Consider the following 115,343-nt stretch of genomic DNA (forward strand, 5'->3'; position numbering starts at 1 on the left):
AACTGCAAATTAACGGTGAAGGCCAGATCGTTAACGCGGACGGTTTTTTATTAGAGCCGGCGATTATTGTTCCTGAGGGTGTCAATAAAATTACTATCGGCACTGACGGTACCGTAAACGCATTTGCACCGGGCAATGCACAGCCGCAACAACTGGGTAACATCACCCTGGTTGATTTTGTTAACCACTCTGGCTTGCAAGCCATTGGCGGAAATTTATATGTAGAAACTGTCGCCAGCGGTAACCCTGTGGAAGGTACTCCCGGTGAAAATGGTTTGGGTGTAATCAAACAATATATGTTGGAAAACTCCAACGTGGATATCGTTGAAGAAATGGTAAACATGATTACCACCCAGCGCGCGTACGAGATGAACTCCAAAGTTGTTTCGACCGCCGATCAAATGTTGCAATACATTACCCAAAATCTTTAATTGAGTGATTTGATTATGCGCACTCTTACTTGCAGTAAAACATCGTTGAAATTAGTGCTGATGATATTGGCAGCCATCGGCCTCAGTGGTTGTTTTACTAACAAAAAACCCATGCCGGATGATCCTGCTTACGCGCCGACAATTGCGGCAAGCATGCCAGTGCCACAACGCACGGAAGGTTCTTTGTATCAGGATGCTTACGGTCTGAATTTATTTGATGATCGCAAAGCGCACTTTGTGGGCGATGTGATTACCGTAGCCCTGAGTGAACGGACAGTATCGCGAAAATCGTCCGGGGTTGCGACCGGTAAGAAAAGCGGTGTGAATTTTAATGCGGGCCCATTGCTCGGTGTAAATCCGACTATTAAAGGCAATGAACTGACAACTGCTCTTGAGCAGGGGCGTACCTTTGATGGCAGTGCTGATGCAGATCAAAGCAACAGCTTGCAAGGCAATATTACCGTTACCGTTGCAGAGATTTTACCGAACGGTAATTTAATTGTGCGCGGTGAAAAATGGATCACATTGAATCGTGGCGATGAATTTATCCGCATCAGTGGAATGATTCGTCCTGACGATATCGCACCGGATAACACTATCGTTTCAACGCGTTTAGCAAATGCAAAAATTTCCTACTCGGGCACAGGTGCATTGGCAGATTCATCTTCTATGGGTTGGCTGTCGCGCTTTTTTAACAGTGATTTGTGGCCCCTGTAATTAGCTTTATACAGGAATCAGCTTTGCACCCGTATTCAGGTTTAATGAGGTACTTTATGCGTAGTTTTCATTTTTTCGTTATCGCAGTGGCGTTGCTGTTCAGTACGGCGGCGCAGGCCGAGCGCATTAAAGATATCGCGAGTGTCGCCGGTGTGCGCGCAAACCAATTAGTGGGTTACGGTTTGGTAGTAGGCTTGGATGGCACGGGCGACCAAACAACACAATCACCGTTTACCACACAATCATTCAACAGCATGCTTAAACAATTCGGTATCACTGTGCCTGAAGGTGTGCGTATGCAAATGAAGAACGTCGCAGCGGTAATGATTCAAGCTGAATTACCGGCGTTTTCAAAACCAGGCCAAACCATTGATGTCACTGTGTCGTCAATCAGTAATGCAAAAAGTTTGCGCGGCGGCAGCCTGTTAATGACTCCGTTAAAAGGTTTGGATGGAAAAGTCTATGCTGTTGCCCAAGGTAATTTGGTTGTCGGCGGTCTGAGTGCATCTGGCAATGACGGTTCAAAAATTACGGTGAATATTCCCAGTGCCGGTCGTATTCCCAGCGGTGCAATCGTAGAGCGCATGGTGGAAACCAATTTCGCCGGTGGTCAGCCGATTGTATTTAATTTGCATCGCGCCGATTTCACTACCGCTAATTCTTTGGCAAAAAGTATTAATGCGATGTTGGGGCCTGATGTTGCGCGCCCATTAGATGCTGTATCTATTATGGTGAACTCTCCCGTTAATCCGGCACAGCGTGTCGATTTTATTGCAATGCTGGAAAATATTAACGTGACCATGGGTGAAGAAGTTGCCAAGGTCATTATTAATTCGCGTACCGGTACTATTGTGGTAGGTAAAAATGTGCGTGTATCACCGGTTGCAGTTACTCACGGCAGTCTCACTGTTTCTGTGGCAGAAAGTTTGACGGTTAGCCAACCCAATGCACTTGCTGGCGGCCAAACAGTGGTGGTGCCGAGCAGCAATGTACAAGCGGATGAAGAAACCAATCCTATGTTCAAGTTTGCTCCCGGCGCGAACCTGGATGACATTGTTAAGTCTGTGAATAACGTGGGCGCATCGCCGAGTGATTTGATGGCGATTCTTGAAGCGCTTAAAGAGTCAGGTGCACTCAAAGCTGAATTGGTGGTGATCTAAATGATATCTGTCGATACCGGCCTCAAGTCCGCACAAGTACAGGATACTTATCTCGATCCTAACGCCCTTGATTCAATCAAGGCAATGGGACGCGATAAAGATCCGCAGGCATTAAAAGAAGTTGCCAAAAAATTTGAAGCGATGTTTGTACAGCAAATGCTGAAAACCATGCGCGAAGCCAATGAAGCATTTGGTGAAGGTAATTACTTTGATAGCCAGTCCACACGTTTTCACCGCGATATGCTCGACCAGCAAATGGTACTGAATTTAACCAGCGGTGCCGGTATCGGGATTGCAGATCATTTCTACAAACAAATGGTGCAGAATTATGGCGGTGGTATGAAAGCAGAATCTGCAAAAGATACTGTTGTTCACGATGGTGCGCTTACCGAAGCCGTACAATATAAAAAATCCTATACTCAAGACACCGATATGCTTGACGCCTGGATAAATGATTTTGTGCGCATGAGTGATAATTCACGCATGCAGTCCATTTTTTCTGAAAGCGATGCAGATTCTGGTAATCCAGAGCAAGCTCCAGTTGTGCCTAATTATGCAATGATTCCCGCGCTGCTAAATAAACCTCAACCACTCGTTACTCGCGGTGGACAAAAAGCCAGCATCAGCAGCACCCAGGAAAATTTTGTGATGTTGCTGAAACCTCATGCAGAGAAAGCGGCGGCTGAATTACAAATTAGTCCGGATGTATTGATTGCACAGGTAGCACTGGAAACCGGCTGGGGTAAGCACGTTATCCACGATAGGCAAGGTGATAACAGTTTCAATCTCTTTAATATCAAAGCGGGCGGCCAATGGCAGGGCGCTAAAGTCAATGTGAATACTCTTGAGTATCGCGATGGCATTGCAGCAAATGAAAAAGCCGATTTCCGTAAATACACCGATTATTCAGAAAGCTTTTCTGACTATGTGCGCTTAATGAAAAATAATCCACGCTACCAACAAGCGCTGGATGCAGGTAATAACTCGTCGGCTTATGCCGATGCGCTGCAATCGGCAGGTTATGCGACTGATCCTCATTACGCCAAAAAAATCAAACAGCTTTTAAATAGTGATGCACTTAAAAACCTTGGTTCAATTGGGGCGGTTAGTAACTCTGACGCAATCAAGGAATTGAAAACAACAGTGCAATCAGTTTTATCCCTGGCGGCGACCGGCCGTCAAATAGCGGAGTAAGCATATGTCAGGCCTTCTCTCTAATGCTATTTCCGGCTTGCAAGCCAGCCAAAACGCGCTACGAACTGCCGGGCATAATATCTCCAATGCTAATACGGCGGGCTATTCGCGCCAGGAAGTTAACTATGCCACACGCCCGGAGCAAAATATTGGTGCTGCGGGATTTATCGGTTCAGGTGTCACCACGACGTCGATTGAGCGTGTTGTCAATGAGTTCGTGACAGCACAATTGCGTTTGGATACAACGACGTATAACCAGCTCAATGCATTCAATACCAGTATTGGTAAGGTTGATAAATTATTTGCCGATGTCAGCACGGGGTTGTCCGGTGCCCTGCAAACATTTTTTGCCGCTATGCAAAATGGTGGTAATGATCCTGCTTCAACACCTGCACGGCAGTTGATTGTTACTGAAGCGGAAAGCCTTAGTGTTCGCTTTAATAATTTACACCAGCGTTTAAGTGATATTGAAAAAAGTGTTAACACTGAAATACGCGCGATAACCTCACAGGTTAATTCGCTCGCCAGCTCAATCGCCTCGCTCAACCAATCCATTGGTGAGCTGCGTGCATCGGGTAATGGTAATCAGCCAAATGATCTGATGGATAAGCGCGATGAAGCATTACGCAAATTGTCAGAATTGGTTTCATTGCAAGTAGTTAAACAAGGTGATGGTGATGTCAATGTGTTTATTGGTAATGGGCAGCCGCTAATTGTTGGAGCAAAAACCAGCACCTTCGCCGTAACGAATGATGGAAACATCCAGTTAACCGGCAACAACAAACCCGTTAATGTTACTGATCAAATCTCTGGTGGCCAACTGGGCGGGCTTTTGAGCTTTCGCCAGGACGTTCTGTTTCCCTCAATGAATGAGTTAGGGCGTATTGCACTGGCGATGGCTGATCAATTCAATACTTTACAACAGCAAGGTATTGACCTTGATGGTGATTACGGCCAAAAAATATTTGGCGATATTAACGACCCTGTCCTCGCGGCTAACCGTGTTGCACACGGGCAAAATGCGCTGCCATATGATCGGGTGATTTCCGTCACTATCAACGATACCAGCAAGTTAACCACAAGCGATTATAGTTTTGAGATTGTTCCCGGTTCGAGTAATTATGTAGTGACCCGGTTGTCGGATAAATCCATTGTCGAACAGGGCACTTTATCCGGTGCTTACCCTGCCACGATTTCATTTGATGGTGTCACTATTAATTTAACCAGCGGATCTTTTCAGGGCGGCGATAAGTTTACTATCCAACCCACTAAAAACGGTTCGCGCGATATCCATTCTGAATTAAAGCGCCCGGAAGATTTGGCTTTCGCTTCGCCAATCCGCACTTCCGGTAGCACCAGTAATTCCGGCAGTGGACTTATTAGTGCCGGCGAAGTATTAAGCCTGGTGGATGCAAAAGGCAATCGCTTGCCGGCATTTTCCGAAGCGGGAAAATTATCGCCACCTATTATTATTCGTTTCACTTCAGCTACTACTTACGACGTGCTGGATAACAGTGATCCCGCGAATCCGAAAGATCTTGTGCCCGCCATGCGTGATCAAACCTATGTGCCGGGTACCAGTAACAATGTATTCAGTACCGATATCGGTGAAACACGTGTTATCGGCACTGGTGCTCGCACAGGTTTGCCCGACGGACGCGCTCCACAAACACTCGATCCTTATTCAGTTCCACCGAATATGCCGATGATAGCGAGCAGTGCTCCGCAGGCAAATGGATATTTGGCAGAGCAATTGAATTTTACCTTCAAGGATCCTGTTACCGGTGCTGTGACAAACAAAACGGTAACCACTGTATCGGGCGCTTCAGCTATGCAGACAGCAGCGCAGATCAGTGCATTGCCTGGTGTTTCTGCCAATGCTTATACAACGGCAACCATTACCGATATTAATTTTGATCCATCTACTTATGCACCGCCGTTGCAGTTGTCGATCAACGGCGAGAATTTGTTGGCATACAATCCTGACAATACCGCTTTTGCTTTTGATCTTCCCGACCCCAATGTCAGCGAGTTGGAATTTAATAATTATTTGGCAAAGCGTATCAATGAAAATCCAAATCTTAAAGCCCTGGGTTTCTATGCCGAGAGTGCGAGCAACCCGATTACTGGTGCGCCTGAACTTCGCATAGTGGCATCGTCCGGCGTTAACATTGATGTTCGTATAAAAGCATCAGGTACCGGCATTAATACGATTGATGTCAATGACAGTAATGGTAATCCCAATGTGCGTTTGAGCGGAGTGGATACCGGGGCGGGTGAGCAAAGTGCGGTTACGGTTGGTGGCCGTATTGATATCACCATGGCCAATGGTATCAAACTCTCAACATCACCAACGAATAGTCCGTTGATGGGCGACAGCAGTTTATCCACTTTTGCGCAGTCTTCATTTATGGGGTATCAGGTTGCACTTAGCGGTCAACCGAAAGCGGGTGATATATTTACTGTAGGATTTAATACCGATGGTAAAAATGATAACCGCAACGCATTGGCAATGGCCGCGTTGGAATCGGCATCCACTATGCAAGATGGCACCATGAGTTTTGCGAGTGGTTATGGAAAACTGGTTGAAGAGGTGGGAACCAAAAGCAGCCTTGCAAAAATTAATACCGAGGCCAGTAAAAGTTTATTGGAACAAAGCCAATCCATGCGTGACAGTGTGTCCGGTGTGAACCTTGATGAGGAGGCAGCCGATCTGATTAAGTTCCAACAACTCTACCAGGCGAATGCCCAGGTTATATCAATTGCGCGTGAGCTATTTGATACCTTATTAAATTCCCTTTAATATTTTATTTTTTCTCGCGCATTTACGCGCTTCTCAATTTTTCCTGCAAACACTTTACTTCGTGTGGCGTTAATACCACTTGGCGTAAGGTTTTTTCTCGTCATTGAATAGTTGGAGCATTTTGTGCATTAATCGGTATATGACGCAAGTGTGGGCAAATTCTTGCCGCCTTGCAAAAATTGCCGCTGCGGTAGGAGATCACTATGCGCGTATCCACTTCACAGATTTATAACATTGCAACGTTAGGGATGAACCAGGCACAGGCTGCTGTTCTAAAGACCCAGGAGCAAATTTCGACAGGAAAGCGTGTACTCTCTCCAGCGGATGATCCCGTTGCAGCTACATCAATCTTGCAACTGAATCAGGAATTGGCGCGTACTGAGCAATACAAAAAAAATATTAATATTGCTGAAAATAGTTTGAATCTCGAAGAGACCAATTTAAAGACGATTGTCGATCTCGTTCAACGCATGCGCGAAATTGCGGTATCAGCCGGTAATACTGCGGTCATGACTAAAGAAAACTATCAATCCTTTGCCTCTGAAGTTGATACGCAAATCGCTGCCCTGGTGAATTTGCAGAATACGCGCAATGCATCCGGACAATATATTTTTGCCGGCTATCAAAGTAGTACTGCTCCATTTGTAGGCGACGGTGGTGGAAATTACCGCTACCTTGGCGATGATGGCCAATTGCGCTTACAGGCATCCGCTTCTGTTAGTGTTGCAGTGAGTGACTCAGGGAAAAAATTATTTGTTGATATACCCAGCGGCCACAACACATTTACCACCTCGGCGAGTGCTACGAATAAATCCGTTCCGCCTGCAATTATTTCGGTGGGACAAGTATTTGACCAGCAAGAGTTCGATAAGCTTTATCCAAATGATTTGGTGGTTACCTTTACCAAATCAGGTAGCGGTATAAATTTTACGGTGAGCGAACGCACCTCGGGAAAACAATGGTTAGTTAACCAACCCTATATTGCCGGGAATGATATTGAAGTCGCCGGTGCGCGTTTTAAAATCCTGGGTCATCCGTATGCAGGCGAGGCCGCAATTCCTGCCAGTTTACCGGTTGCGGGCGCACCTGTAGCTGCCATTAATCCCGGTGATACATTACGTGTGACTGTGGGCGGAAAAACGGAAGTGCTTACTTTTCCTGCGGGTGTAGCGGCGGGTGATACTGCCGGATTTATTGCAGCGCTTAATACCGGTGCTGCCGTGCCACCCGCATTGCCCACCGGTAACGCAGCCAGGCTCGCCAATCTCGGGATCAGTGTTGATGCAACAGGTTTCCAGAGCCCGACAGGTTTGAATATCACCTTGAGTAATGGCACTGGTACCACCGCAGCTGCAATTATGGGCGGAACAGGTATTCGCTCGGTTAACCTGCCTTTTGGTTTTTCAGTGGCGAATGATTTTTCTGTTACACCGCAAAGTTTCCAAATAGAAGTAAATGGTAAAACTGAAACGTTGACGTTCAACCAAAATATTACGAGTGCGGCAGATTTGGCAGCTGCATTTAATAGCCCTGCTAATGCAGCGCAATTGGCTCGCCTTGGTTTGACGGTAACTGATCAGGGCATTACCTCCAATAGCAATGCCAAAGTAACTATTAAAGGTGGGTCAGGCGCATTGGATGGTGTGACCGGGTTCAGCACTCAAGGTGCCGGTACTTCATCAACCCGTGGTGTTCTGGTGCAGCCTGGCGATAGTTTCTTTATTGAGTCAAGTGACAAACAATCATTGTTAACAACACTCTCCCGTTTTAGCGATGCAATGAAGAATGTTGAAAACAGTCCGGAGAGCAAAGCCGAACTGGGTAAACTGGTGGCGAAGACCCTTACTAATTTGACCAATGTAATTACTAACCTTGTCTCTGCTCAAAGTGAGATAGGTTCACGGTTGAATACATTGGAGAGTTCGACTGAGTTAAATCTGGATATTACATTAACCACGAAAACAACACTGTCCAGCCTGCAAGATATCAACGTAGCTGATGCGACAATTCAATTATCCATGCAATCATTTGTATTAAGCGCCGCGCAGCAAAGTTTTGCGAAAGTCAGCCAGCTTACATTATTCAATTATCTGTAATACATCTCGCTTGATAGGCCCCTTTAATCCCGACTCATAATGAGCCGGGATTAAAGGGATAATTGTGTTGGCGGTTAATTCTTTATTCCTCATCTTCACTATCTTTTGCTAATCTCTATTGATAACGTTAGTCTGCTATTGGCCCACCAAGAAGAGCTGTTCTATGGATATTGATGTGTTACTAGATCCACTCGTGCGCGCACTCAGCCAGTCAAAGGCATTGCAATCCCTGGCTCAGGCGGGTGATTGGGAATCGTTTGAAACGTTGGTTCAGCAACGTCAGCAGGGGTTGCTGTCTCTTGGTGATCAGGAGTACCTTGAATCTCTTACCCAAGCCAACCTGGAAGCAGAGGCGGCAAAACTTATCAAAGAAATGCAAGACATTAATAAGATGCTGGCCGAGCTTGCAGAGGCAAATCGTGAAAAAAGTGCGTCGGAATTACGTCAGTCAAGTTTGGCAAGTAAAGCAATGGATGCTTACGGTCGATAGTTTGACGAAAAAGGATTTTATATAACTTTTTGTAATGTTTTTTGCCATTTCTCAGTGTAAATAGTTGGTTCCTGCCATAAAAAAATTCTAAAGCTACTCCCGGATGTGTCGATAACCTGATTAGAAGTGCTGATTAAGCTGTTGGCGTCAGACTTCATCAACCGACACTAGCAGCACGGTCTGTTTCTCAGCCACTGCATCGATATTTAAATCCAGGAGATTCATCATGGCTTTAGTAATTAACACAAACGTCGCCTCTCTGAATGCTCAACGTCAGTTGATGAGTTCGGGCGCGTCTCTTGACCGTTCAACCGAGCGTTTGTCTTCAGGTCAACGTATTAACTCAGCAAAAGACGACGCTGCCGGCTTGGCAATTGCCAACCGCATGACTTCACAAGTTCGCGGCCTTGACCAGGCGATCCGTAACGCGAACGACGGTGTGTCTTTGATTCAAACTGCTGAAGGTGCACTGTCTGAATCCACCAACATCCTGCAACGTATGCGTGAACTGGCCGTACAGTCAGCGAACGGGATCTACTCTGCAAGCGACCGTAAAACCCTGGATGCCGAAGTTAAACAACTGGTCTCTGAATTGGATCGTATCGCAAAAACCACTTCATTCAACGGTCAGAACCTGTTGGATGGCAAGTTGGGTAAAGTAGACCTGCAAGTAGGTTCAAACGCTAACCAAACCATCTCCCTGAAAGTGCCTGCGATGGATGCCAAAACCCTGGGTATGGGCTCTACCAGTGTGGATTTGATGGGTGGTGCTTCTAACATCGATTTATTGACTGGTAGTTTGGTTCTGCGCGAAGGCAGCATCCTGATTAATGGCCAATCAGTTATTAAAGGTACTGATGAATTTGATGGTGCCGGTACCGGTGCAACCAATAGCGATCAATCATTAATTGACCACATTAATAAAAATGTTAATGGTGTAACTGCATCTACTTATGCAGTTGCGTCTGCAACTGCAGCTGGTACTGGCATCCTGACCTCGGCCCAGTCAGTTACCGTAACGCTGACTAACCTGGATGGCACTACCACTGCAATTAACGTAGGTGGTGGTACAAATGGAACCAGCAATCTGACCGAGTTAGTTGAAAAGATGAACAGCTCGTCAGGTGGTAAGTTTTCAGCATCTATTGGTGATGATGGAAAAGTATCTATCTCTGCCGAAAATGTATCCATTATTGCCGTGACTGACGCCAGTAGTGCGTTGGGGACAGGTATTACCACTGCAGCAAATGCCCGTATTGTGCTGAAAGCCGATAATGGTGACGCTGTGACCGTTACCCGTGGGTCAAATGGTACTTTGGAGCAGTTGAATGCCTTTGGTTTCCGCGAAAATGATAAAGCGGGAACTGTGGAAGGCTTTGCAGTCGGCACTGGTAACCTGGCCGCCGGTGATTTGAAAATTAATGGTGTGGGTATCCCGGCAACTACAGCAAGCCAAACTCCTGCTAATGGCGCGCTGGCGGCAAAAGTGGCTGCAATAAATTCGGTGTCAGAGCAAACAGGAGTTTCTGCTACGGCGTTTACCTCTGTGTCTCTGGATTTTGGTTCAGTTGCAGTTACGAGCTTGGCTGGCGGTACTTTTGCGCTTAACGGGGTTGATATTGCTATCACCGCAAGCCCTACCAGCTTAGCCGCTGTTGCAAAAGAATTTAATGACAAGACAAATGACACCGGCATCACCGCGACTGTTTCCGGAACTCGCATTGTTCTTGAGGGTAATGTAGGCAAAATCTCATTCGGCACAAGCACAACGGCGACTGACGCGGTTGAAGCTGTGTTGACAGACACTACTAACGTTGCCAAGTTAGCGAAGGCTGGTAATGAAAGTGCTGCAGCTGATGTCGCCGATGGGGATTCTGCAGATGGCGGCATTCGCTTAACCAGCAACAACGGTAACCCAATTAGTGTTGAGCATAAGAATGCAGCTGCTAGGACCTTAACCGGCTTGCTGGATTCCAACATCGGCTCTGGTGGCGCTTTCGGTACTGCGATTTCTTCAATCAGTATCGATACCCAGGCCAATGCCCAGAAAGCCATTAAAGTGATCGACAATGCATTGACCACCATCAGTGATGTGCGTTCAGAGCTCGGTGCGGTAAACAACCGCTTGGACTTTACCGTATCTAACCTGGCAAACATTTCCGAGAAGACTTCATCAGCACGTTCACGTATCACTGATGCTGACTTCGCGGCGGAAACTGCAAACCTCAGCCGTTCACAAGTGTTGCAACAGGCCGCGTCAGCGATGTTGGCCCAGTCAAATGCTCGTCCACAACAAGTACTGTCTCTGTTGAGATAAGTTGATTAACCCTGCCGGATTACCGAAAGGTTAATCCGGCAGAGTTCTGGTGAGGACTAAATTATGAATGACATCACTAAAGTCGCAGCGAGTTCGGTACTGATCAAATCAGTGCCGGTTTCGCCATTACCGGACGACATAAAAGGTCAAAAAACCGGCAATGATTTGCCGCCTGCCGCTGAAGCGGCAATATCTCAACCACAAGATTTTGGCGGTCAAGAGGTATTGCAGGAGAAAGTCCAGGCTGCAGTTGCGCAAATGAATGAGTATATTCAGTCCACTCAGCGCGATTTAAATTTCAGTTATGACCCCGGTTCGGGCGAAACTGTTGTGAAAGTTTTGGATCGTGCAACGCAAGAAGTAATTCGTCAGATTCCAAACGAAATATTCTTGCGTTTGGCTCAGCAGTTGGATCCTGAAGCTCCTGGGCAGCTGTTTAGTGCTCAGGCATAAAAACCTTTAAAATCAATATATTGTAAGTTTTTTTGATGGCTATTTTAAAGGTGTTTTTATCAAAAAGAGAGCAGTGAAAGCTGCTCTCTTTTTTTATTTTTCTGCACCAGTTTTTTTCAAAAAATTTGAATTTTTATTTGCAAAAATAAACATGCGATTTACAGAAAATAAGGCGAAGATTTGCGTTTGTTAAAATCCCTTTTCTGTCTTTTATCCTGTCTTGAAAAATCTCCTGAAATTGTATTGGCACGGTCTGTGCAAAAACCGGTTTAGGCGACCCGTATAGAAATCCTGTTGGTAATAAATTTCTTACAAGTCTTGCCACGAAGTTCTCACAGACCGCGCAATTTCGATTGTCGATGTCGCTGGGCTTCATCAGTCGACTTGTCACAGCAAACGCAACTGTGAACAGGAACAATCATTAGGAGATTTATTATGCCTTTAGTCATTAACACGAATGTCGCTTCCTTGAATTCACAGCGTCAATTATTGAATTCAGGCAGCGCATTAGATCGGGCGACCGAGCGTTTATCCTCGGGTCAACGTATTAACTCTGCCAAAGACGATGCTGCCGGTCTGGCGATTTCCAATCGCATGACCTCTCAAATTCGTGGCTTGGACCAAGCCATCCGCAATGCCAACGACGGCGTGTCCCTTATTCAGACAGCGGAAGGTGCGTTGCAGGAAACTACTAACATCCTGCAGCGTATGCGCGAATTGTCTATCCAGTCCGCGAACGGTATTTATTCCAATGCAGACCGCAAAACGCTGGATGCAGAAGTTCAGCAGCTGATTCTGGAGTTGGATCGTATTGCGTCATCTACATCATTCAACGGCCAAAAATTGCTTGATGGTTCGCTCGGTAAAGTTGATTTACAGGTAGGCGCTGATGCCGGCCAAACCATCACGATGAAAATTCCCGCGATGGATGCAAAAACACTCGGTATGGGCTTTGTTGGTGTTGATATGTTGGGTGGTCAGATTGACCTGTCCACACTGTTGATCAATGAAAATGACATCCTGATTAATGGCCAATCCATTGCTAAATCATTGGAGAGTTACAATGGTTATGCATTGGCTGGCCCACCGATTGTTCCCGCCCAAACGCTGGATAAGTTGGTCGACCTGATTAACAAAAACGTACTGGGCATAAATGCCTCAACCTATGCCCAAGCCACAGCGACAGGCGCAGGTACCGGTGTACTGGAAAATGGTCAAAACCTTCAGATTGCAATTACTAAACTGGATGGCACCACAACAACTATTCAGGTAACCAATACCCAAAACCTTAAGGAGTTGGTGGACAAGATAAATACCGAAAGTGGTGGTTTGTTGAATGCTGCCGTTGGTGAAAATAGCAAGCTGAGTATCGCAGGCATCAACGTGGCTGGCTTCACCATCACCGATGGTAGTATTCCAGCCGGTTCTGCTGGTGGTGGCATTGCGGGAACTTATGCGGGGCGTCTGGTTCTGGAATCAGAACACGGTGATCCTATTACAATTACCCGTGGTTCAACGGGAACTCTTGCCCAGTTGGATGCGTTGGGCTTCCGTGAAAATACTGTTCCCGGCCAAATTGAAGGTGTAGGTATTGAAACGCCGAATGTGGCGTGGAATGTTGGTGATCTCACTATCAATGGAACCATTATTTCCAACAAGAACACTGATTCATTAGCGGGTAAAGTAGCTGCAATTAATGCGGCACAAGAAAATACCGGAGTAACAGCGCAAGCATTCGTATCGGCAACGCTGGATTTCGCTACCGCCGATTTGGCGACTATAGCCGGTCCTTTTGAGCTGAATGGTGTTTTGATTGATTTGGGCGCTGCATCGCCGACCAGAACGATTTCTTCCGTGGTTGCGTTATTTAACGCTAATACCAACGCGACGGGTATTTCGGCTAGCTTGTTGGGTACGCGTGTTGTCCTTGAAGGCAGTGCATCATCAATGACATTCAGAGATGGTGCTACCGGCTCGGTGGCTACCGCTTTGGGCGGCGCGCTCCTGGCTCATTCGGATTTCGATAACCATGGTACGCCAGCGGCAGTTGCAGATGGTGATAGCGTCAACGGCGGTATCAAACTGAGCAGTACTAATGGTTCGCCGATTAGTGTGAAGCTAGGTGCAAATGCCGACCCTGATACGCTTGGTTTGTTGGAGTCCAATGTCACCGCAGAAGGTGCATTCGGTACTGCAATTGCATCAATCAGTATTGCTTCGGTTGCCGGTGCCCAAAAAGCGCTGGGTGTGATCGATAATGCATTGGCGACTATTAACGACGCTCGTTCACAGCTGGGTGCTATCAACAACCGTCTGGACTTCACCATGTCTAACCTGGCGAACGTATCAGAAAAAACCTCGGCCTCACGTTCACGTATTGTGGATGCTGACTTCGCTGCTGAAACAGCGGCACTGAGCCGCGCGCAAGTATTGCAGCAGGCAGCCCAGGCGATGTTGGCGCAGTCGAATGCGAGACCTGAGCAGGTGTTGCAGTTGCTCAGATAAGCAGTGTTACTTAACCGTTTGGAAAAACCGCAGCAAGCTGCGGTTTTTTTTGGATTTTTTTAAGTGATCCGGTGCTGCGTCGACTAGGCTTAGATAAATCAAAATCAGGTTTTGCTGCATGTTTACTATCCCGCGTCCAACACCGGCTCTGCTTGTGCTGCGCATTATTATATTGACTCTGGGCTATGTTATCGCTGGACGCTTATCGCTTTTATTGGCAATCCCGCCCGGGTTTGTCTCTGGCATATTTCTTCCTATGGGAATTGCTTTGGGAGCCGTCCTGATTTGGGGGGCGCCCATGTCCATCGGGGTTTTCTTCGGCTCCACACTGCTGAATATATCGATCAGTCCTGCGCCGTCAATTTCCCTTCCTGATGTTTTAGTGGCCGCTGAAATTGCATGCGGTAGTACTCTTGCGAGCCTGACAGGTGCTTTGCTTATCCGTCGCTTTGTGGGTTTCCCTAATAGCCTGACTGACGAACGGAAAATTTTTGCCTTCTTTGCCCTTGGTGGCCCAATTGCTACGAGCATAAGTGCCAGCATTGGTGTGCTGGCACTTTATTTCAATCACATTATTCCTATTGAGCAAATGTTGTATAGCTGGTGGACCTGGTGGATTGGCGATGCCATTGGGGTATTAATCGCAACGCCATTGGTGTGTGTTTTGTTTGCCGAGCCGCGTCATTTTTGGCGCGTGCGACGTCTCACCGTAGGGGTACCATTGGTGGTGAGCAGTTTGATTGTTATTGCTGTATTTATTATGTCGAGCAATAACGAGCAGAAAAAACTTGATGACCAGTTTCAGCAACAAGCACAGCTAGTCAGTGGTGCGGTAGATTCCGGTCTCTCATCGGTTACCTATACATTGGCGACACTGCGTGGTTTGTTCGCTGCTTCTGAATATGTCACGCGCGAAGAATTTTCTTCTTACGTCAAATATGTCATGGTCGAAAAGCAGGGTGTTTCCGGATTTTCATGGAACCAGAGGGTTGCGCATAACGAGCGTATCAACTATGAAAACAGGATGCAGTCAGAAGGTATTGAAAACTTTCATATAAAAGAAAAAAATCCGGATAATTCTTTTATTGTTGCTCCGGAGCGTGCTGAATACATCGTCATTACTTATGTCGAACCCTGGCAAGAGAATGCCATGATTTTGGGCTTTAATGTTGCCTCTGATCCTGTGCGTGAAGAAGCCTTGATCAAGGCGCGTGATACTGGCGCGTTCGCCATGACCAAACCATTACGGCTATTAAATGATGATCAACACTCACCAGGTGTCATTGTATTTTATCCGGTGTATGACAACATGGATACCGCGCAGACTCCTGCTGTCCGACAGCAATCTTTGCTGGGTTATGCAACTGCAATTGTGCGTACCCGCGACTTAATTGACTCGATACTGAAACCTTTTTCGTCGGGGGATTATCACCTCAATATTGTTGATGTTACCGAATCGGCCAGTCCGCAAATATTTTATCGAGCAAGTACGTTTCAAGTGTCGACCTATGCGCAGGAATTGATGTTCCATCGAGAAATATCCGTTGGCGGACGGAAACTGTTAGTGACCGTAAGCCCAACGAAAAAATTTTTAACCGAGCATGTGAGTTTGCAGTCCTGGTTTGTATTGGCTGGTGGATTATTATTTTGCAGTTTGCTGGGCGGGTTTTTGTTGTTAATCAGTGGGCGCACGCAACATATCACCAATTTGGTTGAACAGCGCACCAAGGAGCTGGCTGCTATTTTGGAAAACGCAGTCGAATCCATTCTGGTGGTAGATGAACATGGCATTATCCAAAAAGCCAATCCGGCTGCAGCGCAATTATTTCGCTATCCGCTTATACAATTTACCAATTTGCATATCGCTGATTTGGTTCCAGTGTTACACCATAAATTTATGGGGCAAGGTGATGAATTTAATGCGACTGATGTACGTGAATGTGTGGGGCGTTGTAATGATGGTAGCGATGTGGAAATTGAATTGAGCGTTAGCCCGGTTGCAATCCACGAGCGAAAATTTTTTACCTTCATCATTCATGATGCAACTGCCAAACGTAAAGTAGATCGACTGAAAAGTGAATTTATCTCAACCGTCAGCCACGAGCTGCGCACACCTTTAACATCGATTAAAGGCGCATTGAGTATTGTGACCAGTGGCAGCTTGGGAGAGCTGCCACATAAGATAAAAGATTTGCTGGGTATCGCCAGTAATAATGCCGACCGGCTGACACGACTGGTGAACGATATCCTGGACGTCGATAAGCTTGAGTTTGGCAATGTCCTGTTAACGATAAAACCTGCCGCTATTTATCCACTTCTACAAGAATCCATTGAGCAGAATCTTGGTTATGCCACTCGCTACGGTGTGCAATTGCAAATTGAAATCCCGTCAGATGAAGCTGCCGTAGCAATGGTTAATGTAGATACTGACCGCTTTTTGCAAGTCATGGCCAATTTGCTTTCTAACGCAATCAAATTTTCTTATCTGGATGGTGTTGTGCGTGTACAACTGGTACGCGAAGATCGGCAAGTAAAGGTTTCGGTGAGTGATGAAGGGGAGGGCATGGCAGATGATTTTCGGCAGCGTATTTTCCAAAAGTTCGCCCAGGTTGATTCATCTGATACCCGTCGTCGGGATGGTACCGGACTTGGATTAAGTATCACCAAAGTAATTATTGAGCGTATGGGGGGAAAAATTGATTATCACTCGGTATTGGGAAAGGGTACGACGTTCTATTTTACCTTGCCGTTGGCGGATTAAATCCGCAGGTGTTTATTTGATTTATTAATAATAAAATCAATACATTGGCTTGGTTTGTGCAATTTTCTACATAACGTAAGTTATTTTCTTGAAAAGCGGCAAAACCGGCTAAAGTTTACCCACTGGTTGCCGCTAACCTTTGGCAAGCGGTAATTCATTGGCGTGGAGGTATCCATGGTGAGCAGTACATCGAGTACTACTAACAACAACGCATCGACAGGTTCCAGCATTATCAGTGCTTTGGGGACCGGGTCTGGTATTGATACCAATAAGCTGGCTGATCAGTTGACCGAAGCCAATAAAATGGTACAGGCGCAACGGCTTACCACCAAAAAGACACTGTTGGAAACCCAAATTTCTGATTATGGCTTATTGCGCAGTTCGCTAGCCAAATTGGAAACGGCTGCCGCTGCCTTGGGTAGCGCTGATACATTTAACGCCAAATCCTTGTCGATTCCTGACACTAGCCTGATTGATATTACCAAGCTGGATGCTAAAGCCGTTGCAGGTAGCTACCAATTGAAAGTGGAGCAAGTGGCTCAGTCGCAATCATTAAGTTCCGGAACTTTTGCCTCCACAAGTGCGCCGATTGGTAAAGGCACGCTGGTTATTCGTTTGGGCGATTGGAATTCGGCATTAGACGATTTTACGGTTGACTCCTCAAAAAAAGGGGCGACGATCACTATCGACGATAGCAATAATTCCCTGACCGGTTTGCGCGACGCAATTAACAAAGCCAATATTGGCGCCACCGCTAGTATTGTGAGTGATGGCGGTTCCTATAAATTGCTAATTACATCAAAATCCGGCGCGCAAAATGAAATCGAAATTACGGCGACAGAAGACCCGGATGCACCTGGTCTCGCACGTATGGATTTCAATGAAGCCAGCCGCAATCTCGTCCAGCAGCAAGAGGGAATGGATGCGAAAATACGCATTAACGGTTTGCTGGTTAATCGCGAATCCAACCATATTACCGATATTATTGACGGCCTTGAATTTGATATTTTTAGCAGTTCGCTTACCGAGACCATCAACATCACTATCAGTGAAGATAAGGCAACTGCTGAAACAGTTATCCGCGACTTCGTAATGGCCTATAACACTTTTAAAACAGAAGTTGAGAAATTAGTTGGCTTTAATAATGAAGCGAAAGACTATGGTAGTTTGCATAACGACTCGCTTGCCAAAAGTTTAACTCAAGGTGTGCGTAATATTTTGTCTGCCGCGGTGCCGGGATTGCAAAGTGATTTTAATAGCCTGTCAAATATTGGTATTCGTACCAAGTTAGATGGGTCATTAGAAATCATTACCAATCAGGAGAACGTCGACTTCCGCGCAGCAATTGATAAAAATTTCGATTTGGTTCGCGATATTTTTGTCCCCAAAATATCATCAACTGCGCCTAACATCGAGGTTACCAAATACACTGCCAAGAGCCAGCCAGGCACTTACGATGTGGTCATTACACAGCAACCCAGCAAAGGCAAATTGACTGGGGCAGATGTTGCCCTGACATTTCCTCTTGATACTACAGGCAAAGATTATAGTTTTACCTTTTTGCTTGACGGTGTTACTTCTTCATCCATTACACTGCCTGCAGGAAAAACGTATTCAACTGGCCAGGAGTTAGCTACCGAATTTCAAAGCCTGATTAACCTGGACAGCAATTTCAAAGAAATTAGAACCAGCGTTACCGTATCGTTTGATTCCGGCAAGTTGGCGTTTCAGTCAGATGCCTATGGCAGTGCAAGTAAAGTGGCATTTACTGCAGTTGGTGACGATATGGCTGATTTGGGCCTTGCAGTTGCCGCAGGCACGAACGGCACTGATGTTGGTGGGACTATAGGAGGTGTGGCTGCATTCGGATACGGCAATGTATTGCTGCCTGCAATCGGCAGTAAAGCGGAAGGGTTGAGCATGACTGTGCAGCCTGGTGCAACCTCCGGTTCAATCACCTTCTCGCGCGGGTTTGCAGGAAGCTTGACTGTCCTGATTGATGATTACTTGAAAAGCTCGGGTGTCATTAAAGAACGTGAAACCAATATCAATAAAGATATTAAAAATATAGCTAAGGATGAAGAGGCATTGACGCGCCGTAGCGATGCTTATCGTGCACGCCTTATGGCGCAATTCCAGGCGATGGAAACTATCGTTCGTTCATTAAAATCAACCGGCGACTTCCTGGATGGTATTGTTGATCGCTTGCCATTTACCTCTCAACGTTAATTGAAACCTGTCAGCAGCAACTTGTTGTTGGCGGGTTCATATTCTACATATTGCCTCTTTGATATTAACTGTCGGTCATTTAATGACCTTTTTTTGGTGTTTTGCTATACCCTATACAACATTGACGTTTGTTAAATGTTGGAGGGATTATGCCAAATGTATTTGCGCTCGTACCTGCCCGCGGTGGATCCAAAGGGATCCTGCAGAAAAATATTGCGCCGCTCAATGACCAGCCGCTGATTGCGTATACGCTGAAAGCAGCTGCCGCATCGGGAGTTATCGATGCAACTTATGTATCGTCAGACGACGATCAAATCCTCGCAGTTGCCCATTATTATGGAGCGGAGCGCTTAAAACGCGATCCACATTTGGCGCGTGATGAATCCCCCATTGATCCAGTCGTTGCAGAATTTATCCACCGCCAAAAACTCATGGGAAAAGATATTATTGTCTTGCTGCTTCCGACCTCACCCTTGCGCACGGCAACACATATTACTGAAGCCCTGGCTGAGTTTCGTGATTTTCCAACCTGTCACAGTCTTATCAGCGTATATGAAATTAATAATCAGTTGATGAAAGCCTATGTGGGCGGAGGAGAATTTTTGCAGCCGCTTGGCGGTGCGCATTCGTCGTATATGCGGCGTCAGGATTTACCGTCACTTTACATGCCAAATAATGCAATTACGATATTTAAAGTGGATGACTTTTTGCGTGAAGAAAAAATTCCACGCACCCATGAAATTCCCTATTTAATGTCATTTCACGACAGTCTGGACATTGATACGCAAGACGATCTGGAGTTGGCGGAAAAACGCCTAAATAAAAACAGGGCAGAGTAATCAGTTTCTGCCCTGTTATTGTTGATCAGTTGCCCTTCAATTCTGTTGTCTCTTTCTTTAGGGCTTCATCCAACTCCGACTGCTCCTGATCGATCAGGTTATTCAATTCCGGTGTTGTTTTTTTCGCTTTGGTTTTGGCTTTTTCGACAGAGTTTTTAGTCGCATCATCGACTTTTTTATTTAGATTTTCTGATACCGCTTCAATCGGGTTGTCGACAATTTTTTTCACATCTGATAATGCTTTTTGTTGCTCATCCAGCACTTTTTTAGCGGCCTGAGCTTGATCATAAGCAGCCTGCAGTTGTTTTGGTAGCACGGGCGTAATTGCCTCTTTTGCTCCTTCAATTTGCTCCGAAAAAATTTCCGGGGTGCCGTCTTTAATTAGCATTACCGCCATTTGGTTGGTGTCAGCATTCCAGACCATCGCTGCTTTGTCGGTAATTGCCTGAACTTGCGGCGGGGCATAACGCGATGCAACATAAAACAATGCGCCTTCTTGTTGAATCTCCTGCGCGGTGCGTAGCAATTTCATAGTGGGCTCGTATTTATCGCCCAGAATCGCCGTCATACGGTCTTTCACCATGGGGGTTTCGAATAGATTGACTTCATTCGGGTCAAACCCAACCAACGGCTTAAGAAATGACCACATCAATTTGCTTTGCAATTGGTTGCCGATTAGCAGCGATGAAACACAGGCAGTCAGGAAAATACAAATAACGACAACAGCAGCAGGTTTGGTAATTCGCATAAACAATCCGTTCAACAGTGGGGCTAATGTTACAGGTCGGCAGTTTACGCAATGCTACCGGTGACGTACACCTTGTTGTGGGTGTAGGGGATGTTATTTAGCGCGCCAATTTTGCGTTTCTTGATGAGAATAGCGCTTATGTTGTCTGGAGAGTGAGGGCGGATATGTGTTTGAATGGCATCTCTATCGGCCATCAAGTTAGTCGTTAGCGCTGAAAATCTGAAGTTCGAATAATAACGGGAAGGTTTTTCATCTTTTCATCACAAGGAAAGCGTCTTGAAAATAGTTGTAGCAATCAAACGTGTTGTGGACCATAGCGTCCGTGTACACCCCCTGCCCGATGGCAGTGGTATGGATATCACCAATGCCAAAATGGCAATGAATCCCTTCTGTGAGATCGCTGTTGAAGCGGCAGTGCACCTGAAAGAACAAGGATTTGCCAGTGAGATCGTGGTCGTCAGCATTGGCTCCAGCACAGTACAGGAACAGTTGCGTAGCGCTTTGGCACTTGGTGCTGATCGCGCCATCCATGTCCAAACTGAAGAATCCCTCGAGCCTCTCGCTCTGGCGAAAGTACTGCGTGCGCTTGTCCAGCAAGAGCAACCGCAACTGGTGCTGCTGGGCAAACAATCAATTGATGGTGACCACAATCAGACCGGGCAGATGCTGGCAGCGCTTTGTGGCTATTCGCAAGGCACTTTTGCCTCGAAAATTAACTGCAAAGGTGATGAGTTATGGGTAACCCGTGAATTGGACAGCGGTTTACAGACTGTGGCACTTACACTTCCTGCGGTAATTACTACCGATTTACGGCTTAACCAACCGCGTTTTCCCACCATGCCCAATATTATAAAGGCGCGCCAAAAGCCATTAGTGATAATACCCTTGTCTGATTTTGGGTTGGCGCTACAGCCACGCTTGCAAACCCTTTCAATCGAGTCGCCCAAAACGCGCAAGCAAGGTGTAATCGTTCATAGCGCGGCTGAGCTTATTGAGAAATTACGGCAGGAGGCCAAGATATTATGAGTCAGCTAAAAAACTCGTCTGTATTGATGTTGGTGGAGCAGGATAATAATGGTTTCAGTGACGTTAACTTAAAAGTCATGGGAGCTATTGCTTGCCTGCAAGAGTTCGTGGCGTTGGATGTGGATTTGTTGGTTATCGGTAAGGATTGTGCCGGTTCGGTGGCAATGGCAGCTCGAGTACCGGGAATCCGGCAGGTATTGGTTGCCGATGCGGATAGCTGCGCGCATCAGCTGGCGGAGGATCTCATCCCATGGCTTGTGGAATTCGCGCAGAATTATGCCTATATCGTGGTGGGAGCTACCACCTACGGTAAAAATTTGCTGCCGGGGGTAGGAGCTTTAATGGATATCCAGCCCATTACTGATGTGGTTTCTATCGAATCAGCCTCAATATTCAAGCGCCCTATATACGCGGGCAGCGCCCTTGCATGCATGGCGACAGATCAGCCTGTAAAACTGTTAAGTGTCAGGGGGAGTGCCTTCGCGGCAGTTGAATTAGGCGAAGCATCTGCACCTATTGTCAGTGTTGCTCCACCTCAAGCCCGCGCCATCAGTCGATTTATCTGCCAGGATGCAGTTGCACGTGATCGTCCTGAATTAACGGCCGCGCGTATAGTAGTTTCCGGTGGGCGCGGCGTGCAAAACAGCGAAAACTTCCAGTTGCTATATCAGCTTGCCGATAAGCTGGGTGCTGCCGTTGGCGCTTCACGCGCCGCAGTTGATGCCGGTTTTGTCGGTAATGATTTGCAGGTCGGCCAGACGGGTAAGATAGTTGCACCGGAGTTGTATATCGCGGTAGGCCTATCAGGAGCGGTGCAGCACCTTGCGGGAATGCGCGAGTCGCGCATAGTGGTTGCGATCAACAACGATCCAGAGGCTGCCATCTTTCAAGTTGCCGACTATGGATTGGTTGCGGATTTGTTTGAGGCGGTGCCCGAACTGCTGGCCCAGCTATAGTTGACCTAACCCCATCATCCCAAGCCGCGCTATCCAGCGGCTTTTTCTTCTGTACAGCAAGCGATTAACGCCACCTTTCAATCCGGCTTTTCGCCGGGATTTTCGCTACAATGCCGCCCCAATTATTCTTTTCTTTCACTTGTAGGCTTAATTGAAAATGACTCTCGAACAATTTGAAAGCTGGGCTATGTATCTCTGTGGCGGTGGTTTGATTATTTTTATGTTTTTTATCGTGTGGGATCTGGCTAAAAAATCCAAAGCAGGCAAATTCGGTACTTTTATTCTTTTTGGGGTTTTGGGTTTTGCAATCATGGTTTTTGTGATTAAAGAGGTCTTTGTGCATTTGCTCGGCTAGGCTATGTAGAGATCACTATTTCACCAGAACCACTTTGGAACCACTATGTTTCATTTTTTTGTCCCCACAACCAAGGTTCAAAAAGATCGCGCGATTATGCGTGAAACCGATGCGCGAGTTGCCAAGTACAGTCGCCGTGGTTTAATTCTGAATTTTATTGTTTTCATCCTATGTCTTGCTTTCGGTAAATTTCAGGAAAAAGAGCATGATCTCGCCATAGTCCTGGTAACCGGTTTGCTACTGGTGACACTGGTTCGCAGTTATTATCTTTTTCGTTTCGATAGCCTCTATGCACGTGCGCCTGCGCGTTGGCGCAACCAATACTTTTTCGCGTCTTGTCTCGGTGCCGCCTGGTGGAGTGTCATTCTCGTCACCTTGACCTGGGTGCAAGGCATGCGAGGCGAAACCCTGGTGATGTGGCTTTACTCGGTCGTATTTTATTCGAGCGTCTCCAACGTTTTTGCTCCCTATCGCCACTTTCTCAGTTTATATCTCGCCATCGGCCAAATACCTGCCGCTCTTACTGCCATTCTTCTTGGAACTCCCGAGGGCATTTTATACGGCAGTATAATGCTGGTGTTTTACATCATGTTGAGCCATCAGGGCAAGGTGACATCGCTTGCCTACTGGGAGCGATTGGAAGCGCATTATTCATTGCGTGAGCGCGCCCAGGGTTTGGAAAATGAAAAACGGAGTTCGCAAGCGCAAATTGAATTAAAAAATGAATTCCTGGTGAATTTAGGGCAAGAGATCCGCTCATCAATCAGCGATGTAATGAGTACCTTATCGTTGATTGATGACAGCCAATTATCAGAGCATCACCGCGAATTACTGGCGACTGCAAATAAAGCGACGGGGCGGCAGATTGATTTGGTGAATAACGTTGTCGACTTTTCCAAGATCACCACCAAGACTTTGGTGTTGGATGAAGTTGAATTTGATTTGCGTCGCGCTTTGGAAAAGTTTGTCCAGGATTTTACTCTGGATGCACACCAGCAAGGTATTGAACTCTATTACATGTTCGATCCGAATATGCCGTCGCGTGTCAAAGGCGATGTGGCACGCTTGAATCAGATTCTTGCAACCTTGCTTAACCACACATTAAAAGCCAGCCGTATTGAGCATGTTTATATCGAAGCGCGTTTTCACCAGGAGCAAGATGATTTTGGTGAGTTGCAGGTCATCATTAGTGACAACGAAAAAAACGTTGCCGGTGAAAATGATCCGGAGGCACGTGAAAGTAATTTGAAAGGCATCGGCTTGTCCATATGCAAAGGTTTGGCTGAATGCATGGGTGGTAGCATTCACCTCCGCGAAAATAGAAATCGCGGTAATCGCATTTTTATTAACGTTGCCTTGCAAGTCGTTTCGCATGAAGAGCGCCGCTTCGGATCTGAGCAAAAATTACGTGGTAAGCGCGCATTATTGGTGGATTTGCCGGATAGCAATGCCAATGCGCTCGCCGATGAAATTTCAGCTTGGGGTATGAGTACGGTAATTGTTACAGGCCAGTCGCAAGTGGTGGGCAAGTTGCAAGAACAGGTTAGCGCGGGTGAACCATTTGATTTAGTGTTGATATTTACCAAACTCAATAATATGAATGGCTTGGCACTTTCACGTGAAATTGTTGCGCATCCGGATATTGGCAATGTAAAACAAATTATTGCGATGAGTATTTTGCAGAGCGATAGCCCGGAGATGAAATTACATCTGCGCAGCAATCCGCAAGTGTGCGTCATCGAGAAGCCAATCATGCGCAAACGCTTGCATGATGTTGCCATGCAAAAACTGTTAAGCCTCAATATTGATGAAGAGCGCAAGCTTCACGATAAAGAACATCAGGGTGCTGCGGCAATCCCACGGGTGTTGTTGGTTGAAGATCATCGGGTAGATCAAATGGTGATTAGCGCGATGTTGAAGAAACTGGGATGCTACGTGCAAATAGCACAAGATGGGCTGGAAGCGGTCGAAATCGTGGAGAAAGAGCGCTTTGATCTGGTGCTCATGGACTACGATATGAAAGAGGAAGAGAGCATAGTCGCAGCGCAAAAAATCCGTGTTTATGAGCGCGCAACTCACAGTCTCCGGCACTTACCGATAGTTGCAGTAACCGCAACGCAAAATGAGGCTGACCATAGTGCCTATCTGGCAGCAGGAATGGATGATCATATTAGCAAACCGATTCGCTACGATGACTTGGAAAGCCGACTGCAACGTTGGTTGGAAAAATCCCGCGGCTAGTGCAGTTTCGATCAGGCGCGAAAAGAAGCGTTTATAAGCGTAAACCTACAGGCGCAAGCAAAATGCCGCTGATATTATCAGCGGCATTTTCATTTTCAGGGATGTGCTTTTTCCTTCGACCGGTTCTATAGTTTTAATACGTGTTGGTCGGGTATCACTTCTACTAAAAAAAACCTACAAAAACGTCTAGAAAACCACTCATAAATACAGCAAAAGGTTCGGTAATGGGCAACTTTCCTCAGCAATTAATCAAACAAGTGCAATGGCTTCCGCTGTTGGCAGCACTTTTTATGCTCGCCGGGTGTGGGCAGGGTACATCAGAATCAGCAACAGCTCCGGCTTCTGCGGAAACAGTTATGTCCGCAGGGCAGAATCAGGGGATTGCCGATGCTAAAATTTTGGTATTTAGCAAAACTGCTGGTTGGCGCCACGACTCGATCCCGGCAGGTATTGCTGCCTTTGAAAAACTGGCAAAAGAAAATCAGTTTACAGTCACTACAACCGAAGATGCGGCGTTGTTTACTGACGCCGAATTAAGTCAATTTAATGCAATCGTTTTTTTAAATACCACGCTTAATGTGCTTGATGAAAATCAGGAATTGGCGATGGAGCGATACATACAAGCGGGCGGTGGATTTGTTGGGATTCACGCGGCGGCCGATACCGAGTGGGAAGGCGATTGGTTTTGGTATCGCAATTTGGTCGGAGCTGTTTTTAAAAACCATCCCGATAACCCCAGTAATGTGCAGCAAGCGACGGTTAATATCATTGATAAAAATCACCTCTCTACCGCAAAACTGCCGGATAGCATCAGTTTGGCCGATGAATGGTACAACTATCGCGATGTATATGAATTTATCAACGTCGTTGCCAAAGTAGATGAGTCAACTTATCAAGGCGGCGAGCACAATCACGATCACCCCATTTCGTGGTACCACGATTACGATGGTGGCCGCGCGTTTTACACTGGCTTGGGACACACCAGTGAAGTGTTTTCCAATCCTGAGTTTCTCCGGCACCTGCTTGGCGGAATGACGTATGCCGTTGGTTTAAATCATCGCACCGGCTTCAAGCCGTATCTGGATTACACCAAGTCTCGTCCCGAAAATAATCGCTTTATTAAAAAAACCTTGGTTGACAATTTAAACGAGCCGGTGAAGCTGGCGTTCTTTCCTAACGGCGATGCGCTGATTGCGTTGCGCCCTGGTGCGTTTAATCGCGTCGATTACAAGACGGGGCAAACCAGTGATGCAGGCAAGTTACTAAATGTTGCTTACGATAAGTTTCTTGAGTGGGGTTTGGTGGGTGTAGCAGTTGATCCCGGGTTTGAAAAAAATCAGCAAATTTTCGCTGCATTCACGATTAAAGATGACGAAGGTAATTTTCATCAGCGGCTATCAAGTTTTCAATGGCGTAATAATCAGGTAGATCCCGCTTCCGAACAAAAAATCCTGCAATATGCTATCGATAAAAATTGCTGCCATACCGGAGGCGATTTGCAGTTTGGTAATAATGGCGAATTGTTTTTCTCTACTGGCGACAATACCAATCCACACGATCAGGATGGTTATGCTCCGGTCGATTTCCGTAAGGATATGAAAAAGAATGATGGATTGCGTGGCGCGGGTAACACCAATGACTTGCGCGGAAAAGTGTTGCGGATAATTCCTAAAGCCAATGGGGGCTATGATATTCCGGCAGGTAATTTATTTGCTGATGCAGCACAAGGGCGTCCCGAGATTTACGTAATGGGTGCACGCAACCCTTACAGTATTACTTTTGATCAACGTACCAACACCCTGTTTTTTGGCGATGTCGGCCCGGATGCAAGCAATGATTCTGATGAGAAAGGGCCGCGTGGTTACGATGAAGTTAATCGTGTAACTGCACCGGGCAATTTTGGCTGGCCATTAGTGATTGGACAAAATCACGCCTACAACCAATATGATTACGTCGAGAAAAAATCAGGTGCTTTTGTCGATGTGAATAATCCCGTTAACAATTCACCAAATAACACTGGCGCAAAACAATTGCCACCGGCACAGCCGGCATTTATTGCTTATCCTTACGGTATTTCTGATGTATTTCCTGAAATGGGGACTGGTGGTCGCACGGCGCTAGTGGCTGATGTATATCGTTCAGCGGATTACCCGGCATCAGTAAATCGTTATCCTGATTATTATGATAATAAATTATTTATTCTCGATTTTATGCGTGCCTGGGTGAAAGCCGTGACGTTTGATGAGCAGGGGCGCATTAAAAAAATTGAACCTTTTGCCCCGCAAATTAATTACGCACTACCAATTGATGCGCGTTTTGCACCCGATGGTACTTTGTATGTTCTCGAATATGGAATGTCATGGTTCACCGGTAACCCGGACGCACGGCTAGCGCGGATTGAATACGTTGGTGCAGGCAATCGTCCTCCGGTTGCTGAAATTACGCTGGAGAAAACCCAATTTGGTGTTCCGGCAAAAATTCACGCATCAGCAAAAAAATCAGTTGATCCGGATGGTGATAAAATTACCTACGCATGGAAGTTGCATTGTGCGGATGCATCCTGTCCCGAGCGTCCGTTGGGTGACGATATTGAATTGAATCTGGAGTTGGATAAGGCGGGCAAATACAATCTGGAGTTGGCAGTAACAGATGTTCAGGGTGCTAAGTCACTTTTCACTGCGCCACTTGAAATTGGCAACGAACCGCCAGTAATTACTTTCTCTACCACGCAAAACCAATCGTTTTTCTGGGCTGATACCAAGCAGTTTAGTTATTCCTTTGCCGTTAGCGATCAGGAGGATGGAGTAATTTCCAGGATAGAAAATGGTAATCCGCTGGTTACTTTCGCCTATGTAGAGCCCGAGAAAAAATCAGCTCCAGGACATCAAACTGCAAATTTAATTGATCAAGGTAAAGCGCTGGTTGATGCTAATAATTGCCTGGCTTGCCATAAGCTGGATGAAAAAATGGTTGGCCCGGCATTCCGTGATGTTGCTAAAAAATATCAAAAAGATTCCGCAGCGCTTGCATATCTGGTGAATAAAATCGGTAATGGTGGTGCGGGAGTTTGGGGGGAAATGAATATGCCTGCGTTCTCTGGTTTAAGCGAAACTGAACGTACAGCACTGGCGACTTATGTGTTATCGCTTACTGTGGATCATTCGCCTAAAGGTTTGGCATTGTCCGGTATTGTTGACCTTGAATCTCATCAAAAAAATTCGGCGGCAGTGGGTTCGAATAAACCTTACTCGGTAAATGGTGAGGCTTATATTTTTACCGCTAAATATACGGATAAGGGCGCAAATAAGTTAGCTCCCATAGCAGTGACTGAGCAAATCAAACTAATTCCGCCGCGTTTGGATTTCGATAGTGTATTTAATGCTGCATCGGCAACGAAAGAAACCAGGCAAGATACTTACAATGGAGTTAAAACGATTAAAATACTTGGCAGTGAAGAAGTCTCAGGATTTGGAATTGGTCGCTATGATTTAACCTCAATAAAATCGGTAAAAATCGGAGCGCTTTTTTTTAAAGAGACAACCAAGTGGTTGGTAGAGATTCGTCGCGACAATGCTGAGGGCGAGGTGATTGGCTCAGGTACAATTTCACCTTCCGGCTTAAAAACCTATGATCGCAGCAGTATTACCCTTAAGAGCACCCGCGGTTTCACCGAGTTATACATCAAAGTAAAACCCGAGCAAAAAACAACTGCGGAGGTACGCTTACAGGATATTAGTTTCGAAAAATAAAACCGGTTTGCGTAAAGGATTACGCAAATTGCAGGTATAAAAAACCCGCTTTCAAGCGGGTTTTTTATTGGAGCCTGGGCTAGTTAAACAGCAACAGTTTGGATCTCTACCGCTGCAATACGCTTGCCTTCGTTGGCAGCATTTTGGTAGCTCTCAATTTCGTTGAAATTGAGGTAGCGATAAATCTCGGAAGACATACTGTTGATCTTGCTGGCGTAACTTTGGTACTCCTCTGGCGTTGGCAGTTTGCCGATAACTGCAGCGATAGCAGCCAACTCGGCAGAAGCCAAATACACGTTAGCACCTTCCCCCAAACGGTTCGGGAAGTTACGGGTTGAGGTGGAAACCACAGTCGATCTTGGCGCTACGCGTGCCTGGTTACCCATGCAGAGTGAGCAGCCTGGCATTTCGGTGCGGGCACCTTTAACGCCGTAGATGCTGTAGTAGCCTTCTTCCATCAATTGGTGTTCATCCATTTTGGTAGGCGGTGCAATCCACAGGCGAGTTGTTAACTCATCTTTGGTCGAGGCCAGCAGCTTACCGGCAGCGCGGAAGTGACCGATGTTGGTCATACAAGAACCGATAAACACTTCATCAATTTTGGCGCCGGCAACGTCAGACAATATTTTCACATCATCCGGATCGTTAGGGCAGGCGAGGATTGGCTCTTTGATATCGGCCAGGTCGATGTCGATAACCGCCGCGTATTCGGCATCGGCATCCGCTTCCATCAACTCAGGGTTGGCAATCCAGGCTTCCATCTTCTGCGCGCGGCGCTCAAGGGTGCGGATGTCGCCGTAACCTTGTTCGATCATCCAGCGCAGCATGGTGATGTTGGATGTCATGTATTCGATGATTGGCGCTTTGTCCAACTTGATAGTACAACCGGCAGCTGAACGCTCAGCTGATGCGTCAGAAATTTCAAAGGCTTGCTCTACTTTCAGATCAGGCAAGCCTTCCACTTCAAGGATGCGGCCAGAGAAAATGTTTTTCTTGCCCTTTTTCTCAACAGTCAATAAACCGGCTTTGATCGCGTACAGAGGAATGGCATTTACCAGATCACGCAAGGTGATGCCCGGTTGCAATTCGCCTTTAAAGCGAACCAGAACTGATTCAGGCATATCCAGTGGCATAACGCCGGTCGCTGCAGCAAAGGCTACCAGACCGGAACCGGCCGGGAAGGAAATACCGATCGGGAAACGGGTATGCGAATCACCACCGGTACCTACGGTGTCAGGCAGCAGCATACGGTTCAACCAGCTGTGGATGATACCGTCGCCTGGACGCAGGGAAACACCGCCGCGGGTCATAATGAAGTCGGGCAGGGTATGTTGGGTTTCGATATCAACCGGCTTCGGATAAGCAGCGGTGTGGCAGAAAGACTGCATGGTCAGGTCGGCAGAGAAGCCAAGGCACGCCAGGTCTTTCAATTCGTCGCGGGTCATTGGACCGGTGGTGTCCTGTGAACCTACGGTAGTCATGTAGGGTTCGCAGTAGGTGCCAGGGCGAATACCGGTTACACCGCACGCCTTACCTACCATTTTTTGTGCGAGGGTATAGCCTTTGCCGCTATCTGCCGGTGCTTCTGGCAAGCGGAACAAGGTGCTTGCAGGCAAGCCCAATGATGCACGAGCTTTGGTGGTCAGGCCGCGACCGATGATTAGCGGGATACGACCGCCAGCTTGGACTTCGTCCAGTAATACGTCTGATTTGAGGCTGAATTCAGAGATCACAGCACCCGTGGTGCCGTTAAGGATTTTGCCCTCGTAAGGACGGATCTCAATCACATCACCCATGTTCAGGTCATCAACCGGTGCTTCAAATACCAGGGCGCCAGCATCTTCCATGGTGTTGTAGAAAATCGGCGCGACTTTGCTGCCGATACACACACCGCCAGTACGCTTGTTAGGTACACCGGGGATATCTTCACCGATGAACCAAAGCACGGAGTTGGTTGCTGATTTACGTGAAGAACCGGTACCGACGACATCGCCCACAAATACCAGTGGATAACCTTTGGTTTTCAGTTCTTCAAGTTGCTTGATCGGACCGATTTTGCCTGGCTCGTCAGGAGTGATACCGTCACGCGTCATTTTGAACATGGCGAGTGCGTGTAGAGGGATATCAGGGCGTGACCATGCATCTGGTGCTGGTGACAGGTCATCGGTATTGGTTTCGCCGGTGACTTTGAATACGGTGAGCTTGGTGCTCTCGGGAACTTTAGGCTTGCTGGTGAACCACTCGGCATCGGCCCAGGACTGCATCAGCTCTTGCGCGTGCGGGTTGCCTGCTTTCACTTTCTCTTCCACATCGTGGAATGCATCAAACATCAACAGGGTGTGCTTGAGTTCTTTGGCAGCCAAGGGCGCCAATGTCGCGTCATCAAGCAAATTAACCAGGGTTTCTATGTTGTAACCGCCGAGCATCATGCCGAGCAGTTTAATCGCGAGAGGCTTATCGATCAGGGGAGAAGAGGCTTCGTCTTTCAAAATCGCGCTTAGGAAAGCGGCTTTAACATAGGCGGCTTCATCGACGCCGGGAGGAACGCGGTTGGTGATCAAATCGAGTAATACTTCAGCTTCACCAGCGGGGGGATTCTTTAATAGCTCGACCAATCCTGCAACTTGTTCGGCGTTAAGCGGTTTTGGTGGAATACCTTCAGCGGCGCGTTCTGCGACCTGTTTACGATAGGCTTCAAGCACGGTTTTATCCTCATTAGTGTGGAGTTTACTCCCTCGGCAGGATCTCTGCTTCCGGAGACTATCCATGGCCTTCATGGATGACTAAGAGCGTTCAAAAATTAAGCGCTCTTAAAGATGCTCGCAAGAGAGCGGTAAATCGGGTGCAGAGTATACCTCAAGCGGCGCGGGCTGTTAATGCGCGCGGCGTAAACGCAGCGGTTTTTAAGGCCGATATTGATGTCGATTGTGATAAGGTGGCGACCTTATTTGGAGACTCGATATAACCCTTACGGCAACGATAAAGCGGCATAGGCAATAAGAATGAGGCATTTATGAAAGCAATACCAAAAAAACTGTTCCTGTCCGGCGTGATGGTCGGATTACTGGCAACTCTGGCTGGCTGCGATAAAAAAGCCGCAGAAACCCCAGTCAATAACGATGCGTCAGTAGCATCGGCAGACGCTCCAGCTACAACCGCTGTTGCAGCTTGTGAGGGCACAGCGCCAGCGGGCGATCTTATTCCCGTGCGTATCGAAGCGGCGAATACCACCCGCACCGAGCCAGGATTATTTGAAGGTCCAGTGTGGATCAATAATTCGCTGTATTTTTCCGATTTCGTCTTCACTAACGGTTTTTCATCGCGTATTCAAAAACTGGATACCAACGGCGCTGTGACAACAGCGATTGATGATTCAGGCAGCAACGGTCTCGCGGTAGACAACAACGGTTTGTTAGTGGCAGGTACGCACAAATACAAAGGCCTTTCCCGTTTTAATCCAGCAACGGGCGAGCGCAGTTCGATAGTCGAGCAATATAATGGCAATGTGTTCAATTCACCTAATGATATTGCTATCGCCAAAGACGGTACTATTTACTTTACCGATCCTGATTTCCAACGCGATGCAGCGCCCGGTGGACAGGAAAAAACCGGTGTGTATCGTGTCGCTATCGACGGCACTGTAACATTGGTTGATGACACCATCAGCAATCCAAACGGTATTGCGTTATCGCCAGCGGAAGACGTGCTTTATGTTAACGGTGGTGGTGAGCAAGGTTTGTTGCGCGCATATCCCGTCGTAAATGGCGTGCCTCAAGCTGGAAAAGATTTGGTAACCAGTCTCGTTATTCCAGATGGTATGGCAGTAGATTGTCTCGGCAATATTTATGTGACCGAACATCTTGCGCGCACCTTGCGTGTGTATACCCCGGCAGGCGAACAAATTGCACAAGCCACTACCGATGCGAATCTCACCAACGCCGCTTTTGGTGGTGTGGAAGGTAAAACACTGTTCCTGACCGGCGCTGGCTCGCTGTGGAAAATTGATTTGGCAATCACTGGTTCTGCGTACTGACCCGTTTTATTTAAACCAGCGAGTCATCTCCATCCTGATGATGACTCGTGTTAAAAAATCATTTTATGCTTGTATTAAAACCCGTAAAAACTCCATGCGTGGGCATTTGTTCCACCGGTATTGGCGATAGTGTTTGCCGTGGTTGCAAACGCTTCGGCCATGAAGTTATTGATTGGAACAGTTATACCCATGAGCAGCGCTTGTTGATTGCCCGGCGGTTGGAAAACTTTCTCACGCAAATCGTGCAGAATATGATTCAAGTCAACGATGAAAAATTACTGCTCACGCAAATTAAGCATCAGCAAATCCAATTCAAGCCCGAGCAGAACCCTTATTGCTGGGTATTTGATTTGCTGCGTGCTGGCGCAAGTCAGATTCAGGATCTCTCATTATATGGGCTCTCCCTGCAAGTCAAATGGACAGGCACGCCTTTAACAGTGATACGCGATAACATCGACAAAGATTTTTATGCACTTTCTTGCGCGCATTACGAACGCTATATATCGCCGTGCTTTGTTACCACTGAAACCCTCGAACAACACAAATAGCTTTTACCTTATGAATGCTCTCGCCAAAATCCAGCAATTCCTCCATTGTGAAACCCCGGATGCCTGGGTGAAAAATGCCTTGGACAACCAGGCACTGTTATTACTGGATCACGCCAACTGCGAAAAAAAGGCTGCATCCACTGCAGTTAATTTGATGTTCCGCTATGTAGGGGATTTCGACATGATGAACAAAATGTCTCGCCTCGCACGTGAAGAACTGCGTCACTATGAACAAGTGATGGCAATTATGAAGGCAAGGGGAGTTGCTTACGATCAAATAACCCCGGGGCGCTATGCCGGTGAACTACGCAAATTGGTTCGCACCTCGGAGCCTGGTCGCTATATAGATACACTTATCGTCGGCGCAATTATTGAAGCACGTTCTTGTGAGCGCTTCGCCAAAGTTGCCCCTTATCTCGATGAAGAATTGCAAAAATTTTATTTATCCCTCCTCAAATCTGAATCCCGCCACTACGAAGATTATCTAACCCTCGCCAAACGCGCTGCCGGAGGCGCTGATATTTCTGCAAGAGTGCAGGAGTTTTTAGCTGTGGAGAAAACGTTGATTGAAGGGGCTGACGAGGAATTTCGTTTCCACTCGGGGGTAGTTGCTTAATTGTAGGTTGGTGCGGGCCGCGTAGGTTGAGCTTGCGAACCCCAACACACGTAATATCAATTCCTGTTTTCTTTGATTTACAAAAAAATCCCGCACGAGTTATTGCTCGATCACGCCGAATGGCTAATTTTTGACATTCCATTACTGAATTCATCGTTTTGTAACAATTATTGTCGATTCTTTGGCATCTATTTTCTCATGTGGAATATGCCGGGGATTCAAATGAAAACTATCGCGACGAAAAACATCAACAAACCTGCTTCTTTGCCTAAATCCTTATCAAAGAATCTGCTTTCACTAATGTTGGTCGGCTGTGCTTCGGCCAGTTGGGCGGTGCCCTTTGAGATTGCAGCCAATACTAATGCTACAGGTGTAAAAACAATTACCGGTAATGAATCCGGTGTGGTTAATCAGGGGGCTAACCTGAATGCGACAGATAAAACCATTACATGGTCTGGCGCAACGGCGGGAACGGTCACTATTGATAACCATGGTACGGTTCAGGCAACTACCAGCGGTGGTCGTGCGATTGACACCAGCAGTAGTGGCGGCGCAGGTCGCTCATTGGTTTTACATAATTCTGAAACGGGCCAGATTCTTGGCGGCAATGATGCAGTGCGAATCAATTTTTCATCTGGCACCGTTGGCTCTGTAAGCGTCGATAACGCCGGTTATATTTATTCTGCTTCCGGTCAGGCACTGGATTTCAACGCGATTGAAAATGGCACTGTTGAAATTGTTAACAAGGCAACCGGTGTGATTAGTAGCAAAGATGCCGATGCAATTCGTCCTGGCAGTAACGGTACTGTAATCAATTACGGCAAAATTATTGGTGGTGGTGCAGGGCTTGTTCCCGGCGCAGTGAATTTATCAAGCGAAGCAATCGATTTCCAAAGTTTTGGTGGCAGGGTGCAAAACCAAACCGGTGGCATTATTGAAGGCGGTCGCCATGGTATTACTGGCGATGGCGTAGTGGATGTTATTAACGCAGTAGGTGGATTAATTAGCGGCCATAACGGTTCGGGAATTAATTTGGATAACACCGGCAGTGTAATTAATTACGGCACTATTTCCGGCAATTTCGATGCTTCACTTATTAATGGTGATGGAGACGGTGTGGATATTGATCGCATCGGTAGTATTGATAACTACGGGCGTATCGAAGCCAATGGCGCTGGCGGTGTTAAAGATGGTCCTACCGATTTTAATCGCGCCGATGGTGTAGCGATGGGCGGCGGTATTATCAATAACTACGCCGGTGCGACGATTTACAGTTCAGATCGCGGCATTTTGATTGACGATAGTGAGGGTGGTGCAGCTTTTGGTAAAACCACGTTAATTAATCATGGCACTATCGACGCGAAATCTACCGGTGTTGTGTTCCAGGGCGAGTGGGATGATTACCTGCAAAATACCGGCACTATTCGCAGTCGTACTGGTGATACTGCGATAGATCTGGGTGGTGGTAACGATACCTTGGTGGTTGCAACCGGATCTGTTATAGAAGGCGCTGTAAAAGGAGGAAGTGGAAAAGACAAATTAATTTTGGCGGGTTCCGGTACTGGCCAACTTGGCGTGACAAAGGAATTTGAATCAATACAAATTGAAGGCGGTGACTGGACAATTGGTGGTGTGCAATCGCTGGAAAATTTAAATGGCATTGGTCGTTTGCATGCTGATGCGATTCATTTATTGAATGGTTCCAGCATGTCAATTGGCACTTCAATCGATAGCGCAGGGAATCTTGACCTTTTTTCAGATGTAAGTTTGGCAGGTACAACTTATCTCGATTTCTTTGATAGCGGTGAGCAAGATTTATTAAATATACATGGAGTGTTGACCTTGCTTGACTCCAGTATTTTTCAATTGAATTTTAACGGTAACAATTTTGTTGATGGGCAAGTTTTCAGTGTGTTGAATGCGACTACGATTATCGGTCTTGATTACTCGACGTTTTTATTTAATGGCTTGGATAGTGATTGGAACTGGGAATTTAATCAGGTGAATAATGCATTAAGTGTGACTTTGCATCGTTCCTCCGCGAGCGTTTCTGAACCTGGCTCACTAGGCTTGGCACTGATGTCGCTTATGTTTTTGGTCGGCTTACGTAAGCGCAGTCGCACCAAATAATTCACATTTTTCAACGGCTGTATTTATAACGCGCACCAAAAAGTGCGCGTTATTTTTTGCAATGGGTAAAAGTTCGGTTGGAGTAGATTTAGTCGGAAATGATAAGTGGAGATTTAGTTGAAAAGTGCTCCACTGTGCTCCGTTATTAAGTGTAAATCTTGTATACCGGTATGTTATGTGCAATTAGACTATAAGTCTGTGCTAATAATAATCAGGAGCTACACATGGCTTATCAACCCGGTCAATGGCGAGGTTTTCTCGCTATTTTGTTTGTTTCCCTTACCCTGCCGGTTCAGGCAAAAAATGGTCTTGCCCTTAATGACAAAGACTACTTTGAAAAGCCCGGCCTTAACGTGCTGGTATTTAGTAATTGGTACGATGGACTGTTTAGCGATTCAAAAACCAGTGGTGTCGAACTGATTCACCACGGTGAACGCACCGTGACCAATGGTGATGTGCGCCTGAATGCGACGCCAGAACAGTGGGATATGACGCCTATGTTCAAAGAGCGCAAAGTGAATCACGCGGAACAATCCATCGAAGCATTTTTGCATTACCCCGAGCAACAATTCGATTTTTCCATTAAGGTAATAAAAAACGCGGCTGGTGTTCGGCTGACGGTTAATTTGCCAAAACCGCTGCCCAAATCCCTTGAGGGTAAAGCTGGTTTTAATCTGGAATTTTTGCCTGCAGCTTATTTTCATAAATCTTTTCTAATGGATGATCAGGCTGGCGGTTTTCCTGTTTATCCCACCGGGTTAAAAGAAATTAATAATAAAGCGAACCCTGTAGCACTCGCACAAGGGCAGAGATTAGTGCTCGCGCCAGAAGATTCCAAACGTCGTGTCAGCATTCAAACCAATGGTTCACCTCTGGAGCTTTACGATGGGCGTGGCAAGGCACAGAACGGCTGGTTTGTTGTGCGCAGTAAAATCCCGGCCAATAAAACCGGAGCGGTAATCGAGTGGCAAATTGATGCGGCTACCGAAAAAAATTGGCTGCGTGAACCCATGATTGCCCACTCGCAAGTCGGTTACCATCCTGCGCAGAAAAAAGTAGCTGTTATTGAATTGGATGCACGCGATAGAAAAATCCAAAAAGCAAGTCTGGTAAGAATTAATTCCGATGGCACACGCAAAACGGTATTCAGTGAAAAACCCAAAAGCTGGGGAAAATATTTGCGTTACGAATATTGCCAATTTGATTTCAGCAAAATACAAGAACCGGGTTTGTATTTAATTCGCTATGGCGATCAGGATACCCACAGTTTCCGTATCGACAAATCGGTTTACCAAAGCGCATGGCATCCAACATTGGATATGTATTTACCGGTGCAGATGGACCATATGACGGTGAATGAAGCTTATCGTATATGGCATGGTGCTTCGCATTTGGATGATGCTTTGCAAGCGCCGGTTAGTCACGAACATTTTGATCTCTATGCGCAGGGGCCAACGACCGATACGCCTTACAAACCCGGCGAGCATATTCCCGGTTTAAATATTGGCGGTTGGTACGATGCCGGTGATTACGATATTCGCACCCAAACCCAATATGATGTCGTTAATACGCTGGTAACTGCGTGGGAAACCTTTGAGTTGAAGCGCGATACCACAAGCGTGGACTACGCACGCAAGTTTGTTGATCTGCACACGGAAGATGGCAAGCCTGATGTGTTGCAACAAATCGAACATGGCACGCTCGCATTAATTGCACAGCATCGTGCGGTGGGCCATGCAATTCCGGGAATTGTCGAAGCACATATTGATCAATACCACCATTTAGGGGATGGCATCACCAAAACCGATAATTTAATTTACGATCCAAAAAAATCCGAGCTGGAAACAGATGGTTTCAAAAGCGGAAAATTTGATGATCGTTGGGCATTTACCAGTAAGTCATCGTCGTTAAATTATGGTTCTGCTGCTGCGCTCGCCGCCGCAAGCCGTGCACTTACAGGCTACAACAATGCGCTTGCCCAAGAGTGTTTGGCTACAGCGAAAAAAGTATGGCAGGACGAACAAGCTAAACCAAAGCCTGGCATGTTTTCTTATGGCAATACCACCGGTGGAAAGTTGGAGCACGAGCAATTAAAAGCGGCGACAGAGTTGCTGATGACTACCGGCGAAGCGCAATACGCGAGTGCAGTGGAAAAACTACTTGCCACAGTAGAGTTTGGCTATACCGCTTCCTGGTTTATTCGTGCAATGCCACATATGTCGGATGGATTTAAACAACGGGTAAAAGCGGCGGCGCAAACCTATCAAAAAGAATTGATTGAGGCAGAATCCAAAAATCCATTTGGGGTGCCAATTACTGAAGGCGGTTGGGCGGGTAGTGGTTGGGTAATCCGCAATTCAATTAATAATTACTATATCCATAAAGCATTTCCGGAGTTGGTTGGTCGCGAGTCGGTGTTGCAAGGTTTGAACTTTCTGTATGGTACTCATCCTGCGCACAACTTGTCGTTAGTATCAAATGTAGGAACTCGCTCCAAAGAAGTGGCATATGGGATGAATCGCGCTGATTTTTCGTTTATTTCCGGCGGGATTGTTCCGGGTATCCTGATTTTGAAACCTGACTATCCCGAGAATCACGAAGACTGGCCTTTCTTCTGGGGTGAGAATGAATACGTGGTTAATCTGGCGGCAAGTTATATCTTCCTGGTAAACGCAGCAGAAGATGTTTTAAAACATTGATATGTACGTGAATCTATTCCTCGGTTTATGATGTCCAACAAGGTGCATCAATAATCCAAGGAGTTAGTTATGCCCAACCCTGATGAAAACGATTTATTACCATCTACTACCAAAAGGAATAGATTCACCTCAAGCGGCTGGCCTTTGGGGCTGGCTGTTGTTGTGATCGGTGGGCTATTGTTAGCGCGCAACCTTGGTTTCGAGTTGTTTTTTTTGGATTTTCATAATTGGTGGGCATTTTTTATTTTGTTGGCAGCCATAGGCCCATTGCAGCAGGCATTCAGTTTTTATCGTAAAGAGGGATTCAATGCGTCCGTTGCCAACTCGTTAGTGTCGGCAGGGGCAATTATTTTTGTTTCGCTGTTGTTTCTACTCGATTTGTCTTTTTGGACCTGGTGGCCGGTTTTTGTCATTGTCGGTGGTTTGTACATGATGACGAGCCGTAATCGAAATTGATAGCAATTACATAGATGCTCAACAATAGTCGGTCAAAATTAGCCCCGCAGGTTCAACTTGCGGGGCTAATTTTTTTGCAGCCAAAGTTGATACATGCCAACAAACGTATCCGGATATTGAATCTCAAATTCGTGCCATTTCTCTAAATCGAGTGCGGCTTCTGCTTGCGAATGCTGCTGATTGAATTGTTGGCGAGCCCACGTGGAGGCATCAAAACCAACTACTGCCAAGCCCAACTGCGCGATCATCGTTTTTAGCTGTAGCAATGTGAAGCGATGCTCCTGCACATGAAAAAGTAAATCCCGACAACCACTCAGGCTATAAAAATCGTCGCTGTGGGCAAGCTCGGCTAATGGTGATCCTGCAGGTTGTGAGAAGACATGATCGCGAAATATTTTAATGTCTTTGTTGGAGTTGCCGAGTTGTAATTCATTAATGCGTTGGTGAGCGAGAACAATGCGGCGGCGTGCAATTTCGCTGTACAAACTGATACGCATAACGCCGCCAGGTTTCAGAATTCCGCATAATGCCTGCCATCCGGTTTGCGGATTTTCCATGTGATGCAGTACGCCGGTACTATTAATAAGATCGAATTTTTTATTTAGTTGAGCCGCGTCCAGAATATTGCCTTGAATAAAGTCCACATTTGAAATTCGTAATTCATTGGTCATACGTTTGGCGTAAGCGAGACTTTTACTGCTTAAATCCAATGCTGTAATCTGTGCACTTTTGTCCATGCGCGCGAGTTCAATAGGTTCAAAACCTGTGCCGCAACCCGCAACCAATACCGAGATCTTATCGTTAGATAAATTTTGATGCTTAATGCCGGGAAGCTGTCGCAATATTTGCGTTAGCGGTATTTGTACCGGTGCTGGTGGAACTTGCCAGCGCGGGTATGGGTTTTCTTCATATTGGTTGCGCACCTTATCCGAAATGCTGCTTGTGCTTTTACTACTGGCGATTGTACCGATGCACGGAAAGCTATTTTGATATTGCTGCTCTTGCTGAAGATCTGACAAGGTGCGTTTTATTAATAGCTCAAGATAAATATTCGGTTGTTGCTCAAATGATATCTGTTGGTCTGCAAAATCAAACAGCGGACGATACATGCATGCTAGCAGCAATGTGAATATTGTCTGGGTAGCCGATGTGCGAATTTCCCTTTCGATACTAGCCAATAGTTGCTCTTCGTCATCACTGACTGCAAATACATATTCGTTAGCAAAACATTGCAGCGCGAGTGCACATACGAGCTCGCTATAATTGTGGGCGTGATTATCTGCGGGCAATAATCTGGTCAGTAGAAGTGTCTTGCGAATCTGTATCAACCAGCGTTCGATACCTGCGTGAGTATTAATACAGCGGGTTAAATACGATAAAAATAATGGATCAGTTGCAAGTGATTGCAATAGCTGCGGAGTAATATTGGTGATATTGAATAGTGTTGAATCAGGATATTTATTACTCAAATGAGCACTTGTTACTCGTGCAAGTAACTGGTGATCTATATTCGGCTCATTGATGCACTGTATTAAATCCCGCTCCAATTCCACGCTAAAGCTGGCGGGCGTTAATTCGGCTAGTAACGGTGTCATTTGCCGGCGAACCAGCGAGTTATCCGGTTCAATTTTCAATGCATGGCTAAGTACTTGCAGAGCGTGATTGTAGTTTCCATGGAGTTTGAACAATTCAGCCATACCGAGAAAGGCGCTAATACAAGCAGGTGAAATCTTTACAGCCTGCTGGAATGACGCCATTGCCATTGAATATTCACGCTGAACTATTTGCTGCCTGGCGATTTGACAGAGACTGTCGGCTTCGGGGTGAATATTTTGCCGTTGAGCGCTATGTTGATTGGTGATGGGTTGGTCGTTAGTGCCTTCAATTGTCATAAGACTTAATCCTGCGGCGACTTTTTATAATTTGGTTTAATTGTTTTGTATTTTTAAATTTTCCAGTCAAACAATTCGATAGTGTTTTCATCTGCTCGAATGCACCAGCCAGAGTCATGCCAGTCACCGAGAACAATACGTTCTGCAGGTTTGCCGTTAGTAATGAGCAGATGGCGTGCAGGTCGATGAGTGTGGCCGTGGATCAGGCGGGTTACGCCAGCAGCTTCCATTTGTCTTTGGGCCTCGGCAGGAGTGACATCCAGAATATCATCCGCTTTCATGCTGTTCATGCTTTCACTTTTTTCCCGCAACTGCGCAGCGATAGCGCGTCGTGCAGTAATTGATTGCGCAAGAAATTGGTCTTGCCATGGCGCGCTGCGTACCATGTTGCGAAATTGTTGGTATGCAACATCACTGGTACAGAGACTGTCGCCGTGCATCAGCAGTGTGGGTGTGCCGTATAAATCGATAACAGTGCCATCGGGAATTAACGTCATTCCTGCTTTGCTTGCATAGTCATTTCCCAGCAAAAAGTCGCGATTGCCGTGCATGTAATAAATCGCCACCCCTTTTTCTTTCAGCGCAAATAATTCATTGGCGACGTCTTGCAGAAGTTGCGTGTCGTCATCATCACCAATCCAGACATCGAAAAAATCGCCGAGAATGTAAAGCGCTTCAGCATGGATTGCCCGGGTATGCAAAAAATGAAAAAACGCCCGCGTGATCTGCGGGCGTGATTCGTGGAGATGTAAATCCGAAATAAAGAGTGTTTGCATATTAAGCGATAACTGTTAAGCAATCGTAGCGCTTTGAATAATGACAGCTTCTTTTGGTACGTCTTGATGGAAACCTTTGCTGCCAGTTTTTACTGCTTTAATTTTATTCACTACATCCATGCCGTCGGTCACTTTGCCGAATACGCAGTAACCCCAACCAGACGAATTTTTGCCGGAGTGATTCAAAAAGCTGTTGTCTTTAACATTGATAAAGAACTGGGCAGTTGCACTGTGAGGATCGTTGGTGCGCGCCATTGCCAAAGTACCGGTCAAATTTTGTAAACCGTTATCAGCTTCATTTTCAATTTGGTCGCGGGTTTCTTTCTGTTCAAAGTCTTCGGTAAAACCGCCACCTTGAATCATAAAACCGTCGATAACGCGATGAAAAATAGTGCCGTTGTAAAAACCTTCTTCAACATATTGTTTAAAGTTAGCGGCAGTTTTCGGCGCTTTTTCAAAATCCAGTTCGATAACAATATCGCCGTAGTTAGTATGTAGAGTGATCATTGCAAGTCTCCCTTGTGGAAAAAGCAGGTATGATACGCGCTCCCTGTTAGGGAAGGAATGCGTAACCCGATTAAATTTTTTGATGAAGTGAAGACTATGCAGCGCGGCAAATTTCTCACAATTGAAGGCACTGAAGGTGTAGGAAAAAGCACCAATTTGGCGTTTGTCCGCGATTGGCTGATTGCCCGTGGCATTGAAGTAGTGGTGACCCGCGAACCCGGTGGTACGCCTATGGCGGAAGAGGTGCGCGGTCTTTTACTGAGCAAGCGTGGTGAAGCCGTAGATGAAACCGCGGAGCTGTTATTGGTGTTTGCCGCACGCGCGCAACATCTGGCGCGCGTTATCAAACCAGCCCTGGCGCGCGGTGCCTGGGTATTGAGTGACCGGTTTACCGATGCGACTTATGCCTATCAGGGGGGGGGGCGGGGTCTGAATAAGTCTATTATCGAGCAGCTTGAACAGTTGGTGCAGGGCGAATTGCGACCGGATTTAACCTTGATTCTTGATATTGATGTGGAACTTGGCCTGAATCGCGCCCGCCAGCGCGGCGAGTTGGATCGGTTCGAAAGTGAAGCGATCGTATTCTTTGAGCGCGTACGTGCGGCTTATCGTCAGCGAGCTGAAACTGCGCCCGAGCGCTATGCGTTGGTCGATGCGGGTAAGACGCTGGCGGAAGTGCAGACGGAAATCGATACCGTATTGAGTCAATTGATCGGTTAAAAGTCCGGTGTCGCCTGTACGCGAACTTCGACGCCGGTAATTGGGTGATCCAACCACAACTCCTGGGCATGCAAGAGCAAGCGCGGTGCTTTGGCCAGTGTATCTTCAGGGGCATAGAGGCCGTCGCCCAGCATGGGGTGGCCAAGGCTTAACATGTGGACACGCAGTTGATGGGTGCGGCCACTGACAGGCTCCAACAGTACGCGGGTTGTCTTCTTTTCCACATTCCTTTCCAGCACCTGATAGCGCGTATGGGCCGCTTTGCCGCTCTCGAAACAGACTTTCTGCAGCGGGCGATTCGGCCAGTCGCAAATCAGCGGCAACTTGATTTCACCTCCATTTTCCACAACCAGTCCATCCACAACGGCGATATAGCGCTTATGGATTTCCCTCGCTTCGAATTTGCGGGTCAGGTTTTTCAGTGTCAGATAATTGAGTGGAAACATCACAATGCCTGATGTGCCTTGATCGAGGCGATGTGCTACGCGGGCATTAGGGTTAAATTTCAGCGCACGATTATAGAGGCAGTCCTGTTTATCCGGGCCTTTGCCAGGCACACAGAGTAATCCCGCAGGCTTGTTGGCAATGAGCAAATGCTCGTCGAGGTATAAAATGTCGAGCTGGGAGTCGGTCATCTACAGAGCCTGAAGCTGAATTAAGCGGGCGCGGATTATCGCAAATTTGCTAAGCTTGCCCAATCTTTTATTCAGTTCGAGCTAAATGAGTGATGCCATGAGTGACTTTCCCGCCCATCCATACCCTTGGCAATTAAGTGAATGGCAGCAGTTGGTGCAGCAGATTGCAGCGCAAAAACTGCCACACGCGATGATGATTGCCGGCCCCAAGGGGATCGGCAAGCGTCATCTGGCGGATGCGCTGGCGCAGTTGCTGTTGTGCCAATCGCCTGTTGAAGGCACTCCTTGCAGTAAATGTCGCGGGTGCGAACTAAACAAAGCACACACCCATCCTGACCTGGTATGGCTGGAGCCTGAAGAAGAGGGTAAGGCGATAAAGGTTGATCAGGTGCGTGAGCTGACTGAATCGCTCGGCAAAACCGCACAGCAGGGCGGTTATAAAGTGGTAATTATTGAGCCGGCAGAGGCGATGAATGGTAATTCTGCCAATGCTTTGCTGAAATCGCTCGAAGAGCCTGCGGCTAATACCTTGCTCATCCTTGTTACCCACAGTCCAAGCTCGGTATTACCTACTATTCGCAGCCGTTGCCAATTGCGTAAATTCCCTATGCCACGCACCGAGCAGGTGTTGCATTGGTTGTCGCCATTATTAGTCGGTAGTAATGCCAGGGCGGAGACGCTCCTTGTCGCTGCACGCGGCGCGCCATTAAGCGCCTTAGGCCTGTTGCAGGGCGATGCCCTGGAGCAGCGTGAGCAGGTATTGCACCAGTTTGTGCGATTAAGCCTGGGCCAACTATCGGCCATTGAACTGGCGGCCCAGTGGCATACTGGTGATGTGCATGGCTTTATGGAGTGGTTTCTCGGTTTGCTGCACAGCATCGCCCGCTGGCGGGTTGGTACCGATGATGTGCAAATGGAGCAGGCACCGGTGGAATGGCGCGAGCGTTTGAGTCAACTCAATTTGCCGCTTTTGCATCGCTATATCGAAAAAATCCTGCTCTCGAAAAGGCAATTATTAAGTGGAGCAAACCCCAATAAGCAATTGTTATTAGAGGAATTATTGCTCGATTGGGGCGCTTTGTTGCGCGCCAGCACGAATCGTGCGATGGCGTCTGGACACTAGTCAGCTAATCTATTAGTGTTCGACCTCATTCATGATTGTGACCTGATAAAACAACAACCAGGATTTGTTATGCAACCGATTGGCGGTGGTGCCCGTAACGGCATACTTTCTCTGACGATTAAAGATAAAGCTGTTCTCTACGCAGCCTATATGCCCTTTGTTAAAAATGGCGGCATGTTTATTCCCACCAACAAAAGCTACAAGTTGGGTGATGAAGTGTTTATGTTGTTGAGCCTGATGGATGAGCCGGAAAAAATCCCGGTAGCCGGTAAAGTCGTATGGGTGACCCCGAAAGGCGCGCAGGGTAACCGCGCGGCCGGAATTGGCGTACAGTTCAGTGATCAGGACAATACTGCGATTAACAAGATAGAGACTTATTTGGCAGGCATGCTGAGTTCAGACAAACCTACCCATACCATGTAACTGGTTCAACATGTAAAATCCGCTCCACTGAGTTTCTGCGAAGCCAGGTTATGCCTGGCTTTGTTATTTCTGTACCCGGTTTTTGCCTCTTGTTATTGGATGTGCCCATGCTAATCGACTCCCACTGCCATCTTGATCGAATCAAACTCGATCCCTACAACGGCGACTTGAGTGCTGCTATCTCCGCTGCCCATGAGCGTGGCATACAGCAAATGCTGTGTATCGGGATTAGTTTGGAAAATATCCAAACCGTGATCGATATTGCCCAGGCACATCCGCGTGTTGTTGCCTCTGTTGGCGTTCACCCATGCGATGTGAAAGAGGGCGCTGCAACCGCAGAGCAATTAATCAATTGGGCAGCGCAGCCCAAAGTTGTTGCGCTGGGTGAAACGGGCCTGGATTATCACTACGAGACCGAAAGTAAAGATATCCAACATGAAAGTTTTGCGCTGCATTTAAGTGTGGGCAAACAAATCGGTTTGCCTGTTGTTGTACATACCCGCGAAGCCAAAGCCGATACGCTAGCCTTGATCAAAGAGCACGGCAGCCTCGAATACAGCGGCGTGTTGCATTGCTTTACTGAGGATTGGGATATGGCAAAAGCCGCGCTGGATTTGAATTACTACATTTCCATTTCCGGTATCGTTACCTTTAAAACCGCCGAGCAAATCCGCGATGTGGTGCGCAATATGCCGCTGGATCGTTTGTTGGTCGAAACTGATTCGCCGTATCTCGCACCGATTCCTTATCGCGGTAAACCTAATGAACCAAAGTACGTACGCGAAGTTGCGCAATTCGTGGCGGACGTGCGTGGCATTCCGCTGGAGGAACTTGCCGAAAGAACGACCGAAAATTTTTATCGTTTGTTTAACAAAGCAAAACAATATTTACCAGGCTGAATGTAGGGGCGCTGCTTGCCGCGCCCAAATAAAATTCAAACCATAGGGGCGCTACTCGCCGTGCCCAAAACACATTTAATCCGTAGGGGCGCCGCTTGCTGCGCCCATAAAATTAAACAAAGCAGGGTGCAGCAAACAACTGCCCCAACAGGTAAGGCCTCACCATGAATGCTCAACAAATAAAAATCATGCTCGAATTGCAAAATGCAATGAACAACAAAGTGAATGCTAACTGGCAACAACAAGGCTACGAATGGTATCGCGCCATCTGGGTTGAGTGTGCCGAGTTGATGGATCATTACGGTTGGAAGTGGTGGAAAAAACAATCGCCGGATACAGAACAAGTTGCGCTTGAGCTAATCGATATCTGGCATTTCGGTTTAAGTATCCAACTGCAATCCGGCGCTTCGCTGGATGACATTATTACCAAGATAGAAAAAGAGCTGGTTATCTCCACCGACGAAAAAGATTTCCGCCTCGATCTGGAAAAGTTTGTCGCCGCCACGCTTGGCGACCGCCAATTCCACATTGGATTATTTGCGCGTCTGATGGCTAGTGTAAATATGAGTTTCGAGCAACTCTATCGCGGTTACGTGGGGAAAAACGTATTGAATTTTTTCCGCCAGGATCACGGCTATAAAGACGGTAGCTACCGCAAGCATTGGCACGATGGTCGCGAAGATAACGAGCATTTGGTTGAAGCCGTGCAACGCCTCGATACAACCAAGCCGGAATTTAAAGATGAACTATATCAGGCATTAGTAAAGCGTTATGAGCAATAAAGTAATCTGACCGATAAGTGAGTTTTGTTTTCAAAGGCCGCTAAGCGGCTTTTGTCGTATATGGGGATTTAGTTTTGACTTGCTTGATCGCCTTGGTAGGTGTGGTATGTGTGTTGTCGCACCGAATGAAATGGAGTGAATTTATATGGTAAGTGACGTTTTTCTGTTACGAGGATTAAATGAAAACACGTCACGTCGATATAGCCATTATTGGAGCGGGCACTGCTGGTTTGAGCGCTTACCGCGAAGCGCGAAAGTACACTGATAACCTGGTCCTGATTGAAGGGAATGCCTACGGAACAACCTGCGCACGTGTTGGTTGTATGCCCAGTAAATTATTGATTGCGGCTGCTGACCATGCACATCACGCCAGTCAAAATGGCGTTTTCGGTGTCGATTATCAAGCACCTGTTATAGATGGTCCAGCGGTACTGAACCGCATCAGAAGCGAACGCGATAGATTTGTTGGTTTTGTTGTTGATTCCATTAATGATTTTCCTGCGGAACACAAAGTAAAAGCCCAGGCTAAATTTATTTCTACCCGAGAACTTGAATTAACCGGCGCAGATGGTTCCGTATCGCATATGAGCGCCGAGCGTATTGTTATCGCTACGGGTTCTGCACCAGTTATTCCCGACTTCCTTCAAGATGTCGGTAAGCGTGTGTTGATTAGTGATGACTTGTTTGAGTTGGATGATCTGCCTGAATCCATTGCAATTTTCGGCCCCGGCGTTATTGGATTGGAGCTGGGGCAGGCGCTGAGCCGATTAGGCGTGCGCGTCGCAGTATTTGGTAAAAGTGGTGAACTTGCGTTTATTAAAGATCCTGCGATCAGTAGCTATGCGGATTTAGAATTCAATCATGAATTTTGTCTGGACTTGAATGCAGATATTAATAAGGTGCGCGCTGAAAAAGATTCGGTGATTGTTGAATATCGGCACCGCGAAAAAGGAATGATTGAGGAACGCTTTGATTTTGTGCTTGCTGCAACCGGGCGTCGCCCGAATATTGATGCGCTGGCTTTGGAAAATGCAGATCTGGAATTGGATCAAAAAGGTATTCCATTTCATAGCCGGCATACAGGACAGTGCGGCTCCTCTTCGATTTATATCGCTGGCGATGTTTCCAATGATATTCCATTGTTACATGAGGCTGCAGATGAAGGGCGTATTGCGGGCAGTAATGCCGGACGCTCATTGAAAAATCCCGATGATGTGCGCGCGGGTTTGCGCAGAACACCATTGAGTATTGTGTTTACCGATCCGCAGATCGCGAGTGTTGGACAGAATCTGGAAGAAATCAGGCGCAACTGCAGCAACTGCTATGCAATTGGTGAAGTCAGCTTTGAAGACCAGGGGCGCGCTCGCGTCATGAATAAAAATCACGGCTTGCTGCGTGTTTATGGAGAGCAGGGCACTGGTCTGTTATTGGGGGCAGAGATGTTCGGCCCTGCCGCAGAACATCTCGCTCACCAACTAGCCTGGGTGATACAGATGCGCATGACAGTGAGCGAGATCCTTGAATTGCCTTTTTATCATCCCGTTCTCGAAGAGGGGGTACGTACCGCATTGCGCGACCTCAATTACAAGCTGCATAAAGGCGCCCCTTCGCCAGAGGCTTGTCTGGATTGCGGCCCCGGCGCCTGACAACCACTTCCAATCATTGGTTTAATAATCACCAACCTGCTTTAAGTGGGAAAGACTCATAAGGTAAATTTGCGAGTCTTTCTCATCCTTACGCATTAAGAGGGTGAATTTTCCCTGTAAATGCCTATAATGCCCTCCCGTCTAAATTACAAAATCCGGCACACAATGCCCAACCTCTGTTCCTTTCCAATATCACCCGTATAAATGGAGTCTCATCGTGAAAGCACCTGTAAGAGTTACCGTCACCGGCGCCGCTGGCCAAATCAGTTATTCCCTGTTGTTCCGTATCGCCGCTGGCGACATGTTGGGTAAAGATCAACCAGTAATCCTGCAATTATTGGAAATCACCCCCGCGCTGAAAGCCCTGCAAGGCGTAGCGATGGAATTGGATGACTGTGCGTTCCCGCTGTTGGCTGGTATTGTTACTACTGACGATCCTGCAGTTGCTTTCAAAGACACCGATTACGCATTGCTGGTAGGCGCACGTCCACGTGGCCCAGGCATGGAGCGTAAAGACTTATTGGCTGCTAACGCCGCGATCTTCTCTGTGCAAGGTAAGGCGATTGATGATCACGCATCACGCAACATCAAAGTATTGGTTGTGGGCAACCCGGCTAACACCAATTCTCTGATTGCACAGCGCAACGCGCCAAACATCAATCCACGTCAATTCACTGCGATGACCCGTTTGGATCACAACCGTGCATTGTCTCAGCTGGCTACCAAAACCGGCACCAGTATCAACAACATCACCAAGGCACTGATCTGGGGTAACCACTCATCTACCCAGTATCCTGACTTGCACAACACTTTGGTTGATGGCAAACCAGCATTGAGCCTGGTTGACCAAACCTGGTACGAAGAAGATTACATCCCAACCGTACAACAACGTGGTGCTGCGATCATTGCGGCGCGCGGCGCTTCTTCTGCTGCATCTGCTGCCAACGCTGCAATCAATCACATCCGCGACTGGGCGCTGGGTACTCCAGAGGGTGATTGGACCAGCATGGGTGTATACAGCGATGGTTCTTACGGTATCGAAAAAGGCCTGATTTATTCATTCCCTGTTGTTTGTAAAAACGGCGATTGGGAAATCGTACAAGGTTTGGAAATCAACGAATTCTCTCGTGCGCGCATGCAAGCGACTGAAAAAGAATTGCAAGAAGAGCGCGATGCAGTAAAAGAATTGCTACCGGCTTAATATTTAAAGTTTACTTTTGTTAAAAAAACCAGGGGGTCGAAAGACCCCCTGGTTTTTGTTTGTGTTTTGGAAGTTGTAAATCATAAAAATCATGGGTTGTTGTACCACACCAATGGAGTTGTCATGTTTGCTTTTTTAACAAGAATTATTGGCGTTATTTTGGGATTGTTTTTGTTGGCTACCCCTGTTCTTGCAGCGGAGATCAAAGCCGATAACCATGACATCTATTTAGGCGACCTGGATGGTGATGGCGATAATGATTTTTATTTTTTACAAAAACCCTTTTTCCTTATTTTACATGGCGAGATAGCTACCCCTATACCGGTCCAGCTAAACGGGTTTGCTGTAATGGGTATATCCGGCGGATATTCTTCGCCGCAAACATTTATCTTATCCAAAGAGCAAATAGCACAGAGAGTTGCAGTTGGAACGTTACGCTTGTTGCAGTATGGTTCGGATTATTTGGTCTGGAGTCATGCAGGAAGCGGGGAAACTTCTGTTTTATTGCGCCCGACGAACTCCAATGACATTGCATTACTTTTACGTAGCTCAAGTAGTGCATCGCTTCCCGTGATGGCTGCCGTTTATCCAACCAACTCCTTCCAGGATATTAATAACCGTTCTTTGGCACTGCGTGTTGCTGATATTAATGGCGATGGCCTAATCGATTTGATTGTGGGTAATGGTGGTGATCAAGGGGAGGGCGCCTACTTAGCTAATAATAATTACATTCCAGCTACTTACATTGAAACTATTCCGTCCACAGCAAGGCCAATAATTACTGGAACGCAGGTTGGTAGTCTTGCTGGAGAGTTCAGGGTTAATGAAACCGGTGCAGCGACTTATTCAGTTCCTATCGCAATTCCCGATGGAGTGGCTGGAGTCAAGCCTGCTATTGCTATTACCTACAACAGCCAATATGGAAATGGATTGTTAGGAAAAGGTGGCGGTCTTTTTGGTATCAGCAGCATAAGTCGCTGTCGTCAAACAGTTTCGCAAGATGGCATTGCTGTCCCTATCAACTGGACTGCAACTGATAGATTTTGCATGGATGGTCAGCGGTTGATGCTGATTGAAGGAACTTATGGTGGTGCAGGCAGTAAATATCGCACCGAAATCGATAATCTTAGCATCATTACTGCTTTCGGTGGCTCAGCCGGGAATCCGGACTATTTTACGGTGGAAGCAAAAGATGGATCTACCAGCTATTTTGGTGGTAGTGGTGCTGATGGTTCGGAAGTTCTGGCCGGCACGTCAATTTTGTTATGGGGCCTTAAGCAATTTAATGACAGTGTTGGTAATCCGATTAATTATGTTTATGCGGGCAACTTAATAGATCATCGCATCGCGGAAATTCATTATGCTTATGGATCAAGCGCAACTCCTGAAGCCAAAATAGAATTTATTTACGAATCTCGCAATGACGTAACGAGATTTTTTATAGGTGGTTATGAACAAGTTCAATCGCAACGATTAAAAACAATAAAAACCTATAACACCGAAACGACACCGGTGCGTATTTATGACGTTGGATATAATTATGCTGCAGCAAGAATTGGTGCCCAATCCCGATTGAGTTCCATTACAGAATGTATGGGGACCCTCTCCAATTGCTACCCCGCTACAACATTTGGCTGGTTTGATCCGACTTCCCCTGCAGTGTTTGGAAAAGATCTTGGAAGTATTCCGCTGGATAGTGGCAAGGTTGTTGTCAGTAACCAGATTTTTTTAGATATCAATGGCAATGGTATTCAGGATTATGTTTGGTCAGATACCAAAGGCTACATTCGTTACCGTCTTGATATCGGAGTGTCGAATGATAGTCCGGATGGAGTTCTTGAGTCAGGTCTTCCTCAAAATAAAGTTCCAAAATTCGAAACTCTGGATTACAACGGCGATGGTCATCACGATCTTCTGGTTCGTCTTTCCACTGGGTGGACTTTGTATCTATCCACACCTACTGCCCAATCATGGAAACTGGTGAAGTCAAGCATTCAATTACCATTCCGTAATGAGGCAGATTTAAAATTAGGGGATGTAAATTCCGATGGATTGATAGATGTCATAGTTGCTTATGAAGATAATACCAATGGAATTCCCCAATCTATTCCAACCGATAACCCACAAGCGGGAATAATGATCTACAAGTTGGAAAAAAATCCTGGTGCCTTAGCCACAAGTTCGACTTATTACCGTTTTTCAAGTGGTACTTACCAGCGATTGAACGTACCTACAACCGAACCTGATACCAAAGTTTACCTCAGTGCTGCTGATTTTCAATTAGCAGATTTTAATGGCGATGGGAAGGTGGATATTCTTGCAGGGGTCACCTTTGGTCGCTGTTGGGATCATCACTATAGCCCTTATGAGTCACCAACTCGTCTTTGTTCCACGAGTTCAGCGCTTAAGGTGTTTGTAAATGGCTCTCAGGATACATTCACACACAGTGATTATTTTAATCATTCTGTCGCCTATTCGAGGCTAAAAACTTCAGATTTTAATGGTGATGGCAAACCTGATATTGCTTTCTATGATTTCAATACAAAAAAATGGTATTACAGTACAAATAGTGGAACCAGTTTTTCTGTGCCGCAACAACTGTTTGTTCAGGGCGATAAATTATCCAAAAATCAAAATATCGATTTCGTTGATATAAACCATGACGGTATGCAGGATGTTGTATGGCGCGATAGTGAATATGTTCCAACTGGAGAAACTACATGGAGTGATACCTCGCAATCAAGTGATGTTCCTGTAGTAGACGAGCAAGTTAAGCTTTACGTGAAGTATTGGAATTCCAGCTTGAATCGTTTTGGTAGTGCAGAAGTTTTGCAAGAAAATCAGGATCCTTATTATCAATACCAGTTCATTGATGTAAATGGAGATGCCTGGGTTGATAAAGTTGCCGTGGCAAAATATGGAAAAGCTACATCAACCAATATTCACCTGACTGGTTTTTCAGTTGCTTCAAACTATTCTGCAACTGGTTTTGTATCCCAAAGTAATATTACTAGCATTACCGATGGATTGGGTAATCGAACCTCGCTGAATTACGAACCGATTGGTCGTTCAAACCACTATGTTCCAATCGGTGGTTTCAAAGTTGTAGGTCAAACTGCGACTCAATGCGGACCCAATTATGCAGTCGATGACAATGGCACTTTGTATGATGTTGAACCTATCTGCGAGCCAGTCACAACGTATAACATTAATGCTGACGCCTACTACCGTTCGATCAATGATCCCTTTGGTGAATACACTACGTTATCAGAAGGAGCAATTGATCGTGCCAATCTCGTCAATGCGCCAGTGCTTGAAGTAACTGGCCCAATGTCTGTTGTTACCAAAGCAAGTAACAGCACATTAGCGGCCTCAGAAATAGAAGCAAATAAAGCGGCAATTGTGGATGTGAGTGTGGAATATTTTTATAAGCACATGCGGATGCAGGCTGCCGGTAAAGGGATACTTGGATTTGAATATGTTGCCAGCGTTGACCTGCAAACGGGTGTATCTACAGAAACGCGCTATCGGCAGGACTGGCCATTTATTGGTTCACCTCAAACTACGGTTACTCGTACACCTGCGGGCGAAATTATTAGCGATGCTGCGAATGTCTGGACCGTTTATACATCAGGGAATGCGGGAAGCAAACGATATCAGCCGCGCAATACAAAAACTGTGGAGCGAACATTTGCCTGGAATTCGGATGGTAGTGTTGGTAATACACCTTTGCAAACCATTACCACTGAAACCACGATGGAGGCCGGAGAATTCGGCAACGTTGACACTATTAAAGTGACAACTGAAGGCAGTAGTAAAAAAACAATTAAGTACACCAATAATAGTTATTTCCCAACGGATTGGGATAAGCGTCTGGGACGATTGAAAGATAGCCTTGTACGGATAACGTTGGACGATATTGTCGTTAGTGAAAAAACGGTTAGATTTGAATACTACTCAGCGACACCGCATCGTGGGCTTATTTATAAAGAAATTACTGCCGAAGGAACGTCCAATCAAATCATAAAAGAATATGGTTATGATGCTAAGGGAAATAAAATTACCGAGAAGGTCAGTGCGAATAAAGATGGCGTAAACCTTGAGAGCAGGACCGTATCAAATGTATATGACACAAATGGTAGATTTTTAAAATCAACTAGTAATTCTCTTAATCAGTCATTGAAGTTAAATTCATACAATGAACTGGGTCAGCTTACTTCGGCCACAGATATCAACGATATCGAATCCAAAAGCTTTTACGATGCAATGGGTAAGGAGTATTTAAGGAAAGACAACACCGGAGCCTGGGTTCGCACCACAACAAGCTTTTGTATAACAGCTTGTCCAACTGGAGCTAAATATTTTCAAACCAAACGTTCTGGCGGCGGCGGAGTATCTATTGAATATTTTGATGGATCAGGAAGACTCTTGCGTAGTAGTAAGGTCAGCATGGATGGTCAATGGACGAATACGGACATCGAATATGATCGACTTGGCCGCGTGCTGCGTAAATCGAATCCTTTCTTTGGTGATGTGAATACCAAAGCATCTGCATGGGTAACTACCAAATACGACAAGCTGGGGCGCATAACAGAAGTTGTTGCTGCGGATGGCTCAAAGGTGACGAGCGCTTATAGCGGTTATGCAACCACTATCACTAATCATTTAAATCAAACAAAAACTGAAACCAGGAATGGCTTAGGTCAATTAACGAAAGTTAAGGACAACGTGCAAGGAGAAATTGAGTACCAGTACAACGGATTTGGGGATATATCAAAAGTCATAACAAAATCGGGCTCAAAAGAATTTAGCGTTCGTATTTGTTATGACAGTTTTGGTAGGAAAACAGCGATGCTGGACCCGGATAAAGGCGCGGCCTGGGCCCAAGCAGGAGATTCAAATATAGCCTGTAGCCAAGTGGCTTGGGGTAGACCTGGCTGGTGGCATTATAAATACAACGGCTTCGGTGAACTAATTGAGCAAAGGGATGCGAAGGGTCAAGCGACAAAAATGTCTTATGACTCGCTTGGTCGTATGGTTGGGCGTACAGATATTCTTGCAAGCGGAGCTATTGAAGGATTTACGCAATGGTTTTATGAAAAAAATTCCAGCGGTCAACTGAATGGTGTCAGTGGTAAATTGACCGAAGTAGTAGTGAATACAGCAACTACTATCACGGCAGCAGCAATTAACAATGCCCTTGTTAGTGGTATTGCGACTTGTGCTGCTGGAAGTAGCAATTGTTTGAAAACAGCTTATCAGTTTAATGTTTATAGCCAGCCTTCAGGCACCACTCGAATTTTCCCCGGAAATACGCAGGAATTCAAAACCAGTATTTTTTACGATGGATTTGGGCGCGTTAGCAAAGAATTTGATGCCCTGGATAATGTTATTAGCCAGAATGGCTCCCTATTGGTCAGCGGTATACAAACGGCATATAACATTTATGGGTATCCTGAAAAACAAATTGATATTGGCTCAGGTGCGGTTATTCAAAAGGCCAATGCGGTTAATGCAAACAATCAAGTAACAAGTGAGTCATTAGGTAATGGGTCAACAATCAGCAGAACCTATGATTCATTAAATGGAAATTTACTGTTTCAGCACGCAGGCATCGGCAACGTATTTAATATCCAGAATATTGGATATAAATGGGATGCCCTGGGTAATCTAAAATACAGGGATAACCAATCACCATTCATTGGCGGTACAGGCAATAAAAACGTAAAAGAAAGTTTTTGTTATGACGGACTTAATCGATTGGTCAAAACAATTGCCAATAGTGCAACTGAAAATCCAAATTGCAGTGGTGCCCAGGATATAACTTATGATGGGTTCGGAAATATCGACCACAAAGCCGGTGTTGGGCAATATGGTTATTCAGGTATTCAAGCCGGGCCTCATGCGGTCACCTCTGTTGCCGGAGCAGAGTACAAGTACGATGCTAATGGTAATGTCGTATCAGGTGATAGTCGTATATTTGAATACACCAGCTATGACATGGCGAGCAGAATCAGCAAAGGTGCAAGCTCTTCCGAGTTCAAATATGATGCTGATCGCGCACGCTGGAAACGTTTGGATACTGTAAACGGAATCGCCACAGAAACTATTTATCTTGGAAATATCGAAAGAATAAAGGTAAGTGGAACAAACACTATTGAATGGAAGCGTAGAGCTGGTCCCGTGTTATTTACCTATAAGACCTCAGATACGAACCAACTGATAGCACAGGATAAAGCTTTTATTTATCTGGATCATTTGGGGTCTGTAGATGTCATTACCGATGCGGTTGGAAACATTCGTCATTCGTTAAGTTTTGATCCCTGGGGACTGAGGCGTAGTGGCGAAAATTGGTCTCCACAATCACTTAGCCAAATGTTGGCTTCATTAAGCCTTACTGGATTTACTCAACCAATCGCCACGCGAGGCTATACTGGCCATGAAATGGTTGATGCGGTTGGCATCATCCATATGAATGGCCGTATTTACGATCCAAGAATTGCTCGTTTCTTACAAGCTGACCCTTTTATCCAGGCTGCAACGAATACGCAGAGCTATAACCGATACGCGTATGTTTTTAATAATCCTCTAAATGCAACTGATCCAAGTGGTTATTTCAGTTTAAGGAGTTTTGTTGGTGTTATTGTCACCATTATTGGCACTTACATATGCGGTCCAACATGCGGCATGCAAGGCGCTGCACTGATTGGTGGCGTATCGGGCTTTGCGCAAGCGGCAGCAAATGGTGCTGACATGCAAGGTCTGCTTAAAGGCGCATTTGTAGGTGCAGTTTCTGGTGCAGCATTTAGCGGCGTTGCAAAAGGTTTTGGTGGTTCATTTGCTTCTGCTAGTGCAGGTAGGCAATTGGCATGGGGATTTTCGCAGGGCATGGTTGGGGGAACTATGTCGGTAATGCAGGGCGGCAAATTCGGGCATGGGTTTATCAGCGCAGGATTTGGGGCTGCAGGTGCCAAGTTTGGCCCCGGTCTAAACGGTTTTATTGCTGCTACTATTATTGGCGGTACTGTGTCGGAAATGACCGGTGGCAAGTTTGCGAACGGGGCGGCGACGGCTGCATTCTCTTATGCGATGAGTTGGGCTGCATCCAAATATCAGCCCGGCGGTAAAACTTCAGAAAAAACTCCTCCCGAAAACCAACCGCAGGAAGCGGAAACTGGTGCGCAGCATTTGACTGATGCAAAAGCCAAGAAGGGAATGGCGCTTACTGTGTCTCAAGCTGAAGTGAATATGGCTGATGCAAGTCAGTTGGTAGATGCGTATTTCATTGCAAACCCTGAAGCCATGCCGGAAGGTTTGGCCGGCGGCCTAACCTTTGAATATGTCCACGAAATTCATCCGACTGCTGGCGCAGTTCAAAGAATGTTGCCTAATCCTGAAACTGGCCGAACCATGGTTAATGGCCGGGTTCAAATGTACGCCGGTAGTGTTAACACTGTAGAAGATGCAGTTTTAACAATCCTTCACGAGTATGGCCATCACTCGACAGCGGCCATTAATGCAAGGCAAGGCCGAGTCTATCAAACGCCGAGAGCTGAGCGCGCCGCCGATAATTATGCAAGGAGAATAGCCAATGAAATTTTTTAATCCCTTATCCCAAATGTTGCTTATTTTGTTATTGGTAACGACGACTACGTTTGCTACAGAAACGAGATCGCTTGTTGCAAAAACAAGGGCGTTATCAAAGGCATCATCAATCATTCATGTGCGGGTTGTTGAGGCCAAGGAGCTAGCCTTTGTGTATGAGGGTAAATTAAATGACAGTTGCGGTATTAATTATTCTGCAAATATCCTGCATTCATACAAAGGGAAACTCACTCAGGGAGAATTGAAGTTTTCTTCTCCGTTTTCTCTTATGGTTGGTCAAGAGTATTTGCTAGTGATTGGTAGAGAGGCGCTTCCATCAAGTTTGATAGTCGAATTATCCCCAGATTATGAGGCGGCGTTTTCCAAGTGTGCAAAAGATAGTTATGGCCCAAGCTTGCAAGCAGAAAATGATGCCTTGATGATCTGGGATTCTCCCTACGGATTGGATGGTAAATGGGTAATGATTGCCGATGATGGCAATACGCCTGTTAGCAAGCAATTGCCAGTTAAGAAAATGCACTGCTTGTATGGAGAGGGAGAGTGTTTGTTTGTTCGTTTAGATGATTTGGTTGGTGAAACTAAATAGTTTCTAATAGCAGAGAAAGCCCACCCCAAACCCCCGACCAGTTGTGCTGGCCGGGGGTTTTGTTTTTTGTCTTAGCCGCTTTACGAAGCCCGGTTAAACCGGCCGGAGTCATGCTTGAGAATCAGGCTTTAGCACCTGCGCGCTACCTGTTTCTCTTCCGGCGTGAAGTTCTGCAAGGCTTCAAACTGCAACCGCGGCTCATCATCCGGGCCGCGGTTGTCATCACCAAAGACCAGATTATCCAGACTGGCATGCAACGCCTTGGCAATGCTCACCAGCGCATCCAGCGTGGGCTGTGCGGTTGCCGCCTCATACATGCACCTGATCGAGGGGCGTTAGCCCCTGTCCAGCCCTGTGCGTTCCGCACGGGGCAAGTTCCCCTCTCCATCAAACCCTACCGCCGTGCGGGGCTACCTCAGTCATGCGCAGCAAGCTGCGCACGCCTTCGGCAGCTGCAAAAAATTCCTTTGCACGCAAAAAAATGTTTCAAGGGAATTTTTTTGCTAGAGTGCCTGGCACTGTGAAAAAGTGTGGCTTAACTGATTGATGCGTCTGGAAAAAATAGTGTTGAGGCGGAAAAACCGCGTCAAGGCGACCAGTCTTTGCGAATGGAGCTTTTTCATCAGCATTACTGCAGGCGGTGAATGGAGAGATAGAGGCAAACGCAGCCGAAGAGCAATATAGAAAGTGGATAGAGCTCCAGAATCAAATGACGCCGGCACAAGTAGTAGCGTATTGGTCGAGTGGTAAGGGAGGGCATTTATATTTTGGACCTGACAGTAAGATGGCAAAATTATTCAGTGAAGGTGATGGGGCAAAAGCTTTTGAGAAATATGTATATGATAAGTATCAGGGGAGTCCTTCAGATCGCGCGGAGGTGAGGGATTACGGATACAAATTCACTTGGCCAAGAGCATTAAGCACTGGAAATTTGGCAGAGCAAGCAGTAGGCAGTTGGGGGGGAGGAGGAGTAGCTGATGTCACTGGTCGATACGTATATTACAGCGTTACTAATATTATGGGGGCGAATTCATTATTTTTTGGGCGCCAATTAGGTGAATATGGAATTGTCCCTATAGGAAAACAAGCAAGTGATTTGCATATGACAATAGAGTGGAGAACTCCACTTAAGAGGTAGTAGATATGAAGTTATTAGTATTTTTTGTGTCATTTTTCCTTGTGGCATGTGATTCAAAAGTTATTTGGGAAGATGAGTTTTATGAAGTTAACTGGGTTGATCAAGACAATAATTTAACCTTAAGTCGTAAATTAAAAGAACACTCAAGTACTATAGGACGTGTGGATGCTAAAGTTATTGCTGTAGGAAGTGACGAAAATTTTGTTGTTGCTAAAAGAGAAAATCCTCTAAATAAGGAAATTCTCTATTATTATCTTATCAAAAAGGAAGACAACGACTTTTTGAACAAAAATGAAATAGTTAAAGGGCCATTCGGCGAGGCTGATTATTTAATGCTAAAAAATGAGCTAGAGCTTCCTGATTTTGATAAAAATTTTCAGTGATATTAAAGTATCACTGATACGAATATTGGGGTTTCTTATCTCAACTTAGAAATTCGAAAATAACCTAAAGCCTCATCGAGTGATTGATTGGGCTTTTTATAGTTTTGCTTGTAGAAAATTAGCTGCTGAAGGCCCTCCTTATTATAGAGCCTGATTAACAGTGGAATCCGCGCAATAAATGGACTTGATGGTTACAAATGGTCATATGATGTTTTATGATTCCGGAGATGGGGCTAGATTACAGGTAATAACTACAACATCGCGTATATTTAAAGTACAGAATTTTGATAGTTATGAAAGATCTACCCAAAGAAGTTATACATATTATAGAAGAGTGAATTCTCAAAATGAATAAAGTTTTTTTTGGCGCAGGTTTGATAACCTTTTTTTTTAGTTCAATTGTTTTTGCATCTTCTGAAAAGTGTTTCAAAATAGGGGAGTATTGGCATGACTTAAAGCTGCCGGATGACACCCAAAATGTTCGTTGGTTATTTGGAGATGATAAAAGCCATTATCCATTTATGTCAGTCAGCTTTGATCTAACGGAACAACAGTTTGATCTATGGGCTAAAGATTGTGGTGTGCGGATGCAAATAAAAGGCAAACGAAAATTCTGGGATAAGGACTTGGAAAGTGGCGGCTTTTTAAGTGTCATGAAGTATGAAAATCAGCGCTATTGTATCGGCATCATTCGAACTCCCATTCCTGAGGAGAAACGACATGTTAACAATAAGGAATATTATGGGTGCCCTTTAGATAATCAGATCGATTATTAAGTTTGATTATGAGAATTATTTTATTTTCACTTGTTAGTTGTTTGTTGATCTCGTGTGCTCAAATGCGCGCGTCATTCATTGATGTCAACTATGGCGAACGCGAAGCCTTATATTTCACCGGTCGTGGAGCTGCTGCCGGTATCATGATGGATTCGCTATTGGGAGGTGCTGGCGTGGCGATTGGCATTGCTATTGATGAAGGAATAGCGAAGGACATATCTGCAGCAATTCAAAAAGTAAATCCGGAATTTGATATAAGAAAGTACATTGAATCAGTCCTGGTAAATGACGACGACGGTACGACGACAAAAAACTGGCAGAAGCTTACTATTGATCGATATGGTTTTCAGGTGGTAGATGGTGATTTTGTGGTGCCTGTGTTGGAGTTTACGGTAAATTGTACTGATGCTACTAAAGAATCCTTCAATTTGGAAAAGGATTCGATGATTGCTTATAAAGTTGAATTGACTACAATTAAAAATAATGGAAAAGCAGCTCAACAATTATTGCATCAAGGTGTTGTACAGATTCTTCAGGGGAAGCATGTCAAAACTTTCTGTGGTTAAGTGTTAGCCTAAAGTTTATAGCCTTTAAAGGACCACTCATAGAGTGGTCTTTTTTATGCGTAGTTTCTGCTCATTGATGATAAGTTAGTGAGTATTTTTAGTGTGTCAAAATGGAATGATCTATATGAAAAAAATGTTATGTGTCTCGTCTTTAATCGCAGCAGCTATCTCTATGAATGCTATTGCACAGCAAGATTCGTCCCCGTTTTATGCTGGTGTTGGTTTTGGCAAGGTCACAGTGCCTGATATTGAAGAAGTGAATTTTAGTGATGCCAACAATGGCTTTATCCAGTTGGGTTATAAAATTAATGAAAATTTTGCCATAGAAGGCCAGTATTCAAAATCTACTAAAGATGCATCTGCCAGCTATTTGGAAGAGGGGATAGATATTAGTGAGGAATGGTGGAGTGACATTGTTTCACGTAATCCAGGTGCCACCTTGGCTGATGCGCAAAGTTGGTTTCCTTATATTGAAGCAGATATTGGGCTTGGTTTGAATGCAACTATTGAAACCACCGCAATTTATGGTGTGTATCGCTCCAGTGGAGCCCTGTACATAAAAGCGAAAGCCGGTTATTTGCGAGAAAAGAGCACTTTAACAGTGCGGGCAAATTCCTATGATTTGACTGCCTATGTTGCTAATAGTGACCCATTCAAATTTAGTGCAAAAAGAGGCGATGAAAATTTTGATGATTTGGAACTTGATATATCAGAAAAAGTTTCTGAAAGTGAATCAGGGTTTTCGGGTGGTGTAGGTGTAGGCTATAAGTTTACTAATAACCTGTTTTCAGAGCTCGAATACACCATGTTAAATGATGATCTTGATTTGTATTCTTTGAGTATTAACTACCAGTTCTAATCTTGGTTGTCGAAGAGGCTGCTCCCTGCGACCTCTTTATTGTTGTCAAAATTTAAACCTGCTTAAACTCCATCCACGCACTTTTACTGGTACCCGCAGGCAGCTGCCATTTTTCATCGAGCACAGCGCCGCGCTCAACACAAATATAAAACTGCTCTTGTCCTTCGCCTATATCCGCAATTTTTGCCGCAGCTTCCGCGCCTGGATTCCAAACAACAACACTTGGACAGTTGCTATGTGTAATTTCAATCGTGGGCGATCCTTTGATCGTGACACTATTGTCAATTGCCGGATAAACGCGATCTACAGGGCCGGGGAAGTTCACGTCGCCGGGTTGCTGCTTTTCGGAGTAGCCTTCAAAATTATCCAGGTATTTTTTTCCTGCCAAACCGATTACACGTACGTCGGTTAATGAGCTGATGCGATGGTAGTTGTGCATTGCCCAGCTGCAATCAAAATCATCGGTGTCGGTATTGTTGATGGTGAGTTCGAGCTTTGCGCTATTACCTAATGTCATGCGCAATTCGGCTGAAAAATCGAAAGGGAACAATTGATTGGCATCGCTGACAAATAAAAACTCCAGCTCAGCTATGCCATCGCTTAACAGTTGTGCTTTACCCAACTCCCAGAAACTATTGCGGGCAAAACCATGCTTTGGCTTTGCGGGATCGGTCTGGTTCACACCAAACCAGGGCAGACAGAGAGGCACGCCGCCACGCAGTGCGGTACCGGGGGTAAAATCACAATTGGGGCTGAGCCACAGCAGCGGGTCGCCGCTCTTGGTTTTGAACTCGAGCAGATGGGCGCCCTGCAAAGAGATGACGGCGCTGCATAAGCTGGTTTCTACCACCAATAGAGGTAGCCCGGTGCCGGGGGCATCCGAATATTGCTCATTGCTAGTGGTGAGGCGCAGGAAACCGGACTTGCCGACGAGTTGTTCGAGGCGAAGGGTGCTTGCAGCATTGGGGGGATTGATGTGCATGGAGGCTACCATTTATGTGACTAATGGGATGGATTCTATAGAAAAGCCTGCAATCTAACAGCCAAATTTTTTGGTTTTGTGGGCCTTAAAACAGTATCATGCGCGCCTTTTCGACAATTTTGATTTTTCCCGAGCAAAGCTCGGTTTATTTAGACAAAGCAGGTATTTGAGTGAGTGAGAAGTCGGTAGTGAGTAAAGTGCCTTTTGTGATCGGTCAGCGCTGGATCAGCGAATCAGAAGCAGATTTGGGGTTGGGAATTGTATTGGATGTGGCAAATCGCCGCCTTACCTTGAGTTTCCCCGCAGCGGGTGAGCGCCGTACTTATGCGATGGACAATGCGCCCGTTAGCCGTGTCAGGTATGAAGTGGGCGAGAAGGTTCGTCATCAGGATGGAACCAAAATCCAGATCACCAGCATCGTTGAGCAGGCGGGCTGTTTGATGTATGTCGGCCTCACTAAAGAAAACGAAGAGGTTTCAATTCCCGAGTTCGAACTCGATAGCTTCGTACAATTCAGCACGCCGCGTGATCGTTTATTTGCCGGCCAGATCGACAAGCACAACCATTTCACTTTGCGCTACCAAACCCTGCATTACCAGAATTTGCATCGCTACTCCCCGATGTTTGGTTTGGCTGGTCCGCGCGTGCAATTGCTGCCGCACCAACTTTATATCGCGAGCGAAGTGTCACAGCGTCATGCGCCTCGCGTGTTATTAGCTGATGAGGTAGGGCTGGGGAAAACTATTGAAGCCGGTTTGATATTGCATCAGCAATTAATGAGCGGCCGCGTACAACGCGCATTGATCGTGGTGCCTGCAAGTTTGCAGCATCAGTGGCTGGTAGAAATGCTGCGCCGCTTTAACCTCGCGTTTACGCTGCTTGATGAGGCGCGTTGTAATGCACTGGTTGGCTTGGATAGCGTTGAAGAATCAATTGATTACGTCGATGAGTTTGAAGACGACTTTGAGGAAAAGGATGAGCAACAAGCGGACATCAGCAATCCATTTGAAACTGCACAATTAATTATTTGCTCGTTGGATTTCCTCACCAAAAATAATTACCGCTATGAGCAAGCAGTGGCGGCTGAGTGGGATTTATTGTTGGTCGATGAGGCGCACCATTTGCAATGGAGCGAGAAAAAGCCGAGTAAGGCGTATACCTGCATTGAAGGCTTGGCGAAAAAATCCAAAGGTTTATTACTACTGACGGCAACTCCTGAACAGTTAGGTTTGGAAAGCCACTTTGCCCGTCTGCGCTTGCTTGATCCGGATCGCTATTATGATTTGGAAAGATTTATCGCTGAGCAAAAAGCCTATCAGCCGCTCAATGAATTAGTGCAAGCGCTGTTGCAAGAGCATAGTGAAGATAGCGGGAAAATTCCTGCCACACTAATTAAATCGCTCAGCGCGTATTTGCCAACAGAAACTGTTAAAGAATTGCAGACGCAAGCTGAGACCCAAAGTCTGGGCGATGCCATTGATACTGCTATTCACTACTTGTTGGATCGCCACGGTACCGGACGCGTATTGTTCCGCAACACACGCAACTCTGTCAGCGGGTTCCCAGAGCGGAAATTGCAGGCGCACGCATTGGAGCTGGCTGACGATGATCTTATTGCGTTACGTGAACAGTCGTTAACAACGCAAATATGTGCTGAACAATATTGGCAGCAGAAAACCGATGCTGATTGGTGGCTGCAAGATCCGCGTGTTGTTTGGCTTGCCGAGTGGCTGCGTCAACATCGACGCAAAAAAGTATTGGTGATTTGTGCCAATGCTGATTCGGCACAATCCATCGAAGAGTATTTGCGTCTCCGGAAAGGTTTGACCACTGCTGTTTTCCATGAAGGTTTAAACCTGATTGAACGTGACCGTGCTGCCGCTTATTTTGCGGAAGCGGAAGACGGTGCCCAAGTGCTTGTCTGTTCGGAAATCGGCAGTGAAGGACGCAACTTCCAGTTTGCACAAGATTTGGTTTTGTTTGATTTACCGACTAATCCTGATTTGTTGGAACAGCGCATCGGTCGTCTTGATCGTATCGGCCAAACGGCGACCGTCAATATCCATATCCCTTATTATGAAGATACTGCACAGCAAAAATTAATGGATTGGTACCATCAGGGCTTAAATGCATTTGAAAAAACCTGCGCAATCGGACAAGCAGCCTATGTGAAATTTGCCGAAGCACTTTTGCCTGCATTGGTGAATAGCGATGATTCAACGTTTGTGCAACTGTTAGAGGAAACGCGGGTATTTTCTGCCGAATTGGTTGCGCAATTACAGCAGGGGCGCGATCGTTTACTGGAACTCAATTCCTGCAAGCCTGCCCAAGCTGAAGCACTGGTTGATGCCTTGGCTGACAATGATGCAAGCACAGTGCTGCCGATTTATATGGAGCAAGTGTTTGACAGTTTTGGTATCGATTTTGAAAAGCACAGCGAAAAAAGTTTGGTATTGCATCCGAGCGATCATATGCGCATCGAACAATTTCCTGGCCTGCCCGAAGATGGATTGACCGTCACTTACGATCGCCAGCAAGCCTTATCGCGGGAAGATATGCAATTTCTGACATGGGAACATCCTTTGGTGCGTGGTGCACAGGATTTAATTTCCTTGAGTGAGTTTGGCAATACGGCTTTCTGCACATTGAAATTACCACCTTTGAAACCTGGTACTTTACTGTTGGAAGCATTGTTTGTATTGCACTGTCCTGCACCTGCTGAATTGCAATTATTTCGTTATATGCCGCAGTCGTTATTGCGGGTACTGATGGATGATAAGGGTAAGGATTTGTCTGCGGTGCTTGGCATCAACCAGCTCAGCAAGTTGCTTCAAAAAGTGCCGCGTAACAATGCGCAGGATCTGGTTCGTCACGCTCGTCCAACCTTGACAACTATGGTACAAAAAGCCGAAGAAATTACCGTGGCAAAACAGGAAGAATTAATCGCAGAAGCGCAAGCAAAAGTCGGCGAGCAATTGACTGGTGAGTTGTTACGCATGAAGGCGCTGAAAGACGTTAACCCTAATGTGCGGCAGGAAGAAATTGATTATTTGCAGCAGCGCTTGACTGCCAGCCAACACTTTTTGTCGCAAGCCAAAATTCGGTTGGATGCGTTACGTGTAGTAATGACTATTTAATATCTTGCAATGAAGCAGGGCGCAATAAATTGAACCCACGATTGAGCAATTAATAGGGTAAAGAACTATGTATATTTTTTCTGCAAATGGCCGCGCCAAACGCGCATTCGACGATATTAAAGAAGGTCAGATGGTTCCCTTTATTGTCTATATCAATTTTAAGGATTTATTTGGGGCCGAACATTTGTGCAAGCTCTACTTAATGCGCGCCGGTTTTACCGAGATTGATATCGAAAATCGCAAACTCGTGCCGAGTAACCTGACCGGTGACCCCAGAGTTGTTGCAGCCGATAAGGCAATGGCTGAAGCATTGAAAGACGGTTATATGATTCAGATGTTTGATGAGTAAGTTGTAGGGAAAAAAGTTCACCTGCACAAAATAAAAAATAGCGATCAGAACTTTCAATGTGCCTTTGTGTCTAGTAATAACTTTTCACAATGGCAATACAGGTATGTTCGCTACATCTCTTGCTCCAAAGGAAACTGAAGTCTCTCATTACTTCAACGCAACAATTGGCGTTTGCCGGTTGTGGCGCGTTGTTGTGGAACATCCGACGCTGCTGCGATGGGTAACCTTGCTGTTTTCAGTGGCGCTCCATGTACTGGTGTTATGGTTTGGATTTAATAATATTACTTCAACGTCTGTCGAAACTCCCCGTACGCGGCTGCAATATATAAATCTGGCTTCTCCGGTGGACGAACATATTGATCCTCCGCAAGTTATTGCACCATCTATCGACCACAACAGAATTAATAAGGCGCTGTTGTTTTCAATACCACTTCCGGAAGGAGTCGAATATTCATCCTCGCTTGAACCTCTTACTCCACAAGAACTGAAGCAAATTACCGATGTGCATCCCGCCCAACACGATTCGGGAAATTCAGCCGCTATCGCCAAAAATGTATTTCATCCGGGTTTGCGAAGACAGTTAACGATTGAGGCAAATAAACCCAGGCTTGCACGGGTGGAAGACGGTGGGCCAAAAACCTATACCGATCCTTCAGGGGCAATGGTTGTAGAGCTGGATAATGGCAGTTGCCTAAAGTCTCCCGGTGCAACAAGTACCGGAGGGCCGAGGAATTGGTATATGACACCCTGTGTGGGGAAGTCAGAAAGCGAGGAAATGATGGAGAGGGTAGAGGGATCGCTTCACCAGATGCTGGAGTTTAAGGAAAACGATAGATAAAAAAATCGCCATCAACATTTCCGTGTTATGGCGATTTTATAAAACGATTACAAAACCATTTAAGTAGCCGAACTATTCATCCGTCTACTTAACAATAAACTGGTTTAATTAATCACTTTTCTTCGGACGGAAGCTGGTTTTTTTGCCGTCGCGTTCACCGAAGCGTGGTTTGTCACGGCCACCCTCTCTGCTGCCAAAGTCACGACCGCCACCTTCGCGTGGGCCAAAGTCACGTTTAGGTTTGCCGCGACCCAAGTCATCACCACCGCGAGGACCTGTATCCAGAGAAATTTCCAATGGTCGGTTGCGCACGCGTACTTTTTTCAGTTTGGCGAGAGTGTCCTTTGAAATACCGGTAGGTAAATCGACAGTAGAAAATTCATCGTGCAATTTGATGTGGCCGATAAAACGACTCTCGATACCTGCTTCATTAGCGATAGCGCCAACGATATCACCGGGACGAGCTTCGTGATTGCGACCTACTTCAATACGGTAGCGATCCATATTTTCGTCGTTGCGCTCACGGCGTGGACGATCTTCGCGTGGACCGCGATCGCGGCCACCATCACGGCTGCCACGATCATCACGTGAGCTACGCTCATCGCGACTGCTGCGTTCACGCTCGGGTTTTACATCGGTGAATTTCACTTGCAGTGGACGCTCGCGTTGCAACAGGTAGGCGAGGGCAGAAGCAATTTGTTCTGGCGATACATCGTTTGCGTGGCTGTATTCAGCCAGCAAATCATTAAAGAAAGTCAGATCAGGTTGTTCTTGCAAGGTATCGGTAATTTGTTGGGTAAATTGGTCGATACGATGTTTGGTAACGGTTGCGCCGCTTGGCAATTCCATCAAGGTGATAGGTTTTTTAGTTGCCTTTTCGATGGTGTAAAGCAAGCGCTTTTCGCGTGGTGCAACAAACAAAATGGCTTTACCGCTGCGGCCAGCACGACCGGTACGGCCAATACGGTGAACATAAGCTTCGCTATCGTAAGGGATGTCGTAGTTAACAACGTGGCTTACGCGCTCTACGTCAATACCGCGCGCGGCAACATCGGTAGCAATAACAATATCAAGCTTTCCGGTTTTCAAACGATCAATTGCGCGTTCACGTAACTGCTGGTTCATATCGCCATTGAGCGCAGAAGCCGAGTAACCGCGTGCTTCCAGTTTTTCGGCGAGTTCAACGGTGGCAGTTTTGGTGCGGACGAAAATAATCATACCGTCGAAAGGTTCGACTTCCAGAATACGTGTCAGCGCGTCCAATTTATTGGTGCCGCTAACCATCCAGTAAACCTGTTCGATATTGGCATCGGTAGATTGGGTACTGGCGATTTTGATTTCAGTTGCGTTATTCAAATAGTTGTTGCATACATGACGAATTTCTTTCGGCATAGTGGCTGAGAACAACGCGGTCTGGCGGGTTTTTGGTGTGTGTTCCAAAATCCATTCAACGTCATCGATAAAACCCATACGCAACATTTCATCAGCTTCGTCCAGTACCAAAGCCTTTAAGTTGTTAAGATTCAAGCTACCTCGACGCAAGTGATCCATCACGCGGCCAGGGGTACCGACAACAACGTGGGCACCGCGTTTTAATTGACGTAATTGTGTCGTCATTTCCTGGCCGCCGTAAATCGGCAGCACATGGAAACCAGGAATTTCACTGGCGTATTTTTGGAAAGCTTCGGCGACCTGGATAGCAAGTTCGCGCGTAGGTGCTAGTACCAAAATTTGTGGATCTGTTTGTTTGGTGTCGATGCGTGACAACAAAGGCAAAGCAAATGCCGCAGTTTTACCGGTGCCGGTCTGTGCCATGCCGAGAATATCCCCACCCGCAAGCAATACTGGAATCGCAGCTGCTTGAATGGGTGATGGTTGCTCGTAGCCAACTTTTTGGATGGCGCGCATAACGGGTTCAGAAAGGGCTAAATCGGAAAACATAATGGGTTCAGACATGTAATAACCTGTGTTTAAACATAAAAATCGCACGCAAAAAATGACGAGATAACAGCGAAACGCCGCATCTGGTTTTTTACGGTTTGATTCTTATTAGTTTTGTAATGGGTGTTTGCGAAAAGCATCGCCCAATAAATAAGGCAACAGTGAATGGGCAAACACAATAAAGTGGGGGCGATGATTGATCGCTAAGCGTATGTACTACATACAAGGTTCGGCTGCGTGTGAAAATAACTCAAAGAGTCAGTGTACAAGTGCAGTCGTAAAAGGCGATTTAATCAACGAGTTCCCGCGTCATCTGCAAAGCAGACGTTTATGCAATCCACAAATTCCGATTCGTATAACCGATTGCATACTAGGGGGCAGGCTGAAGAGATTTGAAAAACAGAATCGATCAGCGTCAATATCTACCAAGTGTTTAAACATATAACAAATGGTCGGGCAGCCCTCAGACATCCAGTCTGTTCAGCATTACCCCGGCAAGACATTCACGATCAAGGAAGGGGTCACTGAAAGTGCGCGAAGTATAGGGGGTTGCGGCTTTTAAGGCCAGTTAAATTTGAATTTGATTGAAAATTTGTACTAAGGCGCGTCCATTTGGAGCGCAAATTTGCATAAGGGCGCAGCAGATATCAAACAGACTGTTCGTGGCGAATGGCTGGGTTTACACTCGCACCATTAATAAGGACTCTTACTATGGCCGAACGACATATCTCTACTACAGCGCTGGCGCGCCTGATTAATAAAGAAAGCAAAGAGTTGTTTATCCTGCTTACCACCGGCGGCTGGATTGTGAAAGTGGACAATCATTGGCAGCTCACTGAGAAAGGTAAGTTTGAAGGTGGTATTTATGTGAATCATCCTAAATTTGGCGAATACATCGCCTGGCCGGAATCCATCCAACACCATCATCTATTGAAGCTGCTACCGGAGGCACCATTAAGTGCGACCAATCTTGCACATAAATGGGATATCCCTGCGCGATTGGTAAATTTACTGCTGGCAGAGAAAGGTTTAATTAGAAAACATATTCGCGGCTGGTTGCTCACCGTGAAAGGAAAAAATCTGGGTGGGCAGCAGCAAGAGGCAGAATCCGGTATTCCTTTTGTGACTTGGCCAGAGACCATTCTGGATGAGCCTGGCATTATTAATTCTTTGTTACAAATTTCCGGCGATGAAGGATTAAGCGGGCAGGCTGCGCTAGATGGCCATTCCGTTAATAATGCAGTGCAGCGGCGCATTAACAATTGGTTGTATCTTGCGCGTGTAGTGCACGCACGCGATTACCGGCTGCTGTGGGATTTGGATACTGTTGTTGCCGATTTCTATGTTCCGGAAGCAGAATTGTGTATTGAGTGCTGGGCCGACCAATTAACGCAGGAGACTAATCGCGCTGCAGTATTAAGTGGTGAGCTGGAAAAACATGTGATCTACAAAAAGCATAAGGTTGCTTACATCGAGTTCAGCAATGAAAATATTCATCAGGTCGATGAAATTCTCGCGCGCGAATTATTGCGGCGCGGCGTTGCAGTTTATTAATCCCCCCAATTATTAACTTCTCCCAGCCGATTAACGTTTTAAAAGAGATGAGGAAAATCTGATGGCAAGCGTGTTTACTTTGATTATGGAAGGAAAGATTCCCGGTAATTTTGTGTGGAAGGATGATAAAGCTATTGCGATCCTGACGATTCAGCCTATTCGCCAAGGCCATGTGCTAGTGATCCCACGCGAAGAGATTGACCATTGGAGCGACTTGCCGCTGGATCTTGCTGCCCACTTGATGCAGGTTAGCCATAAAATCGCCAATGCCCTTAAAGTGGCTTATCCCGCAACCCGTGTTGGTTTTATGATCGCTGGTCTTGAAGTACCTCATACACACATTCATTTGGTGCCGATGGACTCCATGGCTGATCTCAGTTTTGACTTTGCGAAAAATGCCGATGGTGAAATATTGAAGCAAACGGCGGAAAAAATTCGCGCTGTACTTCAGGATCAGGGCTTCACCGAGGCCAAGGTCTAATTTTCCTGGGCGCCTGTATTAATGGCGCCCAGGAATTACTGCTATGAATCTGCTTATCTCACCAAACCCACTGCTGTTTTGGCTAACTGTCTGCATCAGTACCCCTATTTTATTATTGGCTCTTCGCCATGCGCCCTGGAAGCAGGTTTTGGTCAACCAATCCCGCCAGCATGCCTTGTTCGCAACGATTCTCTCACTCGCGCTTTTATGGTTATTGCAGGTGTCGGTGCGCGATACTTTGGCAATCCATCCACTATTGATGACCGTAACCACAATGGTATTTGGTTGGAGTCTTGCGATTCTTATCGGGGCTGTGGCGTTGGTTGCATTAGAGATCTATCAGGTACCACTTCACGCCATCACGCTGGATTGGGATGTCGCTGTAGCCCAATTCAACCTCGCTACGTTTCCGGTCGATTTTTGTTTAAGTGTGGCTGTGCCAGTAGGCTGGGCATGGTGTGTGCTTTGGTTGGTGGATCGCTGGACATTTAAAAATCCGTTCACCTACTTTTGGGGAGTAGGTTTTTTTGGTGCGATGGTAAGTTGTTTGTGGTTGGGCCTCGCCGCGTTGTTATTGTTTGCAGTCACTGGCAGTGAAGTCCAACTTACCACCACTCTGGAACATTTTATTGTGTTCGTATTGATGACCTTCCCGGAGGGATTTGTGAACGGCCTTATCGCTACCGTGATGACGGTACTCTATCCCGATATGGTGAAAACCTACCGTGATGATTGGTATTTGAAAGATTAACGCCAGGTAGGGAACTCTGAACCGGCTCAATCACACAAGCCGGTTCAAGCCAATTAATCGACCTACCAGATTTTCACTCTTACCTTCTCATCGCGATACATTCCATCGCCGGGTTTTACATCGTAGGCCCGGTAAAACTCCGGCATATTCGACAAGGGACCCAGCACGCGATACATTCCAGGTGAATGTGGGCCAGTGATAACTTGTCGCCGCAGGGCTTCATCGCGATATTTGATTCGCCACACCTGCGCCCAGCCCATAAAAAAGCGTTGATCTGCTGTAAACCCATCGATAGTTTTTCCTGATTTGCCTGACAGGGAATTGGTATAGGCTTTATGCGCGAGCGTGACGCCGCCGAGGTCGGCAATATTTTCACCCAGCCCTAATGCACCCTGTAAATGTAAATCGTCGATCGGTTTAAAGGCATTGTATTGATCGACCATCAATTGCGCGCGAGATTTAAATTGAATTGAGTCTTGCTCAGTCCACCAGTCATGCAAATTGCCATCGCCGTCAGAATGGCGACCTTGATCGTCGAAACCATGGGTGAATTCGTGGCCAATAACTGCGCCGATTGCGCCATAATTTACCGCATCGTCAGCGTCTACATTAAAGAAGGGTGGTTGCAAAATAGCGGCAGGAAAAACAATTTCGTTCATAGTCGAGCTGTAATACGCATTTACTGTTTGCGGTGTCATGCCCCACTCAGTGCGATCAACCGGTTTACCCAGTTGTCCGATAACGCGCTGGTATTCGCAGTTGCTGGCGCTGCGCAGGTTACCGATTAAATCATCCGCATTGATATTGACACAGCTGTAGTCTTGCCATTTGTCGGGATAGCCAATTTTAGTGTTGAACTTCGCGAGTTTTATTTTCGCTTGTTGTTTTGTGGCAGGACTCATCCATGTTAATTCATCAATTGACTGATCAAATGCAACGCGCAAGTTTTGGATCATCTTGTCCATTCGCGCTTTGGCTTCAGGTTTAAAATGCTGCTCTACATATTTTTTGCCGACGATAAAGCCAAGGTTGCTATCAGTCACAGTTGCAGCGCGTTTTTCCCGGGTCCGTTGCTCTTGCACGCCATTTAGTGTCTTACCGTAAAAATCAAAATTTGCATCGACAAAGGCACTGCTTAAATAAGATGCATTGCTATTGATGAGATGAAACTTGAGATATTGTTTCCACTGTGTAAGGGGCGTTTGAGCTTGCAGTTTTGCAAAGGCGGTGAAGTAGGTCGGCTGACGTACAACTAGCTCTGTAATGCCACCAAGATCTGCCGCCGTTAAAAAGGCTTTCCAATCAAAACCGGGCGCGAGTTTATTCAGTTCATTTAAATTCAACTTATTGTAGGTCGCATTTCTATCACGATTTTGTACGCGGCTCCAATGTATTTGCGCAATTTTTTTCTCCAGCGCAATGATATCAGCTGCCACCTTATCCGCATTTACTAAACCGGCAAGTGTCCATAGCTTGGAAATATAGGCTTGATATTTGGCTAACAGCTCGACCGAGCGTGCATCGTCTTTCAGATAGTAATCGCGATCAGGCAAGCCGATGCCAGCTTGGTTTGCGCCAGTAATATATTGATCCGATTTCTTTTGGTCCTGGCCTACATACAGCTCAATTGGAGAGGCGACGATATAACGCTGCCAGTCACCCCATAAAACACTCAGATCTTTATGGGTTTTGATATTATCAATTCGTGCCAGCTCGGAAGTTAGTGGTGTTAAGCCTTTTTCCTCGGCGCGCTGCTCGTCAAGAAAAGATTGAAAAAGATCGGCAATTTTCTGTTCATCAGAAGCCTTTATCTGTGTTGTTGCCGCCAGTTCTTTTATCAGTGCCAGCACTTGCTTTTCGGCGTTTTCATTCAGCGCATCAAAACTTCCCCAGCGCGCTTTGTCAGCGGGAATTTGTGTATTGTCGATCCACTTGCCGTTCACATAGCGGAAAAAATCCTGTTGCGGTTTGACGGAGGTGTCCATACTGGCAAGCTCAATTCCGGAGCCGAGCATCAGTGTTCCGCTGGTGTTCTTTTTGGAACCCGGGTTATTGGAGCAAGAAGCCGCACTGAACGCTAAGGCAATTCCTAATCCCACTACTATCAATTTTTTCATTGCAATTTCCTGATTGATTCTTTCGTGTTAGTGACAGACTTTCTGTAGCACCAATAGTTCGACTGACGCCTATTAATAAAGCGCGCGCTTAAACATTCCGATTGCAGTTTGGTAGCCCCACAATTGCAATTCTGCATCGTAGCGATCACCTTCATCGCGCATAAACGCATGTACTCCATTCACTTCATGCCAGGTAAAGTTCACGCCTTTGGTAACCAGATTTGCATACACCTTGGCGCGGCCTTCTGGTGGAATATGCGGATCTTGTTTGCCCCAGATCATCTGTAATTCGCCTTTGATTTCGCCAGTGCGGGTCAAACTTTCGTTGCCTGGATTTGACGGGGTTAAGCCCGAGTGAATATCGGTTGCGTAAAAGCAGCTGGTGGCTGAAATAGCCGGATTTATTGCGGCACGATATGCCAGTCCACCACCCAGGCAAAAGCCCATTGCGCCGATTTTCCCGGAGTAATAGGTGAGTGTTTGTGCATAATCAATCATTGCCAGAGTATCGGTATCGTGCGCTTCAAGTGTTTTGGCGACTTTATCGGCATTGCCTTTATCGCGGCCGGCATCGTCGTAACCGAGAACGGTGCCGATAGGATTTAGCTCATGGAATACTTCCGGCACAATCACAATAAAACCATGTCCCGCCATAATTTGTGCGCTGCGGCGAATAGGTGAAGTTTGTTGGAAAATTTCGGAGTAGAGAATAATCGCGGGGAATTTTTTGCCGGCCGTTTCAGCCGTATCTTTGGGGTGGTATATGTAACAACGCATAATTCCGGTCGGGGTCTGCAGATCGACTTCATGGTTCTGAATCAGCATTATTTTCTCCTCTGAATGAGCTTTTGATTAGATGTGCGTGTTTGGTTAGCGTTTAAATTTTTGCTCGAGCGTGTCCATTAACACTTTTACTTTTGCAATCGATTCGCGGTATTCCTGTTCGATTTCCGAGTCCGCGACTATTCCGCCGCCACCCCAACAGTGAATTTTGTTGCCGTCGCAAACCAGTGTGCGAATGGCAATGCTGGTATCCATCTGTCCGTCGGCACTAATGTAACCAAGACTGCCGCAATAGAGTGAACGGCGGGTTGGCTCCAATTCTTCGATGATTTCCATCGCACGGATTTTAGGCGCCCCGGTAATGCTGCCGCCAGGGAATGCGTCACGCAACACATCGATGGCAGTCGCCTCGCTTTTCAATTCGCCCGTTACTGTGCTTACCAAATGATGCACATTAGCGAATGTCTGTAACTCGCAAAGCGCCGGTACACGGACATTATTGCAATGCTTGCTTAAATCATTGCGCAATAAATCCACAATCATTACATTCTCGGCGCGATTCTTCTGGCTGGTTAGCAACCATTGTGCGTTTTCCGCATCTTCCGCCGGGTTTATGCCGCGTTTGATCGTGCCTTTGATTGGCTTGGTTTCAACTTGTTTACCATTGGCCTGAATAAACCGCTCAGGTGACAAACTCAGGATTGCTCCACCTTCCAACTGCATAAAACCGGAGAAAGGCGAGGGAAGTGCATCGCGTAATGCCAGATATGCAGTAAAGGAATCTCCACTGAATTCTGTACTGAAACGCTGGGCAAAATTGACTTGGTAGCAATCACCTGCGTAGATGTAATCCTCGATTTTTGCCAATGCCGCTTGATACTGACTTACATTAATATTGCTCTCAAACCTATTGATTTTAAATGAATTTTCATCACTCTTGATGTTTGACTTTACGTCGTGGAACGCTTGAGTTTTCGACTTGTCAGTACAAAGTTGCTCGATTTCAAAAAAGTTATAAGCGCCACCAAGGCTTTCGCTCAAGGTACTGTTAATCGCCAACCAGGCTTTTTGGTCGCGGTGATCCAGCACAATCGCCCAGGTGTAGATGCCAACGCACATATCCGGCAGGGCGATATCATCACGGGCAATACAGGGAAGTTTTTCCAGGCGGCGACCAAGATCGTAGCCAAAATAACCGAGTGCGCCTCCGCTAAAGGGAAGTTCTCCAGTGCCTTTATTTGCAGGCAGCAGTTGTTTTAGCAGAAAAAAGGGATCGAGCGGGGAATCTTCTTTCCGCCCATCATGGTAGCGAATCGATGTAGTCGATCCCTGCGTCTCCAGCAGGCATTGCGGCGCAGCACTAATAATATCGAAGCGACCATAGCTGCTACCGGGATGGCCTGAATCCAGCCAGATTGCGTTGGGTAAGTGACGCACAGCGACAAACCAGTTGCTGGAATCCGGCTGGTAAACAAGTGGAATAATGCGGGGTTTGTCAGCATTAGAATCAGGCATGGAGTCTCGTCGGGCAGGGCCTTTACGGGGGCTCTATTCTACCTCATCAACTATGGCCTGCGGCAAATAGACTTTGATGCCAAGCCCGTTTAAGCTGGCCGACGTTTGTTTTAACCCGATCTGGTTAAGGATTCTCCAATGGATGCTCTCGTTTTTATACTTGCGATGATCCTGGGTGGCGTTGCTACCTGGCAGATATTCAAGTGGTATCACAGCAAAAAATTACAGGCTCCCAAGCATGATACGGCCGTTGAATCGCATATTTTGTTGGAGCGTATCGAGAGAGTATTCAAGATCGTTTTGGCCGAAGGTTATTTCACTGAGATTTATGATCACAATGAAAAACGGGATTTTTTCGGCCTTTTCAAAACCCATAGCAAGGCATTGGTGGTTGCCAAAGCGAAAGTATCAGTGGGTTTCGATTTCTCCAAAATGCGTTTTCGCCGCGATCATACCAATCGCACATTGGTGATCGAACATTTTGCCGATCCAGAAATTATTTCCATCGACACCGATTACAGGTTTTACGACATCAATCAAGGCATTCTCAATAAATTTGATAACGATGATTACACAGCAATTCTCGCTGAAGCCAAAAAATTGATGCAAGAAAAAGCGCAGGCAAGTGAGCTACCGGAGATCGCACAAAAACAAGTGCAGTTTATGATGCAACAGCTCTGTGCTTCAGTAGGATGGCAACTGGAGCACGAGAAGGTATTGGAACCGCTTAAGACTGTTCAGGTCATTACTGGTGAACATAATAAATAAGGAATTTATATGGCGTTGGTTATTATTTTTACCCTTGTCGGTATGGGGCTCGGGGAAGCCGTGTTTTATAACAATGGCTGGATTATCGGTGGTGCGCTCGGTTTTTTAATCACCAAAATTTTCCAAATGACCAGCACAATAAAGCGGCTTGAACGCGATGTGCATGTGCTGCAGCAACAAGCACAGCAACAACTTAAAATAACAGCACAAGAATCTGTACCGGTTAAGCAGACGCCGGCGACATCTGCTGCTGAACCAGCACATATAAAAATTCCATTGGCAGAGCGCTTAAAAGCCCACGGCATTGAATTGCCGCCGGAAGCGGCGTTTGTTGAGCAACCAAAAGCACCTTTGGATTTACCGATAGGCGATGCTGGGCTCGAAGCGCTGGCGATGGAATCTGCGCAACCGCAAGTGCAACCTCAGCCAGCAGCGACACAATACAAGCCTCAAACAGTTCTTCCCGCAGGACCTGCAATACCTAATCCGATTGAAAAATTCCTTGCCTATGTCCATCGCTTCTTTACTGAAGGCAATCCGATTGTGCGCATCGGCATGGTGGTAATGTTTTTTGGTTTGAGCTTCCTCATTAAATATGCTTCCAATCAAGGTATGTTGCCGATTGAATTGCGCATGGCTGCGGTAGCAGCAGTGGCGATCACCTTGATCGGGTTAGGTTGGAAAACCCGCGCGAAAGAGGGTGGTTACGGTTTGGTACTCCAGGGGGGCGGAATTGCCGCTTTATATCTCACGGTATTTGCCGCCGCAAAAATGTATTCACTTATGCCGACCGGTGCTGCATTTGGTTTGATGTTTGTGATCGTAATACTCGGTGCGGCGTTGGCGATTCTGCAAAATGCACAGGTACTTGCCTTGATGGCAACTGCGGGTGGTTTTCTCACTCCCATTCTTACCTCGGATGGTTCCGGTAATCATGTAGGTCTATTCAGTTTTTATCTGTTACTTAATATCGGCATTCTTGCAATTGCCTGGTTTAAAACCTGGCGATTACTGAATTGGGTCGGTTTTGTCTTTACGTTTGTAATTACTTCCACGTGGGGCGTACTTAAGTACGAGCCGCAGTTATATGCCAGCACACAACCATTTTTGCTCGCATTCTTTGCGCTCTACTTAATTGTATCGGTGTTATTTTCGCTTAAGCAGCCACCCAATTTGAAAGGTCTGGTAGATGGCAGTTTGGTATTTGGGTTGCCTGTTGTCGGTTTCGGATTGCAAACCGCATTGTTGAAACACACCGAATATGGTCTGGCGATCAGTGCGTTAATTCTTGCGATAATTTATATCGCACTAGCGCGTGTATTATGGGCTAAATACCAACACACTCATCGTGTGCTGATTGAATCTTTTATTGCGCTTGGGGTTACCTTTGCCACTCTCACGATTCCGCTTGCGTTGGATGCGCAATGGACTTCTGCAACATGGGCCCTGGAAGCAACCGGGTTGATATGGGTGGGCTTGCGACAACAGCGGTTACTGCCAAGGTTTGCCGGTTATTTATTGCATATCGCCGCGGCTCTTTCTTTAATTATTAAGGGCGTAAATGCAGGAGACACGCCGATTATCAGCGGCGATTTTATTGGCTTGCTTATGCTGGCTGCTACCACTTTGTGTATTTCCTATCTGCTAACTCGTCACCTCGAACACACCAGCCGCTTTGAAAAACCACTACAGCAATTCACATTAGTCATTGGTTGGCTATGGTGGTTAGCTGCAGGGTATAACGAGATTCAGGGACATATTCCCGGGGAGCAACATTTCCCATCGTTGATCCTGTTTTTCGCACTGTCTATCGTTGCAGTGTTATTGCCAGGTTTAAAAATCCAATGGCCGCAATTGACACGCTTGGGTTTTTGGTTATTGCCGCTCACATCACTAGTGGCAATGCGCAATTTCGGCGAATCACTTTTTATCGGCTACGATGCCTATCCATCGCAAGGTTGGGGGCTATTGGCATTGCTCGCGTTTGTGCTGGTGCAATACCGATTCCTCTGGCGCCAACATGAAAGTAGTTCGTGCAGTTTGCTGAGTGTGTTCCATATATTAACGGCATGGTTTTTATTTAGTCTGGTTTACTGGGAAGCGAGTTATTGGCAACGCGAATTGGAATGGTATGGCACTAGCGCAGCAGTTTTGTGGTTTGTATGCCTTGTTGTTCCATTGATTGCACTCTTGAATCTTGTCAATAAGTCTATTTGGCCGCTTGCCCAGTATCAGGCTGATTATAAAAATCTAATCCCCGCACCGCTGATTTTCTTTTTACTGCTCTGGTTTATTTATGCCTGTCGCTATTCTGGAATTACAGATCAATTTTATTTACCCATTCTGAATCCGTTGGATCTTGCGCAAGCAGCAGTGCTATTGATTTTTGCCTATGTGATTAAACGTGGTTTCATCGGTGCGGATAAAATGCCGGTGGAGTTACGCTATGGTGCGATGGGCGCATTGGGTTTTGTGTGGATTAATGTAGTCTTACTGCGTGCGATCCACCATTACACCGGAGTGGCTTACATTCCTCAGATCCTGTGGGATTCTGTAGTCGTGCAAATGGCGCTGTCTATTCTTTGGACGATTTGTGCGCTTATTGTTATGAATCTTTCCCGTCGATTACAAAATCGCAGTTTATGGATGTTAGGAGCTGCGCTTCTCGGATTGGTATTGGTAAAACTATTCACCAAAGACCTTATGGGTACAGGTACGCTCGCGCGTATTGCGTCGTTTATGGCGGTAGGCGGTTTGATGCTGTTGATTGGCTATTTATCACCAATTCCAGCCAAGGCGAAACTGGCAGAAGAAGAGAGTGTCCAATAGGCGTCGCTTTTCTGGTCAGCGAGAACTGTCTGCGAGTGTTTAAGAATGTTACGAGGTAAATATCGAATGAAATGCGTAAATAAATATCTTTCTGTTGGTGGTTTGTTATTGAGCTTGGGTACATGGGCGAATGCAGATGTTATCCCTGTCTATCAAATAAAAGATGCAGCAGAAACTTATCTACAAACTACTATCACCCACGATATTTATCGTTATTCATCCAGCATCCAATTAAACGATGTTGTAGTTACCGATAAAGAGGGTAACAAATTACCGTATCGCATTACCCCACCGAGCACACAAACCAGTGAACAATCCCATCAGAAAAGCGTACGATTTTTTCCGGTTGCTGTAGGTGTGCCACCGGAGATAATTTTGGCATTGAGTAGCGCATCTATTCGTTTGGATGACAACGGAATCTCAGTAAGCGCCGAAAAAACTATCAACACCGAATTGCAAGAGCAAACTGCACCCATTGATTTTTATGTGGTAGACCTGAGCGAATTAAGAGAGCGTGCCGATAAACTGATTGTGAATTGGCAAGTAAATGAAACCAACCAGTATCTGGAAGTGCAGGTGAGTGGTACTAATGATCTCACTAATTGGGCGTCTCTTGCCCAAGGTACATTAGCGCAACTTCAGAAAGACGGTGAGCGGCTTACCAGCAATAAAATCACACTTAATGTCGCAGAAAAACAATATGCTTATCTGCGCTTGAAATTTACTCGTGGTGGCGAAAAGCTGGAATTGACCGACGTGCATGTCGAAAACACCGATAAAATCCCCAATGTACCTGCAGCAGATATATGGAGCGTAAATGGTGAACTTGCAGATGAACAGGACTCCGCATTGCGCTCTGCTGATCTCAAAAACACTCCCGTGGCCGCATGGGAATTTACCCGTGAAGATATAGCTCCGCTCAATGGTGTCAGTTTGAATCTTGGCACGACAGCTTACGGCGATAGCATAAAAGTATTTTCACGTTCCAGTGAGAAGAAATCCTGGCAATTAGTCCATCAGGGAATTTGGTTTAATGCACAAGTAGGCAATGAGTGGCGGCACAGCAATCCAATAAGCCTCCAGAGTGCTAGCGAAGTTTATTGGCGGGTTGAGTTTAGCGAGCAAGTTCGTAAAACCTTGAAGCCAATGCTGGTATTCCATCGTCAGCCACAACACCTGCAATTTATCGCCAACAACGCGGCACCTTACAATATTGCGATAGATAGTCAGGCTGCTCCTGATAGCCAGCAAAATAATCTCCAAATCTTTTCTCAATTACTGAGTAATAAAGAAGCCAAATGGGTGCAAGTAAAATTTGAGGAACTGAATCCATCCATCAGCTCCTTCGCTCGCCATGCAGCCATCTTCAGCTGGAAAACAATTCTCTTCTGGATTGTATTACTCACAGCAGTTGGCGCTTTGGTATTTGTAGCGGTTAGATTGGTTGGGCAGATGAAAGAAACCAAGCAAGGTGGGGAGCTTTAAACCACTTTATATTTATGTAATTTATGGCGGTAATGCTTTGTCATGTTGCCTTATTAATCAGAAATTAACCAAGAGTTACCAATGGCTTCAAAATTTTATGTGGTATGGGCAGGGCGTGAGACGGGGATTTTTACAGACTGGGCTACTTGTAAAAAGCAGGTAGACGGATTTGTGGGTGCGCGTTACAAATCATTTTTAACTCGGGAAGAAGCCGAAGCCGCTTTTGGAAATGCCAAACCAACAGCGGGCAGTGGACGAGCTGTACCAAGTGGTACCAAGATCAAAACCTACAATGCCGCAGAAGTAAATTCATTACCTGTCGATGTAAAAATATTTACGGACGGTGGCTGCGAACCCAACCCTGGAGAGGCTGGTTCTGGTTTGTCGGTTTATCGCGATAATAAACTGGCTGAGCTCTGGTACGGTTTGTACAACCCAATGGGAACGAACAATACTGCTGAGTTAAATGCATTGCATCAAGGGTTGTTGTTGGCAAAAGACGAAATTACCAAGAATAAAACTGCGGCGGTTTTTTCTGACTCCCAGTATTCCATCCAATGCGTCACTTTGTGGGCAATTGGTTGGGAAAAAGCAGGATGGAAAAAGAAGGGCGGGGAGATTAAAAATCTGGAGCTGATCAAAGAAATTTATTCACTGCATCAGGTTCTGAAAGAGAAAGTACAAGTTTTGCATGTAAATGGTCACGTTGGTGTGCAAGGCAATGAGCTTGCAGACCGCATGTCTATCCTGGCTATCCAAACTCGCGAAACTGATTTTGCGCTTTATCGAGAACCGCTCGATATTGTGGCGATTTTGGCTACGCGTGCTGGTTGAGTAAAGTTATAACAATGAATCTTAAAAGCATCCTTAAAAATTCCAACAGTCAATTAGCATTGATTGTTGGCAACGGTATCAATCGCTATAACAGCGATGGTAATCTCAATTCATGGGATGCGATGTTGCTGGATTTATGGATAAAGCATACCGATGATGATCCAAAAGATATTCCGCTCGGAATATCACTCACCGAATTTTACGACGCGCTTGATTTAAGCAGTAAATTCAAAACCAAAAACCTGCAAAAAGAATTCTGTAATTTTCTGGTCGGCTGGAATGCGAAGCCGCATCATCATGCGATAGTCCAGTGGGCCAAACGGCGCAATGCTCCATTATTAACAACGAATTTCGATGAAACCCTAGCGGATTGTGCCGGTTTGAAATTGCATCATAACAATGCAGTGAGTTTTACCGATTTTTATCCGTGGGCAAGTTATTTTGCAGAAAGTGAAATCGAAAATATCGAGCGGGAGTTTGCGATCTGGCACATTAACGGAATCAAGCGTTACTCGCGCAGTATCCGGTTGGGATTGAGCCACTATATGGGATCGGTTGAGCGGGCGAGGGCGCTGATTCATAAAGGTGGTACCAAACGTTTATTTTCTGACAAAAACAATGGAGAGTGGAATGGTTGCAATACCTGGCTGCATATTGTGTTCAATAATGATTTGTTATTCGTCGGACTTGGATTGGATACATCAGAAATTTTCTTGCGTTGGTTATTGATCGAGCGAGCCAAATATTTCAAGGCATTTCCCAAGCGCGCTCGGCAAGCCTTTTATGTTCATGCCGGATGTGAACTGTCTTCAGGTCAAACAATTTTTTTGAAGAGTGTCGGATGCCAAATCATAAGGGAGCCACATTATGAGGTTCTTTATGGTGATAGTTGGTCAAGTATTTGACCCTGCGCAGGTGTTGATCTGCATTCCGGGCGAGTATGTTTTTGTAAAGGCCCTCCCGTTTATCTGATAATTCGGTTAAATTCAGTGGCACAACACTAATAACCAGGATGATCTGATATGACCAGGCTTTTTTCTGCTAAAGCTTTATTTGCCGCCCTCGTATTTAATACCATTTGCCAACCTCTATCTGCCGCAACTAATCCTGACAAGGAGGAGTGGGTCGAGTTGTTTAATGGCAAGGACCTGAGTAATTGGACGATTAAAATCCGTGGTTATCCGCTGGGTGAAAATGCATTTAATACCTTTCGAGTTAAAAATGGCATCATGCAGGCCCGCTATGACCACTACAGTAATTTTGATAATCGCTTTGGGCATATTTTTTCCAATGCCGGGGCGTTTTCATATTACAAAATTCAAGTGGAATATCGTTTTGTCGGCGACCAGGTGAAAGGTGGTCCGGCGTGGGCATATCGCAATAACGGGATTATGTATCACACCCAGGATCCAAAAAGTATGACGGTTGAGCAAGATTTTCCCGGTAGCATGGAGTATCAATTATTAGGCGGTAACGGCAAAGATCCTCGTACCACTGGCAACCTTTGTACTCCCGGCACCCATGTTGTATTCAACGGCAAATTTACCGAGGACCATATTATTAATTCGAGCAGTGATACCTTTCACGGCGACCAGTGGGTTACTGCCGAGTTGATCGTACATGGCAGCGAAAAAGCCGAGCACTTTATTAATGGCAAAAAAGTTTTGGAATATACGGATTTGCAGTGGGATGATCGCACACCTAACGGCAAAGGGTTTATCGCCCTGCAAGCAGAGAGCCATCCAACTGATTTTCGCAAGGTTCGGATATTAAATCTGGAGGGCTGTATGGATAAAAAGGCCAGGAATTACAAAAGTTATTTTGTAAAAGATAATCCAAAAACCTGTAAGCACTAATTCAATTTTTAAAAAGCAAAAACCGCTATCAATAACCATTTCTGATTATTGATAGCGGTTTTTTTTATTGCCTTAATTAGCTTGCAGCGCGCAGTTTCTTAGCAGCTGACACCATGTTGGTGAGCGCAGGAATTACTTCATTCCATTGACGGGTTTTCAAACCGCAATCCGGGTTTACCCATAAACGTGCAGCCGGGATACGCTCAGCAGCCTTCAGCATAAGCTGCACCATGTGCCCTTCCGTTGGAATGTTTGGCGAGTGAATATCGTAAACACCCGGGCCAATCCCGTTGGGATAATTGAAGTTATCAAATGCATCCAGCAATTCCATATCGGAACGTGATGTTTCGATAGTGATAACGTCGGCATCCATATCGGCGATGGATTTGATGATGTCGTTGAACTCGGAATAGCACATGTGGGTATGAATTTGCGTTTCGTCTTCCACACCGTTCGCCGTAATGCGAAAAGATTCAACCGCCCAATCCAGATACTCTTGCCATTGGGCTTTACGCAGCGGTAAACCTTCACGTAATGCGGCTTCGTCGATCTGGATTACTTTCACGCCCGCCTTTTCCAAGTCCAACACTTCTTCGCGAATCGCCAGTGCCAATTGATAGCAAGATACTGAACGCGGTTGATCGTCGCGAACAAAAGACCAGTTCAGCATTGTCACCGGACCAGTCAACATACCTTTCATTGGTTTGTCGGTAAGCGATTGTGCGTATTGAGTCCACTCAACCGTCATCGCTTTCGGACGGCTGATATCACCGACCAGGATTGGCGGCTTCACGCAACGTGAACCGTAGGATTGCACCCAACCAAATTGGCTGAACGCATAACCGTCGAGTTGTTCGCCGAAATATTCCACCATGTCATTGCGCTCGGCTTCGCCGTGTACAAATACATCCAGTTCCAATTCAGTTTGTTCTTTTACGCTGCGCGCAATTTCTGCACGCATTGCATCTTTGTAAGCAGCTTCGTTTATCTCGCCTGCTTTAAATTGGCTACGCGCTTGACGAATTTCTGCCGTTTGCGGGAAGGAGCCAATGGTAGTAGTTGGGTAAGCTGGCAATCTCAACAATGCCGCTTGTTTTGCCGCGCGTACTGCATAAGCGCTTTTGCGTTGTCCCAATTGTGCAGTCAATTGTGCGATCGCCGCTTTAACAGCCGGATTATTAACGCGTGGAGAATTACGGCGCGCTTCGATAGCGGCTTTATTTTCTGCCAGCTCATTTTTTACTGCATCGCGACCTTGCTTCAACGCAACGGATAAAATTTTCAGCTCGCCAAGTTTTTGTAACGCGTAGGCCAACCAGGATTTAATATCGGCATCCAGTTTTTGCTCGCTCGCCAAATCAACCGGTACGTGCAGCAATGAACAGGATGGTGCAACCCATAAGCGGTCTCCCAGTTTTGCAGCAATGGGTTCCAACCAATCCAATACACTGTTCAGATCAGCTTTCCAGATATTGCGGCCGTTAATTACGCCGAGTGATGCCACGCTGGTTGCAGGCAATTTTGCAATTAATAACTCGACTTCATTGCGCGCATTAATCGCATCCAAATGCACGCCTTGTATAGGTAAGCTTGTAACCAACTCAAGATTATCTTGCAGTTGACCGAAGTAAGTCGCGAGCAACAATTTTACGTTGCCGGTGTTCAATGCGGCGTACGCCGTTTTGAATGCACCTTTCCAATCATTATCTAACTCGGTGACAAGAATTGGCTCATCGATTTGAATCCACTCAACACCTTGGGCTGCCAATGTGTTCAACAACTCTACGTAAACCGGCAACAAGCCAGCGAGCAACGCAAGCTTGTCTGAATCATCTTTTGCTTTACCAATCGCAAGGTAAGTGATCGGGCCAACAATGACCGGCTTGGCTTTTACGCCTTGTGCTTTGGCTTCAGCCAGGTGCTCTAACAAGCGGCTTGGGTCCAATTTGAATTGGGTGCCTGCGGTAAATTCAGGAACGATGTAGTGATAGTTGGTATCGAACCACTTGGTCATTTCACCGGCAGCAACACCGCCGCAGCACGGTGTATGCTCTTCATTTTGTGCAGAGCGACCGCGCGCAACACGGAAGTAATTGTCGAGTACATCACCATGAAAACCTTGTACGCGCTCGGGTAAGTTGCCCAGGGTGAAGCTGGTGTCCAGCACTTGGTCGTAGAAAGAGAAATCGCCTACCGGTACCAGATCCAAATCTGCCTGATTTGCCCAGTGATGCTTGCGTAATTCTGCACCTAGCGCTTTCAGTTCATCGCGTGATGAGAGGCCTTTCCAATAGGATTCTTGTGCGAATTTCAGTTCGCGCTTAGCGCCGATACGGGGAAAACCCAGATTATGAAAAAGTGCCATAGCATGCCTCTCTTTAGCTGATGTGCAAAAGTTGGAAGCATACTAGGCTTGTCGAAACATGATTAAAAATGGTATTTTTTCAGAAATAGATTAGTTTTGTTCATGTGAAACATTCCCGGAGCACAAAATGTTGGAACGAATCCATTTGACGGTAGTGCGGGAGGTCGAGCGGCAGGGCTCATTAACGGCGGCGGCGAGTGTGCTGTGCCTGACCCAATCGGCATTGAGCCACACAATCAAAAAATTGGAACAAAACCTGGGTACGGATATCTGGCTGCGTGAAGGGCGCAGCTTAAAACTCACCCAGGCAGGGCAATATCTTCTCGCCGTTGCAAACCGTGTGTTGCCGCAGTTGGATTATGCCGAGGAACGTATACGCCAATATGCTGAGGGCGAGCGCGGCACTTTGAGGATCGGGATGGAGTGCCACCCCTGTTACCAATGGCTGCTTAAATTGGTTTCGCCGTTTTTATCAGCTTGGCCGGATGTGGATGTCGACGTAAAGCAAAAATTCCAGTTCGGCGGATTAGGGGCATTGTTTGGTTATGAAATTGATCTCTTGGTAACACCAGATCCACTCTACAAACCGGGTTTACATTACAAGCCGGTATTTGATTATGAGCAGGTACTTGTTGTGAACAGCGTTCACCCGCTCGCGAAAGTTAATTATGTAGAACCGCCACAATTAAGTGGCGAAGTACTGATCACTTATCCGGTAACGATTGAACGATTGGATATTTACAATCAATTTTTATCACCTGCCGGCATTAACCCGAAACGCCACAAACCGATTGAAACTACCGACATCATGATGCAAATGGTGGCGAGCGGTCGCGGTGTTACCGCGCTACCGCGCTGGTTGGTAGAAGAATATGCAAGCAAATTGGATGTAGTGCCATTGCGTTTAGGTAAACAAGGCATCCACAAAAATATTTTCCTGGGCATTCGCGAAGCGGATATGAATATTGATTATCTGCGTGCGTTTGTCGATTTGGCTAGCCAATTTCATGCGTCTAACAACCAGTAGAATAGTTTTTTTATCCAGGCAATGTGGTGTTACTAATGTCCTTCATTTACCTCTTCTTTCAAAGTCGCCAGATAAGCCACCAAATCGCGCAGTTCTTCTTTGGTTAATGCTAAACCCATCGGGGGCATTGGGGAAATTCCACCGGTTTCGATAGCGGCAACATCAGCGCGTTTAATTTCATGTTTCTTATCAGCAGCCGTAATCGTCATGGTGGTTTTGGTTTCTGCATCAAAAGAACCTTCGATCCGCTCACCATTGTTTAACACCGCTGTAATCCGACCAAAACCGGGAGCGATGCGTGCAGCAGGTGCAACCAAAGCCTCCAGCATTTGCTCGCGGGTAATGCGTTGGGCAATAGTGGTTAATTCAGGTCCAACACGATTGCCACGTGTTCCTACCATATGACAGCGAACACATTGGGTTGAATTACTGTAGCGGAACAGGGCAACTCCTTTTTCTGCATCGCCACCGTAAATAGTTTCGCGGTAAACATCGAGTGGATTGTTTTGGTCTTTCTTGCCTTCATAAATCGCAAGCTGCTCTTTCAGTGCAGGTGAACCGATTTTTTCAGCAGCGGTAATAAGCTCCAGTTGAACTTCTGGCGCAACTTTTCCTTCAATAAGTAACGCCATTTGTTCGCCGAATACGGCTTCTGCTTCAGGTGCTTTCACATTGGCAAGTGAGAGCATTGCTGCTTGTTGTTCACCGGTGGTGCCGCTCTTTAACAACAGCGCATGCATATCCACTACTTGTTGTACGGGCAGATTTAATTCCGGTACCATTGCCAACGCTTCCATACGCACGGCCTGGTTTTTATCGTTGAGTGCAGAGAATACCAGATCGCCCATATTGGCAGGGTTAAACTTTTTGAGTGTATGCAATGCCGCAATGCGCACCGATGGAGCTGAATTTTGTGTGAGCATTGTGATCAATTGCTTGTTAGCACTTTGGATATTTAATTCACCGAGCGCCCGCACCGTTGCTTCACGTACGCTCGCGTCTTTATCGCTAAGCAACTTCGGGTAACCGCTAGTAATTGCTGCAATGGCTTCTGCTTGTGGATGCGTTAATGGGCCGCGATACATGCCTGTTACACGGTCATAATTAGATGAGTTTCCCCAAACAGCGACCGCATTGATAGCTTCAGAGCGTAATGCACCGGGAATATTATTTTGCTGGGCAAATTGAATCAGGCGATTGGCGTTCTCCACAGTATTACCACCAGCATAAACGTTTGCGTTAATTGCGCGACGCAGTAACGGTTCGTTGGTAAAGCGAGGTTTGTCGAGTAGTTGTGCGAGCGCAGGCAATGCATCGGTTACCAACGCATCATCATTAATTGCACGTGCAGCGTTGGTAACAACAAATTCGCTTTTATCATTTAAGAATAAAGCGAGGGCAGGGCTTTCCAATTGCTTTAGTGCGACTACTGCAGCAATGCGCACGGCTTCAGAGGGATGAGTGGATAATTTCCCCAATGCATCCTGATTGCCAATGCGGCCGAGTGCAATCGCGCCAGCATGACGCAGGTAAACATCTTGTTCATTGTTAGCCGCCAGCATAGCAACCAGTGGTGCAATGGCTTCTTCAGCACCTATACGTCCCAACGCTTGCGCACTGTAAAGTTGTACGCGCGGATGTTTGTCGGCCAGCAATGGCAGTAATTTGCCAGTAGCTTCTTTTGTCCGGGCATCACCCAATACTTTTGCTGCTTGCGCACGAATTTCAGGATCGGCATCTTGCAGCAAATTAATTAATACCGCATGTTCAACCGGATTTTTACGCAAGATCTGTCCCAAGCCCCAGATAGCGTGGATACGCGCTAATTGATTGCCTGAGGAAACGGCTGAATTTTGCAGCGGTTTTATTTGCTGATTGTCTACCAATGCAAATTGCGCTTTTTGGCGTACACGCATGTCAGCATGGCTTAACAACACAACTAATTTTTCGGTGGATTCCTTGCGTAAATCGCTACCGAGCAGCACTTGGGTTTCCTTACGAATTGGATTGCCGGCAGTATCAGGTGTATCCAATTTCCATACGCGCCCTTTTTGTTTCAGTCCCCAGCCTTCAATCCAGTCACTCATATAAAGTGCACCGTCAGGGCCAAAATCCAAACCGGTTGCAAGCACACCGCGGAAAACATTTTTGTCACTTGCCAATTCAAAACTTGCGCCTTTGGGTTTAAGCGTAAATGCATTTACACCCGCGCGCGTTGCCGATCCAACAAATTCCACAACGAAGAAATGGTCTTTCCATTGATCATTAAACGCGGTACCGGGGTTGTACGTCATACCCGCTGGGCCGGAGTGATAGGGAGCAACCGGCGGCAATACGTGTGCGGCCTGGCCTTTGAATTGTGGCTTGTAATATTCCTCATCCATCCAGACTTTGTAGCTATTATTTTTAGGATCTTTGTATTTGCCCAACTGCCAGTTGATTCGCCAACCGGTATCAGAACCCTCGATCAAATGCACTATGCGTTCATATTCCCCAACGTGGTCGCCATCGTTATCCACGCTGATAAAATTGCCGAATTTATCAAATGAAAACTCATAAACATTGCGCGTACCTGCAGCAAAAACTTCAAAATCGCTGCCGTCTACTTCGCTGCGTACTACAACGCCTTGGTTGGGGTAATGCCATTTTTTGCCGGTGCTATCGACAATGCTGGTACCGATATCCCCCATGCTGTAATACATTTTTCCATCCGGGCCTAAAGTTGCGCCGGAAAGACCGTGGCCGCTAAAACCAATGTGCACTGCGTAACCATTCGCGAGCGATACTTTGGTATCCATAACACCGTCATTATTGGTGTCTTTCAAACTCCAAAAATCCGGTGCAACGTTAACGAATAGGGTATCGGTCTGATCGTTGTAAAACATACCGCCGATTACATCAGTGACTTCGCTGTTAAAATCTTCCACGACTGTCTGCGCAAAATCAGCTTTGCCGCTGCCCTGTGTATCTTCCAGTCGCACAACTTTTTCTTTTACCACAGCGAGATCGCGCCAGTCGTGACTGCCATCATTATTGCGATCGGGTATACGTTCATTCTGCGCACTTTTTTCCGGTGCGAGTTCGGTGTGTAAAAATTGGCGGCGATCTTCCACTGTCGAAAATGCTACCGACGGATGTTCCCAATCGGGATAAGCGCGAATGTCAAATTCAGAATTATTGCTGCGCTGGGTGATGCCTGCCCAAATGCGGCCTTTGCCATCCACATGGATTGCAACAGTATCGCCCAATAATTTTTCCGATGCCCAAAGCTCGCCTTTAATCCCCTCAGCCAACGTAAGCGGTACTTGTGGCTCAATTTCCTGCGCTGCCTGTTTAGCTTCTTCCGGTGTAATGCGGATAATGTCCAACGCTGTACTGTTTGACGCAGCACTCGCTTGCTGTGGATTTGCATCAGTTACCGTTGGTGTTTCTTTTGAACAACCGGCGATAACAATCAGCGTGCTGACAACGGGGATGAGCAGAACACGGGATAAAGGAATTCCAGGCGGGCATTTTTTCATGAATGGCTCACAGCTAATTATGGTTGTAGTCACTTTGGACAGTCTTATAGTCAGTCGGAATTATAGGGTGCTTGAGGCAAAGCGGCGCGTGAATTGACGAACGTGAACATTAATTAACACTTGATGAACCGATTACAGGCACCCGGATTAACGAAATGCCTGCAACTTGCATTGGTAAAAGAATTAAACGGGAATTCCATCCGGTACATGCGCTACTTTTTTCGCCTGTGTTCCCTCAGGTGGAGAATAAAAGCCGATGTCATCACCTAATTGATCGCGCACACGAATCATGGAAAACATGCCGCCCATTTCGAGTTTCCCATAGCGACCTTCACCCATCATCATCGGCAAGGTATTTTCCGGGCCGGGCATGTGGCCCATATCGACATGCACTTGATGTTCCGCCATTCCGTTTTCGCCCATTGCCATATATCCCGGCAGCACTTTGCTGATTGATTCAGGTTGTTTAGCGCCGATCATATTAGGTACGCCGTGCCCCATCGCATTCATGGTGTGGTGACTCATATGACAATGGAAAGCCCAATCGCCGGGAACCGCAATAAATTCCAGATCGCGTGTTTGGCCGACACCAACAATCTCGGTGACTTCTTTACGCCACTGCGATTCTGGCCAGCGCCCGCCATCGGAGCCGGTCAACTCAAATTGCACACCGTGTAAATGAATCGGGTGATTCCACATGGATAAATTGCCCACGCGAATTCTGATGCGTTCGCCCGTTTGCGCGACCATAGATTCAATGGCGGGAAATACTTTGCTATTCATCGTCCATAAATCGAATTCGCTCATCACACTGGGATCGGGTCGGTAAGTTCCGGGATGAACCGCCCAATTGTGCAGGAGTACAACGTAATCGCGATCAACTTTTGGAGTAACCGCCACTTTCGGATGAATGATAAACATGCCCATCATTCCCATCGCCATTTGCACCATTTCATCTGCATGCGGGTGATACATGTGCGTGCCGTGTTGTTCCAAGGTAAATTCGTATACAAATGTTTCGCCGGGTTTTATTGCCGGCTGCGTTAAACCGCTGACACCATCCATTCCCCAAGGCAATAAAATCCCGTGCCAGTGCATGCTGGTGTGCTCTGGTAATCTATTGGTAACGTAAATGCGCACGCGGTCGCCTTCAACGGCTTCAAGTGTCGGGCCGGGTGTACTGCCGTTATAGCCCCAGGCTTTTATTTTTGTTCCCGGTGCAAATTCATGTTCAATTTCCTCAGCAATCAAATGGAACTCTTTCACTCCCTCGTTAAGGCGATAGGAAAGTGTTCGGCAGTTAGGTGTAATTACCGGCGTGTAGCCTTGCGCTGTCGGTTCCGGTTTTTTAGTACTGACAGCCGGGATTTTTTTAGTGGTTTTCTCTGCCCTTTTTGCGATGGAGGAATGATTGTGATTGTCCTTCGGTGCAGCATTATGTTGATGCTCGGCATGGTTCTGCTGAGCCTGCATTGGCAAACTGGTAGCAACCAAACCGGCTGCACTGCCCAGTAAAAGGGTACGACGATTAATCATGGTGATGCTCCTCGTGTTCACCAGCCGTTTTTTCGGTTTGATGGTGTTGGTGATCAACTGATTTTTCATGGCTGCCATGGTTCATTTCCACATGGTTCATCCTGGAACGATCCATATCGGCATGATTCATTTTGCTGTGATCCTTATTGTGGTGAGTTGTCGTTTGATGATTAATTGTTTGTTGATCTGTTTTATCTAGCGGAATTGCCTGGCCAATCGCCAATTCCAGCTGCGTGCGGGCTTGCCAGTAAGCAGCCAGTTCATTGGTATAGTCGTGGGCCAGTTGAATTTCCTGACGTTTGATGTTGAGTAATTCAAATGGGCTGCCGAGCATAAAATTAACTTCGCGATTGGACAACGCTACGCGTTTTTCTGCGATCTGCAGGCTGGTGTGAATCAGTGCCAGTTGTTCACGGGCAGAATGTATTTGGTTGAGTGCCTGTGCGATTTCGAAGTCAGCATCCAGTAATAATTGCTGTAATTGCGCTTTCAGCTTTTCGTGCCGTGCATCAATCGTCGCAAGTTTTCCTTGATTGCGATTGAATATAGGCAGCGCAAATTCGATTTCTGGTCCCACATTCGTTTTTCCATCGAATTCACGCTCTGCATTTACACCGATACTCATATCGCGCCAGCCGTTTTCCTGCCGGATAAATGTACGGCGCTTGTCCATTTGGATTAATTGCTGCTGCAGGATTTTTATGTCCAGGCGATCCATGCTCGCTTGTGAAAATAAATCATCGTGGGCGAACTTCTCGGCAGGTAAAGCCGGCAATTGAGTTGGCAGGATGATTGACTTTTTTGAATCAAAGCCAATTAGATTGAGTAGATCAAGATATTTTTCCTGTGCTTTGCGCTCGCGCTTTTTTACCTGTTGCTGCACACGGCGCGCCTCATTGTCGTAATACAAAAAACTGTTTTCCGACATATTGCCCGCACGATAAAGGCTACTGGCAAGTTGCTGGCGGGCGAGGGTGGCCGCCAGCATTTGCTGCTGCACTTGCAAATGTTGTTGTGCAGCAACCGCGCCGTAGTAAGCCTTACCTGTTTTAACAATCAAGCTTTGTAACTGTTCTTGCAAACGTAATTGCACCGTCAGCAGATTGTCTTGCGCAAGCTGGCGACGCAATGGACGTGTGAATAATTCCAATAGCGGTTGGCTTAGCCCTGCATCCAATTGCCAGCGTCCGCCTTCTTCAGGCTTCAGCGCACCGAGCGAAAAATGTGGATTGCTGATTAATTCCGCCTGCAACTGTTGTGCATTGGCAATGCCCAGTTGCGACAAATCCAATCGTACCTGCGGTGACTGCGTTAATAGCATTTGCACGGCGGTGTCCAAATCGAGTGTTTTGGTTGAAAGTTCCGGCGCTTTCGCAGAGAGCTTGGCGTTCGGGTATCGTTCGCCAAGTTGATGCTCTAGCAATATCACCGAATTTTCAGGCGGTGTTGTGGTGCATGCGCTGAGTAACAAGCTCGCGCAAAGTAAAAAACTGCTGCGGGTGAGCAGGGTGGTGGTAATCATTTTTAAATCCTTAACTATTATCGCCAGCACATGGCAAGCGATTGATGTTAATAGTTGAATCAAATCGATAAAGAGAATCGATGCACAGATGTATTTCCTTGCGAGCAATATATTTCTCGCAAGGAAAATTATGCGTAAAACTGCGGTGGCCGCTGTGGTGTTTCCAAGGTAGGTTGTGCAGGTGAGGGAGTTTTGAACTGGATGTAGATGCTGTTCGAATCAATGCCCGGTGGCGTGAATTCACGTAGCACTAAAGCTGATTGCCAGCTGCATGAAAATTGACAATGGTTACAGGATGTAGTGTCCGGTGATGAAGGATTGTGATCGGTATTTGCCGGGCTATTAATTTGCAAATGAGATGCTGTTAATTGCACATCGGAAATAGAATTGTGACAGGGAATATAGGCTTTGGGCTCAGCTATTGAATCCAGTTGCGTAAGGCTGGATTCAATTTGCGCGCAATGCAGCCATTGCCCTGCAACCACCTGCAGCGGAAGCCACAGGCAGAGGGCAATCACAATGATAGGTAAGCGTTTGCGTGCAATCATTTGGCTAATCGTTTTTTCAGTTTGCTTGTTCAGTCGCGTATTCGTAGCGCCAGTTTTTAAGCCGCAATGCATTGGTTACTACAAATACACTGGATAATGCCATGGCCCCAGCGGCGAGCATGGGTGATAAGAGTACACCAGATAACGGATAAGCCACACCGGCGGCGAGCGGAATTAATGCGGCGTTATAGGCAAATGCCCAGAATAAATTTTGTTTGATATTGCGCATGGTGGCGCGTGCGAGCGCAATACTTTTCGGGACTCCGTCAATACCTCCACTCACCAATACAAGATCGGCGCTCTCTATAGCAATATCAGTTCCCGTTCCAATCGCCAAACCAAGGTCAGACTCTGCAAGTGCGGGTGCATCGTTAATGCCGTCACCTACAAATGCAATTGCGCCATGCTGTTTGCGCAGTTTTTTAACCGCCGAGACTTTTTGTTTGGGTAGCACTTCAGCGATCACCAAATCAATTCCTAATTGCCGTGCAATCACATCTGCAGCGCGCTGGTTATCACCGGTGATCATGGCGATTTTAAAACCTAAATCATGTAATGATTTCAATGCTTCAGCGGTACCGGGCTTTATTGTATCCGCCAGCGCCATCACGGCAGCAATTTGGTTGTTGAGTGCAACATATATTGGTGTTTTTCCTTCGCTCGCCAATTGTTGTGCGCTATCGAGAAAAGAATCCAAAGGAATACCGAATTGCGTAAACAAGCGATCCGCACCGATATAAATTGTTTCTCCGGATACCGTTGCTTTTAAACCGGAACCAGTAATGGCCTCAAATGATTCCACATTACCGAGTGGAATTTTTTCTGCCTCCGCTGCTTTTACCAACGCATTTGCGATTGGGTGTTCGGAATGCTGTTCGGCCGTTGCAGCGAGGGCAAGCACGGTTTTCTTTTCAAATCCGGGAGCAACAATAAAATCCGTAAGCGTAGGTTGACCGATAGTCAGCGTGCCGGTTTTATCAAACGCGATTGTTTTCACTTCAGCTAATGTTTGCAGCGCGCTGCCGCGACGAAACAGTAAGCCGAGATTAGCGGCGCGACCGGTACCGACCATAATCGATGTCGGTGTTGCCAATCCCATGGCACAGGGGCAGGCGATAATCAACACTGCAACAGCATTGACCAGCGCAAAGCCAAGCGTGGGTTCAGGACCAGCGATTAGCCAAACCAGAAAAGTGATGACAGCAATCAGTATCACCACGGGCACAAACCATTGGGTGATTTTGTCTACCAGGGCTTGGATGGGTAACTTGGAACCTTGTGCGGATTCAACCAGGTCAATGATTTGGGCGAGCAATGTATCTTTACCGGTTTTAGTGACTTTGCAGGTAAAAGATCCATTGGTGTTGAGCGTGCCGCCAATCACTTGTGCCCCGGCGCTTTTGCTTACCGGTATAGGTTCGCCAGTCATCATCGATTCGTCGACAAAAGAGGCTCCCTGAATGATTTCACCGTCCAGTGCTATTCGCTCGCCGGGGCGGACAAGGAGTAGGTCATCAACGTGGATAAGTGCAATATCCACAGTTTCATGCTGTTCACCTTTCACCCTTGTCGCCACGTGCGGCTGAAGTTTTACCAATCGGGCGATGGCGTCGCTGGTGCGGCCGCGTGCGTTTGCTTCCATCAATCGTCCGAGCAAAATCAGGGTGACTATAACAGCAGCAGCTTCAAAATAGACGTTTACCGTTCCGGCTGGCAAAAGAGCAGGAGCAAAGGTCGCCACCAGTGAATAACCCCAGGCAGCGAGACTGCCGAGGGCAACCAGGGAATTCATATCCGGTTGCAAACGTAGGAGGGCAGGCAATCCCTTTTGGTAAAACGCACGGCCGGGGCCGAACATCACCAGGGTTGTTAACACTGCTTGAATAATCCAGTTCCAAATTCCGAGATTTGCCATTAACCAGTGATGGAAGGCAGGAATCAAATGACCGCCCATTTCCATTACAAAGACGGGGGTAGTTGCGATCAATGCCAGAAAGAATTTTTGTTTAAGTTGTAAGCGCTCTTGCTCGCGCCGTTCGGCTTGTTCGTTGCGATCATCGTTATTGGCAAGCGAGGCTTTATAGCCAGCTTGCTCAACGCTGAGAATCAGATCTTCGGCTGCGACAGGATGCGTAAGTAACAGATGTGCTCGCTCAGTGGCGAGGTTGACGCTGGCAGAACTGACGCCATCGACCGCGGCCAAGGCTTTCTCGACATGAGCGACGCAGGAGGCGCAGCTCATCCCACTGATGGCTAATTCTAATTCCTGCTGTTGGGTGGACATCATTCTATCCTCTTGAGTACCTTGGTCTAAGACTAAACCTTTCCGTAAGGGGAAGGTCAAGCAGCGATTTGCAGTCGGCGCGATAAACATCTAGGATTCCGCCCTTTATTGGTGCGTTGGAATTTACCATGACGATCAAACATATAATTCACGAAGCTCGTCTGTATTTGGGCATCGAGCGCAATACCACCCGTCACGGCGAGAAGATTATTTCCGCCGTGGGTGCTTTTCTCGGCATATTGGCCGTGTATTGGGGCACTCGCTGGTGTTTCCCCGACGGCTTCATGCACACCGCAGGCACCTTGATTATGGTGACCTCCATGGGAGCGAGTGCGGTGTTATTGTTTGCGGTACCGCAGGGAGCTTTATCCCAACCCTGGTCGGTAGTCGGCGGGCATTTGCTCTCGGCGTTTGTCGGAGTGTCGATCCAGCAATTATTTCCCGACCAAACCTGGACCCCTGCTTTGGCGGTAGGTTTGGCCGTCGGGGTAATGCATTACCTGCGTTGCATGCATCCTCCCGGCGGCGCGACCGCATTGGCAGCAGTAATTGGTGGCCCGGAGATTTACCGGCTGGAATATTACTATCTGTTAATGCCCATCCTGATTAACGTCACCAGCATCATGGTGATGGCAATCGCGTTCAACGCGCTATTTTCCTGGCGCCGTTATCCCGCCCATCTTACCCGTCGCAAGCTTGCCAAACCGGCGGCTGCGGCGGAGCGACAATTTGAATTGACCCAGGAAGACTTTTCCGCAGCGATGGAGCAGCTCAACTCTTATGTAGATATCACCACTGAAAACCTGACCCAGTTATTGGAACTCGCCAAGCAACATGCCGAGAAAAACATCACCCACCCTGAACAGATCATAGCCGGACACTTCTACAGCAATGGGAAATTGGGGAACTTGTGGAGCGTACGTCAGGTCGTAGACGCCGCTGATAATCAAAACGCCAACAAAGATCAGGTAATATATAAAGTTGTGGCCGGCGCCGGTGGCTATGCAACGGGTATTTGCCTTCGTGCAGAATTTCGCCAATGGGCACGCTACGAGGTTAAACAACAACCTAACGGCCACTGGAAGAAAGTCACTGATGAGGAATAACCTCAATAAGATGGCGTAAGTATTACAAATTCCAACAAATTTCAGATGTTGAGCGACAGCCAGTCAGGATAAGATGCGGTAATCCTGGCTGGGTCTATAGGCTCCGTTAGCAACAACATCAGTCTATTTATAACTAGAGGTTTTCGTCCATGCATTCATCCGCCCAGTTTGTATCCCCGGCTAAATGGCTCAAACTTACCATTTCAGCAGCTTGCTTAAGTGCGGGCGTTGTAATGACCCAAGCCGCTTCTGCAACGACCGTACAATTTCAAACTGTACTGGGCGATTTTGAAGTAAACCTCTTTGATAAAACCACGCCTAAAACCGTGGAGAATTTTTTGGCTTACGTGAAAGCTAATGCTTATACCAATACAATCGTTCACCGTTCAGTTCCTGGTTTTGTTATCCAAGGTGGTGGCTATAAGTATGTAAATAGCCCGCGTCTGGATGCTATCCCACAAAATGCCAAAGTGGTAAATGAACCTGTTTACTCGAATGTGCGCGGTACCATCGCTATGGCTAAAGTGGGCAGTGATGCAAACAGTGCAACTAATCAATGGTTCTTTAATCTCAGTAACGACAACGTATCGAATCTTGATAAGCAAAACGGTGGGTTTACTGTTTTTGGACAAGTGACTGGAAATGGCATGGCTATTGTTGATGCTATTGCAGCATTAAATCGATTTAATATGGGAACAGATACTCCATTTTCCAGCATTCCACTGCGTAATTACACTGCAGCTGATAACACCAATAATGTGCCGGTAACTGGTGATCACTTTATGATTATTCAGAATATCGTGATCCTGAATGCTGATCCAGATACAGCAGCCAACCTTACCCCGGCTAAAAACACTTTGATTAACGAAAAAGATGACAAAGGCGGCGGCGGTAGTATTGGTTTGTTCAGCTTGATGATGTTGGGTTTGCTTGCGCTGGGTCGTAAAAGCCTGTTGAATAGGAAGTAACTTTTTATACCCAGAGGGATATACCGTGGTTACCTATTTGTATTGGTTTGCTGTTATCAGTGTCGCTATTTTTGTTTTTTGGGGTGTAGGACGTTACTTAAAATGGAAAGTCGGTCTGATTGGCGCCTTGGTGATATTGGCTATCGGCTGGGGAAGTTATTACTTTCATTACGAGCAATATTTCGTCAAAAATCTGGGGGGAGTAATGTCGATTGCCGTTCCTGACGGACAAATGCATATGCAAGCAACCTGGAAGGAAGAAAACTTGTGGATTGAAAATTACAATCCAAAAACCAATACCTGCATTTTCAGTGAATATTCAAAAGGCAGTTTGTTAGAGGGTAGGGTTACCATTAAAAACTGCAATCCACTTATGCCAAAAACAGAATAACATGCTGAAAATTATCAAGTAATTAACACAAAAGGGACCCTTGGTCCCTTTTGTGTTTCCAGAATACCCACTTCATATGGCTCGCAATTTGGTATTTGACGAAAATTAGATTTTTTAAGGCTAAAGGCGCATTTTTCATTGTAGTGATGCCTTTTAGAGCTAATCTTTAATTAAGCGGAGTATGTTATCCCGCGTTCGAGAGAGGCCACACTATGAAAATCACTCATAGCGCGCAAATTATCTGGGCGTTGTTCGCAGCATTGTTAGTTAGCGGTTCAATACCCGCCTACGCGGCAAAAACCGTCAAAGAAAAAACGTGCAGTGCGATTCAAAAAGCAATCAATCAACTACCCGCAGAAGGTGGAGAGTTAACGCTACAGGCTGGCATTTATACTTGCACTCATCCTATTGTCATTGATAAAAATAATGTCACTCTGCGTGGTGCCGGTCCTGCAACACTATTGCGTCTCGCAGATCATATTAACGCGCCTGTGATTGTAATGGGTTCTGCTGAAAACGTTCCCAGCTACGCGGTGCGGTATGCACGCGTTACTGATTTGACAATTGATGGTAATCGCGTCAATCAAACAGCTGAATGCATGGGCGGGCCTTGCAGTGAGGAGTTTCCACTGCGCAATAACGGCATTAGTATTCGCCGCTGCGTTGATTGTGTGGTGCAATCCGTAACAGTATACGGCGCAATGTCAGGTGGGTTAGTGACTGAATTGGGTTGCCGCCGTTTAACTATTCGCGACTACACCTCATACGACAATGAATTTGATGGCCTTGCAGGTTACGAAACAGAAGACAGCACATTTTCCGGCATTCATTTGTACGGCAATAAAGCTGCCGGTATTTCGACTGATATCAAATTTAATAACAACAAATTCTATGATGTAACTATCGCCGACAATAAAACTGTGGGCATATTTATGCGCGACTCGCTCGATAATTCATTCACTAATTTGCATATCCGCGACAATGTGCAACACGGTATTTTTCTTGCGCAAGTGAATACCGATCCGAGTACTGCAGCTACCGGGAATACATTTACAGGAGTAGTAATTTCCCGTTCGGGCGGCATGGGCATTTTGGCTAACGATGCATCCTGCGTAAATAACATGATGGTAGGTGCGCAATTCATTAATAACAAGCATGGTTGCATTAGTGAAGCGACATCAGGATTGGTAGAAAATGTTGGAGCAATTTGCCGCTGAGTTATCGGCAGCAAATTTTTAAAGTACAGATTTCAGATGTGTGTGTACCAGGATGTATTTTTAAGCGAGCTCGCAGCCTTTATGGTTGCGAGCTTTTTTTATGAGGGGTTTTAATTTTCTACGCTTGGCAAGAAACGATAACCCACACCAGGTTCTGTTTCTATATAGCGAGGGTTGGAGGGATCATCTCCCAATTTCGTGCGAAGGCGTGCAATAAAAATGCGCAAGTAATGGGTATCCTCAACATGGGTGCCACCCCAAATTTCGCGCAACAATTGTTGTTGGGTAACCAATCGACCGGCGTTATTAATCAGGCGTTTAAGCAATTCGAATTCTTTGCGCGATAGCTTGATGACTTCACCATCAACTGTGAGCTTGCGCTCCTGTAATTCGATCAGTATGCGTTCATCCTGATATTTCTGGACAGTTTCCACACTTGGGCCAAAGGCCTTGATAAGCCCGCGAATACGAGCCAACAATTCCTGGATACCGAAGGGTTTGACCACATAATCATTAGCACCTGTATCCAGCGCCTGAACTATCTCTGATTCGCGGTTACGAACGGATAGCACGATGATGGGGGCGTGAAAAAAATCGCGCAGCTTTTTGAGCACAACTTGACCATCAAGATCGGGCAAGCCCATATCGAGAATAATCAAATCGGGAGGCGTTTCGGCCGCCAGTGCTAACCCTTGCCTACCATTATCAGCTTCATGGATAACATAGCCTTGGGCAGTAAGGCCGATTTGCAGGAAACGACGAATCTGTGGTTCGTCATCAATAATTAGAATATTGCTCATGGTTACTCCACTTTTCCGGGGAAGTATAATCACCGCTAATTTGGCCGGGTGTCATATCCCTGTTAAATTTTTATTCTTCGGATTTACCAATATCTTGCTCTATTGCAATGCTGACAGGAAGCTCAATCCTTACGCAACATCCAGGATTGGATTTATCCCATAACCGTTTCGGGTTGCTGTGAATACTAACACTGCCACCATGCGCCATGATCATTCCCTGGCAAATAGTTAATCCAAGGCCGCTTCCCGAGCGACGACGATCACCTTTCTCTGCGGTATGGAAGCGCTCGAATACCTTTTGCCGCTCATCTTCCGGAATACCGGTGCCTTGGTCACAAATAGTAATGACCATTCGGCCTTCTTCTTTTGAGCAGTGGATATCGATGCTTTCATTTATTGGCGAGAATTTGATCGCATTATCGACCACGTTAAAAATTGCCTGTTCCAACAGTGCTGCGTGCACGTAGAGTGGTGGCAAATCCGGATCTATATCCTCCTTCAAATAATTATGGATGAGCAGGGGGCGCAGGCGTTTTTTAACCACACCCATAATCTCTTCCACGCTCACCCAATCACACTCCAGTTGCAGCTGGCCAAAACCGAGGCGAGTCATATCCAGCAGGTTTTGTGTATACCGGTTCAGGCGTTGCGCTTCTTCCAAAACGGTATCCAAGAGCTCGCGTGTTTGCTGTTTATCCAAATGCTCGCCGAATTCAATTACCGTCGAAGTAGCACCGATCATAGTCGTGAGCGGAGTGCGGAAATCGTGCGAAACCGATGAGAGCAGGGCAGAGCGCAGCAATTCATTTTCTTTTGCAGTTTTTTCTTTTTCAAGATCGGCAGCCAAGCGGGTTCTCTCTAGCGAAATATTTACCTGGCGTAATAACAAGAGAAAAATATCCTTGGGCAAATATTGGATATTCTCAGTTGCAATTCGCAATAGGCCAATTACTTGCTGGGAGTTATAGAGGAAATAAACATCATATTCCTGTTCCAACTCGGGAATTTTTGCGATCACTTCCGGAGTCAGGCGTAGCTTCAGTAACTCTTCCAGATAGGTTTTGCGTAAATTAGTCAGGCGGCGAATCATCGGGTGTGTAACCCAGTTATCCGCATCAGTGATGAGAACACAGTTTTCACGCCAAGGCTTGAGTGCATCACGCATCGCTGCGATAACTTCTTCGGTGTTTTGCGCTTTGGGAAGTTCTTCCAGCAATTCTAATTCAATATCAGTCATAAATTCGCGCTCGCGAATTTTTTGCACATTGCGTTTCTGCTTGGTGGCCACGTAACCGATGATGATGGCTGAAAACACAAATAACAGGATAGTAAGTATATCTTCCCGCCCATGAATCAGAATCGAACCATCGGACTCTGCAAAAAAGAAACTATAGGCAAAGAAACTGGACAGAGCATTAATAATGGCCAGCTCAACCGTCACGTTGATGGAAATAAAAACCACCATCACCAAATACAATAATTGCACGTTGGTGTTAGGCAAATAATCGGTGATAAGAAATGCAAGCGGCGTCAGCAACCAGGGAAAGAGTATTGCTATCGGATAAGCAAATTTTCGGATGTGTTGTTCGATGCTCATCACGCGCGCCAGAATGCTGGAGTAAAAAGCACCAGGATGGTTAAAAATTCCAGCCGACCAAGTAGCATGCCGGCCGAGAGCGCCCATTTTGCAGTATCGCTCAAACTGGAGAAGTTTCCTGCAGGGCCAATAATGGGACCAAGCCCTGGTCCTACATTCATGAGGGAAGATGCAGTCCCAGTGATGCTGGTGATCAAATCCAGTCCAGTAAGCGATAGGATCGAAGCAATAACTACAAAGCAAACCATCATCAGGAACATATAGGAAATTGACGAAGCGATAATCTCTGAGCTGATCAATCGTCCGTTATAGCGCCGGCTAATAATTGCATGAGGATGAATCGCAGTAATAATTTGCTCTTTTACCAAGCTGGCGAATATTTGCAGGCGAAACACTTTGATCCCGCCACTGGTTGAGCCAGAACATCCACCAACAAACGTAACAAAGAAAAAGATGACGACAGCCAACGGCCCCCAATGTTGATAATCGCCCGACGCAAATCCGGTAGTGGTAATCACAGAAACCAAATTAAAACAGGCCATCGTCAAGGCTGTAAAGATAGGCATATGTTCGGTCAGGATTAGTTGTGCAGTCAGGACCAGCGTTGTTATTGCCACAATCCAAAGCAGGGCGCGCACTTGTGTGTCATTAAACACGATAAGTTTTCTGCTAATCATAAAGCGTACAAATAGCACAAATGGAAATGCGCCGGCCAACATAAAAGGGATAGCAATCCAATGGATCAGCAAGCTATCAAACTGCGCAAATGAATGGTCCGAGGTTGAAAAGCCACCCGTCGATACCGTCGCCATGGCGTGATTGAGTGCATTGAAAAAATCCATCCCCGCAAGCCAAAAAGCCAGGCAGCAGATAAGGCTCAAGCCCAAATAGCAATAAATTATCATCGCCATCAAACTGCGCGCGCGGGGCATGGCTTTATCTGACCAGTCTGACGATTCCGTTTTGAATAGGCGCATTCCGCCTACCCGTAAAAAAGGCAATACAGCAATCGCCATCCCGATAATACCAACGCCGCCGATCCAGTTCAGGATGGAGCGCCAGAGCAAAATATCCTTGGGTCTGGTATCTAATCCGGCCATTACCGATCCACCGGTTGCAGTGACACCTGATACTGATTCAAACACGGCATCAGCGATACCAAGTGGATTCGACATCAAAAAGAAGGGCAGAGTGCTAAACAGGGAAACGCCAGTCCATGCGCAAGTGGTAATCAGAAATACCTGTCTTGGTTGCATAAAGTCCAGCCGGGATTTTTTGCCAATCAGCAAAAAAACGATCCCGGCAAGACTGGTAATGGTCGCAGACGAAAAAAAAGCGAGTTGATTGTCACTGCTATAGGTAATGGACAGAGCCAAGGGAACCAGCATAAATAAGGCGAGAATATTCAGGATAGCGCCCAAAATCAGCAGCGTAGGCCCTAATAGTTTCATAATGCTCAACTTATACCGGAATATGTGCCATGGATTTGGCCGCATTCTAAACGCTACGTTGGCAGGAGCCTATGGGGGAGCGGTATATATTTCATAAAACTAGCTGGTCAGGCGTACTGACTTCCGCCTGACCATCGGGCATTAATAAGGTTGGGTAATCTCCGCATAAATCAGGGTTACATAAAGATTCATAATATGCGGTGATTGCTGCATAAAAACGGTTAAGTCAGTTTCAATGCCCAAACTGTTCATCTGTGCCTTGCGCTCACTCATATAACGTATCGCTGCACGCTCAAGCACCTCGCGAAATACCACGGGGTTTTGGAAGCGAACTTGCGGATTATTAATACAAAACTGAGTATAGGCATAGAGGGCTTCTACTACCGAACTTTTGTAATAGGCCGGATAGAGCTGATGGGTCAATTGGTCGATTAGGTGTGCGAAACTTTCTTCACCCGGTGTCATTGATTGACGGATAGTTTTGCAATCGAGACTGAAGCTTGCACCGTTTGCATTACTAAACACAAGTGATTGCGAGAACATCAGGCTGTGCCAGATATCCTTGAGGAAATTCGCATCGAAATGGGTAATTAATCCACGTGCAGTTCTCCATTCCAGCCAATCAGTATCCATCGCGTCTGACAACACTGGATTTTCATCGTCAGTATTTTCGTTGTGATGAATTTTATAGGGTGTAATATGATTGATGCCTTGGGAAAACACTTTTTTGCGCGATGTCAAAATCGAGCGAATTTTTTTATATAATTTTGCCGGTGACTGCAAACCCAACCACTCCAGCATGCTGACATCTTCAGCATCACCTTTATCCATTCCACATAGCAGCATAAAGTTGCGCAATTGCACGGAATGCAAACCATCAAATAATTTAGGCTCAGAGCGAATTAACGAACCAATAGCTGAAATTAATTCTTGCACCAAGGTTCGTTCAAGCAAGTCAGGAAATAATTGCCGCACGCTTTCGAAATAAGTGGCGTTCGAAAATGACTGATCAACTTTAATTTCGGTGTGATTGTTGTCGCCCACAGTAATTGTTAAATTGCGCGCAGCAAGCAGCGTCAAACTATCAGCCAGATCGGTTAAGGTGTAGCTCAATTGTGAAAAGCAAAAGCGTGCCAGCAACCAATAGTTAACCTTTTGCGACCGATAAAAAATATCGCGAATTAAATCTTTAACCGTTATGGCCGCACCATTGATGCCGATGTTATCGGAAAGCTTGCGCTTTTTTACGTAGACTGAAAATTTGCGATAAGTGATAATGTCGCTTTCAGTATAAAAATGTTCAAGCAAAGCAGCGGCGACCGGTTCCAGTTGCGCTGGTTGTAAGGCGTCATCACCCGATGTCGCAGCCAATATTTGGTTGTTCATCGAGGGGATATGAAAGTAGGGGATCGATAAACTGTTTACATGTGATGCTCGATAAGCAAGATTGGCCGACGCATAACCAACATACTCGTGTTCCGTGCGCAGTTGATAATCGCGTAGAGTTGCAAATAGTAATTCAGCATTAGGTACTTTATAAAGGCGATGATCCATCATCAGCGTAAATACAGCAACTTCTGAACTGAGCCAGTTTTTGTAAATAAACTCAATTTCCTGCGTCAGGTTTTCTATTACCCATTGTGCATCGTAACGGCGATAATCTTCACGTTCGCTTTGCAGCCAGGATAAGCTCAAATAAACCTTGTTGTTGATTTCGTAAGTCTGTGAAGTTGCCAAACTTTGTACGCGTCGGCGTGGGCGACCAGATAATCCCAATGCTTTGTTTTCACCAACACGGGCATAAGTTTCCATTAAGCTTGATGCTGATATCACCCCCATCGGTTTAATATCCTGCAAACTCTCTGCAATAACACCGTATTTGGCAAGGTGTTGCTTAATAGTATCGTTCTCGGCGAGGACGACCAAAGCAATATTGGATTTGATAAATCGAGTGGAGCGACGACGCATTTTTAGTGGGTCAAGGTCATCGGTGCTTACCAAGCCTTCATCCAGCATCAGGCCCGTTAGATACAAACTTTGCGCCCAGACTAGCGGAATGTTTTCATTTGGAACTCGCGTTTGCGAGCGAGGATTTTGTTTTTCGCCTTCGACATTTTCAATCGGTAAATAATAGAGTTCTGGCAGCAAACCTATACCATCAACATGCACCATAAGTGATTCAAGTTTTTTACGATAATGCTTTGCGGTTGCTTCACTACCATCAAATAATGCGGTGATATATAAATAGGTAAAGAATAGCGGCCATTCAGATTCCACATTGGCAAAATTACCAAGCTCATCGTGCTCATAATAAATGCGAGAACTTTCTTCCAATACAGTTTGATGCCCATCCCACAGAAAGCGTTTGCAACCGTAGTTACCGCCCAGTTTTGTTAAAACAGAATCGCGCGTTTGCGTTGCAAGCGTTTCCTTACCAACCGCAAATGCGGGGAAACCGATAATACTGAGCAGCGCACTATCTGTTTCTTTTGAGAGTGATTCGCGTGGTAATAGTGAGGCGAGGGTGGTGCGAGCGAGTGAAATCGCATCGGCAATTACATGGATAACCGCCCTTTTATCGCCATGTTTGCCAAATAAATTAAAGCCGTCCAACGCTTGCAATGCCGCTTTGGCCATACCAACCGAACTGGCATTGATTTCGGTTTTACCATTATTAACTTTATTGCCGCGCTCCCAGATACCGTAGTCCGGGGTGCGGTATGCGCTGGCGATGTAATAAACCAGATTCTGGATAAAATCGACTTCATCAGGCGTACAAATAATGCGTAAACCTGACGCACTCATTTGAGCGAGCATCAATAGAAATAAGGAAGTTGCATCTATTTGCAAATGACCCCATGCATCGTCAGCAACAACAGGAAGGCCAGTGGCTGTATCGTATTTTGCGTGGAGTGCATCGCCATTTTGCAATGAGTGTTTGAAAGCCTCAACCTTGTGCGCCTGGCGCATCATGGACTGCAACAATCCACGCATAAGCTTGATAGTGGATTGCTGGAGTTGATCACTTTTATGATCTTCACCTTGATGCTTGAAAGCCATACCCAAGGTCCACACACAAACAATGGAATAGACGTTATCGCGCACCCAGGCGTCAGTGTAATCACCGTGATTATTAATAGCGGTACTTGCAGGAAGCAAACCGGTAACCGGATGCTGTTTACTTAAAATGACTGTTTCGACTTCAGCGTATAAACGCTCTAACAGTTGTTTATGCTTCATAGAGCAGTTGCCATCAAGTAGGGTCTTAGATGGGCAACTTCAATGCAGGGATTATTTCCGGAGGAAGACTTAAGCCTTTGATAGCTATACAAATCACAATTTAACATAATATACATTATGCGCAATCAGCGTTTATACCATCTTCAAGTCCAATGATTCCCAATTAAAGCTGCCTCGTTGTTATGCTTGGACATCTAATCTAAATGTGTCTTCAAGCACTTGCCACCATATCAAACAATTCGCTTTCTTGTGGTGTCTCTGGTGATGCGCGCAGCATTTCTATCAACTGATCACCAGCTTCTTCTGTGAGCATATCTAACTCAACACCAAATCCATGCTCGGTCGCATGTATAACTATCGAGTCAAACCGATAACGTTGTAATTTCTGTGAGCTGCGATAAACCAAAATTTCTATCCCTAACTGCTGCAACGGCCTCACATCAACCAAATCTGATTCAATAAATAGGCCGTGTCGAGTTCCGTTCTTGATGCGGCCAATTGCCACCGGGACATCGTAACGGTAAATCAGAATTTTAATATCGGCTGTATGGCGCGCGCTGCATCTATGTTCCATAGCGGTTCCTGCAATAAGTTGAGTGATTAATGTTCTATCGACGCTAGTTCAGGCGATGATAGACTCTTAACAATTGCCGAATACGCTCAGCAAGTGTGGGTTCAACTTGATCCCACGAAAACGTCCACACCCAATTTTTATCCGTTGTTCCGGGCATATTCATCCTGTGCCCTCCGTCTAACTCCAAAAAATCCTGCATGGGAATGATTACCATGCGCCCTACGGATGCCAGCGCCGCTTCAATCAATAACCATGGCACTTCATCGGTAGAATTAAAACAGTATTGTTTGAGCTGTTGACGATTCGCATCTGTCAAAGTGCTATACCACCCAACGGTAGTATCGTTATCGTGAGTTCCTGTGTAGATCACATCGCTACGGCTGTGGTTGTGTGGTAAATGTGGATTGGCGGTATTACCATCAAATGCAAACTGCAGCACCAACATTCCAGGTAATTCAAATTGATTGCGGAGCGCTTCCACTTCATCAGTGATTACACCAAGGTTTTCCGCTACCAGCGGTAAATCCGGATAAGCCTCGAAACACGCTTTTAAAAATGCTTCGCCAGGTGCTTTTACCCATTTCCCCAAGCGGGCATCGTGGCTGTTACCCGGTATTTCCCAATAGGCTTCAAATCCGCGAAAGTGATCGATACGAATCAAATCAAACAGTTGTAATTGCGTACGCAAACGCGCCAACCACCATTGGAAACCATCAGCTTCCATTGCGTTCCATGCGTAATGAGGATTCCCCCAATGCTGTCCGGTTTCGGAGAAATAATCTGGCGGCACACCTGCAACGGTAAGTGGATTCCCCTCTTCGTCCAACTGAAAATAATGCTGTTGCGCCCAGACATCAGCACTGTCATGCCCGACAAAAATAGGCATATCCCCAAACAGATAAATTCCCTTCTGATTGGCATAACTTTTTAGTGCCTGCCATTGGGTAAAAAAAGAAAATTGCTCAAATAAAATCAGGTCGATTTTTGCTTTAAGCTGCTGACGACTTTTTTTCAATGCTGCTTCATCGCGTGCCCGCAATTCTTTTGGCCAAGTAACCCAGGATGCGCCTTTATATTCGGATCGCAATGCACAGAAAAGTGCAAAATCATCTAACCAATAATGTTGTTGTGAACAAAAAATCTGAAATTGGTCACGGGTTCCTGAACCATTATTACTTTCCAGATGCTTAAAAAATGAAAGCGCGCACTGTTGATGGGCGTCATTTAATGATTTTTCACCAACTAGTTGCACATCTTCTGTTTTTATCCATCCTTTCTCCTGTAACCAATCAAAGCTAATCAGGTTGGGATTACCCGCATGGGCCGAAATAGATTGGTACGGCGACATATCAGCTTGGGTTGGACCCGTCGGCAGCATTTGCCAAATAGTCAATCCTGCTTGTGCAATAAGATCTATAAAATAATAGGCGTCTTTTCCCAAAGTGCCGAATGCATTTTTACTATTTTTACCCCAACAGGATTCAGAGCAAGGTAACGATGTAGGATGCAACAAAACACCAGCTGTGCGTCGTTGAAATAATGGTGATTTGTCTGCCATCAATGCCCTTCCCTTTTTTTATACATTACATAAAACAGATGCTGATATTTTTAGTGTAATACCGGATTATTAATTTGCATGGCCTTGGCGCATGACGCCACCTGTCGCTGGATCGCCACCACCGACACTAATCACTTGATGCAAATAAGCAGGTGCGGGTTGCTCAATAAGCGAATACAAATTAAGTAGATGGCGACGGAATAAATACTCAAAATCACTGACGCTCTGTGCAGGGTTGTAATCACCGAACCACCAGAACCAATCTGAGCCTTCACACAACGCGAGTTGTTTTTCGATCTGCGTCAATTGTGCGGCAGAGAAGCTGCGTTTACTAAGTGCATGATCCACTTGTTGCTTCGCATCGCATAACATATCCCAACCGCGATTTTTATCCTTGTCACCAATCCAGGTGGAAAAACTACCGTATACCCAGCTGCCTGCAACCAGATGCGGCATTTTTACAGGAACCGGTTTTTGCTTATCCAGCACTTCACTGTAAGTCGACAATTCCAATTGTGGATGGGTGGTTAAGCGTGCGTATAAGGTGTGTAAAAAGTGGTAAGCATTTTCAGGAAAATATTCCCATGCGTTTTCACCATCCATGATCACAGAGATAACGGTATTTTTTGGATCCTTGCTCGCATTGGCGATATTCACCATGTGATTAACTAAATCACCAACTGCATCATCGGAGTGCCATGTGGCATATTTAAATCCGATAAGATCCGACAATCCGTCATCGCGAAAAAAAGTATTGATCTTGACGTTGGCAAATTCGTAAGCGCGATGGGGCGATTGATTATTAATTTTTATCTGATGTGCGGCAGCATGATTTTCGTGAGCGCGTAAACTATTGTGCAAAACTGAGTCGCCTGTTGCAGCCCAATCAAATTTTGCTTCTTGCAATAATTTTAATGTTTCATCGCTAAGTGCACCTTCCGAGGCCCAGCACCCTCTCGGACGTTTACCAAAATATTGTTCAAATGTTTTGAATCCTTCATTAAGATGCCATTTCGCGCGGTTGCGTCCATCTGGATAAAATGGGGCGTTGGGCAAGCTGACATCCGGCATGGCTTCTTTAGCGCTATTTAAATCGATAAGCAGAGGAACAATTGGATGGGCGTAAGGGCTCATACAAAGTTCAATTTGGCCTGACTCTGCGAGCTTACGGTAACGTGGGCCGATTGATGCTATTAACTCACCGATTATTTTCAATAACTCACGGCGGTCATCAAGTGTGTAATTGCGCTCTTTATTTTGCAGCGCCTGGATACGTTCATCGCTACGACGTGGAATTTCAGCGATCCAGCTCAAGTGGTACCACACGCCTAAATCCACTAAAAACTGCTCATTTAAATAGCGGCTGATAAACGGCTTTTCGTCAAAGGTGTTTACGATATTGGCAAGTTCCTGATATGCGGGAAACCGGTCAATCATCCGCTCGCGATTGGCGCGCAGGTATTTCTTGGCAAGATCAGTGAATGCCATAGTTCCCGGTGCTGGCAAAATTGGTTCGACCAGCGAGGCTAAAACGGCATCCTTTATTTTGCTTTCATTTTGCAAGTGCGCAGCAATCTGCTGCGCATAGTCATCCAACTGCTCCAATAGGATCGGTGCAAAATTGACCACCGCTTTAGCAGCTGGCTGCGCCTCAATGTGCGCAGCCATATCAACGTAATCTTTAATGGCGTGAAGGTAAGTCCAGGGGAAATAATATTCGCCCGTTACAATGTCACGATAATCGGGCTGATGCATGTGCCAAAGAAAAACAACCTTCGTTTTACCATTATTAACCATTGACTTCATCCTGTCCTAGCATGTCGGGAGTAACCAGCACTACGCCTTTTGGCGACACATGAAAGCGTTTTTTATCTGCTTCAAGATCGTAGCCAATCACTGTGCCCTCAGGAATTTTGCAGCGGCGATCAATCAGTGCTTTGCGAATTTTGCAGCGACGCCCTACTTCTACACTGGGAAATAAAACTGAATCTTCAATTTCGCAATAGGAATGAACGCGCACTCGCGGGAACAGTAGTGAGTGTTTTATTGCCGAACCGGAAATGATGCAACCACCAGCAATTAAAGAATCAACAGCGTATCCACGGCGACCTTCATCGTTAAAAACAAATTTGGCAGGAGCTACTTGCTCTTGATAAGTCCAGATGGGCCAAGCGGCATCGTATAAATCCAGTTCCGGTGTAATGCCAGTCAATTCAAGGTTGGCTTCCCACAGCGAGTCTACCGTCCCTACATCTCGCCAGTAGGCATCGCCGCCAGAGACTGGATCCTGGAATGGGAATGCATTCACCCGATGGGTTTTAATCATTGATGGAATGATATCTTTGCCAAAATCATGCGATGAATTTGGATTATCGCGATCCTTTAACAATTCGCGGAACAGCGCTTTTGTACTGAAAACGTAGATGCCCATCGAGGCCAATGCTTTATCGGGTTTGCCGATCATTGGTTCCGGATTTGCAGGCTTCTCTGTGAATTTTACAATTCGATGTTCCTTATCTATATCCATCACACCAAATGCATGCGCAATTTCCAATGGAACTTCGATGCAACCTACAGTGATATCTGCGCCACGCTCAACATGAGCAGCGATCATGGTGCCGTAATCCATTTTATAGACATGGTCACCCGCAAGAATTAATACGTACTCGGGATTGTGACGACGAATAATGTCGATATTTTGCAATACTGCATCGGCAGTACCTGCATACCATGATTCACTCAAGCGCTGTTGCGCCGGTAATAATTCTACGAATTCACCCAGCTCACCACCGAGAAAGCCCCAGCCGCGCTGTACATGACGATCGAGTGAATGAGATTTATATTGGGTTAACACGCTGATACGACGTATTCCGGAGTTGACGCAGTTAGAGAGAGGGAAGTCGATAATGCGGAATTTACCACCGAAATGTACTGCAGGTTTTGCACGCCAGTCTGTTAATTGATGCAACCGGGATCCACGCCCGCCTGCAAGAATTACCGCCAACGTTTCTCGCGTAAGGCGACTAACAAAACGCCCCGATGTTGGTGTACTCATTAATACGTATTCCTTATGGCTATTGTGTCTGAACTATGAATTTTGTGTTACAACGCTATGAGCAGTGTAAAGGCAATATCAATGCCAATAAATTGATTTGACTCAAACCTGACCAGAACACAAAAATTTTATGGTGCATTTAATATGGCGCCACTGCGCAATTTAAATGCAAAGCTAAGTGTAGCTACAAGTTTGGCATTGAATCTGCAAATGGCTTTTATTGCCATTGTTTTTTGCAAAAAAATGGTGCATCAAATGAAACCGATAATAGCTAAGCTAGTAGAGTCGAATCATATGACGATTTTATGTAGCCCAAAATCGGGCATAATCGCGCACATGCAAAATCAAGTGCCACAATAATCACTCCAGGAATCGATTGAATGTTGAATGTGAAGCAGGACAACCCCTTATCCCACGCGATGTTGCGCATAGTTACCGCTACCCACCATGATCCCTTTGAAGTACTCGGACGCCACCCTTTAGAGGAAAATGCGACCACCAGCGCTGACACATTTGTCCGTGTCTATCTACCTGGTGCACGTGCTGCAGCCTTACTAATCAACGATCAACAGCATAATTTAAACCGTATCGAGGGCACTGATTTCTTCGAATGGCAGGGTTTGGCAAAGACACTGCCGGAACATTATCTAGTCCAGTGGCAAGATCGCCACAATGTGACTCACACAGAATTCGACCCCTACTCCTTTGCACCACAATTGGGCGAGATCGATATGCACTTGTTTGCGGAGGGTCAACATTGGAATATCTATCAACATTTGGGTGCTCATCCACGCACAGTTGATGGAATCGAGGGCGTACTGTTTGCTACCTGGGCGCCTAATGCAGAGCGCATTAGCGTTGTCGGTGATTTTAATGACTGGGATGGCCGTCAGCATCCATTGCGAGTACGCGGTGGCAGTGGCTTATGGGAGGTTTTCATCCCTGGTATTGAGGCTGGGGCGCTCTATAAATTTGAAATCCGCAATCGCGTCACTGGCGCTGTTTTCCTTAAATCAGATCCCTATGGCCAAGCGTTTGAATTGCGCCCGCAAACTGGCTCAATCGTTGAAGCACCTTCCCGTTATGAGTGGCAAGATGGCGATTGGATGAATCGACGCGCCCACTGGGATTGGCAATCTTCCCCTCTTTCCGTCTACGAAATGCATCTCGGTTCCTGGCGTCGGGGTTGGGCTGGCGAATTTATGAATTATCGCGAACTGGCCCATCAGATTGTGGATTACATAAAGCCACTAGGTTTTACCCATATTGAAATCATGCCCGTAAGTGAGCATCCACTGGATGACTCCTGGGGTTATCAAACCACCGGTTACTACGCGCCAACCAGCCGCTTTGGTACGCCTGACGACTTCCGCTATTTTGTTGATTACCTTCATCGCCACAACATCGGGATTATCCTCGATTGGGTGCCGGCTCACTTCCCTAAAGATGCCCATGCCCTCGCACGCTTTGACGGCTCCGCACTTTATGAACATGAAGATCCACGTTTGGGCGAGCATCGCGATTGGGGTACGTTGATCTATAACTATGGCCGTAATGAAGTACGAAACTTCCTGCTGGCAAACGCTTTGTTCTGGCTGAAGGAATATCACCTTGATGGTTTACGTGTGGATGCGGTGGCGTCCATGTTGCATCTGGATTATTCGCGCGAGCCCGGTGAGTGGATTCCCAATATTCATGGCGGTAATGAAAATCTGGAAGCGATGACCTTCTTGCAAAAATTGAATGAGGTTTGCCATGGACAGCATCCCGGTGCTTTGGTGATTGCCGAAGAATCGACCGCATGGCCACAAGTCACTCGCCCGACCTGGGTTGGCGGCTTGGGCTTTTCAATGAAATGGAATATGGGTTGGATGCACGATTCTCTGGAATACATGAGTAAAGATCCAATTCATCGTCAGTATCACCACAATCAATTAACCTTCGGCATGGTGTACGCCTTTACCGAAAATTTTATGCTGCCTTTTTCACACGATGAAGTGGTGCATGGCAAAGGCAGTATGATCAATAAAATGCCCGGTGATGATTGGCAAAAATTTGCCAACCTGCGCCTGCTTTACACTTACTTATTCACTTATCCCGGCACCAAATTATTATTTATGGGGAGCGAGTTCGCGCAATGGAGCGAATGGGCACAAAGTCGCGCGCTGGATTGGAATCTTTTTGATTACGCTCCGCACCAAGGTATGCACGCATTGGTAAAAGATTTGAATCATTGTTATACCAGTATGCCTTCTCTCTATCAACGCAATTTCCACGGCGATGGTTTCGAGTGG

83 protein-coding genes (2 of these 83 running past the window's edge) are annotated in these 115,343 nt (G+C 46.2%); 57 read left to right on the forward strand and 26 right to left on the reverse strand.

Annotated features, from left to right (window positions below):
- From flgG to AC1RJL_RS16380, 13 genes are all read left to right on the forward strand, one after another.
- Window positions 1-431 carry the 3' portion of a flagellar basal-body rod protein FlgG gene (gene flgG, locus AC1RJL_RS16320; RefSeq protein ID WP_492915932.1) on the forward strand. The gene continues 355 nt to the left of window position 1, outside the view, so 431 of the gene's 786 nt are visible here — the last part of the coding sequence; its start codon lies beyond the left edge, outside the window; it ends in the stop codon at window positions 429-431.
- A gap of 15 nt (window positions 432-446) precedes the next feature.
- Window positions 447-1,148: a flagellar basal body L-ring protein FlgH gene (gene flgH, locus AC1RJL_RS16325; protein WP_492915934.1), complete on the forward strand. Its 702-nt coding sequence runs from the start codon at window positions 447-449 to the stop codon at window positions 1,146-1,148.
- A gap of 56 nt (window positions 1,149-1,204) precedes the next feature.
- Window positions 1,205-2,308: a flagellar basal body P-ring protein FlgI gene (locus tag AC1RJL_RS16330; protein WP_492915936.1), complete on the forward strand. Its 1,104-nt coding sequence runs from the start codon at window positions 1,205-1,207 to the stop codon at window positions 2,306-2,308.
- Window positions 2,309-3,502 (forward strand): flagellar assembly peptidoglycan hydrolase FlgJ, encoded by a 1,194-nt coding sequence (gene flgJ / locus AC1RJL_RS16335; protein ID WP_492915938.1) that lies wholly within the window; start codon window positions 2,309-2,311, stop codon window positions 3,500-3,502.
- Between the two features lie 4 nt (window positions 3,503-3,506).
- Window positions 3,507-6,305 carry a flagellar hook-associated protein FlgK gene (gene flgK, locus AC1RJL_RS16340; RefSeq protein WP_492915940.1) on the forward strand — a complete coding sequence of 933 codons (2,799 nt, stop codon included), beginning with the start codon at window positions 3,507-3,509 and terminating at the stop codon, window positions 6,303-6,305.
- Window positions 6,306-6,508: 203 nt separating this feature from the next.
- Window positions 6,509-8,401 carry a flagellar hook-associated protein FlgL gene (flgL, locus tag AC1RJL_RS16345; protein ID WP_492915942.1) on the forward strand — a complete coding sequence of 631 codons (1,893 nt, stop codon included), beginning with the start codon at window positions 6,509-6,511 and terminating at the stop codon, window positions 8,399-8,401.
- A gap of 163 nt (window positions 8,402-8,564) precedes the next feature.
- Window positions 8,565-8,891, forward strand: coding sequence for a flagellar protein FliT (locus AC1RJL_RS16350; RefSeq protein ID WP_492915944.1), 327 nt, complete (start codon window positions 8,565-8,567; stop codon window positions 8,889-8,891).
- Between the two features lie 226 nt (window positions 8,892-9,117).
- On the forward strand, window positions 9,118-11,208 hold the full coding sequence (locus AC1RJL_RS16355; RefSeq protein WP_492915946.1) for a flagellin N-terminal helical domain-containing protein: 2,091 nt from the start codon (window positions 9,118-9,120) through the stop codon (window positions 11,206-11,208).
- Between the two features lie 63 nt (window positions 11,209-11,271).
- On the forward strand, window positions 11,272-11,661 hold the full coding sequence (locus tag AC1RJL_RS16360) for a flagellar protein FlaG (protein WP_492915948.1): 390 nt from the start codon (window positions 11,272-11,274) through the stop codon (window positions 11,659-11,661).
- 435 nt (window positions 11,662-12,096) lie between these two features.
- Window positions 12,097-14,166: a flagellin N-terminal helical domain-containing protein gene (locus AC1RJL_RS16365; protein ID WP_492915950.1), complete on the forward strand. Its 2,070-nt coding sequence runs from the start codon at window positions 12,097-12,099 to the stop codon at window positions 14,164-14,166.
- A 118-nt stretch (window positions 14,167-14,284) separates the two neighbouring features.
- Window positions 14,285-16,927 (forward strand): CHASE domain-containing protein, encoded by a 2,643-nt coding sequence (locus AC1RJL_RS16370; protein WP_492915952.1) that lies wholly within the window; start codon window positions 14,285-14,287, stop codon window positions 16,925-16,927.
- A gap of 174 nt (window positions 16,928-17,101) precedes the next feature.
- Window positions 17,102-19,156, forward strand: a complete 2,055-nt coding sequence (gene fliD / locus AC1RJL_RS16375; protein WP_492915954.1) for a flagellar filament capping protein FliD — start codon at window positions 17,102-17,104, stop codon at window positions 19,154-19,156.
- Window positions 19,157-19,305: 149 nt separating this feature from the next.
- Window positions 19,306-19,995, forward strand: a complete 690-nt coding sequence (locus AC1RJL_RS16380; protein ID WP_492915956.1) for an acylneuraminate cytidylyltransferase family protein — start codon at window positions 19,306-19,308, stop codon at window positions 19,993-19,995.
- Between the two features lie 25 nt (window positions 19,996-20,020).
- On the opposite strand, the gene AC1RJL_RS16385 is transcribed toward AC1RJL_RS16380, so the two are convergent.
- Window positions 20,021-20,743, reverse strand: a complete 723-nt coding sequence (locus AC1RJL_RS16385) for an Ivy family c-type lysozyme inhibitor (RefSeq protein WP_492915958.1) — start codon at window positions 20,741-20,743, stop codon at window positions 20,021-20,023.
- Window positions 20,744-21,019: 276 nt separating this feature from the next.
- Here AC1RJL_RS16385 and AC1RJL_RS16390 point away from each other — a divergent pair, with 276 nt between their 5' ends.
- From AC1RJL_RS16390 to AC1RJL_RS16410, 5 genes are all read left to right on the forward strand, one after another.
- On the forward strand, window positions 21,020-21,769 hold the full coding sequence (locus AC1RJL_RS16390) for an electron transfer flavoprotein subunit beta/FixA family protein (protein ID WP_492915960.1): 750 nt from the start codon (window positions 21,020-21,022) through the stop codon (window positions 21,767-21,769).
- Window positions 21,766-22,725, forward strand: a complete 960-nt coding sequence (locus AC1RJL_RS16395; protein WP_492915962.1) for an electron transfer flavoprotein subunit alpha/FixB family protein — start codon at window positions 21,766-21,768, stop codon at window positions 22,723-22,725. The genes AC1RJL_RS16390 and AC1RJL_RS16395 overlap by 4 nt, the downstream gene beginning before the upstream one ends.
- Before the next feature lie 157 nt (window positions 22,726-22,882).
- The gene (locus tag AC1RJL_RS16400; RefSeq protein WP_492915964.1) at window positions 22,883-23,080 is read left to right on the forward strand and encodes a DUF2788 domain-containing protein; all 198 of its coding nucleotides are present in this window, start codon (window positions 22,883-22,885) and stop codon (window positions 23,078-23,080) included.
- Between the two features lie 45 nt (window positions 23,081-23,125).
- Window positions 23,126-25,321, forward strand: coding sequence for a response regulator (locus tag AC1RJL_RS16405; protein WP_492915965.1), 2,196 nt, complete (start codon window positions 23,126-23,128; stop codon window positions 25,319-25,321).
- Window positions 25,322-25,545: 224 nt separating this feature from the next.
- Entirely contained in the window at window positions 25,546-29,070 is a 3,525-nt protein-coding gene (locus AC1RJL_RS16410) for a ThuA domain-containing protein (RefSeq protein ID WP_492915967.1), read from the forward strand.
- An 83-nt stretch (window positions 29,071-29,153) separates the two neighbouring features.
- On the opposite strand, the gene acnB is transcribed toward AC1RJL_RS16410, so the two are convergent.
- Window positions 29,154-31,772, reverse strand: coding sequence for a bifunctional aconitate hydratase 2/2-methylisocitrate dehydratase (acnB, locus tag AC1RJL_RS16415; RefSeq protein WP_492915969.1), 2,619 nt, complete (start codon window positions 31,770-31,772; stop codon window positions 29,154-29,156).
- Window positions 31,773-32,083: 311 nt separating this feature from the next.
- Here acnB and AC1RJL_RS16420 point away from each other — a divergent pair, with 311 nt between their 5' ends.
- From AC1RJL_RS16420 to AC1RJL_RS16445, 6 genes are all read left to right on the forward strand, one after another.
- Window positions 32,084-33,103, forward strand: a complete 1,020-nt coding sequence (locus AC1RJL_RS16420) for an SMP-30/gluconolactonase/LRE family protein (protein ID WP_492915971.1) — start codon at window positions 32,084-32,086, stop codon at window positions 33,101-33,103.
- A 65-nt stretch (window positions 33,104-33,168) separates the two neighbouring features.
- Entirely contained in the window at window positions 33,169-33,651 is a 483-nt protein-coding gene (locus AC1RJL_RS16425; RefSeq protein ID WP_492915973.1) for a DUF1289 domain-containing protein, read from the forward strand.
- A gap of 10 nt (window positions 33,652-33,661) precedes the next feature.
- The gene (locus tag AC1RJL_RS16430; RefSeq protein WP_492915974.1) at window positions 33,662-34,267 is read left to right on the forward strand and encodes a MiaE family protein; all 606 of its coding nucleotides are present in this window, start codon (window positions 33,662-33,664) and stop codon (window positions 34,265-34,267) included.
- 222 nt (window positions 34,268-34,489) lie between these two features.
- A complete protein-coding gene (locus AC1RJL_RS16435) occupies window positions 34,490-36,397 on the forward strand; it encodes a beta strand repeat-containing protein (RefSeq protein WP_492915976.1) in 1,908 nt (635 codons plus the stop codon).
- Between the two features lie 224 nt (window positions 36,398-36,621).
- Entirely contained in the window at window positions 36,622-39,096 is a 2,475-nt protein-coding gene (locus AC1RJL_RS16440) for a glycoside hydrolase family 9 protein (protein ID WP_492915977.1), read from the forward strand.
- Between the two features lie 69 nt (window positions 39,097-39,165).
- Window positions 39,166-39,552 carry a LiaF transmembrane domain-containing protein gene (locus AC1RJL_RS16445; RefSeq protein WP_492915979.1) on the forward strand — a complete coding sequence of 129 codons (387 nt, stop codon included), beginning with the start codon at window positions 39,166-39,168 and terminating at the stop codon, window positions 39,550-39,552.
- A gap of 65 nt (window positions 39,553-39,617) precedes the next feature.
- Here the strand turns inward: AC1RJL_RS16445 and AC1RJL_RS16450 are convergent, their stop codons facing one another.
- Genes AC1RJL_RS16450 through AC1RJL_RS16460 form a run of 3 tightly spaced genes read right to left on the reverse strand, consistent with a single transcriptional unit; the run spans window position 39,618 to window position 42,727 of the window.
- Window positions 39,618-41,444: a methyltransferase domain-containing protein gene (locus AC1RJL_RS16450; RefSeq protein ID WP_492915980.1), complete on the reverse strand. Its 1,827-nt coding sequence runs from the start codon at window positions 41,442-41,444 to the stop codon at window positions 39,618-39,620.
- 53 nt (window positions 41,445-41,497) lie between these two features.
- Complete coding sequence (locus tag AC1RJL_RS16455) at window positions 41,498-42,220, reverse strand: UDP-2,3-diacylglucosamine diphosphatase (protein WP_492915982.1); 723 nt, start codon at window positions 42,218-42,220, stop codon at window positions 41,498-41,500.
- A 15-nt stretch (window positions 42,221-42,235) separates the two neighbouring features.
- Window positions 42,236-42,727 carry a peptidylprolyl isomerase gene (locus tag AC1RJL_RS16460; RefSeq protein WP_492915984.1) on the reverse strand — a complete coding sequence of 164 codons (492 nt, stop codon included), beginning with the start codon at window positions 42,725-42,727 and terminating at the stop codon, window positions 42,236-42,238.
- 96 nt (window positions 42,728-42,823) lie between these two features.
- Between AC1RJL_RS16460 and tmk the strand changes: the two genes are divergently transcribed.
- Window positions 42,824-43,447, forward strand: coding sequence for a dTMP kinase (gene tmk, locus AC1RJL_RS16465; protein ID WP_492916599.1), 624 nt, complete (start codon window positions 42,824-42,826; stop codon window positions 43,445-43,447).
- On the opposite strand, the gene AC1RJL_RS16470 is transcribed toward tmk, so the two are convergent.
- On the reverse strand, window positions 43,444-44,082 hold the full coding sequence (locus AC1RJL_RS16470; protein WP_492915986.1) for a pseudouridine synthase: 639 nt from the start codon (window positions 44,080-44,082) through the stop codon (window positions 43,444-43,446). The two genes, tmk and AC1RJL_RS16470, sit on opposite strands and share 4 nt — an antisense overlap.
- A 97-nt stretch (window positions 44,083-44,179) precedes the next feature.
- On the opposite strand from AC1RJL_RS16470, the gene AC1RJL_RS16475 reads away from it, so the two are divergent.
- The 8 genes from AC1RJL_RS16475 to AC1RJL_RS16510 all read left to right on the forward strand — a co-directional run bounded on the left by AC1RJL_RS16475 (window position 44,180) and on the right by AC1RJL_RS16510 (window position 58,347).
- The gene (locus AC1RJL_RS16475; protein ID WP_492915988.1) at window positions 44,180-45,205 is read left to right on the forward strand and encodes a DNA polymerase III subunit delta'; all 1,026 of its coding nucleotides are present in this window, start codon (window positions 44,180-44,182) and stop codon (window positions 45,203-45,205) included.
- A gap of 69 nt (window positions 45,206-45,274) precedes the next feature.
- Complete coding sequence (locus tag AC1RJL_RS16480; RefSeq protein WP_310070574.1) at window positions 45,275-45,628, forward strand: PilZ domain-containing protein; 354 nt, start codon at window positions 45,275-45,277, stop codon at window positions 45,626-45,628.
- A 107-nt stretch (window positions 45,629-45,735) separates the two neighbouring features.
- Complete coding sequence (locus tag AC1RJL_RS16485; protein ID WP_492915991.1) at window positions 45,736-46,527, forward strand: TatD family hydrolase; 792 nt, start codon at window positions 45,736-45,738, stop codon at window positions 46,525-46,527.
- Window positions 46,528-46,691: 164 nt separating this feature from the next.
- A complete protein-coding gene (locus tag AC1RJL_RS16490) occupies window positions 46,692-47,309 on the forward strand; it encodes a dUTP diphosphatase (protein WP_492915993.1) in 618 nt (205 codons plus the stop codon).
- Window positions 47,310-47,488: 179 nt separating this feature from the next.
- Window positions 47,489-48,955: a dihydrolipoyl dehydrogenase gene (locus tag AC1RJL_RS16495; RefSeq protein WP_492915995.1), complete on the forward strand. Its 1,467-nt coding sequence runs from the start codon at window positions 47,489-47,491 to the stop codon at window positions 48,953-48,955.
- Window positions 48,956-49,172: 217 nt separating this feature from the next.
- On the forward strand, window positions 49,173-50,156 hold the full coding sequence (locus AC1RJL_RS16500; protein ID WP_492915997.1) for a malate dehydrogenase: 984 nt from the start codon (window positions 49,173-49,175) through the stop codon (window positions 50,154-50,156).
- Window positions 50,157-50,279: 123 nt separating this feature from the next.
- Window positions 50,280-57,761 carry an FG-GAP-like repeat-containing protein gene (locus AC1RJL_RS16505; protein ID WP_492915999.1) on the forward strand — a complete coding sequence of 2,494 codons (7,482 nt, stop codon included), beginning with the start codon at window positions 50,280-50,282 and terminating at the stop codon, window positions 57,759-57,761.
- A complete protein-coding gene (locus AC1RJL_RS16510; RefSeq protein ID WP_492916001.1) occupies window positions 57,748-58,347 on the forward strand; it encodes a hypothetical protein in 600 nt (199 codons plus the stop codon). Before AC1RJL_RS16505 ends, AC1RJL_RS16510 begins: the two co-directional genes overlap by 14 nt.
- Window positions 58,348-58,475: 128 nt before the next feature.
- On the opposite strand, the gene AC1RJL_RS16515 is transcribed toward AC1RJL_RS16510, so the two are convergent.
- Window positions 58,476-58,664: a hypothetical protein gene (locus AC1RJL_RS16515; RefSeq protein ID WP_492916003.1), complete on the reverse strand. Its 189-nt coding sequence runs from the start codon at window positions 58,662-58,664 to the stop codon at window positions 58,476-58,478.
- Window positions 58,665-59,131: 467 nt separating this feature from the next.
- On the opposite strand from AC1RJL_RS16515, the gene AC1RJL_RS16520 reads away from it, so the two are divergent.
- The 5 genes from AC1RJL_RS16520 (at window position 59,132) to AC1RJL_RS16540 (ending at window position 62,069) form a co-directional block, all read left to right on the forward strand.
- Window positions 59,132-59,485 (forward strand): hypothetical protein, encoded by a 354-nt coding sequence (locus AC1RJL_RS16520; protein WP_492916005.1) that lies wholly within the window; start codon window positions 59,132-59,134, stop codon window positions 59,483-59,485.
- Window positions 59,486-59,490: 5 nt separating this feature from the next.
- Window positions 59,491-59,868 (forward strand): DUF3997 domain-containing protein, encoded by a 378-nt coding sequence (locus AC1RJL_RS16525; protein WP_492916007.1) that lies wholly within the window; start codon window positions 59,491-59,493, stop codon window positions 59,866-59,868.
- Between the two features lie 347 nt (window positions 59,869-60,215).
- Window positions 60,216-60,644, forward strand: coding sequence for a hypothetical protein (locus tag AC1RJL_RS16530; RefSeq protein WP_492916009.1), 429 nt, complete (start codon window positions 60,216-60,218; stop codon window positions 60,642-60,644).
- 62 nt (window positions 60,645-60,706) lie between these two features.
- Complete coding sequence (locus tag AC1RJL_RS16535) at window positions 60,707-61,210, forward strand: hypothetical protein (RefSeq protein WP_492916011.1); 504 nt, start codon at window positions 60,707-60,709, stop codon at window positions 61,208-61,210.
- A gap of 124 nt (window positions 61,211-61,334) precedes the next feature.
- A complete protein-coding gene (locus AC1RJL_RS16540; RefSeq protein ID WP_492916013.1) occupies window positions 61,335-62,069 on the forward strand; it encodes an outer membrane beta-barrel protein in 735 nt (244 codons plus the stop codon).
- Window positions 62,070-62,121: 52 nt separating this feature from the next.
- Here AC1RJL_RS16540 and AC1RJL_RS16545 read toward each other — a convergent pair whose 3' ends face one another.
- On the reverse strand, window positions 62,122-63,051 hold the full coding sequence (locus AC1RJL_RS16545) for a D-hexose-6-phosphate mutarotase (protein WP_492916015.1): 930 nt from the start codon (window positions 63,049-63,051) through the stop codon (window positions 62,122-62,124).
- A gap of 170 nt (window positions 63,052-63,221) precedes the next feature.
- On the opposite strand from AC1RJL_RS16545, the gene rapA reads away from it, so the two are divergent.
- From rapA to AC1RJL_RS16560, 3 genes are all read left to right on the forward strand, one after another.
- On the forward strand, window positions 63,222-66,188 hold the full coding sequence (gene rapA, locus AC1RJL_RS16550; RefSeq protein ID WP_492916017.1) for an RNA polymerase-associated protein RapA: 2,967 nt from the start codon (window positions 63,222-63,224) through the stop codon (window positions 66,186-66,188).
- Between the two features lie 67 nt (window positions 66,189-66,255).
- A complete protein-coding gene (locus AC1RJL_RS16555) occupies window positions 66,256-66,537 on the forward strand; it encodes a hypothetical protein (protein WP_492916019.1) in 282 nt (93 codons plus the stop codon).
- Between the two features lie 103 nt (window positions 66,538-66,640).
- Window positions 66,641-67,375 carry a hypothetical protein gene (locus tag AC1RJL_RS16560; RefSeq protein ID WP_492916021.1) on the forward strand — a complete coding sequence of 245 codons (735 nt, stop codon included), beginning with the start codon at window positions 66,641-66,643 and terminating at the stop codon, window positions 67,373-67,375.
- A gap of 108 nt (window positions 67,376-67,483) precedes the next feature.
- Here AC1RJL_RS16560 and AC1RJL_RS16565 read toward each other — a convergent pair whose 3' ends face one another.
- Complete coding sequence (locus AC1RJL_RS16565; protein WP_492916023.1) at window positions 67,484-69,331, reverse strand: DEAD/DEAH box helicase; 1,848 nt, start codon at window positions 69,329-69,331, stop codon at window positions 67,484-67,486.
- 696 nt (window positions 69,332-70,027) lie between these two features.
- Between AC1RJL_RS16565 and AC1RJL_RS16570 the strand changes: the two genes are divergently transcribed.
- From AC1RJL_RS16570 to AC1RJL_RS16580, 3 genes are all read left to right on the forward strand, one after another.
- Window positions 70,028-70,870 (forward strand): 4-alpha-glucanotransferase, encoded by an 843-nt coding sequence (locus AC1RJL_RS16570; protein ID WP_492916025.1) that lies wholly within the window; start codon window positions 70,028-70,030, stop codon window positions 70,868-70,870.
- A gap of 61 nt (window positions 70,871-70,931) precedes the next feature.
- On the forward strand, window positions 70,932-71,351 hold the full coding sequence (locus AC1RJL_RS16575) for an HIT family protein (RefSeq protein WP_492916027.1): 420 nt from the start codon (window positions 70,932-70,934) through the stop codon (window positions 71,349-71,351).
- Window positions 71,352-71,394: 43 nt separating this feature from the next.
- Entirely contained in the window at window positions 71,395-72,102 is a 708-nt protein-coding gene (locus AC1RJL_RS16580; RefSeq protein ID WP_492916029.1) for a hypothetical protein, read from the forward strand.
- 62 nt (window positions 72,103-72,164) lie between these two features.
- Here AC1RJL_RS16580 and AC1RJL_RS16585 read toward each other — a convergent pair whose 3' ends face one another.
- The 3 genes from AC1RJL_RS16585 to pabB all read right to left on the reverse strand — a co-directional run bounded on the left by AC1RJL_RS16585 (window position 72,165) and on the right by pabB (window position 76,517).
- Entirely contained in the window at window positions 72,165-74,219 is a 2,055-nt protein-coding gene (locus tag AC1RJL_RS16585; protein ID WP_492916031.1) for a M13 family metallopeptidase, read from the reverse strand.
- 72 nt (window positions 74,220-74,291) lie between these two features.
- Entirely contained in the window at window positions 74,292-75,044 is a 753-nt protein-coding gene (locus AC1RJL_RS16590) for a dienelactone hydrolase family protein (RefSeq protein ID WP_492916033.1), read from the reverse strand.
- A gap of 45 nt (window positions 75,045-75,089) precedes the next feature.
- Window positions 75,090-76,517, reverse strand: coding sequence for an aminodeoxychorismate synthase component I (pabB, locus tag AC1RJL_RS16595; protein WP_492916035.1), 1,428 nt, complete (start codon window positions 76,515-76,517; stop codon window positions 75,090-75,092).
- A gap of 138 nt (window positions 76,518-76,655) precedes the next feature.
- Between pabB and AC1RJL_RS16600 the strand changes: the two genes are divergently transcribed.
- The 6 genes from AC1RJL_RS16600 to AC1RJL_RS16625 all read left to right on the forward strand — a co-directional run bounded on the left by AC1RJL_RS16600 (window position 76,656) and on the right by AC1RJL_RS16625 (window position 84,289).
- A complete protein-coding gene (locus AC1RJL_RS16600; RefSeq protein ID WP_492916037.1) occupies window positions 76,656-77,285 on the forward strand; it encodes a DUF4230 domain-containing protein in 630 nt (209 codons plus the stop codon).
- Between the two features lie 9 nt (window positions 77,286-77,294).
- Complete coding sequence (locus tag AC1RJL_RS16605; RefSeq protein ID WP_492916039.1) at window positions 77,295-80,114, forward strand: DUF2339 domain-containing protein; 2,820 nt, start codon at window positions 77,295-77,297, stop codon at window positions 80,112-80,114.
- A 66-nt stretch (window positions 80,115-80,180) separates the two neighbouring features.
- A complete protein-coding gene (locus AC1RJL_RS16610; protein ID WP_492916041.1) occupies window positions 80,181-81,599 on the forward strand; it encodes a DUF3999 family protein in 1,419 nt (472 codons plus the stop codon).
- An 81-nt stretch (window positions 81,600-81,680) separates the two neighbouring features.
- The gene (locus AC1RJL_RS16615; RefSeq protein ID WP_492916043.1) at window positions 81,681-82,433 is read left to right on the forward strand and encodes a ribonuclease H1 domain-containing protein; all 753 of its coding nucleotides are present in this window, start codon (window positions 81,681-81,683) and stop codon (window positions 82,431-82,433) included.
- 14 nt (window positions 82,434-82,447) lie between these two features.
- Window positions 82,448-83,338 carry a hypothetical protein gene (locus AC1RJL_RS16620; RefSeq protein WP_492916045.1) on the forward strand — a complete coding sequence of 297 codons (891 nt, stop codon included), beginning with the start codon at window positions 82,448-82,450 and terminating at the stop codon, window positions 83,336-83,338.
- Between the two features lie 117 nt (window positions 83,339-83,455).
- A complete protein-coding gene (locus AC1RJL_RS16625) occupies window positions 83,456-84,289 on the forward strand; it encodes a 3-keto-disaccharide hydrolase (RefSeq protein ID WP_492916047.1) in 834 nt (277 codons plus the stop codon).
- Window positions 84,290-84,365: 76 nt separating this feature from the next.
- On the opposite strand, the gene metE is transcribed toward AC1RJL_RS16625, so the two are convergent.
- Window positions 84,366-86,654 carry a 5-methyltetrahydropteroyltriglutamate--homocysteine S-methyltransferase gene (metE, locus tag AC1RJL_RS16630; protein WP_492916049.1) on the reverse strand — a complete coding sequence of 763 codons (2,289 nt, stop codon included), beginning with the start codon at window positions 86,652-86,654 and terminating at the stop codon, window positions 84,366-84,368.
- Between the two features lie 127 nt (window positions 86,655-86,781).
- Here metE and AC1RJL_RS16635 point away from each other — a divergent pair, with 127 nt between their 5' ends.
- A complete protein-coding gene (locus AC1RJL_RS16635; protein ID WP_492916051.1) occupies window positions 86,782-87,681 on the forward strand; it encodes a LysR family transcriptional regulator in 900 nt (299 codons plus the stop codon).
- Window positions 87,682-87,713: 32 nt separating this feature from the next.
- Here AC1RJL_RS16635 and AC1RJL_RS16640 read toward each other — a convergent pair whose 3' ends face one another.
- The 5 genes from AC1RJL_RS16640 to AC1RJL_RS16660 all read right to left on the reverse strand — a co-directional run bounded on the left by AC1RJL_RS16640 (window position 87,714) and on the right by AC1RJL_RS16660 (window position 97,095).
- Window positions 87,714-91,202, reverse strand: coding sequence for a HEAT repeat domain-containing protein (locus tag AC1RJL_RS16640; RefSeq protein ID WP_492916053.1), 3,489 nt, complete (start codon window positions 91,200-91,202; stop codon window positions 87,714-87,716).
- A 183-nt stretch (window positions 91,203-91,385) separates the two neighbouring features.
- Window positions 91,386-92,738 (reverse strand): multicopper oxidase family protein, encoded by a 1,353-nt coding sequence (locus tag AC1RJL_RS16645; RefSeq protein WP_492916055.1) that lies wholly within the window; start codon window positions 92,736-92,738, stop codon window positions 91,386-91,388.
- Window positions 92,731-94,260 carry a TolC family protein gene (locus AC1RJL_RS16650; protein ID WP_492916057.1) on the reverse strand — a complete coding sequence of 510 codons (1,530 nt, stop codon included), beginning with the start codon at window positions 94,258-94,260 and terminating at the stop codon, window positions 92,731-92,733. Before AC1RJL_RS16650 ends, AC1RJL_RS16645 begins: the two co-directional genes overlap by 8 nt.
- A 128-nt stretch (window positions 94,261-94,388) precedes the next feature.
- On the reverse strand, window positions 94,389-94,808 hold the full coding sequence (locus tag AC1RJL_RS16655) for a hypothetical protein (protein ID WP_492916059.1): 420 nt from the start codon (window positions 94,806-94,808) through the stop codon (window positions 94,389-94,391).
- Window positions 94,809-94,824: 16 nt separating this feature from the next.
- Window positions 94,825-97,095: a heavy metal translocating P-type ATPase gene (locus AC1RJL_RS16660; RefSeq protein ID WP_492916062.1), complete on the reverse strand. Its 2,271-nt coding sequence runs from the start codon at window positions 97,093-97,095 to the stop codon at window positions 94,825-94,827.
- A 125-nt stretch (window positions 97,096-97,220) separates the two neighbouring features.
- Between AC1RJL_RS16660 and AC1RJL_RS16665 the strand changes: the two genes are divergently transcribed.
- The 4 genes from AC1RJL_RS16665 (at window position 97,221) to AC1RJL_RS16680 (ending at window position 100,774) form a co-directional block, all read left to right on the forward strand.
- Window positions 97,221-98,198 carry an HPP family protein gene (locus AC1RJL_RS16665; protein WP_492916064.1) on the forward strand — a complete coding sequence of 326 codons (978 nt, stop codon included), beginning with the start codon at window positions 97,221-97,223 and terminating at the stop codon, window positions 98,196-98,198.
- A 149-nt stretch (window positions 98,199-98,347) separates the two neighbouring features.
- A complete protein-coding gene (locus AC1RJL_RS16670) occupies window positions 98,348-99,166 on the forward strand; it encodes a peptidylprolyl isomerase (protein ID WP_492916066.1) in 819 nt (272 codons plus the stop codon).
- A gap of 37 nt (window positions 99,167-99,203) precedes the next feature.
- On the forward strand, window positions 99,204-99,557 hold the full coding sequence (locus tag AC1RJL_RS16675) for a hypothetical protein (RefSeq protein ID WP_492916069.1): 354 nt from the start codon (window positions 99,204-99,206) through the stop codon (window positions 99,555-99,557).
- Between the two features lie 212 nt (window positions 99,558-99,769).
- Complete coding sequence (locus AC1RJL_RS16680; RefSeq protein ID WP_492916070.1) at window positions 99,770-100,774, forward strand: right-handed parallel beta-helix repeat-containing protein; 1,005 nt, start codon at window positions 99,770-99,772, stop codon at window positions 100,772-100,774.
- 110 nt (window positions 100,775-100,884) lie between these two features.
- On the opposite strand, the gene AC1RJL_RS16685 is transcribed toward AC1RJL_RS16680, so the two are convergent.
- From AC1RJL_RS16685 to glgC, 8 genes are all read right to left on the reverse strand, one after another.
- Window positions 100,885-101,574 (reverse strand): response regulator, encoded by a 690-nt coding sequence (locus tag AC1RJL_RS16685; RefSeq protein WP_492916072.1) that lies wholly within the window; start codon window positions 101,572-101,574, stop codon window positions 100,885-100,887.
- A 70-nt stretch (window positions 101,575-101,644) separates the two neighbouring features.
- Entirely contained in the window at window positions 101,645-103,171 is a 1,527-nt protein-coding gene (locus AC1RJL_RS16690; protein ID WP_492916074.1) for a sensor histidine kinase, read from the reverse strand.
- The gene (locus AC1RJL_RS16695; protein ID WP_492916076.1) at window positions 103,171-104,622 is read right to left on the reverse strand and encodes a TrkH family potassium uptake protein; all 1,452 of its coding nucleotides are present in this window, start codon (window positions 104,620-104,622) and stop codon (window positions 103,171-103,173) included. The genes AC1RJL_RS16690 and AC1RJL_RS16695 overlap by 1 nt, the downstream gene beginning before the upstream one ends.
- Before the next feature lie 141 nt (window positions 104,623-104,763).
- Complete coding sequence (locus AC1RJL_RS16700; protein ID WP_492916078.1) at window positions 104,764-107,862, reverse strand: phosphorylase b kinase regulatory subunit alpha/beta; 3,099 nt, start codon at window positions 107,860-107,862, stop codon at window positions 104,764-104,766.
- Window positions 107,863-108,073: 211 nt separating this feature from the next.
- A complete protein-coding gene (locus AC1RJL_RS16705; RefSeq protein ID WP_492916080.1) occupies window positions 108,074-108,436 on the reverse strand; it encodes a hypothetical protein in 363 nt (120 codons plus the stop codon).
- A gap of 43 nt (window positions 108,437-108,479) precedes the next feature.
- The gene (malQ, locus tag AC1RJL_RS16710) at window positions 108,480-109,994 is read right to left on the reverse strand and encodes a 4-alpha-glucanotransferase (RefSeq protein ID WP_492916082.1); all 1,515 of its coding nucleotides are present in this window, start codon (window positions 109,992-109,994) and stop codon (window positions 108,480-108,482) included.
- A gap of 69 nt (window positions 109,995-110,063) precedes the next feature.
- Window positions 110,064-111,791: a glycoside hydrolase family 57 protein gene (locus AC1RJL_RS16715; RefSeq protein ID WP_492916084.1), complete on the reverse strand. Its 1,728-nt coding sequence runs from the start codon at window positions 111,789-111,791 to the stop codon at window positions 110,064-110,066.
- Window positions 111,784-113,049, reverse strand: a complete 1,266-nt coding sequence (gene glgC / locus AC1RJL_RS16720) for a glucose-1-phosphate adenylyltransferase (protein WP_492916086.1) — start codon at window positions 113,047-113,049, stop codon at window positions 111,784-111,786. The genes AC1RJL_RS16715 and glgC overlap by 8 nt, the downstream gene beginning before the upstream one ends.
- A gap of 144 nt (window positions 113,050-113,193) precedes the next feature.
- On the opposite strand from glgC, the gene AC1RJL_RS16725 reads away from it, so the two are divergent.
- Window positions 113,194-113,409, forward strand: a complete 216-nt coding sequence (locus tag AC1RJL_RS16725) for a hypothetical protein (protein WP_492916088.1) — start codon at window positions 113,194-113,196, stop codon at window positions 113,407-113,409.
- A gap of 20 nt (window positions 113,410-113,429) precedes the next feature.
- Window positions 113,430-115,343, forward strand: the 5' portion of a protein-coding gene (gene glgB / locus AC1RJL_RS16730; RefSeq protein WP_492916090.1) for a 1,4-alpha-glucan branching protein GlgB. It continues 294 nt past the right edge of the window; the window shows 1,914 of its 2,208 coding nt (coding positions 1-1,914); it begins with the start codon at window positions 113,430-113,432; its stop codon lies beyond the right edge, outside the window.

This window comes from Cellvibrio sp. GW822-FHT04B05 (assembly GCF_058800985.1).

Bases quoted from the DNA above. Each gene is read 5' to 3' on its own strand.
- AC1RJL_RS16555 (WP_492916019.1), top strand. From the start codon at position 66,256: ATGTATATTTTTTCTGCAAATGGCCGCGCCAAACGCGCATTCGACGAT.
- AC1RJL_RS16380 (WP_492915956.1), top strand. From the start codon at position 19,306: ATGCCAAATGTATTTGCGCTCGTACCTGCCCGCGGTGGATCCAAAGGG.
- AC1RJL_RS16590 (WP_492916033.1), bottom strand. From the start codon at position 75,044: ATGCTGATTCAGAACCATGAAGTCGATCTGCAGACCCCGACCGGAATT.
- AC1RJL_RS16505 (WP_492915999.1), top strand. From the start codon at position 50,280: ATGTTTGCTTTTTTAACAAGAATTATTGGCGTTATTTTGGGATTGTTT.
- AC1RJL_RS16455 (WP_492915982.1), bottom strand. From the start codon at position 42,220: ATGCAAACACTCTTTATTTCGGATTTACATCTCCACGAATCACGCCCG.
- AC1RJL_RS16545 (WP_492916015.1), bottom strand. From the start codon at position 63,051: ATGCACATCAATCCCCCCAATGCTGCAAGCACCCTTCGCCTCGAACAA.
- AC1RJL_RS16440 (WP_492915977.1), top strand. From the start codon at position 36,622: ATGGCTTATCAACCCGGTCAATGGCGAGGTTTTCTCGCTATTTTGTTT.
- AC1RJL_RS16370 (WP_492915952.1), top strand. From the start codon at position 14,285: ATGTTTACTATCCCGCGTCCAACACCGGCTCTGCTTGTGCTGCGCATT.
- AC1RJL_RS16700 (WP_492916078.1), bottom strand. From the start codon at position 107,862: ATGAAGCATAAACAACTGTTAGAGCGTTTATACGCTGAAGTCGAAACA.
- AC1RJL_RS16705 (WP_492916080.1), bottom strand. From the start codon at position 108,436: ATGGAACATAGATGCAGCGCGCGCCATACAGCCGATATTAAAATTCTG.
- AC1RJL_RS16460 (WP_492915984.1), bottom strand. From the start codon at position 42,727: ATGATCACTCTACATACTAACTACGGCGATATTGTTATCGAACTGGAT.
- AC1RJL_RS16615 (WP_492916043.1), top strand. From the start codon at position 81,681: ATGGCTTCAAAATTTTATGTGGTATGGGCAGGGCGTGAGACGGGGATT.
- flgJ (WP_492915938.1), top strand. From the start codon at position 2,309: ATGATATCTGTCGATACCGGCCTCAAGTCCGCACAAGTACAGGATACT.
- AC1RJL_RS16665 (WP_492916064.1), top strand. From the start codon at position 97,221: ATGACGATCAAACATATAATTCACGAAGCTCGTCTGTATTTGGGCATC.
- AC1RJL_RS16610 (WP_492916041.1), top strand. From the start codon at position 80,181: ATGAAATGCGTAAATAAATATCTTTCTGTTGGTGGTTTGTTATTGAGC.
- AC1RJL_RS16575 (WP_492916027.1), top strand. From the start codon at position 70,932: ATGGCAAGCGTGTTTACTTTGATTATGGAAGGAAAGATTCCCGGTAAT.
- AC1RJL_RS16690 (WP_492916074.1), bottom strand. From the start codon at position 103,171: ATGAGCATCGAACAACACATCCGAAAATTTGCTTATCCGATAGCAATA.
- AC1RJL_RS16475 (WP_492915988.1), top strand. From the start codon at position 44,180: ATGAGTGACTTTCCCGCCCATCCATACCCTTGGCAATTAAGTGAATGG.
- AC1RJL_RS16635 (WP_492916051.1), top strand. From the start codon at position 86,782: ATGTTGGAACGAATCCATTTGACGGTAGTGCGGGAGGTCGAGCGGCAG.
- AC1RJL_RS16435 (WP_492915976.1), top strand. From the start codon at position 34,490: ATGAAAACTATCGCGACGAAAAACATCAACAAACCTGCTTCTTTGCCT.
- AC1RJL_RS16385 (WP_492915958.1), bottom strand. From the start codon at position 20,743: ATGCGAATTACCAAACCTGCTGCTGTTGTCGTTATTTGTATTTTCCTG.
- AC1RJL_RS16350 (WP_492915944.1), top strand. From the start codon at position 8,565: ATGGATATTGATGTGTTACTAGATCCACTCGTGCGCGCACTCAGCCAG.
- AC1RJL_RS16515 (WP_492916003.1), bottom strand. From the start codon at position 58,664: ATGTATGAGGCGGCAACCGCACAGCCCACGCTGGATGCGCTGGTGAGC.
- AC1RJL_RS16660 (WP_492916062.1), bottom strand. From the start codon at position 97,095: ATGATGTCCACCCAACAGCAGGAATTAGAATTAGCCATCAGTGGGATG.
- AC1RJL_RS16620 (WP_492916045.1), top strand. From the start codon at position 82,448: ATGAATCTTAAAAGCATCCTTAAAAATTCCAACAGTCAATTAGCATTG.
- AC1RJL_RS16645 (WP_492916055.1), bottom strand. From the start codon at position 92,738: ATGATTAATCGTCGTACCCTTTTACTGGGCAGTGCAGCCGGTTTGGTT.
- AC1RJL_RS16485 (WP_492915991.1), top strand. From the start codon at position 45,736: ATGCTAATCGACTCCCACTGCCATCTTGATCGAATCAAACTCGATCCC.
- AC1RJL_RS16570 (WP_492916025.1), top strand. From the start codon at position 70,028: ATGGCCGAACGACATATCTCTACTACAGCGCTGGCGCGCCTGATTAAT.
- AC1RJL_RS16655 (WP_492916059.1), bottom strand. From the start codon at position 94,808: ATGATTGCACGCAAACGCTTACCTATCATTGTGATTGCCCTCTGCCTG.
- AC1RJL_RS16490 (WP_492915993.1), top strand. From the start codon at position 46,692: ATGAATGCTCAACAAATAAAAATCATGCTCGAATTGCAAAATGCAATG.
- AC1RJL_RS16525 (WP_492916007.1), top strand. From the start codon at position 59,491: ATGAAGTTATTAGTATTTTTTGTGTCATTTTTCCTTGTGGCATGTGAT.
- flgL (WP_492915942.1), top strand. From the start codon at position 6,509: ATGCGCGTATCCACTTCACAGATTTATAACATTGCAACGTTAGGGATG.
- AC1RJL_RS16715 (WP_492916084.1), bottom strand. From the start codon at position 111,791: ATGGTTAATAATGGTAAAACGAAGGTTGTTTTTCTTTGGCACATGCAT.
- AC1RJL_RS16360 (WP_492915948.1), top strand. From the start codon at position 11,272: ATGAATGACATCACTAAAGTCGCAGCGAGTTCGGTACTGATCAAATCA.
- AC1RJL_RS16480 (WP_310070574.1), top strand. From the start codon at position 45,275: ATGCAACCGATTGGCGGTGGTGCCCGTAACGGCATACTTTCTCTGACG.
- AC1RJL_RS16625 (WP_492916047.1), top strand. From the start codon at position 83,456: ATGACCAGGCTTTTTTCTGCTAAAGCTTTATTTGCCGCCCTCGTATTT.
- AC1RJL_RS16540 (WP_492916013.1), top strand. From the start codon at position 61,335: ATGAAAAAAATGTTATGTGTCTCGTCTTTAATCGCAGCAGCTATCTCT.
- AC1RJL_RS16420 (WP_492915971.1), top strand. From the start codon at position 32,084: ATGAAAGCAATACCAAAAAAACTGTTCCTGTCCGGCGTGATGGTCGGA.
- AC1RJL_RS16600 (WP_492916037.1), top strand. From the start codon at position 76,656: ATGGATGCTCTCGTTTTTATACTTGCGATGATCCTGGGTGGCGTTGCT.
- malQ (WP_492916082.1), bottom strand. From the start codon at position 109,994: ATGGCAGACAAATCACCATTATTTCAACGACGCACAGCTGGTGTTTTG.
- AC1RJL_RS16640 (WP_492916053.1), bottom strand. From the start codon at position 91,202: ATGAAAAAATGCCCGCCTGGAATTCCTTTATCCCGTGTTCTGCTCATC.
- AC1RJL_RS16685 (WP_492916072.1), bottom strand. From the start codon at position 101,574: ATGAGCAATATTCTAATTATTGATGACGAACCACAGATTCGTCGTTTC.
- AC1RJL_RS16495 (WP_492915995.1), top strand. From the start codon at position 47,489: ATGAAAACACGTCACGTCGATATAGCCATTATTGGAGCGGGCACTGCT.
- AC1RJL_RS16365 (WP_492915950.1), top strand. From the start codon at position 12,097: ATGCCTTTAGTCATTAACACGAATGTCGCTTCCTTGAATTCACAGCGT.
- AC1RJL_RS16400 (WP_492915964.1), top strand. From the start codon at position 22,883: ATGACTCTCGAACAATTTGAAAGCTGGGCTATGTATCTCTGTGGCGGT.
- AC1RJL_RS16405 (WP_492915965.1), top strand. From the start codon at position 23,126: ATGTTTCATTTTTTTGTCCCCACAACCAAGGTTCAAAAAGATCGCGCG.
- glgC (WP_492916086.1), bottom strand. From the start codon at position 113,049: ATGAGTACACCAACATCGGGGCGTTTTGTTAGTCGCCTTACGCGAGAA.
- AC1RJL_RS16450 (WP_492915980.1), bottom strand. From the start codon at position 41,444: ATGACAATTGAAGGCACTAACGACCAACCCATCACCAATCAACATAGC.
- AC1RJL_RS16470 (WP_492915986.1), bottom strand. From the start codon at position 44,082: ATGACCGACTCCCAGCTCGACATTTTATACCTCGACGAGCATTTGCTC.
- AC1RJL_RS16355 (WP_492915946.1), top strand. From the start codon at position 9,118: ATGGCTTTAGTAATTAACACAAACGTCGCCTCTCTGAATGCTCAACGT.
- tmk (WP_492916599.1), top strand. From the start codon at position 42,824: ATGCAGCGCGGCAAATTTCTCACAATTGAAGGCACTGAAGGTGTAGGA.
- AC1RJL_RS16430 (WP_492915974.1), top strand. From the start codon at position 33,662: ATGAATGCTCTCGCCAAAATCCAGCAATTCCTCCATTGTGAAACCCCG.
- AC1RJL_RS16530 (WP_492916009.1), top strand. From the start codon at position 60,216: ATGAATAAAGTTTTTTTTGGCGCAGGTTTGATAACCTTTTTTTTTAGT.
- AC1RJL_RS16695 (WP_492916076.1), bottom strand. From the start codon at position 104,622: ATGAAACTATTAGGGCCTACGCTGCTGATTTTGGGCGCTATCCTGAAT.
- AC1RJL_RS16425 (WP_492915973.1), top strand. From the start codon at position 33,169: ATGCTTGTATTAAAACCCGTAAAAACTCCATGCGTGGGCATTTGTTCC.
- AC1RJL_RS16580 (WP_492916029.1), top strand. From the start codon at position 71,395: ATGAATCTGCTTATCTCACCAAACCCACTGCTGTTTTGGCTAACTGTC.
- AC1RJL_RS16605 (WP_492916039.1), top strand. From the start codon at position 77,295: ATGGCGTTGGTTATTATTTTTACCCTTGTCGGTATGGGGCTCGGGGAA.
- AC1RJL_RS16725 (WP_492916088.1), top strand. From the start codon at position 113,194: ATGGCGCCACTGCGCAATTTAAATGCAAAGCTAAGTGTAGCTACAAGT.
- flgH (WP_492915934.1), top strand. From the start codon at position 447: ATGCGCACTCTTACTTGCAGTAAAACATCGTTGAAATTAGTGCTGATG.
- AC1RJL_RS16520 (WP_492916005.1), top strand. From the start codon at position 59,132: ATGGCAAAATTATTCAGTGAAGGTGATGGGGCAAAAGCTTTTGAGAAA.
- pabB (WP_492916035.1), bottom strand. From the start codon at position 76,517: ATGCCTGATTCTAATGCTGACAAACCCCGCATTATTCCACTTGTTTAC.
- AC1RJL_RS16585 (WP_492916031.1), bottom strand. From the start codon at position 74,219: ATGAAAAAATTGATAGTAGTGGGATTAGGAATTGCCTTAGCGTTCAGT.
- AC1RJL_RS16410 (WP_492915967.1), top strand. From the start codon at position 25,546: ATGGGCAACTTTCCTCAGCAATTAATCAAACAAGTGCAATGGCTTCCG.
- metE (WP_492916049.1), bottom strand. From the start codon at position 86,654: ATGGCACTTTTTCATAATCTGGGTTTTCCCCGTATCGGCGCTAAGCGC.
- AC1RJL_RS16535 (WP_492916011.1), top strand. From the start codon at position 60,707: ATGCGCGCGTCATTCATTGATGTCAACTATGGCGAACGCGAAGCCTTA.
- AC1RJL_RS16565 (WP_492916023.1), bottom strand. From the start codon at position 69,331: ATGTCTGAACCCATTATGTTTTCCGATTTAGCCCTTTCTGAACCCGTT.
- fliD (WP_492915954.1), top strand. From the start codon at position 17,102: ATGGTGAGCAGTACATCGAGTACTACTAACAACAACGCATCGACAGGT.
- AC1RJL_RS16650 (WP_492916057.1), bottom strand. From the start codon at position 94,260: ATGATTACCACCACCCTGCTCACCCGCAGCAGTTTTTTACTTTGCGCG.
- flgK (WP_492915940.1), top strand. From the start codon at position 3,507: ATGTCAGGCCTTCTCTCTAATGCTATTTCCGGCTTGCAAGCCAGCCAA.
- AC1RJL_RS16680 (WP_492916070.1), top strand. From the start codon at position 99,770: ATGAAAATCACTCATAGCGCGCAAATTATCTGGGCGTTGTTCGCAGCA.
- AC1RJL_RS16510 (WP_492916001.1), top strand. From the start codon at position 57,748: ATGAAATTTTTTAATCCCTTATCCCAAATGTTGCTTATTTTGTTATTG.
- AC1RJL_RS16395 (WP_492915962.1), top strand. From the start codon at position 21,766: ATGAGTCAGCTAAAAAACTCGTCTGTATTGATGTTGGTGGAGCAGGAT.
- AC1RJL_RS16560 (WP_492916021.1), top strand. From the start codon at position 66,641: ATGTTCGCTACATCTCTTGCTCCAAAGGAAACTGAAGTCTCTCATTAC.
- AC1RJL_RS16670 (WP_492916066.1), top strand. From the start codon at position 98,348: ATGCATTCATCCGCCCAGTTTGTATCCCCGGCTAAATGGCTCAAACTT.
- AC1RJL_RS16445 (WP_492915979.1), top strand. From the start codon at position 39,166: ATGCCCAACCCTGATGAAAACGATTTATTACCATCTACTACCAAAAGG.
- AC1RJL_RS16330 (WP_492915936.1), top strand. From the start codon at position 1,205: ATGCGTAGTTTTCATTTTTTCGTTATCGCAGTGGCGTTGCTGTTCAGT.